Consider the following 107423-nt stretch of genomic DNA (forward strand, 5'->3'; position numbering starts at 1 on the left):
GGCGAGCACCGCCATCGCAAAGGCCCGGGCGGCGAGTTCGCGACCGTCGGCCGTGCCGGCAGCCGTGCCCGGGCCTGCCGCGCCGGTGCCGCCTCGCGCGCCGACGAAGCGCGTGACCAGGGCCACCTGGGCCATGAACCGGGACAGTGCGGATGCCTCCAGCTCGCCGGTCGTGCCCATCAGTTCGTCCTGGGTGAGCGCCCAGGGCACCTGGCCCGGCCCGAAGCGCGCAGAGACCTGCAGCAGCGCCCGCTCCACGGCGTCGACGGCCTCCACCGGCCCGGATGCGGCGGCGCACTCCTCGAGGGCGGCCGGGAACCCGGCCAGGCCGACGTCGACGTCGACCCAGAGCAGGTCGCTCTTGGCCGTGAAGTAGTTGAAGAACGTGGCCCGGCCGACGCCTGCACGCCGGGTGATCTGCAGGATGGTGGTGCCGGCATACGTCTGCTCGAGGAAGAGCTCGGCGGACGCCTCCTCGAGCATCGCCCGCGAGGAGCCGCGGGGCCGGCCGGCCCGCTTCGGTTCGTGATCGGTCATCCCGCTCCCGTGTTCTACGATGGGTGAGGTCCATTTGATTTGTGGACTGAGTCCAACAATTGCACACTCGGCCCATCGGGCGCCGCGGAAAGAGACCTACCATGCACACTTCGGGGCAGACCCACCGCGCATCACGCACCCTGACCGGGCTGGTCGGCCTCGTCGCCACCGGCATCCTGCTCACCGGCTGCGCCACCGCCGAGTCCCCCGAAGCCACCGAGCCCGTCACCGGCGGGACCCTGACGTACGCCTCCGGCGACGCCGAGCCCACCTGTCTGGACCCGCATGTGGGCGGCAATTACCCGCAGGCTCTGGTCAGCACGCAGTACCTCGAGTCGCTCGTGTCCCGTGACGCCGAGGGCACCATCATCCCCTGGCTGGCGGAGTCCTGGACCGAGAGCGCCGACGGGCTGGCCTGGGACTTCACGCTCGCCGCCGACGTGAGCTTCACCGACGGGACGCCGCTCGATGCGGCCGCCGTGCAGGCGAACGTGGCGCACCTCCAGGACCCGGAAACGGGCTCGTCGACCGGCTACCTGGCCCTGGGGAAGGTCACCGGAACCGAGGCTGTCTCCGCCAGTGTCGTGCGCCTGGTGCTCAGCGAACCCGACAGCGCCCTGCTCGAATCTCTCTCGCAGCCGTGGCTGGCCATCCAATCGCCCACAGCCCTGGCCCGCAGCCAGGACGAGAACTGCGCCGCCCCGGTCGGCACGGGGCCGTTCCAGGTCGAGAAATGGGTGCAGCAGGACTCGATCACCCTGGTGCGGAACGACGACTACAACTCGCCGCCCGCGGATGCCGAGCACACCGGGCCGGCCTACCTCGACTCCATCGTCTGGCGCTTCATCCCCGACTCCGCGTCCCGCTATGCGGCCCTGCAGTCCGGCGACGTCGACGTGATCGACAACGCGCAGCCCGACACCATCGCGGCGGCGGAGAAGAGCGACACCATCGTGCACCTCGACGCCCCCCGCCCGGGAGCGTCGAACCGGATCGAGCTGAACTCCGGCCGTGCTCCGTTCAACGACCCGCTCGTGCGGGAGGCGTTCATCCGCTCGGCCAACGTCGACGACGCCGTGACCAGCCTGTTCCAGGGCACCGCCGACCGGTCCTACTCCGCCCTCTCCAGCGCCGAAACACTCGCCGTGTCCCGCCCGGACCTGTTCGAGTACGACCCCGAGGCTGCCGCGGACCTGCTGGACTCGGCCGGCTGGAGCGAGCGGGATGACGCCGGCTACCGGGTGAAGGACGGCGAGCGCCTCACGGTCGACTTCCCGGTGAGCACGAACCAGTCGATCCCGGCCGAGCAGTCCCTGTTCGAGCAGATCCAGGCCACCGCCAAGGAGACCGGCTTCGAGGTCGCGCTCAGCCCGATGGACCTCTCCAGCTGGTACACCGCGCTGGGTGAGAACGACTACGACGCCGTCAGCGCTCCGTACACGAAGGTCGGACCCGACGTTCTGCGCATCCTCTTCCACTCCGACGGCATCGTGCCCGCGCCCAGCGGCTACTTCGCGAACCACGCCCAGGTGAACGACCCGGCCCTCGACAGCCTGCTCACCCAGGCCGGCCAGGTGACGGATGCCGCTGAGCGCGGCGACCTCTACACGGCAGCACAGAACCAGGTGCTCGAAGGCTTCCACATCCTGCCGCTCTTCGACCAGCAGAACCACTACCTGCTCGGCACCGACGTGGTGGGCGCGCGGGCACTGCCAACCGTCTCGACGCCGACGTTCTACGATGCGTGGCTGAAGTAGGCCGGGGCTCGCGGGTCGCGCGGGTCGTTCTGTCCCGCCTCGGCGGGGCGGCGTTCGTCCTCTGGATGGTGGCCACCCTCACCTTCTTCGCCGTGCGCCTGATCCCGGGCGACCCGGCCGAGGCGATCCTGGGCGGCCCGGGATCGCAGACCTCACCGGAGGCGCTGGCCGCGGTGCGCGCGGAGTACGGCCTCGACCAGCCGGTGTTCGTGCAGTACCTGGCGCAACTGGGGCGCCTGGTCACCGGGGACCTCGGCCGCTCCTACGCGCTGAACCAGGACGTCGCCCCGCTCCTGGCCGGCCAGCTCGGCGGCACCCTGCTCCTCGCGGTGCTCGCCCTCAGCCTGGCCTGGCTGCTCGCCCTCGGTCTGGCCACCTGGTCCACCCGTGGCGGGCGCGTCGCCTGGTACGTGGGGTCGGGCCTGGAGATCGTGGCGGCCGCGCTGCCGCACTTCTGGCTGGCGACGGCACTGATCGTGCTCTTCAGCGTCTGGCTGGGCTGGCTGCCGCCGATCAGCAGCGCCGGAGCCGCCGGGCTGGTGCTGCCGGTGCTCACCCTCGCCGTTCCCCTGGCCGGGTTCCTCGGCCAGATCATGCGGGAGTCCCTGCTCACCGCACTGGAATCCCCGTTCGTGCTCTCCGCCCGCGCCCGGGGCGAGAGCGAGCGCGGCGTGCGCTGGGTGCATGTGATCCGCCACGCGTCGCTGCCGGCGATCAGTCTCTCCGGCTGGGCGTTCGGGTCCCTGCTCAGCGGGGCCGTGGTGGTGGAGACCATCTTCGCCCGTCCGGGCCTCGGGCGCACGCTGCTGAACGCGGTGACCGTGCGCGACGTGCCGGTCGTGGTCGGCGCGGTGCTGATCGTGGCGGTCGGGTACATCCTGATGACCCTGCTCACCGACCTGGCCCAGCGCATCGTTGATCCCCGGTTGCGGGCGCGATGAGCGACCTCGAGATCCAGGCCGGGCTGGGCCGGTCGCCGCACGCCGGCACCGGCGGCTCGACCCGACCGGCGCGCCCGGCCCGCCGATTCGGCCTGGCTGAGGTGCTGGCCGGCCTGTTCGCCCTGTTCCTGGTCACGGCGGCGCTGTTCCCCGCACTCGTGGCCCCCGGCGACCCGCTCGGGATCGACCCGCTGTCGGCGTTCCAGACCCCCTCGCCCGCGCACTGGTTCGGCACCGACGAATCCGGCCGGGACATCTACACCCGGGTCAGCCACGGCACCGGCAGCTCTCTGCTGATCGGCACCCTCGCCACCCTGATCGGCCTCGGGCTGGGACTCGTTCTCGGCACCCTGGCCGGTATGCTCGGCCCGGTCGTCGACTTCACGGTGAACCGGTTCCTCGAGGTGCTGTTCGCGTTCCCCGGCCTGTTGCTGGCGCTGCTCTTCATCCTTATCTTCGGGCCGGGCGTTGCCACGGCGACCGTCGCCGTGGGCCTGGCGACCGCGCCCGGCTACGCCCGGATCATCCGTGGGCAGCTCCTGTCGGTGCGGTCCTCCGCCTTCGTCGAGGCGGCGACCGTGCTCGGGCGCAGCCCCGGACAGATCCTGGTGCGGCACATCCTGCCCAACACCCTCGCGCCTCTGTTCGTGCTGGGCACGCTCGGCATCGGCCAGGCCATCGTCTGGGCGTCGGCGCTGAGCTACCTGGGCCTCGGGGCCGCGCCGCCCGCCGCGGAGTGGGGCGCGATGCTCTCCGCCGGGCGCACCTACATCGGCTCGGCCTGGTGGATGAGCTTCTTCCCCGGGCTGTTCATCGTGCTCACGGCCGTGGCGGCGACGGCGCTCGGCCGCGGCATCGAGCGACGGATGCGGCACTCATGAGCGGGGCCGCGTCCCGGACCGCCGCCGTGCGGGTGCGGAACCTCGTCGTGGGTTTCGGTGCGCCGGGAACCGACCCGGTGCTGAACGGAGTCTCCTTCGAGGTGGCCCCCGGCGAATGCCTGGCCCTCGTGGGTGAGTCCGGCTCGGGCAAGAGTGTCACCGCGCGGAGCCTGCTCGGTCTGGCGGGCGAGAACTCCTGGGTGCGCACCGACGAGCTGAGCCTCGCGGGCACCGACGTGCGGAACCTCACCGCGGCGCAGTGGCGGCACCGGCGCGGGAGCGACGTGGGCCTGGTTCTGCAGGACGCCCTCGTGTCCCTGGACCCGCTGCGCCCGGTGGGCCGGGAAATCGGCGACTCGCTGCGGCTGCACACCCGCCTGGGGGCCGCCGCGCGGCACGCCCGCGTCCTCGAGGTGTTGGACCGGGTCGGACTGCCGGACTCCGACAACGCGGTGCGGAAACGGTCGGGCGAGCTCTCGGGCGGTCAGCGCCAGCGCGCCCTGATCGCGGCGGCGATCGCCCTGGACCCGCCGCTCCTGATCGCCGACGAACCCACGACGGCACTCGACGTGACCGTGCAGGCGCAGATCCTGGACCTGCTGGCAAGCCTGAAACGTGCCGGCACCGGCATCCTCCTGATCAGCCACGACCTGGCCGTGGTCGGGCGCATCGCCGACCGGATCGCCGTGCTCCACGACGGACGCATCGTGGAACAGGGACCGGCGAACGAGGTGCTGACCCGGCCGGGGCATCCGGTCACCCGGCAGATGCTCGCCGCGATCCCGGTGGACAAGCCGCGGGGGCTGCGCCTGAGCCCGCGCACCGCCGCCCCGGTCTCCCTCGCCCCGCCTGCGTCGGACCGTGCTGCTGCGCCTGGCCCCGTGCTCGAGACCACTGTGCTCGAGGCCACCGGGCTGGTCAAACGGTTCACCCGGCCGGACGGCACCCCGCACCTGGCCGTCGACGGCGTCTCGTTCCGGCTGAAGCGCGGCACGACCCTCGGCATCGTCGGTGAGTCCGGGTCCGGCAAGACCACCACGGCCCGCCTCGCGCTCGCGCTGACCCGGCCCGACGCCGGTGAGGTGCGGGTTCTCGGGCAGGCGTTCAGCGCCGCCACGGAGAAGGAACGCCGGCGGTTGCGGCCACATCTCGGGGCGGTGTACCAGGATGCGCTCAGCTCGTTCGACCCGCGGCTGAGCGTCGAGCAGGTACTCCGGGACGCGGTCGCCGGCGGAGCCCGCCGCACCGGGCGCGGCGGGGCATCCGTCGCCGACCGGGCTCGCGTGCTGAGTCTGCTCGATGCGGTGGGGCTCGCGCAGGGGCTGCTCGGCCGTCGTCCGCTGTCGCTGTCCGGCGGGCAGCGGCAGCGGGTGAGCATCGCCCGGGCGCTGGCCTCCGACCCGCAGATCCTGATCTGCGACGAGCCCGTGTCCTCGCTCGACGTGACCGTGCAGGCCCAGGTGCTCGACCTGCTCGACGAGCTGCAGCGCGACCGCGGCCTCAGCCTGCTCTTCATCTCCCACGACCTCGGGGTCATCCAGCACGTCAGCGACCAGGTCGCCGTGATGCTGGAGGGCCGCATCGTCGAGACCGGGGCCGCAGCCCAGGTCTTCGCCGCACCGCAGCATCCGTACACGCAGGCCCTGCTCGGCGCGGTCCCCCGGATCGGGTACTGACCGGGCCGGTCTACGCGACGTCCAGCGTCACCGGCGGCTCAGCCTCGCCGCTCCACGCCTCGATACCCTCCTTGATCGCGAACCCGGCGATCACGAGCGCGGCGATCGAGTCGGCCCACGCCCAGCCGAGAAGGGCATTGGCCGCGAGTCCGAGCAACATCGACCCGGACAGCCACGCACAGAGCAGCAGCTGCCGGGCGTCGGCGATCACGCTGGCGCTACCGAGCTCCGTGCCGGCGCGGCGCTCCACGCCGGCCACCCCAGGCATGATCACCAGGCTCAGGCAGGCGATGACGATTCCCAGCGGACTCGGCTCGGCCTCCACCAACCCGGCGAAGCTGAAGCCCGCACTCAGGATCACGTACGCGGCGAGGGCGAAGAAGGCGATCGCGATGGCGCGGAGGGCGGGCTTCTGCCACCGGTCCGGATCCCGGCGGGAGAACTGCCAGGCGATGACCGCGGCGGAGAGCACCTCGATCACGGAGTCCAGGCCGAAGGCGATCAGGGCGGTCGAGGATGCCGCCGCACCCGCCGCGATCGACACCGCGGCCTCGATCACGTTGTAGCCGATCGTGAACCCGACGATCCAGCGCACCTTCCGGCGCAGCACCGTACGGCGCGCCTCGGTCACCGTTCTCGGTTCATCCATGGTGCCCCTTCCCGCTCCAATCCTGCCACCCGGTGCGGCACCGGGCGGCGCTCTCCGGCCTGGCGACGGGCGCAGTCGGGGGGAGACGAGGCATCCGGTAAGTTGGGTAAGGCCCAATACTCAGGCACTTCACCAACGACACGGTGCCGCACAGATCGAATCGGAGAAACATGACCGCCGCCAGCGTTCCGGAAAAACCGGCCCTCGAAGGCCTCGAAACCAAATGGGGCGGCTCCTGGGAAGAGGCCGGCACCTACCGCTTCGACCGTGACTCGGCGACGCGGGAGAGCATCTTCTCCATCGACACCCCGCCGCCGACCGCCTCGGGTTCGCTGCACATCGGCCACGTCTTCTCCTACACGCACACGGATGTCATCGCACGCTTCCAGCGGATGCGCGGCAAGAGCGTCTTCTACCCGATGGGTTGGGACGACAACGGCCTGCCCACGGAACGCCGCGTGCAGAACTACTACGGCGTGCGCTGCGACCCGTCGCTGCCCTACACCGAGGACTTCACCGCACCGTTCGAGGGCGGCGACGGCAAGAGCACCAAAGCTGCCGACCAGCTGCCGATCAGCCGTCGCAACTTCATCGAGTTGTGCGAACGCCTCACCATCGAAGACGAGAAGCAGTTCGAGGCCGTCTGGCGCATGCTGGGCCTGAGCGTCGACTGGACCCAGACCTACCGCACGATCGGCCACGACTCCCTGGTCTCCTCGCAGGCGGCATTCATCGGCAACATCGAGCGCGGCGAGGCCTACCAGGCCATGGCCCCCACCCTCTGGGACGTGACCTTCCGCACCGCGGTCGCGCAGGCCGAACTCGAGGACAAGGAAATGCCGGCGTCCTACCACCGGGTCGCCTTCACAAAGCCCGACGGCGGTTCGATCGAGATCGAAACCACCCGCCCGGAACTGTTGCCGGCCTGTGTGGCCCTCGTGGCGCATCCGGATGATGAGCGCTACAAGGCGCTGTTCGGCACGACCGTGCGCACCCCGCTGTTCGACGTGGAGGTGCCGGTCCTGGCCCACCACCTCGCGCAGAAGGACAAGGGCAGCGGAATCGCCATGATCTGCACGTTCGGCGATGTGACCGACGTGATCTGGTGGCGTGAACTCGACCTGCCGAACCGCGCCATCATGGGCTTCGACGGCCGCATCATCGCCGACATGCCCGACGCCATCGAAAGCGAGGCCGGAACGGCCGCCTACGCCCAGCTGGCCGGCAAGACCGTCTTCTCCGCCAAGGCGACCGTGGTCGACCTGCTCCGCACCAGTGGCGACCTGATCGGCGAGCCCCGCTCGATCGTGCACCCGGTCAAGTTCTTCGAGAAGGGCGACAAGCCCCTCGAGATCGTGTCGACCCGCCAGTGGTACATCCGCAACGGCGCACGCGACGAGAAGTTGCGCGCCCGCCTGATCACGCACGGCACCGACCTGCAGTGGCACCCGGAGTTCATGCGGGTGCGCTACGAGAACTGGGTCAACGGGCTCACCGGCGACTGGCTCGTCTCCCGCCAGCGTTTCTTCGGCGTCCCACTGCCGATCTGGTACCCGCTGGACGCCGACGCGAACCCGCTCTTCGACCAGCCCATCGTCGCCACCCGCGACCTGCTCCCGGCCGACCCGTCCTCCGACACCGCCCCGGGTTACGCGCCCGAGCAGCGCGGCCAGGCGAACGGCTTCGTCGGCGAGGTGGATGTGATGGACACCTGGGCCACGTCGTCGCTCACCCCGCAGCTGGCCGGCGGCTGGGAGCGCGACCCCGAGCTCTTCGACCTCGTCTACCCCTACTCGCTGCGCCCGCAGGGGCAGGACATCATCCGCACCTGGCTGTTCTCCACCCTGCTGCGCGCCGAGCTGGAACACGGCGTCTCGCCGTGGCAGCATGCGGCCCTATCCGGATTCATCGTGGACCCCGACCGCAAGAAGATGTCCAAGTCCAAGGGCAATGTGGTCACCCCGGCGGACATGCTCGAGCAGCACGGTTCGGATGCCGTGCGCTACTGGGCCGCGTCGTCGCGCCTCGGCACCGACGCCGCCTTCGACCCCAAGAACCCGACCCAGATCAAGATCGGCCGTCGCCTGGCGATCAAGATCCTGAACGCGTCGAAGTTCATCCTCGCGTTCGACGGCGCCGCCGACGCCCCCGTGACCGAGCCGCTCGACCAGAGCATGCTGGCTCGGCTGACCGTCGTCGTCGGCCAGGCCACAGCTGCGTTCGAGGGCTACGACCACGCGCGTGCGCTGGAACTCACCGAGAGCTTCTTCTGGACGTTCTGCGACGACTACCTCGAACTGGTCAAGGAACGTGCCTACGGCGAGGCCGGCTCCGGCCAGGCGTCGGCAGTGGCCGCCCTGCGCACCGCGCTGGCCTCCCTGCTGCGCCTGTTCGCCCCGTTCGTCCCGTTCGCGACCGAGGAAGCCTGGTCGTGGTCCAACGACACGTCGATCCACACGGCCCCGTGGCCCGTGCAGGCCGACCTCGGTGGCGGGCAGGGTGGCAACGTGGCACTGCTGGACCTGTCCAGCCGGGCGCTCACCGGCATCCGCCGCGCGAAAACGGATGCGAAGGCATCCCAGAAATCCGCCGTTGTTTCTGCTGTAATTAGCGGTACGGCTGCAGAGATTGCCCTGCTCAGGCAGGCTGCCGCCGATCTGAGGGCCGTTGGCCGCATCTCGGAGTTGGTTTTTATTGAAGGCAGCGAATTGGCTGTCACTGACATCGTGCTCGCCACGGTGCCAGAGAACTAGGAGAACCGAATGTCAATCACAGTACGCGCGCTCGGCGACAAGGACTTTTTCTCGTGGCTGGGACTGTTCGAGGGCTACAGCGAGTTCTACAAGAGCGAACTGACCGATCAGAAGGCGCTCCAGGTCTGGAGCTGGATCATCGACAAGAACGAGTCCCTCACCGGCGCGGTCGCAGTCAACGATGACGGCGACTTCATCGGCTTCGCGCACTACCGCGAGGTGCCGAACACCCTCACCGCCACCCGCGGCCTGTTCCTCGACGACCTGTTCGTGTCGCCGGACTCGCGCAGCACGGGTGTCGGCCGGGCTCTGATCGAGTTCGCCAAGGACTACGCCGCCACGCGCCACCTCACCACCGTGCAGTGGCTGACCGCGGCCGACAACGAGACCGCTCAGCGCCTGTACGACGATGTGGCCAGCCGCACGGACTGGGTCACCTACGAGATCGAGCTCTAAATGAAGATGGGAAGCCGCTGGCCACTGGGCGGCCCGCCGCCGGCCGGACTACCGCACGTTGTGGAGATCGCCATCCACGCGGTCGAAGAAGAACTCACCGCGCTGGCGGAAGACTCCAGCGCCTGGCGCTGGACGCTGACCTGGCTCGAGGGCAACCCTGTGCTCGAGCTCGACGACGGCACGGTCATCCGCTACGACCCGTCCGAGGACAGCGCCACGATCACGCAGCCGTCGATCGTTCTCGACGACGAAGACGACTGGATCTAGTCGCTATCTGGTGCCGGGTCCCGTGCCGGGTCCGGCACCGACGGCATTTCCGTGACCACGATAAGTGGGCCGGTGGCATTGGCAACCAGGGCGCGGCTGACTGAACCGAGCAGAAACCCGGCCACGGCTCCTCGCCCGCGCGATCCGATGACCAGCAGGGCCTTGTCCTGTGCCAGCCGCAGCAGAACCGGCGCGGCGGGGCCGGGAACGAAGCGCCGCCGGACGGTCAGCGCCGGGTGTGCGAACAGTGCCTCCTGCGCACAGTCGTTCACTATCGCGCGAGGCAGCGCCGCGTCATCCGTCCCCACCGGATCCGCAACGGGCCCGGCATACACGATATCGAGTGTCTCCTGCCGGCGGTGGGCCTCGGCCGCCGCCGTCAGGCAGGCCTGCCGGGACGCGGGAGATCCGTCGACTCCGACGATCACCCCGGAACGTTGCAGAACCTCCCCCGGAATGTCCCCCGGCGTGGAGGCTTCGGCAGTCGGCACGACGGACACCGGGACCGGAGCCCGAGACGCCAACCGTGCCGCCCGGGACCACCGTTGCAGGGGCGAGCGACCTTCCCGACGTCCGAGCACCAGCATCGACCCGGGAACGCAGTGCGCCAGAATCATGTCGTCGGGGTTCCCCTCGAGCAGTAGTGAGGTGACCGGGAGGCTCGGCTCGGTCGCCCGGATCCAGTCGATTTCCGCTTGGAGCGCCTGCCTGGCCGCCACGGCCAACTCGTTCAGCGCCGCCGCGCCGAAACCGCGATAGGCCTCGTCGAGCACGGTGAGCAGCAGCAGCAGGCCGGGTGCCGACCGCTCACGTTCGATCGCCCACAGCAGCGCCGCCCGGGACGAGGCAGACCCGTTCCAGGCCACCGTCGTCGTCGTGCCCGCCGGCGCTGCCGTGCCGGTTGTCAGGTTCAGTGTCGGCTCCTGCTCGGTCACTTGGTCACTCTCCCCACGGTGCGTTCTCGGTTCGGTTCCGGGCATCGACGACTATGGTCGGGCAGCTCGGTTTACTGACCAGGGTCCGGCTGACCGACCCCAGCAATAGCCGCCGGGCGACACCGGGCCGGCGCGAACCGACCACGACCAGGGCCGCGTCGCGCGAATGCCCGATCAGGGCCGTCGCCGGGGACGCTGTCAGGTCGACATGGCCGTGCACCCGAAGATCGGGGTAGGCCGCTTGGACTTGCCTCCGCACCCGGTCGAGCACGGCGTCCGGCGCCACACCGAGGCCGGACATCGCGATCGCGGGGTGTTCGGTGCTGGCGTGCACCAGATACAGTTCGTCCCGACGCCCCAGAGCCAGCTCCGCGGCGACGAGACCGAGGGCCACCGACTCGTCCGATCCGTCGACCCCGGCCACCACGCCCGAGCGGGTGCGGATGTCCCCGTCGGGTATCACGGCGACGGCGCCCCGAGTGAGTGCGGCCAGTTTCTCCACCAGCGTCGACCCGGGTCCGCTGTCGTCTCCATGGCCGTTCCTGCTGCCCACGACGAGCAGGGTGTCCCGGTCGGCGTAGTGGTCGAGCACCCGGGCCGGATCACCGCGCATGACCGAGGTCTGCACGATCAGGTCCGGATTCGTCGACCTCAGACGCGCAGCCCGTTCGGCCAGCGCGAAATTCGCCAGCGCAACCGCCCAGCGCGCCTCGGCCTCATCGAAGTATCGGGAGGAATCATCTACGGCCCGCACAATCCGCACGGTGTGCGTCTGCCCCGGCCCAGCTGCCCGAACATGCTCGCTTGCCCACTCAACGGCCCGGTCGGAGGCGGCACTGCCGTCCCAGCCGACCACGACTCTCTGCCAGGTTCTCATTCGCCCCCCTTCGCACGTTCCAGGGTGCGCTTTCACGATCCCCGATATCGACAGGTTACTCCCCCGCGTCCGGCCCGGCCCGGCGACCTCTGGGAGCTTTCGGCATCCTCTGCGTCATCCCGACGGTCCAGGTGTGCGGCACGGGCTACTTCCGGGCGACGATCTCACCGTGCGGCACACCGAACCAGCCATCGGGGTCGCCGGCCCACTGCAGCCAGGCGGCCTGCATCATCCGCAAGTCGGCGAGGTCGGCCGCGCCGACCTCGATGGCATGCGCCGCGAAGTCGGACTCGATCACCCGCACTGCCCAGGACTGCCCCCACCACTCGCGTTCGACGTCCGAGGCGAAGCACCAGATCGACGCCGAGCATTCCACCTGGCCGAACCCGGCCTGGCGCGCCCACGCTTTCAGGGACCGCCCGGCGTCGGGGTCGCCTCCGTTCCAGTTCTGCACGTCCCGGAAGGCGTTCTCCCACAGCTGCAGGCCCGGCAGCTTCGGGTGGTACATCACTCCCCCGGAGTCCACGTCGCGGGCGGCGAGGATTCCGCCGGGCTTCAGCACCCGCCGGAATTCCCGCAGCGCGGCCACCGGGTTGGCGAGGTGCTGCAGCGTCTGGTGCGCATGCACGACGTCGAAACTCCCGTCGGCGAAGTCGAGGGCGTAGGCGTCCCCCACCCGGAATGAGACGTTGCGCACCCCCTCATCGAAGGCGAGGCCGGCCGCGCGCCGCACGATCGGCTCCGAGGCGTCGATGCCCGTGACCTGCCCGGGGTTGAGCCGGCGGGCCAGGTCGACCGTGATCGTTCCCGGCCCGCATCCCACGTCGAGCAGGGTCTGCCCGGAATCCAGGTGCGGCACCAGGTAGGCCGCGGAATTCGCCACCGTGCGCCAGGTGTGCGAACGCAGCACGCTCTCGTGATGCCCGTGCGTGTACTGCTCCCGGGGAGCGGTCTCGGGGCGTGCCGGCTCGTCGATCATGACCCGATCCTAGGCGTGTGCAGGGATTCTTCCATGGCTGAAATGTGAATGGGACGGGGATGTGACAGGGTGAGGAAATGAACCCCTTCGCCAGCACCAGCACGCTTCCCTTCGAGCTGCCCCCGTTTGCGCTGATTGCTGAGGAGCACTATCGGCCGGCGTTCCTGGCCGGGATGACGGATCAGCTCGCCGAGATCGCGGCGATCTGCGCGGGCACGGATGCCCCCACCTTCGAGAACACGATGGTGCCCCTCGAGCGCAGCGGGCAGGTGCTCACCCGGGTGGCCGAGGTGTTCTTCAACCGGAGCTCGTCCGACTCCAGCGACTTCACCAACGCCCTCGAGGAGGAGCTCGCCCCGCTCCTGTCGGCGCACGCGGACGCCATCCGTCTGGACCCGGAACTGTTCGGCCGGGTCGCGACCCTGCACGAACAGCTTGACGGTCTGGCGCTGGAACCGGAGGCGCGCTATCTGGTGGAACGGTATTTCACCGAGTTCACCCTGGCCGGTGCACGCCTCAGCAACGACGACAAGGCCCGGTTGCGCGACTACAACAAGCGGCTCTCCACGGCGACCACCAGGTTCGAGAAGAACCTGCTCGCCGACACCAACGACCTTGCGCTCGTGCTCGACGACGTGAGCGAGCTGGACGGCCTCACCCCCGGCCAGATCTCCGCCGCGGCCGAGGCGGCGACGGAACGCGGCCTGACCGGCCGGTACGTGATCACCCTGGTGCTGCCCACCTCGCACCCGTATCTGGCGCAGCTGACGAACCGGGGTGTGCGGGAGCGGCTGCTGGCCGCCTCGCGGTCCCGCGGCATCCGGGGCGGAGCATTCGACAACCGCTCCCTGGTGCTGGAGATCTCCGGGCTGCGGGCCGAACGCGCCCGGCTGCTCGGATTCGACAACCATGCCGCCGGCGTGACGGCCGACCAAACGGCCAGGACGCCGCAGGCGGTGGCCGACATGCTCGGACGCCTCGCGCCCGCCGCCGCCCGGAACGCGCGCGTCGAGCAGACCGACCTGCAGGCGCAGATCGACGCGGACGGCGGGGACTTCGAGCTCGCCGCCTGGGACTGGGCCTTCTACACCGAGAGAGTGCGCCGGGCCCGCTACGACGTGGACACCGCGGCGATGCGCCCCTACTTCGAGTTCGAACGGGTGCTGCAGGACGGCGTGTTCTACGCGGCCAACCGGCTCTACGGCGTGACCTTCACCGAGCGCACCGACCTCGTCGCCTGGCACCCGGGAGCGCGCGTGTTCGAGGTCGCCGAGGACGACGGCTCCCCCGTGGGCCTCTACATCATCGACGTCTACACCCGCGATTCCAAGCGCGGCGGCGCCTGGATGAACGCTCTCCGCTCCCAGTCCACACTGCTCGGCACCCCCACGATCGTCTGCAACAACCTGAACGTGCCCAAGCCGGCGGCGGGCGAGCCCACGCTGCTCAGCTTCGACGAGGTCGTCACGCTCTTCCACGAGTTCGGACACGCCCTGCACGGCCTGTTCGCCCGGGTGACCTACCCGAAGTTCTCCGGCACCAATGTGTACCGTGACTTCGTCGAATTCCCCAGCCAGGTCAATGAGATGTGGATGTTGTGGCCCGAGGTGCTTGCGAATTACGCCCGCCACCATGAGACCGGGGAGCCCATGCCCCAGGACCTCGTGGACCGCATCCAGGCCTCGTCCACCTTCAACGAGGGCTTCTCCACCAGCGAGTACCTCGCCGCGGCCCTGCTCGACCAGGCCTGGCACCGGATCGGCGCCGAGGACACGGTGACGGATGTCGCAGCGTTTGAGGCATCCGCCCTCGCCGCCGCCGGTCTCGACAACCCGGCCGTGCCCACGCGGTACGCCAGCACGTACTTCGCGCATACCTTCGCGGGAGGCTACGACGCCGGCTACTACTCGTACATCTGGAGCGAGGTGCTCGACGCCGACACCGGCGAATGGTTCGAGGAGAACGGCGGGCTCACCCGGGCCAACGGCGACCGGTTCCGGTCCCGGCTGCTCGGTGTGGGCGGCAGCACCGACCCGCTCGCCGCCTATCGCGACTTCCGCGGCCGCGACGCCGACATCCGCCCGCTCCTCGACCGCCGCGGCCTGAACTAGGACTCCGAGCCCTCGAACCGACAGGTTTCGGGGGTGTGAGCGAGGCTGGACCCCCCGAATGTGTCGTGTCGCGGGGGTTCAGCGGCGACGGGCAGGCACCCAGCCGAGCCAGAGCATGACGGCGCCGCCGACGAGCAACCCCCAGAAGGCAGAGCCGATGCCGAGCACCGACACGCCCGATGCCGTGACCAGGAACGTCGTAATCGCGACGAGGCGGCGCCGCTCGTCCTCGAGTGCGCCGGTGATGCTCGTGACGAGCGCCCCGAGGAGCGCCAGACCGGCCACGGCGGTGATCAGGATCGGCGGTGACGCCGCCACCAGCGCGGCCGCATAGCCGGCACCGAGGCCGAGCACCAGATAGGCCGCCCCCGATGACGCCGTGGCGATCCACCGTTTCGAGCGGTCGGGGTGCGCATCGGGACTGGCCATCAGGGCGGCCGTGATCGCCGCCAGATTGATGCCGTGCGCGCCGAACACCGATCCCGCCGCGGTCGCCAGGCCGGAACCGACCAGGATCGCACGGGGCGGCGGCTGGTAGCCGAAGGTGGACAGCACCACGAAACCCGGCACGTTCTGCCCGGCCATCGTCACGATGAACAGCGGCAGCCCCAGGCTCACGATCACGATCGGGTCGAACACCGGGGCCACGAAAACGAGAGCCGGGGCCGATGAAGGCGCGGTCAGCCAGCCGGTTCCCTCGGTGAGGGCGATGCCGATCGCCGCCACGACCATGGCGGCCGGCACGGCCCAGGGACGCGCCAGCTTGAATACCACCAGCCAGACCACGACGACCGGTACCGCGAGCAGGGGCTGCTGGACGGATGCCGTCACCGGGGCCAGACAGATCGGGAACAGGATGCCCGCCAGCATCGCACTCGCGATCGGTTTGGGGATGCTCGTGATGGCACGGCCCAGCACCGGCCACAGCCCGGAGAGCACGATCAGGGCCCCGCAGACCAGGAACGCACCGACGGCGGCGTCGAAGTCGTTCGGCGTCTGCCCGGCGGCCACCAGCAGCGCCGCCCCGGGCGTCGACCAGGCGAACGAGATGGGCATCCTGAAGTACCACGGCAGGAGGATGCAGGTGACGCCGACCAGCAGGCAGAGGGCGAGCAGGCCGGATGCCGCCTGGGCGCCACTCGCTCCGACAGCCTGCAGCCCCGCGATAACCAGCACGAACGAGCTGGCGAAACCGGTGATAGCCGCCACAACGCCGGCGAAGACGGGTTGATACACGGCGGCCTCGGCTCAGGCCGACAGACCTAGGCGGACTTCTCCACCCGGCGGGCCTTGTGCAGCACGATGGTGGGCTCGGCGTTGTCGAGCACGGCCGCCCGGGTGACCACGACGCGCGCCACCTCGGCGCTGGACGGCACCTCGAACATGATCGGCCCGAGCACCTCCTCCATGATCGCGCGCAGACCGCGCGCACCCGTCTTGCGCAGCACCGCGAGGTCGGCGATGGCTTCCAGTGCCGGCTGCTCGAATTCGAGCTCGACGCCGTCGATCTCGAACATGCGCTGGTACTGCCGCACGAGGGCATTCTTGGGCACGGTCAGGATCTGCATCAGAGCAGACTGGTCGAGCTGGGTGACGGTGGTGACCACCGGGAGGCGACCGATGAACTCGGGGATCAGCCCGAACTTGTGCAGGTCTTCGGGCAGAACCTCGCTGAACAGGTTGACGTCGTCGCCCTTGCTGTGCAGCGGAGCGCCGAAGCCGATGCCCTTCTTGCCGGCCCGGGTGGAGATGATGTCGTCGAGGCCCGCGAACGCACCGGCCACGATGAACAGCACATTGGTGGTGTCGATCTGGATGAATTCCTGGTGCGGATGTTTACGCCCACCCTGCGGCGGGACCGAGGCCACGGTGCCCTCGAGGATTTTCAGCAGCGCCTGCTGCACACCCTCGCCGGACACGTCACGGGTGATCGAAGGGTTCTCGGCCTTGCGCGCGATCTTGTCGATCTCGTCGATGTAGATGATGCCGGTCTCAGCGCGTTTGACGTCGTAGTCCGCGGCCTGGATGAGCTTGAGGAGGATGTTCTCCACGTCTTCACCGACGTAGCCGGCCTCGGTGAGGGCCGTTGCATCTGCCACGGCGAACGGAACGTTGAGGCGCTTCGCGAGCGTCTGGGCCAGGTAGGTCTTGCCGCAGCCGGTGGGGCCGATCAACAGGATGTTGGACTTGGCGATCTCCACGTCGTCGCGGATGGCGTCGGCGGCCGTGAGGGTGGCCCGGGAGCGCACACGCTTGTAATGGTTGTAGACGGCAACGGCGAGGGCACGCTTGGCGGCTTCCTGACCGATGACGTATTCCTCGAGGAAGCCGAAGATCTCTTTCGGCTTGGGCAGTTCGAACTCGCCGGGCCCGTCTTCAGCGGTGGCCTCGGCCAGGCGCTCTTCGATGATCTCGTTGCACAACTCGACGCACTCGTCGCAGATGTACACGCCGGGGCCCGCAATGAGCTGCTGCACCTGCTTCTGGCTCTTTCCACAGAACGAGCACTTCAACAGGTCGGCGCTTTCGCCTATTCGGGCCATCCGTCAGCCTCCTCCATCGATCAGCTGCATTGAGCCTAGCTTGTGCCCGTGTACCCCGGGTGCAGGCTGACCGCTTGCGTCGAATAACGTTCCGGCACCGTTCTACCCGATGCCGCCGACATGCAGAACGCGACGGATGCCCGGCTCAACCGAGCCTGGACATCCGTCGCGTTCATGGTGCGCTCGCTTATTTGACGAGCGTGGGCACGTTTTTGCGGCTGGTCAGGATCTGGTCGATCAGGCCGTACTCGAGGGCCTCGGCCGAGCCGAGGATCTTGTCACGGTCGATGTCCTTGTGAACCTGCTCCGCGGTGCGGTTGGAGTGGTGGGCGATGGTGAATTCGAGCCATTCACGCATCCGCTGAATCTCGGCGGCCTGGATCTCGATGTCGGACGCCTGACCGCCACCCTGTCCACCGGCCGACGGCTGGTGGATGAGGATTCGCGCGTTCGGCAGGGCGAGGCGCTTTCCCGGCGTTCCGCCGGCCAGCAGCACGGCGGCAGCGGACGCCGCCTGGCCGAGGCAGACCGTCTGAATGTGGGGACGGATGTACTGCATGGTGTCGTAGATCGCCGTCATCGCGGTGAAGGAACCACCGGGTGAGTTGATGTACATCACGATGTCACGGTCTGGGTCCTGGCTCTCGAGCACCAGGAGCTGGGCCATGACGTCATCGGCGGACGCGTCGTCGACCTGCACGCCGAGGAAGATGATGCGGTCCTCGAAAAGCTTCGCGTAGGGGTCCTGGCGCTTGTAGCCGTAGGCCGTGCGCTCTTCGAACGTGGGGAGGATGTACCGGGCTTCGGGTGACTGCGGAGCGCGGCCCCCGGCCTGGTGACCAAAGTTGGTGAATTCCATGTCTCTCGCCCGTCCTAGTTCTTGTTCACTGAGTCGTCGGTGCCGCCGCCGCCGACCACTTCCGACGCGGAGCCGCGCAGGTGGTCGACGAAACCGTAGGCCACGGCCTCGTCAGCAGTGAACCAGTTGTCACGGTCGTTGTCGATGAGGACCTGCTCGACCGACTTGCCGGTCTGCTCGGCAGTCAGTTCGGCCATCCGCTTTTTCATGTCCAGGATGACCTTGGCCTGGGTCTGGATGTCGGCGGCCGTGCCACCGAATCCGCCGGACGGCTGGTGCAACAGCACGCGCGCGTTGGGCGTGATGTACCGCTTGCCCTTGGTGCCGGAGGACAACAGGAACTGTCCCATCGACGCCGCGAGACCGATGCCGACGGTGACGATGTCGTTCGGAACGAACCTCATCGTGTCGTAAATGGCCATGCCTGCCGTGATGGAGCCGCCGGGCGAGTTGATGTACAGGAAGATGTCGCGCTCCGAGTCCTCTGCGGCCAGCAGCAGGATCTTGGCACAGATCTCGTTGGCGTTCTCATCCCGGACCTCTGAACCCAGCCAGATGATGCGGTCTTTCAGCAGTCGGTCAAAAACGCCGGGTGTGGGTGTCATATCGGCCATGTCGCGCTCCGTTTCACTTGTCGCTTCAGGAATGAATCTATAGGAGCCAACGCTCCGGAACGGCTCTGTTCGCCCTCGGCAGATAACCCGCGGCCCCGCGCCGCGCTGGCGCGCCACGTTCGAGGGGCGAAAACACGAAACGGGCCGGATGTCTGTGACATCCGGCCCGTCGTCCCGCGTGAGCGGTGCGGAGCTACTCCTTGGCGGCGGCAGCCTTCTTCTTCGCCGCGGCGGCCTTGGCCTTGGCGGCCTTCGCTGCCTTGGCCTTGGCGGCCTTGGCCTCAGCCTCAGCGGCTTCAGCGTCGGCGTCTTCAGCGGTCTCGTCGCCGTCGGCGTCCTCGTCGGACTCCTCGTCGGCAACCGCGACGAACTCGGACAGGTCAACGGCGTTGCCGTTGGAGTCAACGACCTCCGCCTTGCCCAGGGCGATGGCGAGGGCCTTGTTGCGGGCGACCTCGGCCACCATCGACGGGATCTGACCGTTGCCGCTGAGGGCCTGAACGAACTCGCTCGGGTCCATACCGTACTGAGCAGCGCCCTGGATCAGGTACTGGGTGAGCTCGTCCTGGCTGACCTGGACCTTCTCGGCCTCGGCGATGGTGTCGAGCAGGATCTGCTGACGGAACGTCTTCTCGCTGGCCTCGGTGACCTCGGCACGGTGCTCGGCGTCTTCGAGGCGGTTCTCACCCTCGAGGTGACGGCGAACCTCATCCTCGATGATCGCAGCCGGGATCGGGACCTCGACCGAGGTCAGGAGCTGCTCGACGAGCAGCTCCCGAGCCTGCGTGCCCTGGCCGAAGACCTTGGAGCGCTCGACCTGGCCCTTGAGGCTCTCGGTCAGCTCGGCGATGGTGTCGAACTCGCTGGCGATCTGCGCGAAGTCGTCGTCGGCGGTGGGAAGCTCGCGCTCCTTGACGGCGCCGACGGTGACGGTGATCTCGGCCGTCTCACCCTCGTGGTCCCCACCCATGAGGTTGGAGTTGAAGGTGGTGGTCTCGCCGGCGCTGAGGGCGTCGAGCGCCTCGTCGATTCCGTCGATGAGGTCTCCGGAGCCGACCTCGTAGGAGATGCCGGTGGCGTTGTCGACCTCGACACCGCTGATGGCGGCGATCAGGTCGATCTGCACGAAGTCACCCGTGGTGGCCGGGCGGTCGACGGTGACGAGCGTGCCGAAGCGGCTGCGCAGGTTGTCGAGCTCCTCGGCGACCTCGGCGTCGGACACCTCGACGGCGTCGACGGTGAGCTTCAGGCCGGAGTAGGCCGGCAGGTCGATCTCGGGGCGCACGTCGACCTCGATGGCCAACTCAAGGTCTCCGGAGAAGTCCTTGTCGCTGGGCCAGGCGACGATGTCGGCCTCGGGGCGGCCCAGCGGGCGCAGCTTGTGCTCGGTCACGGCCGCGCGGTAGAAACCGTCGAGGCTCTCGTTGACCGCGTGCTCCAGCACGGCGGACTTGCCCACGCGCTGGTCGATGATGGCCGGCGGGACCTTGCCCTTGCGGAAGCCGGGAATGTTGATGTCCTCGGCGATGTGGCCGTAGGCGTGGGTGATGCTGGGCTTCAACTCCTCGGGGGCCACCGAGATGGTGACCTTCGCGCGAGTGGGGCTCAGCTTTTCTACCGTGGACTTCACGTGGCAATCTCCTGTGTTCGACCGATGTATGTGGGGGTGATGGTCGGGGCGACAGGATTCGAACCTGCGACCTCTCGGCCCCAAACCGAGCGCTCTACCAAGCTGAGCTACGCCCCGGACAAAATCTCGACCCGGTGGTGGGCATCCGCTTGGCGCGCGAAGTTCACGCTTTCGACGGAATGACCTCGTTAAGCCTACTGCACAGGCTGGATGCCGCGGGCCGGGTGGTGCAGCGCGCGCCGCCCAACGTGTACTACGCTGAGTGAGTGCGCAGGAGACTGCGTTCGGGGGATGTAGCTCAATGGTAGAGCCTCAGTTTTCCAAACTGATGGCGCGGGTTCGATTCCCGTCATCCCCTCCACACCACCGCCTTTCACGCTCAGTCGAGGCCGAGTCCGTCCAGGGTCGCCCGCAGCGTGGCCGCCGAGTGCTCGAACAGTTCCTGCTCCTTGTCGTTGAAGGGCACCTCGATCACGCGCGAGACGCCCTCGGCGTTGATCACGCTCGGCACGGAGAGTGCCACGTTGCTGATGCCGCGGTAGTCGGTGAGAACCGAGCTGACCGGCAGAACCGCGCCCTCGTCGCGCAGCACGGCCTCGACGATGCGGGCGCCGGAGAGCCCGATCGCGTAGTTCGTGGCGCCCTTACCGGCGATGACCTTGTAGGCCGCGGACTTCACGCTTTCGGTGATGGCCTCGAACTCCGCCTCGGAGAACGGCACCAGACCCTTGGGCGAGATGTCGTCCTGCACCCACTGGGCCAGGGAGATCGGGCCGATCCGGGCCTGCGACCAGAGCGGGAACTCCGAGTCGCCGTGTTCGCCGACGATCACAGCGTGCACGTTGGCGATCGCGACCCCCACCCGGTGCGCGAGCATCCAGCGCAGCCGGGACGAGTCGAGCACCGTGCCGGATCCGAAGACCCGTGCGGCCGGCAGCCCGCTGAACTGGCGGGCCGCGTAGGCCAGCACGTCGCAGGGGTTGGTGACGAGCATGTAGACGGCGTCGGGGGCCCGCTCAACCAGCTTGGGCATCAGCTCCCGCAGGATCCCGACGTTGACGCCCGCCATCTCGAGGCGGGACTGACCGGGGTGCTGCCGGGCGCCGGCCGTGATCACAACCATGTTCGCGCCGGCGATGGCGTCGAGGTCGCTGCCGCCGGCCACGCAGGAGGCGCCGGTGAACTGGGTGCCGTGGGCCAGGTCGAGAACCTCCGCCTCCACCTTGGGCCCGTTGATGTCGTACAGCACCACTTCGCGTGCGGACTGCCGGATCAGCGCAGCGTAGGCCAGGGACGACCCGACAGCCCCGGCTCCGATGATGGCCAGCTTGGAATTCTCGATCTCACTCATGAGTCGATTCTGCTCCTCACTGAGCCGGGTCCGGACATCCGGATGCTCAGCAAACGTTCAGTGTCGCAGGTAGGTGAGCACGGCCAGCACCCGGCGGTGGTCCGAACCCGAGTCGTCGAGCCCCAGCTTCAGGAAGATCGACGTGACGTTCTTCTCGACCGCGCCGACCCCGATCACGAGCAGGGCGGAGATGGCCGCGTTGGTGCGCCCCTCCGCCATCAGCCCGAGCACGTCACGCTCCCGCGGCGTGAGGGCCGCGAGCGGGTCGGTGCGCCGGGCCAACAGCTCACGCACGACCTGCGGGTCGAGCACGGTTCCACCGGCGCTGATCCGGTTGACGGCGTCGCGCAGTTCCTCGAGCGAAGCCACCCGGTCCTTGAGCAGGTAGCCCAGTCCCCCGTTGCCGGCGGCGAGCAGCTCGTGCGCATAGGTGCCCTCCACGTACTGGCTGAGCAGCAGGATGCCCACCGAGGGCAGTCTGCGGCGCAGTTCCAGCGCGGCCCGCACGCCCTCGTCCCGGAAGGTCGGCGGCATCCGCACGTCGAGCACGGCAATGTCGGGCCGCACGGCGTCGACCTCGGCGAGCAGGGCATCCGCATCGCCGTAGGAGGCGACGGTCTCGAACCCTGCCTCGTCGAACAGTCGGATCAGGCCCTCGCGGAGCAGCACCGAGTCTTCGGCCAGCACGATCCGCAGCGGCGGCGTGGTGGCCGGGGGCAGGGCTGGGGCGAGGGCGGTCATCCGTTCAGGATACGGTGACGACGCGCGCCGGCCCGGCCGCGGGCAGCGGGATATGGGCCCCGATCGCGGTCGGTCCGCCATCGGGGCTCCGCACCGAGAGCACGCCGCGGAGGCCGCGGAGGCGCTCGTCGAGCCCCTGCAGGCCGTGGGCGTCGATCAGCCGCGCCCCGCCGATGCCGTCGTCGATCACCCAGAGGTCGAGCCAAGTGGCGCCGGCGGCGCCGGTGCTCTCGTCCCCCGGCACGCCGCGCAGCGCCAGATGCAGACGGATGCTCGTGGCCCGGGAGTGCTTGGCGGCGTTCGTGAGCAGCTCCGCGGCCACGAAATATGCGCTGCGCTCGATCTCGCTGGGCAGCCGCAGCGCGGGATCGACCTGCAGTTCGAGCCGCACCGGGATGGTGCTGCGCGCCGCGAGGGACTCGAGACCGGCGAGGAGGCCGCGGTCCTGCAGGATGGGCGGCACCAGCCCGCGGGACAGCGCCCGCAACTCCTCCAGGGTGTCGTGCGCCTGTTCCCGGGCCTCGGCGATCAGCGTGCGGGCGGCCTCCGGGTCGGTGCCGAGCTTGCGTTCGGCGCTGGCGAGGTCCATCTGCAGCCTCACCAGGCGCTGCTGCGGGCCGTCATGGATGTCCCGTTCCAGGCGCCGCAGGGACTGGTCCTCCGCCGAGACGGCCGCCCCGCGCGACGCGCTGAGGTCGGCGACCTCGCGCTGCAACGCCTCGGACCGCCAGGCACCCAGGATTCCGCGGGCCGTGAACTGGTGCAGCAGGGTGAAAGCGTGCGTGATGAACGGCAGGGTGAGCACGAAGATCAGGCCGAGTGCGAGCTGGAAGATGCTCTCGCCCAGCAGCGGGTCGATCTGCACCGTGTTGCCCGGCAGCATCCAGTCGAGGATCACGTCGTGCAGCCAGACGCCGTCGGTGCCGGTCAGGAAGCGCCCCCAGAACCAGTAGCTGATACCGCCGAGCCCCACCGACAACCAGATCACCGTGAGAGTCCAGCTGACCAGGCCGAGCACGACGTTCACGACCATGCCGTGCAGCAGGTAGAGCCAGTAGTGCCCGTTGACGAGCGGGCCGAGCAGGGCGCGGAGGGTGGAGGCAGGCTCCCCCGGGGCGTCCCACCGCGGCGGGGTGATGGCAGGCTGGCCGGCCCAGCGCAGACGCGCGAGTTCGACCAGGCCGAAGCCGCGGGCGAGGTACAGGGCCGCCACGACCACGACGATCCCGACGATGACGGCGAGCAGCCCCACGCCCGTGAAGAAGACGGTGCTCAGCACGGCGAGCGCGATCACGGCCACCGGGAGGGTCAGCAGCAGGAAGAGCGCTTCCCGGGGGGCTCGGCGCCAGAGCGCGCCGTAGCCGGTGCTGCGTCGGGGGGTTTCGGTCGGCTGGGTCATGGTGTCCTCCGGTAAGTCTGTCGGATTCAGCCTGATCGCTGGTCGAATCCGGCGACATCCCGCTGGCAACCGGATGACGGCGGGGGGTAACCCCCGGCTCTTGGGTGGAGGGGGGGTCTCGACAAGCTCGACCACCGGGGCTCGACTGCCGGGGCTCGACTGCCGGGTCTCGACAAGCTCGACCACCGGGTCTCGACTGCCGGGGCTCGACTGCCGGGTCTCGACAAGCTCGACCTCCGGAGCTCGACCAACGGGGCTCGACTGCCGGGCGGCGGTCAGAGGGCGGTGTGGGTGAAGCGGCCGGCGAGCAGGGTGGCGGCCACGGGCATCCGTCGCAGATCGGGCACGGAGGCGACGAACGGGTCGATCTCACAGACCGCGAGGTCGGCGACGTCACCCACCAGGACGCGGTGCCTGCCGCGGGCGGATGCGGCCAGCGCGGCCTGCCGCGAAACGGACTGTTCGGCGTGCCAGGGTTCGCGGCCGTCGCGGGTGCGTCCCACAGCGGCGGCGATGCCCACCCACGGGTCCAGCGGGGCGACCGGGGCGTCGGACCCGAGGGCGAGTGTGACCCCGGCGTCCAGCAGGCTCTTCAGCACGAAGGCCCGGTCGGTGCGTCCCGCCCAGTAGCGGTCGGCGACGTCCCGGTCGTCGAGGGCGTGCTCGGGCTGAACGCTCGCCACCACGCCCAGCCGGGCGAAGCGGGCGACGTCCCCCGGTGCGAGAAGCTGGGCGTGCTCGATGCTTCCGGGGCAGCCGAGCTGCTCGAACGCGTCGAGCGCGAGCGCGTTGGCGCGGTCGCCGATGGCGTGCACGGCGGGGCGGAGGCCCGCGGCGACGGCCCGGGCGAGGTGCGTGAGCAGTTCCTCCGGCGGCACGTTCAGCTGCCCGTGCGACCCGGGCTGCCCCTCCAGGCCGGGGTACTCGTCGACGCAGTACGCGGTGCGGGTGTTCAGCGACCCGTCGGTGATTACCTTGTAGGGTCCCACCGTGAGCAGCCCGCCGGTTTCGGCGATGCCGGCCCCACTCCGCAACCCGAGGGCGATGGCACGCTCCAGATGCTGCGTGTAGACGCCGAACTCGACCCGCAACGCGTCGGTGCCGCCCTGGATGCGCCGCTGCCAGGTGGCGAGGTTCCAGTTCATCTCCAGGTCGACGATTCCCACCACCCCGCGGGATGCCGCGACTCGGGCGGCGCTGTCGGCCCAGGCGTCCATCACAGTGTCGGGCACCTCGGCGAGCGCCCGCACCACGGCGAAGCAGTCCTCTTCCCGGAGCAGTCCGGTGGGGTGCTCCGGGTGACCGTGCCGGGCGAGCGCGGCCGAATTCAGCCAGCAGGCGTGCAGGTCGCCGCTGATCAGCACGACCGGAACGGTGCCCGCGGCGGCGTCCAGCAGGGCCCGGCTCGGGGCATCCGGCCAGAGACCGTCGCGGAACCCGAACCCGACCAGGGTCTCCCCCGAGCCCACACCGGGCGCCCACCCGGCGACGAGGGCCGCCACGGCCGCGGCGCTGCTCGCGCCGGTCAGATCCAGCCGCTGATTCGTCTGCGCCCACTGGCTGAAATGCACGTGGTTGTCCCAGAGGCCCGGGATCAGCCAGCGCTCCTCCAGGTCGACCGAACGGATGCCCGCCGCCGCCTGACCGAGGTACCCCAGCCGGCGCACCCGGCCGTCGACGATGAGCGTGTCGACGATCTCGTCGCTGCCCGGCAGCCGGCCGTTCCGCAACACCAGCGGCGGTGCCGCCGCGGGCGTCGGGATGGGTGGCGCTGCGGGCCTGTCCTCGCTCACCGGTCCACCGCGTTCGCCCGGCGCATTGCGGCGGCGAGAGCCGGGCTCGCGTAGGGCCCGTCGCCGTCGAGTTCGCCCAGGATGCGCGCCACGGTCTCGGCCGGTTTGTTCTGGCTGAGCTTGCTCTTGGCGGTCAGGCGGCTCACCCTGAGGCGGAAGCCGACCGTGCCGGCCACGATGCGCGCGGCATAGGCGGCGTTGGCCGGGGTGCCGAACAGGCGGCGCGGCTCAGGCATCCGCTCTTCGAAATGGTCGACCAGTCGGTCCAGCACCCGCAGGTTCTCCTCGTCACTGAGCACCTCGGGCGTGCCGTACAGGTGCGCCGTGACGAAATTCCAGGTGGGCACGGCGGGCTTCTCGTCGTACCAGCCCGGCGAGATGTAGCCGTGGGGACCCTGGATGATCACCAGCACCTCATGTCGGCCGAGCTCGTGCAGCGCCTCGTCGGGACGCCCCACGTGACTGACCAGCACCACCTCGTCGGCCTCCTCGGACTGCTCGTCGAGCAGCACGGGATAGTGCGAGGCCACCAGGCCCGCATCCGTGTGACTGATCAGGGTGGCCCACGGGTTCTCCCGGATGAGACGGCGGATCTCGGCCGGGTCATCGAGCGCGAAACTGGGGTTGTGTCTCATCGGTTTCCCGTTCTGGTCGTGGGGCAGATCAGGTGGAGCAGGTCAGGCCTGGCACGTGGGGCACCAGTACAGCTTGCGGGCGGCCATCTCCTCGAGGGCGATGTGGGTGCCGCAGACCCGGCAGGGCAGTCCCTCGCGCTTGTAGACCCAGTGCCGGTCGGCCCGTCTGCGCAGGGCGCGCCCATAGGCGGCGTCGCCGAGGCCGTCCATGGTCAGCATCTGCCCGGTCGTCACGCCGATCTTCAGCAGGTGCGCCCAGTCACGCCAGAGGGCCCGGGCCTGCTCGTCGCTGAGCGACTTGCCCGGCGCGTGAGGATTCAGCCCCGCCCGGAACAAAAGCTCCGCCCGGTAGACGTTGCCGATGCCGCTGACCACCAACTGGTCCATCAGCAGGCGACCGATCGGGGTGGGCTTCTTCCGCACCACCGTGACGAAGCGGTCCTCGGCGGCGGGGCCGTCATCGAGCAGGGGGTCAGGGCCGAGGCGGTCCATCGCCACCTGCACCTCCTGAGGGTCGAGCACCACGCAGGCCGTGGGCCCGCGCAGGTCCGCCACGACGTCATCCGCCAGCAGGCGCACCCGTACCTGGCCGATGGGTTCGGGCGGGAAGCCGTCGGGTTCGATGCTGACCTTCTCGCCCTCCGCCATCCGAAGCCGGGTCAGGCGGGGGGCGCCGATGCTGTGCAGGGAGTCCTCGCCGGCCGAGTCGAGCATCTGATCATCCGCCACGCGCGCGATCGGACGCCGCCTGCGATTCCTGAGGGCGGCGTCCGTGCCGTTCGCGTGGATGTCCCCGGCGAAGTCCCAGGCCCCGTAGAGCCCCAGGTGCACGCGCAACCAGAGCCCGTGGTCGAACTCCAGGAACATCTGCTTTCCGACGGCACGGGCATCCGTCATGATGTGGCCGTCGAGCATCGCCGCACCGTCGACGAACCGGCCCTGCGGTGACGACAACCGAATTCGTTTGCCCACGAAGTTACGGGCGAACTGGCGAGCGATGCGATGGACGGAATGACCCTCGGGCACGGTTAGTCGGCGAGACGCGTGCCGTTGATGGTGCAGTGGGTTTCGTACTCCGCCAGCTGCAGGATGCGGCGGCAGTGTCGTTCGTCGCCGGGGAACGGTTCGGCGATGAAGGCGTCGATGAAGTCGATGGCGTCCTCGATGGGGTGCTGCCGGGCGCCGATCGAGATGACGTTCGCGTCGTTGTGCTCGCGGGCGAGCTTGGCGGTGCTGAGGCTCCAGACCAGCGCGGCGCGCACGCCCTTCACCTTGTTCGCCGCCATCTGCTCGCCATTGCCCGAGCCGCCGAACACGACGCCGAGCGCGTCGACTCCCCGGGACAGATCGGCGACGACGGCCTCGGCCGCCCGGATGCAGAAAGCGGGGTAGTCGTCGAGGGCGTCGTAGACCTCCGGTCCGTGGTCCACAACATCGTGGCCGGCCAGGGTGAGGTGCGTGACCAGCTGGTGACTGAAATCGAGTCCGGCGTGGTCAGTGGCGATGTGGATGCGCATGCATCCGATTCTATTTACTCGGCCGACGCGGCCGGTACCGTGGTCACCGGGGCGAAGATGGGTCCGACGGTGCGCGAGCGCTTCATCTCGAAGAAGCCGTCGTAGCCGGCGACGGCCACCACGCCGTCCCAGAGCTTGAGAGCCGCGTCGCCGCTCGGTGCGGGCGAGATGACCGGACCGAAGAACGCCACGTCGTTGACGGCGATGACGGGGGTTCCGACATCCTGGCCGACCCGTTCCATACCGTCGAAGTGGCTGGCCCGCATCTGCACGTCGTAGTGGTCGCTGTCGGCCCAGTCGGCGAAGGATGCCGGCAGGCCCACCTCGGCGAGCGCGGCCGGGATGACCTCGTCAGGGTTGATGCTGCCACCGGGGTGGATGCGGACGCCGAGGGCGTCGTAGAGCGCCTTGACCGTGTTCTGGCCGTGCAGTTCCTGCGCGGCCGTCACCAGTCGGGTGTATTTCAGTGCCCGCGGGAAGAACGCCCGGTGCTCCTCGGACACGTCCTGGTCCTCGTTCAGAACGGCGAGACTCATCACTTTCCACTCGACGTCGAATCCGCGCAGGGCGGAGACCTCATCCACCCACCGAGAGGTCATCCAGGCCCAGGGGCAGGAGGGGTCGAACCAGAACTTCACAGAGTCAGCCATGAGGCAAGCCTAGGTCTCCGCTCGCTGAGAAAGTGCCGGTGGGAGCCTCAGGTAAACCCCTGTCCAGAGGGGGTATCCCCAGCAAAATGTCTGGTTATTGCCTATTTTCGGCTAAAATTATTCGTTATGCCCGAAAGCGGGCCCTCAATTTTCGTAACACCGTGATCTACCCGAGAGAAGCTCCAATGCCCAGAACTACCTCATATTCCGGCGCCGACGGCACCGCGATGAAGACCAAGAAACCGCTTCTGCAGCGCCGATTAAAGGTGTCCCACGTGAACGTGGTCGATCAGTCGAGACTCAAGAAAGCGCTCGGCGGAACCATCGTCGGAAACACGATGGAATGGTACGACGTCGGCGTGTTCGGCTACCTGATCACGACCATGGGCCCGGTCTTCCTGCCCGAATCCGACCCGACGGTGCAGACCCTGTTCCTGCTCGGCACCTTCGCCGCGACCTTCATCGCCCGCCCGCTGGGTGGTGTGTTCTTCGGCTGGCTCGGGGACAAGATCGGCCGGCAGAAGGTGCTGTCGATGACCCTGATGCTGATGGCCGCATCCACTTTTGCCGTGGGCCTTCTGCCCGGCTACGCCCAGGTGGGCATGCTCGCCGCCGCCCTGTTGGTCTTCACCAAGCTCGTGCAGGGCTTCTCGACCGGTGGCGAGTACGCCGGTGCGACCACCTTCGTCAGCGAGCACTCGCCTGACAAGCACCGTGGCTTCTTCGCCAGCCTGCTCGACATGGGCAGCTACCTCGGTTTCGCCATCGGCGCCGCGCTCGTCTCCATCCTGCAGGTCACCCTCGGGCAGCCCGTGATGGAGGACTGGGGCTGGCGCATCCCGTTCCTGATCGCCGGACCGCTCGGCCTGATCGCCATCTGGTTCCGTCTGAAGATCGAGGAATCCCCCACCTTCCAGGCCACCCTGGACGCCAAGGAACTGGCCGCCACCGACCCGTCGTTCACCGACGAGTCCGCCGCGTCCAACGGCCCGCTCAGCATCTTCAAGAACCACTGGCGGGGCATCATCGTCGCGATGCTCCTCGTTGCAGCGGCCAACACGCTCGGCTACGCACTCACCTCGTACATGCCCACCTACCTCACGGCCACCAAGGGCTACGACGAGTTGCACGGCACGCTGCTGACCATCCCGATCCTCGTCGTCATGGCGCTCTGCATCCCCCTGGCCGGCCGTCTGTCGGACAAGATCGGCCGCCGCCCCGTGCTCTGGATGGGTGCGTCCAGTGCCATCGTGCTGTCCATCCCCGCCTTCCTGCTGATCGACATCGGAGAAATCTGGACGACACTGCTCGGCCTGGCCCTGATCGCCCTGCCCGTCACGTTCTACGTCGCCAACCTCGCTTCGGCCCTGCCGGCGCTGTTCCCGACCGAAAGCCGTTACGGCGCAATGGGCATCGCCTACAACTTCTCGGTGGCCATCTTCGGTGGCACCACGCCGTTCATCATCGCGGCGCTGATCGCCACGACCGAGAACGACATGATGCCGGCGTACTACCTGATGGGGACATCCGTCATCGGTGCCGTCGCGATCTTCTTCCTGCGCGAGTCGGCCGGGCGCCCGCTGCTCGGGTCCATGCCCAGCGTGGATACGGTCTTCGAGGCCCGGGAGCTCGTCGCCACCCAGGACGACAACCCCACCCTGGACACCGACGAGATGCCGTTCGATGAGACGTACGAGCCGCCGACCTCGTCGATGGACCTGTCATCTCTGATGACGGAGACAGAGGCCGAGCCCGAGCCCGAGCCGCTGAAGGTCTAGCCACCCGCTCCGCTCCACGACTGTTGCCCGATCGGACGACTGTTGCCGCTACACCGGCAACAGTCGTCCGGCCGGGCAACAGTTGGTTGGGGAGAGGATCGTAGACTTGTCCGATGACCACGACGCCTCCGACCGAGCCCGCTCCCGTGGCCGAGTCCTCCCCGGGCATCGACCCTGCCGAGATGGCGATCGCGCTGCGCGTGCTTGCCTCCCTCAGCGAGATCGACCCCGAAGACCCCGACTTCGTCACCGTGCGGCAGGCCACCGCCAAGATGTTCAAGTCCGTGAAGATGGTGCGCCGCGGTGAGAAGCGGCAGGCGATAGCGGATGCCGACCGTCAGGTGATCGCCGCGACCGCGACCGGCGCCCCCACCCGCATCGACGACGAGACCGTCGGCGCCCAGCTGCGCCTCGGCACGGAGCAGGCGTCGGCCGGCGAGTTGCTCGTGCCGCGCGCCTGCTACATCTGCAAGCAGAAGTACACCCTCGTCGACGCCTTCTACCACCAGCTCTGCCCCACCTGCGCGGCCATGAGCCACGAGAAGCGGGACGCCCGCACCGACCTCACCGGCAAGCGCGCCCTGCTCACCGGCGGCCGCGCGAAGATCGGCATGTACATCGCCCTGCGCCTGCTGCGCGACGGCGCCCACACCACCATCACCACCCGGTTCCCCCGCGACGCGGTGCGCCGCTTCAGCGCCATGCCCGACTCGGGCGACTGGCTGCACCGCCTGCGCATCGTCGGGATCGACCTGCGCGACCCGGCCCAGGTGATCGGCCTGGCCGACTCCGTCGCCGCGGCCGGACCGCTGGACATCCTGATCAACAACGCCGCCCAGACCGTGCGCCGCTCCCCCGGCTCCTACTCGATGCTGGTCGAGGCGGAGCAGTCGCCGCTGCCGGAGGGCATCATCCCCGAGATCGTCACGTTCGGGCATACCAGCGACGCGCACCCCACCGCGCTGGCGGCATCCGTCACCAGCCACCCGATCCTGGCCGCGGCGGCCGGCGCCACCGGCGCGCTCACCGCCGACGATCTGACCGCTTTGGCCCTCGCGCCGGGCTCCTCATCGCTCGAGCGACTCGCCGCCGGCACCGCGATCGACGCCGGCGGGCTCGTGCCCGACCTGCACGACGAGAACAGCTGGACCGCGAATGTGCAAGACGTCGACCCGTTGGAGATGCTGGAGGTGCAGCTCTGCAACACCACGGCCCCGTTCCTGCTGGTGAGCCGTCTGCGGTCCTCGCTCGCGGCATCCGACGCCCGCCGCACCTACATCGTGAACGTGTCGGCGATGGAGGGCGTGTTCGGCCGCGGGTACAAGGGTCCAGGCCACCCGCACACGAACATGGCCAAGGCCGCGCTGAACATGCTCACCCGCACCAGCGCGAAGGAGATGCTGTCCGACGGCATCCTGATGACCAGCGTCGACACCGGCTGGATCACGGATGAGCGGCCGCACCCCACCAAGATCCGCCTCGCCGAGGAGGGCTTCCACGCGCCCCTCGACCTGGTCGACGGCGCGGCCCGGGTCTACGACCCGATCGTGCGCGGCGAGGCCGGCGAAGACCTCTGCGGCGTCTTTCTGAAGGACTACAAGCCCGGCACCTGGTGACGCTCCGCGGGTGATGCAGCGGTCGGCGACGGTTCACGGCGGTTGGCGGCGGTTGACAGCCCGCGAGCACCGGTCGACGCTGGGCCCGAAGGCAGCCAGCCGTGCTGCCTCAGTGCACGGAGAGGGCGGCAATGAAGCTCACGGTCAACATCTTCCTCACCCTGGATGGCGTCATGCAGGGCCCGGGAGGCCTGGACGAGGACACCTCCGGCGGCTTCGAGCGCGGGGGCTGGCTCGTCCCCCCGCCGACGAGGGGTTCGGTCGGATCGTCGACGGCTGGTTCGCCGCGGCCGACGCAACCCTGCTCGGACGCACGACGTACCTGAGCATGCAGCCGTACTGGGAGCAGGTCACCGACCCGGACAACCCGGTGGCGACAGCCCTCAACGGGCTGCCGAAGTACGTGGTCTCGACCACACTCACGGACCCGACCTGGAACAACTCCACCGTGGTCGCCACGGACATCCTCGAGTCGGTGGCACAGCTCAAGGCCCGGCCGGGGCGCGAGTTGCAGGTGCACGGCAGTTGCCTCCTGGCCCGCTCCCTGCACGACGCGGGCCTGGTGGACGAATACCGGCTGATTTACTTCCCCGTCGTCGTCGGCCAGGGCAAGCGGCTCTTCGACTCGGGCTCCGTGCCGTCGACGTTCACACTGGAGCAGTGCGTGACGACCAATGCCGGAGCGGTCGGTCTGACTTTCCGCCCGACGACCTTCGTGACCGCCGACCTCGAGATGCCGGAGGGCGGCGCGGAGGCGGTTCGGGAGCAGCACTGATCTCTCGCGGTCGCCGCGAGACGGAGCTACACTCCCCGCATGGAAAAACTCCACTACACCGTTCGAATCGAAGCCCCCGCGCACACCGTCTGGACCACGATGCTCGACGACGACACGTACCAGGAGTGGGCGAGCGCGTTCAACGAGGGTTCCCACTACGAAGGCAGTTGGGATCTCGGCAGCGAGATCCGTTTCCTGGGGCCCGACGAAGACGGTGCGATCGGCGGCATGATCGGCACCGTCATCGAAAACCGGCCGGACGAGCTCGTCACCGTCGAATATTTCGGAGACATCATGAAGGGCGTCGAACGCACCGGTGACGAGGCGCTGTTCTCCGGCGCCCTCGAGAGCTACTCCTTCAGCGAGTCCGACGGCGTCACCACTGTCGAGGTGGCGGTCGACACCGAGGAGGAGTACGTGTCGATGTTCGACGAGCTCTGGCCGGTCGCTCTCGCCACGCTCAAGGACCTCGCCGAGGCACGCTGAGCCGCGCCGCCAAAGCAGGCCCTGCCGGGGCGTCAGCCGAGACCGTCTTCGTCGGCAAGCCAGTGCAGGGCCCGACCGTGCGGCTGCGTGTAGGCGATGGGCTCGGCGTCGAGGGCCAGCACGAAGTCGGTGGATGCGGCGGGGACCGATCGCATCCGTTCACTGACCGCGGGCACGACGTTCCGTCCCTCGTTCGACAGCCAGCGCACGGGCAGCCGCGCGAGCGTCGCCGTGAACCGGCGCGTGGCCGCCTCGTCGAGGTAGGCGAGCACCGCAGTATGGAACACGACCACGGTGGCCCCGGCGGGCGCCTGGGCGAGGAGCGTCACGATCTGCTCATTGAGGTCCCCGCGCACGATGCGGGCCGGTTCCGCCCGGGCGACGGTCACCGCTGCACGCAGCCTCGCGCGGCGATCATCGTGCTCCGGCCAGATCAGCGCGTCCAGCCAGGCCACGTCGGTCTCGTCGTGCACGGAGAGCGGGTTGAGGTCGATGCCGGCCCGCCAGACCACGGTGGGCAGGCCGGGCGGCACGGGCACCGGTCCCGTGGTGGTGCAGTCGAGGACGACCGCACTCGGCCCTGAGACGGGATGCAGCATCCGTTCGGCTCCGTCGCCGTCCGCATACCGGTAGCTGTACCGGTCGGGGTACAGGCACAACCCCGCGGATGCCCCTACCTCGATCAGCGCGAGCGGTCCGGGAATCGCGGCGAGCGCCGGGAGCAGAACAGCACAGCGGGCAGGTTCATTCGTCTGGGTGGAGTGGCTGAGACAGGTTTCCTCGACGGCGGCCCAGTGCGCGGCCAGCCAGGCCGCGAAGGCGGCATACCCCGAGACCGGAGCGCCGGTGAACCGCGCCGCGCTGAAGACCAGGTTCGGCTGCCGTTTCGGGGCCGGGAGGCGGTCGATCCGGGCAATGGTGACCGGGTCCTCCGCGACCCCGCGCGCCCACGCCTCGTAGCAGGCGCTCAGGCCGTGCGCCTCCACCTCGGCGAACTGGCGGTAGCGGTCGGACGTCGCCGCCAGCGGGTCGGTGCTCGCTCTCATGCCGACACCCTATTCCGTGAGCGATTCCATGGGCGGGCGGGGAGGTGATTCCTGTCCACCGGCAGCGGGTGGGGTCCAGATGTACGGGGTCGTCATGGTCAAGGCCTGGAAGCCCAACCGGAACAGGATCGGTGCGCTGTCTGCGGAGGCGTCCACCTGCAGGTAGCGCACCCCGCGCTCCTGCGCGAGCCGAGCACGGTGGGCCACCAGCGCCCGGTAGAGACCGCGGCCCCGCCACGCGGCCAGAGTCGAGCCGCCCCAGAGCCCCGCGAAGTCCGTTCCCGAAGTGAATTCGAGACGGCACGAGGAGACTACCTCGCCGCCGGCCTCCGCGACGAAGACGAGCACGTCGTGCGGTGCCGCGCGCACACTTGTCTCCAGCTGGTCGGCCAGCCAGGAATGGTCCGAATCCCAAACCTGGGTCTGCAGCGCGGCGATGCGCTCGAAATCGGATCGGCTGTGGGCCTGCCGCATCGTCACGCCGGCCGGCAGCACGGGCTCCGCGCCGAGGCGTGCGGTCTCGGCCACCACGACCGTCTCCGGTTCGTCGGGCAGGAAACCGGCCGCGAACAGGCGGTCCGGAAGGTCGACCGGCAGATCGTGACTGCGGGTCTTCCACTCCACGGCTTCGCCACGGGCCGCGAAGACGTCGCGCTGTTCCCTGATCAGCGCGTCAAGCTCGGCGCCGGTCACCCCGACGTCGCGGGCCGTCTCCACGAACCCCTGGTGCCGCCCCGAGACACGCAGCACCGGCCCCTGCAGGTCGTAGTGGATGCCCGGCGGCAGGTCGGTCGGAACCCGCATCCGCAGCTGGGTGTCGTAGGCGGAAAGCAGTTCGTCGAGGTTCATCATCGTGCCTCACCCTATTCCGAGCCCATATCCGGACGCTTACCCCCATGCAGGCACCATATTCCTTGGCTAGGCTTGGTATCCGTGCGCCACGTCACAAGCGTCAGCATGCGCGCACACCGCTGAACCGAGATGGAGAAACCGTTGCCCGGAGAGAACCTCACCAGGATCGAAGCCCAGGAGCGCGCCGCGCTCGTCACCGTTGCGAGCTATGAGGTCACGCTCGACCTCACGACCGGACCTGAGACGTTCGGCAGCGAGACCACGGTGCACTTCACCGCGACGCCTGGGGGGTCCACCTTCATCGACGCGATCACCCGCACGGTGCACTCGGTGACGCTCAACGGAGCCGCGCTCGACCCGTCGGTCGTCAGTGACGGCATCCGGATTCAGCTCGACGGCCTGGCCGCCGAGAACACGCTCACCGTCGTCGCCGACGCCGAGTACACCAACACCGGCGAGGGCCTGCACCGCTTCGTCGACCCGGTCGACAACGAGGTCTACCTCTACAGCCAGTTCGAGGTGCCCGACTCCCGCCGCGTCTTCGCCGTGTTCGAGCAGCCCGACCTCAAGGCCACGTTCGCCTTCACCGTCACCGCCCCCGCCGCCTGGGAAGTCATCTCCAACTCCGTCACGCCCGAACCGACGGATGCCGGCAACGAGAGCAAGACCTGGGCGTTCGCCCCCACCCACACCATCTCCAGCTACATCACGGCCCTCGTCGCCGGCCCCTACGCCGTCGTGCGCAGCGAGTTGACCTCCAGCGACGGCCGCGTCATCCCGCTCGGCCTCTTCTGCCGCAAGAGCCTGTTCGAGTACCTCGACGCCGACTACCTGTTCGAGAAGACCCGCCAGGGCTTCGAATACTTCGAGGGCAAGTTCAACTACCCGTACCCGTTCGACAAGTACGACCAGATGTTCGTGCCGGAGTTCAACGCGGGCGCCATGGAGAACGCCGGCGCGGTCACTTTCACGGAAACCTACGTGTTCCGTTCCAAGGTCACCGACGCCATCAAGGAACGCCGCGTCGTCACGGTGCTGCACGAACTGGCGCACATGTGGTTCGGCGACCTGGTCACCATGAAGTGGTGGAACGACCTGTGGCTGAACGAGTCGTTCGCCGAGTGGGCGTCGACCATGGCCACCGCCGAGGCCACCGAGTGGACCGAAGCGTGGACCACCTTCGCCGTGATGGAGAAGAGCTGGGCCTACAAGCAGGACCAGCTGCCCTCCACCCACCCGATTACCGCCACGATCACCGATCTCGAAGACGTGCAGGTCAACTTCGACGGCATCACGTATGCCAAGGGCGGCTCCGTTCTCAAGCAGCTGGTGGCCTGGGTCGGCCGCGACGAATTCTTCACCGGCGTCGCCGCGTACTTCCAGAAGCACCAGTGGGGCAACACCGAGCTGAACGACCTGATGGTCGAACTCGAGGCCTCCAGTGGCCGCGACCTCACCCAGTGGACCAAGCTGTGGCTCGAGACCGCGGGCGTCAACACCCTGCGCCCGGAGATCGCCGTCGACGATACCGGCATCATCACCGGTTTCACGGTGCTGCAGACGGCCGCCGCCGACTACCCCACCATCCGCCCGCACCGCCTCGCCATCGGCTTCTACGACCTGGCTGACGGCACCCTGGTGCGCACGCACCGGGTCGAGATCGACGTCGACGGCGAGCAGACGGATGTCCCGTCGCTGCTCGGTATGAAGCGTCCCGACCTCGTTCTGCTCAACGACGACGACCTGGCCTACGCCAAGATCCGTCTCGACCCGGCGTCGCAGGAGGTGGCCCTCGAAAACCTGTCCGCGATCGAGAGCCCCCTGGCCCGCGCCATCATCTGGGGTGCCGTCTGGGACGCGACCCGCGACGCCGAGACCTCGGCGCGCGACTTCATCACGCTCGTGCTCGGCAATGTCGCGACGGAGTCCGAGTCCACCACGCTGCGCACCGTGCTCGGCCAGGTCGTGCTCGCCGCCACGTACTACGTCGCGGAGGAATTCCGCACGGCGACAATCAAGGAGGTCGGGGACGCGCTCTGGTCCCTCGCCCGCCACGCCGAGGCCGGCACCGACGAGCAGTTCCAGTTCGTGAAGTTCTTCGCCGCCATTGCGTCCACCGAGAGCCAGCTGGCATCCGTCGCCGCGCTCCTGGACGGCTCGGTGCCGCTCGACGGCCTCGAGATCGACACGGACCTGGCCTGGGAGCTGCTCATCGCCCTGGTCGCCGGCGGCAAGGCCGGAGCGGCCGAGATCGACGCCGCCCTGGCCGCGGACAACACCGCGACCGGCGCCCAGTCGGCCGCCCAGGCGCGCGCCGCCATCCCCACCCGGGAGGGCAAGCAGGCCGCCTGGTCGTCACTGATCGACGCGGACACCGCACCGAACACCATCGTGCGCGTCACGGCCGCCGGCATCCTGCGCGCCAACGACACGACGCTGCTGGAACCGTTCGTCGACCAGTACTTCGCCATGCTGCAGCCGATCTGGGAGGCGCGCAGCTTCTCGATCGCGGAGAAGCTGGTGCTCGGCCTGTACCCGGCGCCGCTCGCCAACCAGGCGCTCGTCGCCGCGACGCGCACCTGGCTCGACGCCAACCCGGAGCCGCTCGCGCTGCGCCGCCTGGTGATCGAGAACCTCGCCGGGGTCGAGCGCGCCCTCGCCGCACAGGCGCGCGACGCGGAGTAGCCACCCGCAGCATCCGTCCCACCCGCACCGTTCGAGGGCCCTGTCGCACCAGCGCGACAGGGCCCTCAGGTTTTGGACAGGGCGCGGCTCTGTAGACTCGTCTCGTTATGGACTTTGACGCAATCTGGCTTGAACTGACCGACTTCTTCTCCATCATCCTGTGGCTCAAGATCATCAACATCGTGGCCATCATCGTGGGCGCACTGGTGATCCGCTGGGTGTTGCGCTTCGTGATCGACCGCGTGGTGCAACAGATCGTCACGGGCGTGAAGAAGACCCAGAACGTCGAGGACACGCAGGCGCTGAGCGTCTCGCCACTGGCCGCCGTGCGCGTGGTGCAACGTACCCGCACGCTGGGTTCGGTGCTGTCGAACATCATCAACGTGACGCTCTTGATCGTCACGATCCTGCTGATCGTGAACACCGCCAACAGCGACATCCTCGGCTCCTTCGCCCTGCTCACTGCCGCGCTCGGCGCCGGCCTCGGTTTCGGCGCCCAGAACATCGTCAAGGACATCCTGAACGGGCTGTTCATGGTCGTGGAGGACCAGATCGGCGTGGGCGACGTCGTTGACGTCGGCTTCGCGTCCGGAGTCGTCGAGACCGTCGGCATCCGGGTCACCCAGGTTCGTGACGTCGACGGCACCCTGTGGTTCGTGCGCAACGGCGAGATCCTGCGCGTCGGCAACATGTCCCAGGGCTGGGCCCGCGTGATCATCGACCTTGCGATCCCCTACTCGTCTGATGTCGAGGCCGTGCAGAATGAGCTGTTGCGCGTCGCAAAGGCGCTGGCCTCCAGCCGCAAGTGGCGGTCGGTCATCCTCGAAAAGCCGGAGATCTGGGGTCTCGAGTCGATCTCGGCGGAGGCCCTCGTCGTGCGCCTCGTCGTGAAGACCCGGGTGGCCGCCAAGTGGGACTTCGCCCGCGACCTGCGCCTGCACCTCAAGAAGGCCCTCGACGGGCTCGGCATCGGGCTCACCCCCCTGAACAGCGTGGTCATGGCCGGCACGGATGGCGCAGTCACCGCTTCCTCCGCCCCGACCTCCGGGCACACCCCCGATGCCGCCGAGGAAGCCGCCGCTGCCATGCCGGATCCTGCAACGGGTCCCTTCCTCGCGCCCATCCCGGTGCGCAAGAACAAGGCACCGCGCGCCCCCCGCCGGCCCAAGACCGCGGGCACCGCCCAGACTCCCCCGGAGCCGGTGCCGGAGCCGGAGGCCGCCAAACCCCTCCCGCCGAAGGCAACCACGCCCAGGACCGTCCCTGTCAGGACGCAGCCGGCCAAGGCTCCGACGCCCAAGACCGAGGCCCCGACGCACACGGCACCCGATCCGGAGGTCCACGATGACTGATGACGCCAGCACTCCTCTGCCCGGCGGCCCCGCACCGGCCACCCCCGGCGCGGTCCACCTGCGCGACGGGGAGAACGGGGCCGCGCTCGGCGCCACGTTCTACGCGCAGGTCGGCGGTCGGCCGTTCTTCGAGGGACTCGTGAACGAGTTCTACCGCGGGGTCGCCACCGACCCTGTGCTGAAACCGATGTACCCGGAGGCGGACCTGGGCCCGGCAGCCGAACGTCTGACCATGTTCCTCGAGCAGTACTGGGGCGGTCCGGGTACCTACAGCGAGCAGCGCGGTCACCCGCGCCTGCGCCAGCGGCACCAACCGTTCAAGGTGAACCCGGATGCCCGCGATCGCTGGCTCCTCCACATGCGCGCCGCCGTCGATCAGGCCGGCCTGCCGCCGTTGCAGCGCGACCAGCTCTGGGACTACCTCGAGCGCGCGGCGTTCGCGATGCTCAACACCTTCGACGACTAGCGCCGGCGCTCGCGGATGCGCCAGCGCCGCGGCCAGCCGCTCACCCGCGGCGCACCCTATGGAAGCGGGCGCACGTTCTACCGTGCGCCCGCTTCCACAACCTGCGCCGCGACGCAGAGGTGACGGATTCCGCCGAGCTACTCCGGCTGGTCGAGCCCGGCCACGATCTCCGCTGCCGTCTCGCGTCCCATCCGGATGGCGCCGTCGACGTGCTGGTAGCCCTTACCGGCGAGGTCGCTGCAGGAGAAGAAGATCGGGCCCACCGGGGTGCGCAGGTCTGCTCCGAAGCGGGCGAGCCCGCCGAGGTCGAAGCTGGCGGCGTAGGCGCCACGCGTCCATTCCTCGGTACCCCAGTCGCTCTCGTAGTAGACGACGGGCGTCAGGGCCTTCTCGCCGAAGTAGTGCGAGAGCGAGGTGAGGATGCGCTGCTTCCTCTCCTCGGCCGACATGGTGAACACACCGTCGGCGGCCTCGTCGGAGACGAAGCCGACCAGGGTGCCGCGCGCATCGCCGAAGTTCGTGTTGTCGTACGCCTCGTGGGAGAGCTCGTAGGGGCTGAAGGCCGTGCCGGAGAGGCCGTCTTCCCGCCAGAACGGGGTCTCGTAGACGGCGTGCACCTTGATCACGAAGCCCATCGAGAGGTGCTGGTGCATCATCTGCTGGCGGCGCGGCAACGGCGGGTCGAAGGAGATCCGGGTGTACAGCACGGGCGGCACGGCCACGATCACGCGGCGCGCTCGCACCTCGAGGTCGTCGGTGAGCACACTGACGCCGGCCTCGCTCCAGCGCACGGTACGCACGGCCTGGCTGAGGAAGACGTCATCGCCGAGCTTCTCGGCGAGCAGGATCGGCACCCGCTGCAGCCCGCCGACGACCCGCTCGTCCAGGATGAAGTCGGCGTCGACGAGGTTGCTGAAGCTGCCGGCGCTGGCCGCCATCAGCAGGGCCTGGAGAGTGGAGAAAGCGTGGGCCGGTTTGGTCAGCATGGCCCCCGCGATGAACAAGCTGATGTTGTCGCGGGCTTCCTCGTCATCGGTCGCCTCCTCGAGCCAGCGGCGGAAGGAGATTTGGTCCAGCTCCACGGCGCGCGGGTGCGCCCAGGGACGGTCGGGGTCCATCTGGGCCACGAGCTCGTCGAGGGTGGATATCAGGGCCACCATCTCGCGCTCGGTGTCGGCCGATACCGGGAAGATCTCTCCCTCGAACCGGGTGCGCTCCCCTTCCGCGTTGATGTAGACGCTCTCGCCCTCGCGGTACCGGGCGAAGGTTTCCAGGCCCAGCTCGGCGATGGTCTCCTTGAGCGCATCCTGGTCGGGCGAGACCCACTGGCCGCCGATCTCGAGCATTGCGCCGTCGATCTCGTCGGTGTGCAGCCGGCCGCCGACACGGTCGCGCGCTTCGAGCACGGCCACCGTCAGGCCTGCCTTCCGCAGCTCGGTCGCGGCGGTGAGGCCGGCTGCGCCGGCGCCGATGATGACGATGTCACGTTCGATGATGCTCACGGAGTGCTCCATTGCGTTGTGCTGGTGGGGTGGGGGACGAAACTGCGGTGACGCAGGTGATGCGGGTGGTGGTGCGGCCGGCCACGAGTGTGCGGCCGGCCGCGGGTATTACCGGTGATGCGGTTCTCAGGAAGCCGGGATCAGGGTGTACTTGGTGGACAGGTACTCCTGGATGCCCTCAAGTCCGCCCTCGCGGCCCAGACCGGACTGCTTGACACCGCCGAACGGTGCGGCCGCGTTGGAGACCAGGCCCGTGTTCAGGCCCATCATTCCGGTTTCGAGCTTGTCGATCATCCGCTGGCCGCGGGCCAGGTCCTGGGTGAAGACGTAGCTGATCAGCCCGTATTCGGTCGAGTTGGCCAGGCGCACGGCCTCGGCCTCGTCAGCGAACGTGACGATGCCGACGACCGGGCCGAAGATCTCCTCGGTCAGGATGGCGCTGGCCGGCGCCACCCCCGTCAGCACGGTGGGCTCGTAGAAGGACCCGGCACCCTCGGGGCGCTTGCCGCCGGCGAGCAGGGTGGCACCGTGGGCCAGTGCGTCCTGCACGAGGGCGTCGGTGCCGGCGACGGCAGCCTCGCTGACGAGCGGGCCGATGGTGACGCCGGTTTCGGTGCCGCGGCCGATCTTCAGCGCGCCGACTCGCTCGGTGATGCGGCGGGCGAATTCGGCGGCGACGGACTCGTGCACGATGAAGCGGTTCGCCGCGGTGCAGGCCTGGCCGATGTTGCGGAACTTGGCGAGCATCGCGCCCTCGACGGCCTTGTCCAGGTCGGCGTCTTCGAAGACGACGAACGGGGCGTTGCCGCCGAGCTCCATCGAGGTGCGCAGCACGCCCTGGGCGGCCTGCTGGATGAGCTTGCGGCCCACCTGGGTCGACCCGGTGAAGCTGAGCTTGCGCAGACGGGGGTCGGCGATGATCGGCCCGGCCACGGCGGCGGAGGTCGACGTGGTGATCACGTTGACGACGCCGGCCGGCACCCCGGCGTCCTCGAGCAGCTGCACGAAGAAGAGCGTGGTCAGCGGGGTGAGCTCGGCGGGCTTGACGACGACCGTGCAGCCGGCGGCGAGCGCGGGGGCGATCTTGCGCGTGGCCATCGCGAGTGGGAAGTTCCACGGCGTGATCAGCAGGCAGGGCCCGACCGGCCGCTGTGAGACCACCATGGTGCCGGTGCCCTCGGGGTTCTGCCCGTAGCGGCCGCTGACGCGCACGGCCTCCTCGCTGAACCAGCGCAGGAACTCGCCGCCGTAGGTGACCTCACCGTTGGCCTCGGCGAGGGGCTTGCCCATCTCCATCGTCATCAGCAGCGCGAAGTCGTCGCGTCGCTCCTGGAGCAGGTCGAAGGCCCGGCGCAGGATCTCAGCGCGTGCCCGCGGCGCGGTGGCCGCCCACGACTCGGCAGCCTCGACGGCCGCATCCAGCGCACGGATGCCGTCGGCGGCATCCGCGTTCGCGATGCGCTTGAGCACGGCACCGGTCGCCGGGTCGGTGACCTCGATGGCCGCGCCGCCGCCCTGCTGCCAGGTGCCGTTGATGTAGAGGCCGTCCGGGACGCGGGCGAGGAGTTCGGTTTCACGAGTGGTCACGATGAGTCTCTTTCCGTTGCGATGCGGGAGATGAGTGCGGATCTTCCAGTTGGTCCTGCGGGTGGTGCGGTGGTGCGGTGGGGGTGACGTTCAGGGGTACAGGCCGCGCAGCAGGTGCGCTTCCGCCACCCGTTCGACGGCGAGCACCGTGGCCGCGGCACGCAAAGACAGGTCCCTGGCGGCCGCGTAGTCGACGACCTGGTGCCAGGCGGCCAGCATCCGCTCGGCGAGCTTCTGCTCGACCTCCGCGGCGTTCCACCAGTATGCCTGATTGCCCTGAACCCACTCAAAGTAGGACACGATGACGCCGCCGGCATTGGCGAGGATATCGGGTACGACGAGCTGTCCGTTCGCGGCGAAGACGGCGTCGGCAGCGGGAGAGGTGGGTCCGTTGGCTCCCTCGACGATGACGCGGGCCGTGACCCGGTCGGCATTGCCGGCGTGCAGCACACCCTCGACGGCGGCCGGCACGAGCAGGTCCACGTCGAGTTCGAGCAGCAGATCGCCGTCGAGCGGTTCGGCCCCGTCGAATCCGACGACGCGACCGGTGGACGCCACGTGCGCGCCCAGCCGCTCGAAGTCGAGTCCCTGGGCGTTGTAGACGGCGCCGTACTGGTCGCTGACGGCCACCACGCGCACGCCGGCGTCGGTGAGGAACACAGCGGCGTCGTGACCGACCTTGCCGAATCCCTGCACGGCGGCGGTGGCCCCGTGCACCCGGATGCCGCGGTGCGTCAGCGCCGCGAGGGCGATGTGGGTCACGCCGCGCGAGGTGGCGCTGGCCCGGCCGTGCGAGCCGCCGAGGCTGATCGGTTTGCCGGTCACGATTCCGGGCACGGTGTACCCCACATTGACCGAGTAGGTGTCCATGATCCAGGCCATGGTGCGCTCATCGGTACCCATATCGGGAGCCGGGATGTCCTTCTCCGGGCCGATGATGGGCAGGATCTCGCTCGTGTAGCGGCGTGTGACGCGTTCCAGCTCGGCCTGCGAGAAGAGCCGCGGGTCGATCGTGACACCGCCCTTGGCGCCGCCGTAGGGCACGTCGAGCAGGGCGCACTTCCAGGTCATCCACATGGCCAGGGCCCGCACCTCGTCCAGCGTGACGTGGGGGCTGTAGCGCAGCCCGCCCTTCGCCGGGCCCCGGGACAGGTTGTGCTGCACCCGGTAGCCGGTGAACAGGCAGGTGCTGCCGTCGTCGCGCCGGAGCGGCACAGCCACCGTGAGTTCACGGCGCGGGGTCGCGAGCAGAGAGTGCAGACCCGAGCTGTAGCCGAGCACGCCGATGGCGGCGTCCAGCTGTGACCGGGCGTCCTCCAGCGGCGTTGCCAGCGGGGTCGCCGTCGCGCGGCTCAGTGTGGTGGCGAGGGGGCGGGTGAGCAGGGCGGGCGCGGCCGGGACCGTGTCGAGGAGGCTCATGCGGCGGCGAGAACGGCGCCCAGAACCTGCAGGCCCTCGACCAGGAGGTCGTCGGGGATGCTCAGCGGCGGCAGGAAGCGGATCACGTTGCCGTAGGTCCCGCACGTCAGCAGCACGACGCCCTGGGCATGGGCGGCGGCCACGACACGGCCGGTGAGGGCGGCATCCGGGTCTCCGGTGACGGGGTCGACCAGTTCGACGGCGATCATGGCTCCGCGCCCCCGCACATCGCCCACGCGCTTGTCGACGGCACGGATGGCGTTCAGCCGGCCGGTCAGGATGGCGCCGATTTCACGGGCGCGCAACGCCAGGTCCTCGGTCTCATAGCTGTGCATGGTGGCCAGGGCCGCGGCGCAGGCGAGCGGGTTGCCGCCGTAGGTGCCGCCGATGCCGCCGACCTGGGGAGCGTCCATGATCTCCGCACGCCCTGTGACGGCGGAGAGCGGAAGGCCGCCGGCGATGCCCTTGGCCATGACCATCAGGTCGGGCACGATGCCCTCGTGATCGCTGGCGAACATGTCGCCGGTGCGGGCGAAGCCGGTCTGCACCTCGTCGGCGATGAAGACGACCTCGTTGGCGCGGCACCAGTCCACCAGGGTGGGGAGGAAGCCGGGCGCGGGCACGATGAAGCCGCCCTCACCCTGGATCGGCTCGATGATCAGGGCAGCCAGGTTGTCGGCGCCGATCTGCTTCTCGATCTGGGAGATGGCCCGCCGGGCGGCGCCGGGTCCGTCGAGTCCGGCGTCGCGGTAGGGGTAGGACATCGGGGCGCGGTAGATCTCCGCGGCGAACGGCCCGAAGCCGTTCTTGTAGGGCTGGTTCTTCGCGGTCAGGCCCATCGTCAACGTGGTGCGGCCGTGATAGGCGTGGTCGAACGCGACGACGGCCTGCTTGCCGGTGTAGTGGCGAGCGATCTTGACGGCGTTCTCCACGGCCTCGGCGCCGGAGTTGAACAGGGCGCTGCGCTTGGCGTGGTCGCCCGGGGTGAGCCGGTTGAGCATCTCGGCCACCTCGATGTAGGAGTCGTAGGGCGTCACGGTGAAGCAGGTGTGCGTGAACTGGGCGAGCTGGGCGGCCACGGCGGCGACGACCTCGGGGGCGCTGTTGCCGATGCCGGTCACGGCGATGCCGCTGCCCAGGTCGATCAGGGAGTTGCCGTCGACGTCGACGAGCACGCCGCCGCCCGCAGCGACGATGTAGGCGGGGAGCGTGACGCCCACACCGGCGGAGACGGCCTCGTTCTTGCGACGGCTGAGCTCCTGGGACTTCGGGCCGGGGATGGCGGTGACGAGGCGGCGTTCCTGGGGAAGGGACGGTCCGCCGACCGGGGTGAGGGGAAGGGCGTCTACGAGGGTCATGGCTGCTCCAGTTCTGCCGGTGCATCGGCGCGGGGGCCGGCGTCGATGCCAATTCCTGAAGGCTACGCACGGCCGGCACCCGCGGCATCCGACACGGTGTACAACACGGCAGGCATCTTTCGCCATCTTGTACACTCGGGCCATGGCTTCGACCCTGGCTCCGCCGCTTCTGCCCACCCTGCGCCGTCTGCTGGCCCAGCCCGGCCTCCAGTTGCGGCTGCTCACGGCTGAGCCCGCGCTGCCCACGCATGCGCTGGACCAGTCCGTGGAATGGGTGCACAGCTCCGACCTGGCCGACCCCACGCCGTTCCTCTCCGCCGGCCAGGTGCTCCTCACCACGGGCACGCAGTTCGCCGAGACGACGACGGATGACTACTACCGGGACTACGTGCACCGGCTCACGGCCCGGGGCATAACCTGCCTCGGCTTCGGCACCGAGGTGGTGCGCGCCGGAACACCCGACGCCCTCGTGGAGGCCTGCCTCGCCGCAGGGCTGCCGCTGGTGGAGGTGCCCTACGACACGCCGTTCATCGCGGTCGCCCGCTCGGCCGGCGACCTCGTCGCGGAACTGCGCTACGCCCGCAACACATGGGCGCTCGAAGCCCAGCGCGCCATCTCGCACGCCGCGTTGCGACCGGACGGCCTCAGCAACATCCTGAGCGAGCTGTCCCGGCAGCTGGGGCGCTGGGTCGGCCTCTTCGATGCCGGCGGCGCGCTCGACCGAGTCTTCCCCCGCGACGTGTTCTCCGGCGCCGACGCCTCCCCCGCCCTGCCGCGGGTGCAGGCGGAGGCCGGACGGTTGCTTCGCCGCGGCCACCGGGCCGGCACCACGTTGGAACAGGACGGGGAAACCCTCACCCTGCAGACGCTGGGGCGACGGGACCAATTGCGCGGCGTGCTGGCCCTCGGCGACGGCGCGGAGCTCGACCAGGCCAGCCAGCAGGTGGTGACCAGCGTCATCGCGCTCGCCGGACTCGCCCTCGAGCAGAACAGCACATTGGACCGCGCCCGCGGGCACCTGCGGTCCGGGCTCTTGCAGGCGCTGATCGGCGGCGACCGACCGCTCGTGCAGAGCGTGTCCGGGGAGCTCTGGGGAGCCCTGCCGGCCGAGCCGGTTCGGGTCGCCGTGGTTGCCCCGCCGCCCGAACGACTCGACGCCCTCGCCGAGTTGCTCGAACTGCGGGTCGAGGAAAGCCCGGGCCACCTGTTCTTCGCCCGTGAAGGCCGCCAGATCCTGCTCGTCGTCGACCTGGCCGCCGGGCCGCTGCTCGACGATCTGGTGGGGTTCGGCCTGCATGTGGGTGTCTCGGACCGGAGCGACTATCGCACGCTGCCGCACGCGGTGGCACAGGCCCGCCAGGCGCTCGAACGCGCCCGTGAGGGGGCAGCCGGCCTGGTCGAGTTCGAGGTCATCTCCCGCCAGGGGGTGCTCGCATTCCTGGCCCGAACGGATGCCTCGGAGGTCGGCCGAGCCACCCTCCGCCCGCTCTCCGACCACGACGCCGCGCACGGTACGGCGCTGCTCACGACCCTGCGGGTATGGCTGGAACACAATGGGCAATTCGGCCCTGCCGCGGCGGAACTCGCCGTGCACCGGCACACGGTGCGCGCCCGGATCGGTCACGCGGAGCAGTTGCTCGGCCGCGACCTCGGCACGTTCCACGCCCGAGCGGACCTGTGGGCGGCGCTGCTGGCGGCCGACTAGGTTGCCCTTGATCGCTGATTACCGCAGCGAGCGTGAACGTCGCTACGCTCCACCGTCTTCAGAACCATCAGCACCCACACCACCTCATCGGCTGCTGCGTATCCGCGGGCGGAGAATGTACCCGAGCGCGAATCTCTTCTGGACGGGGTAGTCGGGACGGTTACGAAGACAGGGCGCACCGGAGCCCTGCCGTTGTGCGGGTGCGCGCGCTCAGGGTCCGGCTTGCGGGCGGCAGGCCAAGAGTTGGATCCGTTTCGATCCCTAGGATTACCCTCATGCTCCCCAACGCTGAACTCGAAGTGCCGACGGCCGAAGACCTTGAGCTCGTTGAGCTCGCAAGAGAGGTCATCGACGCGAGCACGGATGCCGGGCCCGATGAAGATGGTGCACACACGATGGGCGCGGCAGTTCGAGACGCCGACGGCCGCATGTTCGCCGGGGTGAATCTGTTCCACTTCACCGGCGGTCCGTGCGCCGAGCTGGTTGCACTCGGCGCGGCGCGTGCACAGGGCGGCCGAGAAATCACGACAATCGTCGCTGTTGGCAATCACGGGCGCGGTGTTGTCGGCCCGTGCGGGCGTGACAGGCAGGTCCTCTTTGATTACTACCCAGGCATCAGAGTGCTGCTTCCGACCGCCGAGGGCGTTCGCGTCGCCACCATTGAGACGCTGATGCCGTTTGCCGCTGCATGGACCATGGAGGGCGGCACTCAGCAGTTCGACGAGGAGCGTTTTCGCTGACATCGAGCGGAAGGATGCGACCGTTGTGCACCGCTGCGAACGACGCCTCCGCGATGGAACGGATTATCGAGGTGACATCCCCGGACCGGTACGCGCTCAGGGCATCGAAATATCGACCGGTATCGTGCACCACTCGTGAGGTTCTCGATTTCGGAGCTGGAGGCACTCTCGGTGCGAAGCAGAATGGATGCGAATGGTGCGGCGATTTGCGCCACTTCTGCATCGAAGCGGGCAGGTTCACTGGCGGCCTCCTCCGTCAGCGCCTGCAGCTCACTGTCGAGCGGTGTGTCGAGATCGGAGATGAACGCAGGCACCGACGCCACGTAGGGGCCTGATGCCAGACGCTCCTGGGTGCGTGATCCATACTCGTCTTGGATGCCGTGCGGGCTCTCCGGCGTGGTCACCGAAACCAAGCACCGGGATGGTCTTGATCTCCGGTAGCGGGAGTGCGCTGCTATACGTTGGAAGTCACGCTCGCGAGCAGTTCCTGGCACTTGCGTTCACGCCCAAGGCCACCATCGACGCGGCAGCGGATTCAGATCCATCTACTCCGTGAAATCCAAACCTGAAGGCATGTGCCTTCGATAGACGCACCAATCCGCGTCGACCAATCTGCCGTGCCGCACTTGTGAATTGAGGAACAACGCGATGACATTGCGTATCCGCGACGCTGCCACTGAGGACATCGACTTTCTCGCGGCCATGCTGCTCGAAGCGTTCAACTGGCGCGAAGACCGGCAACCTGCGACTCTGCAAGCCATCATGAATATCCCCGACATCTGGCACTACGTCTCCGATTGGAAACGAAGCTCAGATTTCGGTTTCGTTGCCTACGAGGCAGAGGACAAGCCGGTCGGTGCGGCTTGGGCGAGGTTCATGACCGCCGAGGATCCCGGATATGGCTTCGTTGATGAGGGCATCCCCGAACTAGGCATGGGCGTCGTGAGCACTCATCGAGGCCAGGGCATAGGCCGCGTCCTACTGGAGCGGACGATACGGGCCTCAGTCGAGCGTGGCCTCCAGGGGCTGAGCTTGAGCGTTGAAGACGACAACGAGCGAGCCCGTGCACTTTACGTGAGTAACGGCTTCGTCGTCGCGGGACGGGTCGGCGATTCGGACACGATGCTTCTCAGGTTATGACCCGCTGAAGGTTCCACCTGGCATCCGGGTGAAAGCGCCGCGCCCATACGATCACGGTCACAGGAGCCCTCCTCAGGGGTGGGAACGTCAAAGACATCGAATCAAGCGGCCGGGTGTATCTTTCTCGCTGACTGAAGCCCTCCAGATTCAGCCCGAACGAACCGACTCGCGACCAGAGCATCCGGCCATGAACCCGACGAGTGCCATATCGGGGAAGCACACGAGGCATGAGAGAGGGATAGAAATGAGAGTCCTGTCACACACCTGGCGACTCGCCGCCACTGTTCTCGCAGCGGGGCTTCTGATTCTGCCCGCAGGGACAGCCGCAGTCGCCGCGTCATCGACGCCCAAATTGCTTGCCAACGACGGTGAGGGCCCACAGTTCTACAGTGGTCTTGCCGTCGACGTCTCGGGTGAGGTCGATGGCGACGTGTACGCGTCGGGCCAGAGCGTCACCATCAGCGGCGACGTCACGGGAGACGTGATCGCCGCAGCCCAGACCATCACCATCACCGGGACCATTGACGGCAATGTGCGTCTTGCCGGGGGCAGCATCGTGATCAGCGGTGACGTCTCGCGCAGTGGAACCGTCTTCGCGGGAACCGTGGACGTCACCGACGCCGGATCGATCGGTAACGATCTGCTGAGTGCCGGCGGAGACGTCGCGATCGCCGGGGAAATAGGCCGTGACCTGATCGTCAGCACCGGACAGCTCACCATTGACGGAACGATCGGGGGCAACGTCACCTATGAAAGCGACTCCGCCGCGCGCATCGCGGAGGGCACTGTGAGCGGCACCGTGGAGCGCATCGAACGGGCGCAACCCCCCGAGGTCGAGGTCTCACCCTGGGCCGTGTTCGTCGGCTGGCTTCTCGGGTTGCTCTACGCGCTGGTCGCTTTGAGCCTCATCACCATCGCCGCAGCCCTGCTTGTGCCGCGCTTGTTGCAGCGGGTGACAGACCACCTCATCCCGTCACCCTGGAAGGCGTTGCTCGTGGGCTTCGTGGCATCCGTTGCCGTACCCATTGCAGTGCTGGCCCTCCTGGTCTCCGTGATCGGCGCACCCCTCGCGCTGGCGGGCCTGTTGGTGTGGCTCGTGCTCACGCTGGCGACGTTCGTGTACGGCGCCTATTACATCGGTCGGCTCATCTTCCGCGGAAACCAACACCCCGTCGTGAAGGCGCTCGTCGGCGGCGTGATCCTCATCGTCGCTCTGCAGATTCCGTGGCTGAACATCGTTGTTTGGGTCGCCGTGGTGTTCTTCGGTCTCGGCGCACAGCTCCTGGCAATCCACAGTAAGCGGCCGTGGCACACCCGGACCGAAACGGTTGCGATCCCGCCCGCAGCAACGTCCCCGACGGTCGGGGCGTCTCCGCAGACATACGCCTGACATCCCCAGGACGGAGCCCAACGAGCATTCGTTGGGCTCCGTCCTCGTGCAATGCCGGGGCGCATCCATCCGGTGGATTTCCGCGGTCCTCACCGCCGAGATGATGACGAGGCCTCGCGGTGACCCGGTTACTCCAGCCTGGAACCGAAGATCTGCGCTTCGACGAGCGGTCGCACGGCCACCTCGAAGGCGTCGTCGACGAAGTAGTCCTTGAGCCGGTCGTCGAGCAGTTCGTTGGCGATCGCGGCCATGGTTATCGACTGGTCGAGGGAGAGATACCGGTCGGCGATGGTGCCGCTCTGCGTCGCGACGGCGTCGTAGAAGCCGCCGGGGCCATAGGCGGCCAGGTCGTTCTTGATACCCGCGAGGTTGCTCAGCACGGCCGGCTTGTCATACGGCAGGGCGAGGAAGGATGCGTGCGGCGTCACAACGCCATCGCCGAAGTCGGGGTTCGGGTTGCTGGCCTCGCGGCATCCCTCGTAGCCGGCATCGACGTTGGTTCGCTCCCGGTCGGAGGCGTAGCCGTCGGTGCTCATGCCCACTCCCTCGACTCCGTACTCCGCGTACTCACCGAATGGATCGCTCGCCGGGGAGAAGCCCCAGTAGCCGTAGCCGGCCTCGTCGAGACCGTGCTCGATCTGGGCGCGCACGCTCGCCGGGTGGTTCACGGCCCAGGATTGCGGCCCCCAATCGGCTTCGGGCACGAGCAGGTCGGGCATCAGCGCCTCGAACATGCTGCCGCCCCAGGCCGGTACGAGTTTCATTCCACGGTATTCGTAGACGCCCTCATAGACGGGCACACCGAGGTACTCCCTCGTTTCGCCGGTGGGCTTCTGTTCCTGCCAGTCGAAGTCGCAGCCCTGATCGGGCATGGTGCGCAGCGTTCCGTAATAGGCCTCAGCGGGAATTTGTCCGTTGGCGATTCCGAGGTAGGTCGCGATTCGCGCTTCGCTCACACTCGTGTCGTAGTGGTGGCAGGTGTAGTAGACCTCAGAGCCGTCGTCGCCGTAATTGCCGGGAACGCTGCAGCCGGGAGGGGGCGTCACCCAGAAACCGCCGCGATTGAGACCGGCGCCGTTGACGGCGTTCGCTCCGCCCTCGAGATTGTGGAAGTAGCCGAAGTCCATACTGGCGTAGAGAGCATCGGCCGATCGGGCGAGGCGGGGTTCGGCCTCGGCGACGATGCGGAAGGACGCAGCGAGCCAGCCGTTGTCGACCGAGCTCAGGAACGGATCGACGGGGTCGCCGCTGCCCGGCCAGGTGGTGAGCTTGTGACCGTCGCGCGGCGAGTACCAGTTGTAGAACATGCCGCTGGGCTCGTGCCGCTCGATCTTCTCGAGGGTCTTGAGGGTGGACTTCATGCGCTTGAAAGCATCCTGCTTGCTGATGATGCCGAGGTCCCTCGCCGAGATGACCGACCACAGGTAGCCGCCAATGTTGGTCGGGCTGGTGTTGTCGCTCGGCTCGGACAGGTCACCCTGAATCTTGTCCGCGGGGAGCCCGGTCTTCTTGTCGGTCATGGCGTCGAGGGAGGCCCAGGTGTCGACGGCGTAGCCCGTGAGGACCGTGCTGTCTCCGGGGGGATCGTCCTTCGTGGACCCCGTCGATGTGCCGGGGTCGGCGGCGGCGCTCGGCGCAATGATGAGCGTTCCCGCAACCAGCGCGGCGCACATCACGGCAAACTTAGGTGTTCGTTTCACAGACTGTTCCTTCGTGTCGTCGTTGACCGCGTCGGCGCCGGGTGACCGATCACCGGATGACCGGGCCGATCTGAGGTGCGCCAGGCGCGTTCTGATGAGTGTAAGCGCATACATCACCGGACGCAAGGAACCATCGTTGACCGTGGGGACAGGCAGAAGTCGTGCCGGACTCATCGGATGGGCCGGTCGAGCGACACGGAACCGGGTCCGAGAACACGGCCGTTGGGTTACTGCCGGTGCTCAGACTCGACGTGCTCTCCTGCTCGGAGGCCGGGAGCCAGGATCAGGCCCGCAACGACCAGGGCTTGCGGCGCACGAGGATGTGGCCGCGGCTGGTGCTCAGCCGAGTCCACAGGCCGGTTTCGAACAGGCGCACGGGCTCGTCTTTCGGCAGAAAGCCCAGGCTGACGGCCGCGAAGGCCGCGCCGGCCGGAACGATCTCCAGGCCGGGAATGGGTCGACTCCAGACCTCGGACCGCACCCGCTGCACGATCTGCGCGCCGGTACCAGCCGGGATCACACCGGCGACCTCCTCGATGCCGGCCTGTGCAGCCCCGTCGAGGAGCGCGGCATCCGTTTCGCCGAGCAGGGCCCAGCCGCCCTGCGGCGGCGAGATGCCGGCCCAGGTCACTGTCGTCACCTCGAGCGGCACGGTCACGCTCACGGGAGCCTCCGGCACCTCCACGGCCGCAGTGAGGCGGGCGAGACGGTCGAGCAGGGAACGCACCGGAACGACCGCGTCGAGCTCCACCGGAGCGGTGAGCGCGAAGGTGCGCAGTCCCAGAACGGTGGGGCTGGAGTCGAGCAATCCACGCGGATACAGGATCGCGGTGTAGACGGCGAGCACCCCGGCGGCCTGAACCAGGCGCACGGAACCGTCTTCGACGCGGCTGGCGCGGGACAGGTAGACCTGGAGGTCACGAAGGGACAGGGAATCTGGGAGAGAAAATGACTTACTCATCTGCTCCTAAACTACCAAGGTACGGCGCAGGTCACACCGACCCGCCGTCTCGCGCCTGAGGAGGCCACATGGACTTGCCGATGGAGGGCCTCCTGGCCGCCCTTGACCTCACCGATACGGGTGCCCGCACCAGCGAGGACATCTTCACCGGACCCTCGCAATGGATGCCGCTCGGCCGCGTTTTCGGCGGCCAGGTGCTCGCCCAGTCTCTGGTCGCCGCCATGCGCACGGTGCCCGACGACCGTCACGTGCACTCCATGCACGGCTACTTCCTGCGCCCCGGCGATGTCGGCCAGCCGATCACCTTCTCCGTGGACCGCATCCACGACGGCCGTTCCTTCTCCACCCGGCGCACGCAGGCCTACCAGGACGGGCACCCGATCCTGTCGATGATCGCGTCGTTCCAGGATGAGGATGAGGGGCTCGAGCACCAGATCGAGATGCCGGCCGACATGCCCGACCCCGAGTCCCTGCCGACGGCCGCGGACGCCCTGGCCCAGGTCGATCATTCCATCGCCCGCTACTGGGCGAACGAGCGCCCCTTCGACATGCGTCACCTGCCCTCGCCGATCTACCTGCGGGTGAAGGGCGAGCACACCGCCCGCCAGGCCGTGTGGATGAAGACCATGGGCCCGCTCCCCGACGACCCTGACCTGCACCGTGCCGCCCTGGCCTACGCGAGCGACTACTCGATCATGGAACCCGTCATGCGCCGCCATGGTGTGGCGTGGGCCACGCCGGGGCTCAAAGTCGCCAGCCTCGACCACGCGATGTGGTTCCACCGCTTCGGCCGCGCCGACGAGTGGATGCTCTATGTTCAGGACTCCCCCACCGCCCAGGGGGGACGCGGGCTGTCCACCGGCAGCATCTACAGCCGGGGCGGCCTTCTCCTGGCCACCGTGGCCCAGGAGGGCATGCTGCGCGTGCCCACCAACGCGGAGTAGATTCTCAGAGCGCTTCTCGTACGCACATCCCCGACCGCCACGCACACCCCCGACCGAGGAGAACCATGACGAACCCCACCGACATCTCCCGCCGCACCGCGCTTCTGCTCGGCACGGCAGGCACCGCCGTCGCCCTGGTCGGGTGCACCACGGGCGGGACAGACGGCACCGGCGACTCCGGCACCAGCGACAACGGGCCCGTCGAGGTGGCCAAGCTCGCGGACATTCCTGTCGGCGGCTCGATCGAGGCCTCCCTCGACGGCAAGCCCATCCTGATCAGTCAGCCCACAGCCGGCACCGTGGTGGCGTTCAGCGCCATCTGCACCCATCAGGGCTGCGTGGTCAAGCCGGTGAAAGACGAGTTCGACTGCCCGTGCCACGGTTCGAAGTTCGACCCCACCACGGGCGCGGCCCTGGCCGGCCCGGCAACCACGCCGCTGGCCTCTGTGACGGTCACGATCACCGGCGACACGGTCACCGCGGGCTGAGCCGGTCGCCCAAGGCAACCTCGGGCTACCGGAACCGGTTCGGCCCTAGTCGACCGGCAGCGCCGCGCGCCGGCTGAACCGGATGGGTTCCTCCAGGTACGGCGTCCAGGCGGCACGCTCCAGGTCGTTGATCTTGCGGGGACGCTCGGTCTCCGCGTCGACGAGCACGATCGTGGTGCTCGCCTGTGCGTACAGTTGCACGGGCTCGAGGCCGATCGGGGTCCACACCTCGTAGCAGACCTCGAGGCTCGCGCCCCCGAGCTTGCCAATCCACAAACGGATGTCCACGGGCTGCCTCAGGTACGGGATCGGCGCCAGGTATTCGGCTTCCAGTCGCGCGATGAGCGTCAGCGTCGCCGCACCCGGGCGCCCGTCGAGCACCGCGGTACTCGCGAACGCACCGGGCCCATCGCCGTCCTCGTCCGGCCAGAACGCCTGGATGCGCGCATCCTCGAGCAGACGCAGCAGCTCGGCGTTGTTGACGTGACCGTAGGCGTCAAGGTCAGACCAGCGCAGGCGGACCGGAACGTGCAGCTTCATGCCGGACGCCCTAGTCGCGGGTCAGCTTGCGGTACGCGGAGCGGTGCGGCTTGGCCGCATCCGGGCCGAGACGCTCGATCTTGTTCTGCTCGTAGGACTCGAAGTTGCCCTCGAACCAGTACCAGTTCGCCGGATCTTCATCGGTGCCCTCGTAGGAGAGGATGTGGGTCGCGATGCGGTCGAGGAACCACCGGTCGTGAGTGATGACCACGGCGCAGCCGGGGAATTCGAGCAGGGCGTTCTCGAGCGAGCCGAGGGTCTCGACGTCCAGGTCGTTGGTGGGCTCGTCGAGCAGAAGCAGGTTGCCACCCTGCTTGAGGGTGAGGGCCAGGTTGAGGCGGTTGCGCTCTCCACCGGAGAGAACCCCGGCCTTCTTCTGCTGGTCGGGACCCTTGAAGCCGAACGTGGACACGTAGGCCCGCGAGGGGATCTCGGTCTTGCCGACCTGGATGTAGTCCTGGCCGTCGGAGACGACCTCCCAGAGCGACTTGTTCGGGTCGATGCCGCTGCGGCTCTGGTCGACGTAGGAGATGTCGACGGTCTCACCGATCTTCAACTCACCCTGGTCGAGCGGTTCCAGACCGACGATCGTCTTGAACAGCGTGGTCTTACCGACACCGTTGGGGCCGATGATGCCGACGATGCCGTTGCGCGGGAGGGTGAAGGAGAGGTCCTCGATCAGCACCCGGTCTCCGAAGCCCTTCTTGAGCTTCTTGGCGTCGATGACCTGGGCGCCGAGGCGCGGGCCGATGGGGATCTGGATCTCTTCGAAGTCGAGCTTGCGGGTGCTCTCGGCGGCCGCGGCCATCTCTTCGTAGCGGGCGAGGCGGGCCTTGGACTTGGCCTGGCGGCCCTTCGCGTTCGAGCGCACCCATTCGAGCTCGTCGGCGAGGCGCTTGGCCATCTTCGCGTCTTTCTTGCCCGCGATCAGCAGACGTTCCTGCTTCTTCTCGAGGTAGGTCGAGTAGTTGCCCTCGTAGGGGTACAGGTGGCCGCGGTCGACTTCGGCGATCCATTCGGCCACGTGGTCGAGGAAGTACCGGTCGTGGGTGACGGCGAGAACGGCGCCGGGGTACTGGGCGAGGTGCTGCTCGAGCCACAGCACACTCTCGGCGTCCAGGTGGTTGGTGGGCTCGTCGAGGAGCAGCAGGTCGGGCTTCTGCAGCAGCAGCTTGGTCAGCGCCACCCGGCGCTTCTCACCACCGGAGAGGTCCGCCACCGAGTAGTCCCCCGGCGGGGTGCGCAGGGCGTCCATGGCCTGTTCGAGCTGGGAGTCGAGGTCCCACGCGTCGGCAGCGTCGATGGCCTCCTGCAGGGTGCCCATTTCGGCCAGCAGTGCGTCGAAGTCCGCATCGGGCTCGCCCAGGGCCAGGCTGATCTCGTTGAAACGGTCGACCTTGGCCTTGATCGGGCCCACGCCTTCCTGCACGTTCTCGAGCACCGTCTTGGTCTCGTCGAGCTCGGGCTCCTGCATCAGGATGCCGACCGTGTAGCCGGGAGACAGCTTGGCCTCACCGTTGCTGGGCGTGTCCAGCCCGGCCATGATCTTCAGGATCGTGGACTTTCCCGCGCCGTTCGGCCCCACGATGCCGATTTTGGCGCCGGGGAAGAATGACATGGTGACGTCGTCGAGGATGAGCTTGTCGCCCACCGCCTTGCGAGCGCGGACCATCGTGTAGATAAATTCAGCCATAGTGCTTACCAGTCTATTTGCCGCGTGGCCCCGGCCAGACACGTTCCCGATGCGAGCAGTGACGTCGCCGTGCTCTGGTAGCCGCCGGTGGCCGGTCCGTGCTGCCCGATCAGGCACTCCCCGTTGAACCGAACGGCGAATTGGATCGAGTCCGCGGCCAGATCCACGTTGGTCTTGTCAAAGGTGACTTCCATCTGGGCTTTATCGAAGCCCCCCGCAACCAGCGCGTCCACGAACGCCCGCCCACCGGCGGCGTCGTCGGCCGCAACGACCGCGGTCGCCAGGCTGTCGAAATAGGGCAGGTTGGCCCTGGCATCCTGATCGGGCAGCAGAACCGGGGCGGGCTCCGGTGTCGCAGTCGGAGCCGCTGCCGATGGTGTCGGGTCGGGAGCCGGGACAGGCGCGGCGGTGCAGGCCACGAGGCTGACGCTCAGCGCCAGACCGAGCAGCAGCGCCGCTCCGGTACGACCGAAACGGTGGCCGCCTCGGTCTCGCTGGACTACCCGTTCTGATGCTGCCGGCACGTTATCCTCCTGCGACCGCGGTTTGGTCAGACCACCGAGTCTGCCAGATCTACGGCGGCCCGGAGACGGCGCCGCTAGGAATCGACCCCGACCAGCATGCCGGCTCCAGCCTCGGCGGGCGCCTGCGGTGATTCCTCGGCGTCGGCGACGGCATCGGCGGGAAGGAAACCGTCCGTGGGCTGCTCGGCCGGCTGGGGTGCCGACGCGTTCGTGGGCGGCGAGCGCGTGTACACCGTGCTGCACCAGGCCAGGTCGTGACCGACGGTGTCGGCCTCGACCTCCACGGAGGTGCCGTTGCGGTCGGCGTTCTCCCACGGCCGGATGCGCAGCCGCCCCGCCACGACCACATGCTCGCCCTTCTGCACGGAGTGCACCACGTTGTGGGCGAGCTGCCGAAAGGACGACACCGTGTACCAGTTGGTCTCGGCGTCGACCCAGGTCTGTTTGACGCGGTCGAAGCGACGCTGGCTGGACGCCAGCCGAAACGAGGTGATGGCCAGTCCGGAACTGGTCACGAGGTGACGGGGCGTGGTGGCCACGATTCCGGTCACGGTGATGCTGTCGCTCATTAGGTCTCCCTTTTCCAGCGGGCCCCGGACGGATGCCCGGAGCAGGCGACCTGGGAGCGACGGCTCGTGCCTGTCTCCGCCGCCCCAGATCGCGTTCTCCGAGTGTGCGGGGGCAGACAAACGCGCGGGCGCGGCATCCGGATATTGTGCCGAATGACCGCCCCGCGCATCTGGGGAGGGCTGGACGAACCGTTACACGAGGTACTGGGAGTAGGACTTGCGGATCTTGTTCACCTTGGGTACCGCGACAGCCATGCAGTAGCCCTGGCCGGGATTCTTAGCGAAGAAGTCCTGGTGGTAGTCCTCGGCCACGAAGTACTCGCCGAGCGGCTCGATCGTGGTGACGATGCCGTCGCCCCACCACTCGGCGGCGCGGGTGCGAGCCGTTTCGAAGAGCTGCTTCTGCTCCTCGTCGATGTAGAACATCGCCGAGCGGTACTGGGTGCCCACGTCGGCGCCCTGCCGGTTGAGCTGGGTCGGGTCGTGCAGGGTGAAGAAGACGTCGAGGATGACGCTGGCCGGGATGATCTCCGGGTCGAACGTCACGGCGATGGCCTCGGCATGGCCGGTGCGGCCGGTGCAGACGGACTCGTAGGTGGGCTTCGGAGCATCACCGCCGGTGTACCCGGACACCACCGCGCTCACGCCACGCAACACCCGATACACGGCATCGAGACACCAGAAACATCCACCTGCGATCACAAAAGTTTGCACGCCCCTAGAGTAACGGCATGACCTTCGTGCCAGCTCCGAACCGCTATGCCGACATGACCTACCGCCGCACCGGCCGCAGCGGTCTGAAACTGCCGGCGCTGTCGCTCGGACTCTGGCACAACTTCGGCCATGAGCGCCCGATCGAACGACAGCGCGCCATCCTGCGCCGCGCTTTCGACCTGGGGGTCACCCACTTCGATCTGGCCAACAATTACGGTCCTCCTCCCGGGGCCGCCGAGACCAACTTCGGCCGCATCTTCGCCGAGGATTTCCGCGCCTACCGCGATGAGATGGTCATCTCCAGCAAGGCCGGGTATGACATGTGGCCGGGCCCGTACGGCGATTTCGGCTCCCGCAAATACCTGCTTTCCTCCCTTGACGCGAGCCTGGGCCGCCTCGGGGTCGACTACGTCGACATCTTCTACTCCCACCGCCCCGACCCGGAGACCCCCATCGAGGAAACCATGGGTGCGCTGGCCTCTGCCGTGCAGCAGGGCAAGGCCCTGTATGTCGGCATCTCCAGCTACACGCCCGAGCAGACGCGGGTTGCGGCGGCGGCCCTGGCCGAGCACAAGGTCCCGTTGCTGATCCACCAGCCGCGGTACTCGATGTTCGACCGGCACGTCGAGGAGGGGCTTCTCCCCGTGCTCGACGAGCTCGGCGTGGGCAGCATCGTCTTCTCTCCTCTCGCGCAGGGGCTGCTCACCGACCGCTATCTGACCGGGTCCGTTCCGGCGGACTCGCGGGCCGCGACGAGCGGTTTCCTGTCACACGAGGTGCTGACCGACACCTACCTCGGTCGTGCCCGCGCCCTCAACGCCATCGCGGCCGAGCGCGGGCAGACGCTCGCCCAACTCGCCGTCACCTGGATCCTGCGACAGCCATCCGTGACCAGCGTGCTGGTCGGCGCGAGCAGCGTCGGCCAGCTCGAGCAGACCGTCGCCGCCCTCGACGCTCCCGCGCTGACACCGAGCGAGATCGACGCGATCGAACCGTACGCCGTGCACGGCACCGGCCTGGGCTGAGCCGGTGGGCTACCTGTACGCTCTCCTCGCGTCGCTGCTCTTCGGCCTCAACGGCAGCACCACCAAGGTGATCGTGGAGGCCGGCCTGTCGCCGGCCCAGCTGACCTTCGTGCGGGTCACGGTCGTCGCCCTTCTGGCCGGCGGATTGCTGCTCGCCACGAACCGGCGGGCTTTCCGCATCAGCCGGCGCCAGTTGGCGGTGATGGCCGTCCTCGGCGTGGCCGGGGTTGCCCTGATCCAGTGGTTCTACGCGGTGGCGATCAGCCTGCTGCCGGTGGGTATCGCGCTCATGCTCGAGTACACCGGCGTGCTGATCGTGGCGCTGGTCGCCCGGTTCGTGTTCCAGGAGCGGGTCAAGCCCCGCATCTGGCTGGCCATCGGATGCGTTCTGATCGGCATGGCCGTCGTCGCCCAGATCTGGGCGAGCACCCTGTCCGGCCTGGGCGTGCTCGCCGGGATCCTCGCCGCGGTCTGCCTGGCCGTGTACTTCCTGGTCGGGGAACGGCAGGTTGCCGCAACCTCTCCGCTGGCCGTCTCCTTCTGGTCCATGCTCTTCGCCAGCGCCTTCTGGCTCATGTTCAGCGCGTGGTGGCAGATTGAACCGCAGACTCTGGTTCAGGATGTCGCGTTGAACGGCAACCTCGAAGCGGTGTCCCTCCCGCTATGGCTGCTGATGCTGTGGAACGGCGTGTTCGGTTCGTTCGCCCCGTACCTGCTCTCCTACATGGCGCTCGGCCGGCTGAACGCGACGGCGGCCGGCATCGTGAGCGCCTCCGAGGTGCTCTTCGCTTTCGCGTTCGCATTCCTCTGGCTCGGTGAATCACTGGACGGGCTGCAGATGCTGGGCGTGGTCCTCGTGCTCGCCGGCATCGTGGTCGCGCAGACCGCCCGGCCGAACCGGGTCGTCGACCTCGACCTGGCCAGCCAGGACCAGGCCCTCCTGAACGGCCCTCTCCGGTAGACACATACGCCATGTCGGCGGCTCGCCCTAGCGTGATGAACGCAGCAACCATCACCCACGGCCGGCCGATCTCGGAGGATTCCATGTCCACACCAGCGTCCACGACAGCCCGCTTCACAGCCCCCGGCACCCCACGACTGCCGGTCATTCGCGGACTTCAGTTCGTGCCCGTGAAAGACGGTCTCTGGCGGGTCTCGAACCGGTCCGGCATGGTGCTCGGGCACATTGAGCAATCCAGCGAGGCCGACGGCATCAGCTTCGCCGCACGGCGCATGGTTGCCGCCACCCGCACGATGAACCTCGGCACATTCTGGCGGATCGACGACGCAGCCGACTGCTTCCGCTGACCCGTGCGCAAATCCGCCCGGAGGGCACGCCGAGTCCTTCCCCGAGATCGGGCCCCGGGGCCGGTAAAGTGCGCTCATGCAGTGGTGGAATAGTTTCGTATCCTGGCTCACGGCAGCCAGCAATCAGTCCATGGTTTTCAGCGCCGTGGTGCTCATCGTCTCGATCGTCGTCGCCAGCCTTCTGGCGGCGTTGGTCTCTCGTGGGGCGATCAAACGCCTCCTCGCGCAGAACGATCGGGCTCTCAAAGCCGCGGTGATCGGCACCCTCGTCGATGCCGCGACCGAGGCATCCGTCTGGAACTCCCTGACTCCGCAGGAGCAGGTTCTGGCGGACCGCGCGGTGGGACAGGCGGACGTGCAACTGCGGTTGCTGCCGATCAGGGGGTCGAGCGTGGCCGCGAACTGGGCAGCCCACCAGCTGGCCGAGCTCAAGCGCACCTCGGCCACCTTCGGCTACCAGCTCGAGCCGGCACTGGTCGAATTCCGTGACCGTCTGGTGGAGTGGCAGGAGAAGCCGGGCCGCACGCGCAAGGTGTTCCAGAGCGACCTCGACCGGTGGAAGGTCACGAAGTCCAGCTCCGAGAAGAACCTGATCGCCGAACAGGACGCCTGGGCAGCCCAGCAGCACCACGACCAGTACACCGCCCAGCCCGCCGCTCCCGTGCCTGCCCCACTGAACTACGCAGCCGGGCCGACCTCACCGTCGACCGAGACCCAGCGCCTTCTCGACGACGTGCAGGCACTCGAAGTGCGTCCCACCCCGCTCCAGAGCTAAACGCCCGCCCCCGCCCGAACCCCTGGTGGCCGCCGAGCCGTGAGTTTCACCCCCATTCCACGAAGGAGAGGAGCGAAGCTCACGGCTCGACGCGTGTGTGCGGGCGTGTGGCTAGCGCCACCACTGGTCGAACATCGATGCCGGCACCTGGCGCTTGTGCTCGGTGCTCAGGAAGCGCTTCTCGATGGTGTCGGCGACCGCATCGTCGACGGGCAGTCCCTCCAGGAAGTCGTCGATCTGCTCGTACCGCAAGCCCAGGTTGGCTTCGTCGGTCTGGCCGGGATCGTCGTCGAGCAGGTCGGCGGTCGGAGCCTTGAGGTAGAGCCGTTCCGGCGCCCCCAGCTCCACCAGGAGCGCGCGCCCCTGGCGTTTGGTCAGCCCGGCCAACGGCAGCAGATCCGTCCCTCCGTCGCCGTACTTGGTGAAGAAGCCCGTGACCGCCTCGGCGGCGTGATCGGTGCCCACGACCAGGAGCCCGGCCGAGCCGGCCAGGGCGTACTGCGCGACCATGCGCATCCGGGCTTTCACGTTGCCCTTGTCGAAGTCGGGCAGCGGACGGCCCGTGGCATCGGCGAATTCGGCTTCGAGAGCGTCGACGGCCCGCATGATGTCGAAGGTGACGGTGGTCGCGGGCCGGATGAATTCGAGGGCCAATTGGGCATCCTCCTCGTCATGCTGCACCCGGTACGGCAGCCGGACGGCCTGGAAGACGGCCGGATGTCCCGCCGCGGCCAACTGCTCAACGGCCAGCTGGCACAGGCGGCCGGCGAGGCTGGAATCCTGGCCTCCGCTGATGCCCAGCACGAGGCCCTTCGCGCCGGTGCGCAGCAGGTAGTCGGCGAGGAACTGCACTCGGCGGCTCACCTCGGCGGCCGGATCGATCCGGGGGGACACGTTCAGCTCCGCGATGATTCGCGCCTGTAGTTCTCGCATCCAGCAAATCTACCAAGCCGGCGAACGGGCAGCGGGATTCACGGCTGTTTCGCCGGCGCCCGCTCAGTCTGTGAGTCGGCGCAGCGTCTCCAGCACGACTGCGGCCGAGCGGTCGGCCGCGTCATCCACGTGGGTGAGGTGATCGTCGACCGGTCCGCACAGGTCGGAGATGCCGCGGATGGCCACGAACGGCACGTTGTGCGCGAAACAGGTCTGGGCGGCGCCCACGGATTCCATGTCGGTCGCGAGAACACCGGGAAACAGCTCACGAAGGAGTTCGGCGCGCTCCACGCTCACGAAGGCGTCGTTGGAGACCAGCAGACCGCGGTGAACGACCAGGGCGGATCCGTCGGGCATCCGCGTCGGGGACTCAGCCCCGACCAGCGCTGCGGGGGCGCCGGTGTAACGGGCCGGCATGCCCGGAACCTGCCCGAGTACGTACCCGAAGGCGCGTGCGTCGGCGTCACTGTTCAGGTACTCGCTGCCGACAACGACCTCGCCCACCTGCACCTGCACGCCGACCCCGCCGGCCGAACCGGCACTGATCAGCAGAGGGGTCGCTTCGGCATCGTCGGTCCGGGCAGCCAGGATGGCGGATGTCGCCGCCCCGGCCGCGTTGACCAGCCCGATGCCGCCCTGCACGAGCAGCACCTCGCGGCCGGCCAGAGTCAGGCGGTACTGCCGGGCCTTCCCGACCGTGACCGGCGAGGCGGATGCGGTGGCCGCAGCCAGGAACGGAGCGGCCTCCTCGTCCATCGCGACCAGGATGATCGCATCGATGACGCTCACGCGGTGACGGTGGCCCAGTCGGAACGGGCTGCGAGGAAGGTCTTCACCGCGTCCTGCGCCGCGGTCAGTGAGTGGTTCGCTCCCCAGCCGCACTGCACCTCGTTGGCGGCTGGAACCTCGGTGGCGCCGAGGATGTCGGTCAGGGTGGCCTCGATCAGCCCGAGAACCTCGGCGTATTCGGGCTGGCCCTCCAGTATGAGGTAGAACCCGGTCTGGCAGCCCATCGGCGAGAAGTCGATGACCCGGTCGGAATGGTTGCGGGAATGCTCGGCGAAGAGGTGCTCGATCGAGTGCACCGCGGGCATCTCCAGGTGCGCCACGTTCGGCTGGGTGAAGCGCACGTCGTATTTGACGAGCGTGTCGCCGTGCGGCAGCGCCTTGGTGTCGGCCAGGCGCACGTAGGGAGCGGCGACCGTGCGGTGGTCGAGGTTGAACGATTCGACGTTCATGCGTGGCTGGTTCACGTGATCTCCCTGAGAAAATTGAAGCGGTGGTGAGACTGTGGTGAGACGGTGCCCCCGGTAGGAATCGAACCTACGACAAGCGGATTAGAAGGCCGCTGCTCTATCCACTGAGCTACGGGGGCGAAGAACGTTCAACGATACCGCAGACGCGGCCGGGAGGCGCTCAGATCGCTTTGGCGGCCGCGACGAGCACCTGGGCGAGGGTCGGCACGCCCGTGGCCCGGAAGACCTCGACCCCGTTCGCGTCCCGCACGATCACGGTGGGGGTGGTGCGGATGCCGTCGGCCTCGGCTTCGCCGGCATCCCGGGCCACGTCCAGTTCACGCACGGATGCCTGCGGCACCAGCCGCTCCACCTCGGCCAGCACCGCACGGGTCTGCATGCACGGCTCGCAGAACGCGGAGGAGTAGTACGTCAATTCCATGATCGGTAGTCTACGGACCGTCCGCTGCCTCGCTGCGGGACCGGTCGGTGGCCGCCGATAGACTCGCCCTATGACAAAAAGTAGTGACCGGTTGGTATGGATTGACTGCGAAATGACCGGTTTGGACATTGACTCCGATGAACTGGTGGAGATCGCGGTGGTGATCACCGATTACGACCTCAACATCATCGACCCGGGCCTCGACCTCATCATCAAGCCGAACCCCGCCGCACTCGAGAACATGAACGACTTCGTGCGCAACATGCACGTGACCAGCGGGCTGATCACCGAGATCCCGAACGGCATCAGCGCTGCCGAGGCCGAGACCCTCGTTCTCGACTACGTGCTCAAGTTCATCCCGGCCGATCAGAAGGCGCCGCTGGCCGGCAACTCCATCGGCACCGACCGGGCATTCCTGACGAAGTACATGCCCCGCCTGGACAACCAGTTGCATTACCGCAACGTCGACGTGTCCTCGATCAAGGAACTCGCCCGGCGCTGGTACCCCCGGGTCTACTTCAACGCCCCCGCGAAGGACGGCGGACACCGCGCCCTGGCCGACATCCTCGAGTCGATTCGCGAGCTCGCGTATTACCGTCAGACCGTGTTCGTGGCCGACCCGGGCCCGTCCAGCGAGCAGGCGAAGAACAGCGCGGCCGAAGCCGTGAACATTTTCGCTCCGAACATGTAATACACTTGCTGAGTTGCCGGCCTTCGGGACAGCAACGAATGGTGGGTATAGCTCAGCTGGTAGAGCATCCGGTTGTGGTCCGGAAGGCCGCGGGTTCAAGCCCCGTTACTCACCCCATATAAACACTGGCCTGTAGGGCTGTAGGACGAAAGATACCTACATTTATACCTACAGGCCAGAGTGAATGACGCCTGAGCGGCCCCTCTTGGAGGCTCCCCATGGCAACTGTTCCTCTAAAGCGTCCACTGTCGGCACAGGGCGATAATCTGCAATTGGTGAACACGACACCAGCAGGACCCACACCCGCCTCACTCGCCGCCCGACACCATGCCGACAGGCTCGCCGTCGACATCGACCGCGCACGCGGGGCCCTCGACCTGGCCGCAAGCTGCCTCGCCTATGACGTCACCGTCCGTGCGGCCGACCCGACCGGCCCCGGCCACGACGCCGCGTCGCCCGAGCTGACCGCCAAGCTCAAGGCCAGCTACTTGGCCGCGCTCGACCACGAGCGCGCCATCGGCATCGTCTACCGCGCCGCGGTCGCCCAGGCAGAAGCCGCCGAAGCCGAAGCCGGCTGCGCGGTCACCCGATGAGCGCCATCGAAATCCAGACCGCTATCACCACGCTCACCGAGCTCCGCGACGCCGGCACCCCCGGCCCGTTCTTCCTCGACGACTGCGAGGGCGAGATCCGCGTCTACCCCGAACGCCTCCTCCCGAGCATGAGCCGCGACGAGTCCGGCGAGATCACGAGCTGGACCTCACCCGGAAGCTGGCAGACCGACGAGATGGTCATCTCCTACGACGTCGAATCCTGGGACCCCGGGGAGAACACCCAGGACGACCGCATGCGCGCCAACGCGGAGACGTTCGTCATCCTGCAGCGCACCATCAACCCGATGCTCGCAGTCCTCCAGGTCGCCCTCACCTTCGCCGCCCTCACGCACAACAAGTTCACCGACACCGGCCTCGAACTCGCCCGCGCCATCAACGGAACGGCCCCGCTCCCCCAGGAGACCGACCCGGAACATGCAGAGGCCTGCTCGTGACCGCCGCCGCCGACCTCCAGGCCGCCCTAACGCGGGATCCCCTGGCCGACGCCGAGCGTGCCACCGGCCAGTCGTACAAGGACTCCGATTCCACGATGGCCCTGGGCATGCTGATGTTCCTCGAGCATGGCGCTCGCAAGGACGCGCTGCTCGCCGCAGCGAACGACACTCGCATGGGCTCCTCGTTCATCGAGACCCGATCCATCTATGCCGACCTCGGGTTCGAAGAGGTCCTCCACGATGAGTTCGCCGGCCACGACGATTACACCGAGACCGCCATCATCCTCTGGCGGGGCGATGGCGTGCTGGCGTGGATCGAGTCCTACGGCGCAGGGACCAACACCAACAGGATCTACTACAACTGGTTGCCCGAAGCCGACGACTGGCACTCACGAACCTCGAGCGGCGGCCTGAACGGCGACGTGTGGGTGGGCGACCATGACGGGCGAGAGGGCATGCGGCATAACCTCAGCCGCCTCGCAGAGGGCGGAGCGTTCCAGCCCGTATGGGTCGAGCGGCCCTTCCTCTGGTTCCTGACCTACGCGGACAAAGCCCACGACGGCTACAAGACGATCACCGAAGCTGTGATTGCCCGCCTCCCTGAGAATGTTCAATCTGCTATCCGAGGAGGCACCTCATGATCCCGGATCCCATGCTCGCCGCGGTGGCGAGGTCCCGCGCTGAAACTCAGGCCCGCGCCGAGCAGCAGGCACGCAGCCGCGCCGCCCAGCCCCGCCGCAGGGACAACAAGCGTGCCCGGCCGAACGGTGCACGCTGATGGCCAGGATTACTGCCCATGGTGGCGACTGCGACGGCACCTGGTGCGAGTACTGCGGATGCTGCGAACACGGCGAGGCCACGGACGCGATCGGATGCCGAACCTTGGACGCACCGGCCGGCATGAGCTGCCCAGAAACGGCCTGCGCGTGCGAAGGGGGAGCTGACTACGACAAGCCGGTCCAGCCACCGAAGGCGACTGATGAGCCCGAGGACGACACCCCTCGCCAGCTGCACCAGGAGACGTCACTCTTCGACCTCGCCGCGGCGGTGACCTCGTGAGGGTCCTGACCGTGCGGCAGCCGTGGGCCTGGGCCATAGTGCACGGCGGCAAGGATGTGGAGAACCGTGTCCGCAACCTGGCCGGCGGCTACCGTGGCCCAGTCGCCATCCACGCTGGCCTGGCATTCGACCGCTACGCCGACGACAGCGACGCCGCCTGGGAGATCCGCCGCGCCATCACGAGCGCCGAGCAGGGATACCCGGCCGACGACGGGCAGGTGTGGGCGGCCGACTGTATCGAGGAGGACGACGCTCGCTACGCCACCCGCGGCTCGATCATCGGAGTCGTCGACCTAACCGGGGCCCACCGAACCACGGGGACGCCGAAACCCTTCTGCTACGAGATCGGCGTGCCGAACGGAATCCGTGACTCGATCAACGCGAACCGCGGACTCTGCTCACCATGGGCCGAATCGCGACCCTCCGGCTGGCACCTCGAACTGGCCAACCCACGCGCGCTCACCGAGCCGATCCCGTTCCGCGGTGCGCTCGGCATGCGCACCCTCCCCGCCGACGTCGCCGCCGAGATCCACCGTGTCGGTTTCCGCGACCTACCCGCACCCATATTCGACAACACCCCCAAGAGAGTGACCCATGCCTGAGCAAACTGCACCGGTGCCGGCCAGCAAGATGGCCCGCATCCGGAACCTCTACACGATCGCCTACGCCTGGCGGACCCGCGACTACCTCGAAGACGGCCACACCGACCTCTCCGGACTCCGCGCAAAACAGCAAGCCGAATTCGATCTTGCGCTCGCCGAGCACGACCAAGAAATGGCGGAGGCGGCGTCGCGCCAGGCTGTGGCCTTGGATAGGCCCCGCACCATCCTGACCCCCAAGGAGGCCGACGCGCTGCCGCTCCGGTCACTCATCCGCGAGCACGATGGGTTCCACCGGCTCAAAGAGATCAGCGGGTCCTGGTTGCTGTGTATCCAGTCGGGCGGGGTGAGCGCTTCCGACGAGCTCGAATACCCGGCCGAGGTCCTCTACACCCCCGAGGTCCGCTGATGGGCGCGACGGTCAAGTGCAACCACTGCCCGAGCGTGATCTACAACGATGACGTCATGCAAGCAATTGCCGAGAGCGATTTTCACCTGGCGAGCGCGCATCCCAAGCCGACACACGCCCCCGCTGAGGGCGCAGAGAGCGAGCAGGACTGATGCCGAAGCGCATTCAGATGACTCGCAACCGTCCGTGGCGGGTGGAGAACCCGGACGCGGTGGTCGTTGACCGTCGCACGCGGTGGGGTAACCCGTTCGCGGTCGGCAAAGAGTCGCGGATCCAGCGTCACCCGGCGCTGGTGTCGATGCCGTCACTGGCAGGAACTGTGGTCCCCCGCGACCGCGCTGAGGCCGTTCGCCTGTTCGGTTACCTGTTCCGGATGCCGAGGGTGATCGACTCCCCGGGGTACTACTCGGAGAGCGTGGTGCTCGAGCAGCTGCGCGGTAAGGACCTCGCCTGCTGGTGCCCACTCGACCAGCCATGCCATGCCGACGTACTGCTGAAAATTGCGAATGAGGGGAACTGAGATGGGTGTGAATGACGCTGCCGAGATGTTGGAAGTAGCGAAGGAGGAGGTGTGCCGGCTTGAGCGCGACCTCGCTGCCGCTCTGGCGTACACTCCCGCTGCGGGCGACGAGCACCACTCGATCGACGAGCTGTACGAATATCGGATGCTCTACAACGCTCACGCTGCACACGGCTGGGACGCGGCAGGCATCCCGGTTGTGAAGTCTTGGCACCACAGCGACGGCGAGAAGTGTTTCGGTGGTGGCTGGTTCATCGTGACCGCGACGTTGCCGACCGGGCAGGTGTCGAACCACTACGCGGCCGATCACTGGGATCTGTTCAACGTTCACGCCGTCGACCTGCCGCCCGAGTACGACGGGCATACTCCGGAGGTAGCTGCTGAGCGGTTGCGATCCGCGATCAGCGTGCCGTCTGTAGCGGGAACGCCGGCCGCCGACGAGCCCTGCCCCGGATGCACGGGTGCTGGCAGCTGCCAGGCCCCGGCGCACCAGCACGGATGCTTTGCGGATCTCGTGGGCCACTGTAACGAGCCGGAAGCTCATGCCGAGGTGGCAGGAGAGCCGGAACGGGAAGCGCAGGTCACGATCGCGAACGCATTGGCGATCATCACGGATTGGAGTCGCACCCCAATCGAGAGCCCGCGAGGTGACCGGAGTCGCATGGCCGCAGCGCTGGAGGACGTGGCGCGCATCCTCGCTGCTGGCCGCCGGCGAGAGTCGCAGCCGCAAGATGAGCGGATCGAAGCGTGGGATGCAATCGCCAAGCACCCGTTCTTCCGCGATTGCTACGCGACGGACGGCACACTTCTGGCCGCAATGCTGGCGAAGCTGAGCGCTGAGCCGCGCACGGTCACGACGGTAGAGGAACTGGACGCCCTGAACCTTGATGCGGTCGTGGTGGATGTCGGCGGTTGCCCGCGCACGAAGCGATTCGGGAACTCGCACATGCCCGGAGGCTGGACGCACGCGGGCAACTCGCCGCTGAGGTCCTCCGAATTGGCGGATGGTCGCCCGATGACCGTGGTGTACGAGGGCCGAGACTTTCGACGGCACGTTACCCCCAGCACCGAAGGGGGCGAGTCGTGAGGGCGACGACACCCATCCTGATGTGCGACCACGAGGACGGATGCGACGAGACCACCCCCGACTTCTACGAGATGCTCGCGCAGAACTGGCGCGAACTCATGGACAAGGGCTGGACCTACGACCCGTACCGCGACCCAGACGCCGCCCTGTGCCCCAAGCACGCCCCAGAGCCACAAGGAGAGAACGCATGACCGAATACATCTACCAGCCCGGGACCGCGCTCGGCGAGGCTGAGCGCAAGGCAGAGCACGAGCAGCGGATGATCGAGCTGCAGACCTCTGCTGACGAGCGCCAGATAGAGCGCGAGCAGGCGGCCCGATTCCACAGCGTGACCGTGACCACCCAGCTCGATGATGAGGGCACCCTGGACGAGTGCCGGCGCGTTGACCAGGTCAAGTTCACCTGCACCGCACCCGCCGAGGCCGAGTGCCGGACCTACCCGGATAGCTGCGGTTGCGAGTCGTTCGCGTGGAACGAGGCGCGCACGCATGACATCGAGGGTCACCCGCGCACAATCGGGAACGAGTGCTGGATGCAGGGCTGGTTCGACAACGAGGGAGCCGTGTACGTGGGTGACGGCGTGGACGACATGCGCGACGACTACGTGCCCGCAGTCAACCGCACTGGCCTCGTCGTCATCTCGCCCATTGAAGAGTGGATCGAGTGGGACTGGTTCACCCCGAGCGTGGCTGGGAGCAAGTCATGAGCACCGAACAGGAAGCGCTGCGCGGCGTCATCGGCGGGGTGCTGCGCAACGCGAGCAACTATCCCCCAAAGGTATCCGCGCGCATCCTCGGGCAGGACATGGGGCCACTGATCGACCGGACCGTGGATGCCCTGATCTCTGCTGGGTGCCGGCGACAGCCTGCGCCGCCCGTGCTTGACACCGTGGAAGCCATGGATGCCCTCCCCGCCGGGTCGATCGTCCGATACTGCACCACCACGCTGGCCACGGTCTCCTCTTCGAAAACGTCAGAGGGCTGGATTGTTTTCGGAGCTCAGCGCCCGCTTTCGTCCGGGCAACTGCTCGACGAAGCAGCCGAGCTCGAGGTCATCGTCGTGTTCGTCCCCGAGGTGAGCTGATGGACGAGCGCCTACGCCTCGTGCCGAAGGTCGGCGGCGGGAGCGAGTTCCGCATCAAGGAGACCGACCTGGCAGACATGGGGCCGGAGAAGCTGGCGGCCGAGCTCGCGGCCCGCGGCTTCTCCCCTGAGGACCTCGGGCCGGCCAAGCCGCAGCCGCACAAGAAGCAGTGGATCATCCCGGTCAGGAAAGGCGGCGACGAATGAACGTCCAGAAGGAGCACAGCATGCACAACTCGGAGGTGTCCCATGGCTAGTGTCCTGCCGAAGCGCAACCCGTCCGGCGTGCTCGTCTGGCGTGTGCAGTTCCGCATCGACGGCAAGATGTCGCAGGAGTCCTTCCAGGATGAGCGCGGTGCACGGCAGTTTGGCGGCCTCGTCGACCGGGTCGGCGGGAAGGCGGCGCGCGCGGTACTCGCTGCCCGCGCATCGAAGGCAGCGGACACCCCGACGCTGAGCGAGTTCACCGCCCGGTACCTCGATGAAGGGTCGGGCATGCTCACCGGCATCGAGGCCGGAACCCGGAAGGGCTACCTCGGGATCGCCGGGCGGTCGTTCCTGAAGATCCTCGGCGACTACCCGATCGACGCGATCGAGAAGGATGATGTTGGCCAGTGGATCGCTTGGCAGGAGAAGCAGCCGTCGGTCCGTTCGAAGGGCCAGCTGATCGCGGCAAAGACGGTGCGGAACTACCACGCACTGCTGTCGTCGATATTCGCGGCCGCCATCCAGGACAAGCAGCGCCCGGACAACCCGGCGTACAAGACCCGCCTGACCGCAGGGCTGAAGCGTGAGGGCGTGTTCCTGTCCCGGGCTGAGTTCGCCCAGGTCCTGCACTTCGTCCCCGATCGGTACAAGCGGTTCGTGATCTTCCTCGCTGGCACCGGCTGCCGGTGGGGTGAAGCAACCGCAGTGACGTGGGGCAGCCTGAACCTCGACTCCAACCCGCCGACGGTGCGGATTGTCAAGGCATGGAAGAAGTCCGCCGGCGGCGGCCCGATCCTCAAGCAGGTGAAGACGGGCCGCTCGAGGCGGACCATCTCCCTGTGGCCGGAGATCGTGGCCGCGCTGGGCCCGCGCGGCGGCGCGTCGGAGTTGATGTTCCCCGGGCCGCTGTCGGGCGGGCACCTCTGGTACGGCCGGTTCCGCACCACGGTGTGGGTGCCAGCGGTTGAAGCCGCGCAGGATCCCGTGCGGTGCGCAGCCGCCGGCCTGCCGGTGCTGGAGAAGCGGCCGAACATCCACGACCTCCGGCACACGCATGCGTCCTGGCTTATCGCCGCCGGCGCACCGCTGCCGTATATCCAGGCGCGGCTCGGCCACGAGAAGATCACGACCACGATTGACCTCTACGGCCATCTCTTGCCCGACGCGCACATCCAGCTCGCGAACATCATGGCCGACGTGATGAGCGGGGTCCTACCGTCCCTAACCCCGCCACCGCTGCAGTTGACAGCCTGACCCAGAGAAGCCCGCGCACTCTCTTCGAGTGCGGGGGCTTCTGTGCGTTCAGAAGCCAGAGACCTCGGCGGCGGTGATGACCTCGCCCGGGCTAAGGCCGAGCATGAAACAGACGGCCTCTAACTGGTCCAGGTTCAGGGTGCGGTCGCCACGGAGGAGCTTGGACATCTGTGATTGTGATACCCCGGCCGCATCGCCGAGGGCAGTCTGGGTGACGCTGTTCGCGCGGTACTCCTCGTAGAGGATGCGGGCGACGCCGCGGGTAAGGCGGCCGGGCCGCGGCTGAGAGGGCACGGCTCCGAACCTATCCGAATCCAATTCGACACTCCGAGCACTGCCGCAACTAGTCCCTGAGAACTAGACTCGTTTGGGTGACGTGGCTGAATGACCTCGTGGTGCGTCGCATCCTGGCGGAGCTTGATCGGCAGGGTGTGACCATTGGTCAGCTTGCGCGAAGCACCGGGATCAGAGTGTCGGTGCTCAACCGTAAGCTGACGGGCATCGACCGCCTCAATGTCGATGACATTGATTCGATCGCCGGTGTTTTGGGGGTGCCGACGGCCGCGTTCGTGCCCAACGAAGAGCGTCATCAATAGCAAGGCCATGGGGGTCCTGTCCATATGCTTTCGAAGAACCGCACGACTGACAGCCTGGCAACTGCCGGCACCTGCACTACTGCGCAGGCAGCCGCCTATGCTGCGGCCGTCACCGCAAACGCGAGGGCCGCGGCCGCGCTGCAAGGTGTGGTCCCCCAGCAGTCTGGGATGTATCTCACAATCAGTGAGCTAGGCACGCTCTCGGCGAGGCTGAACGTGCCGGCCCTGTCATGGTTCCCAGCCTGGGCGGATCTGGCTTAGTCAGCCATGCGCGCCTGCGCGCGGGATATCAGGGTGACCGGGTCAAGGCCGAGTGCCTGGGTCAGTGAGGCGATGTCGCGCATGTCGATGTCGCGCTTCCCGTGGACGAGGCGAAGCACTTGGCTCTTGCTGATGCCCGAGACCGCGACGAGCTGATCGATCGTCATGCCCTTGGCTGCGCGTTCGGCTCGGAGCTGAGCTGCGACCGCTTCGTTGAAGCGCTGTCCGTAATCGTCCATGCGCAGATTATGACACCGCTAGTGTCCAAAGTGTCAACTGCACCCCCGTTTTGGGGTGTGATCACTCCGTAAACCCTTTTCCCTGCCGCGCGTGTCGGATTTGTCGAGAGCCCAAATGGGCACCTAGAGTGTCCGTATGGCAACCAACACCGACTTCCCACAACGAGTCGCCCAGTATGTCGACTCGGCAATCCGGGACGCGGGCGAGAACACCAAGAGCGTCGCCGAAGGAACCGGAATCGCCCGGATGACCCTGGCCCGGCGTCTTACCGGCTCTACCCCGTTCACGGTCGCCGAGGTCGCTCGCATCGCGACGCACCTTGGCACCACCCCCGAGCAACTCATGGCTGGGCAGGCAGCAGCGTGAGCACCGTCAACGAGAAGGCAGTGGATGGCTCCGGCATGGCCGAGATCCTCGACTGCTCCTACGACAAGGTGCGCCGCATGGCGGTTGCCGGTGAGATCCCGGGCTTCCGCGTCGGCCGGCTCTGGCGGTTCTTCCCCCAGGCGGTGATCGCGAAGCTGTCGCAGCCTCGCGACCCATGGGCGCAGTCAGCCCAATCGCGCTCTCGCCGCCGCGCGTCCTAAGACTCCGGCCCGGTACACGCCCGAAGCGTCCCAGTCCGGCTTGCACGACCAGATGACAGAGAAGAACCCCCGGGGCCTAAGCCGGGGGTTCGCGATCAAAAGGAACACGACTATGCAACTGATGACAACCCCCATCCTCGCACGGCCTACTGACCCTGGGACGAGTGACGCGGCTGCGGAGAAGCAGGCGTGGAAGCTGACCGCTTCGCACCACGCGATCCTCGCCATCTTCCAGGAGAAGAAGGCGGGCCTCACCGACACCGAGCTGAACAAGTTCTACAAGCGCATCTGGGTGAAGCGTGAGTTTCCCCAGCTCGCGTTCGACACGCCCCGCCGCCGGCGTTCTGACCTGGCTGGCCGGAAGTTCCTCGCCGACTGCGGTAAGAAGCGTCGCAACGACAATGGTGAGCCCGAGGTGGTGTGGATCCTCGCGACTCCCTCCGACGACGCGCAGCTGGCCTTCGACTTCGATTCGGCTGCAGCATGATCGGCGAGCAGCTCGACACGACAGTCCTCGCCACCCTCGACTTCGAGGTTGCTTGCGACTCCGCACACCACGACAAGGTCGCCGAGTTCCACGAGGGCCCGGCCGCATACCTGATGTTCCTCCCCTGCGGGCTGAGCGGGTTCCGGTGCGCAAAGATCATCGACCAGATGCGTGCCGATGGTGTTGCCTCATGCCTGTGCACCCAGAGCATGCATTCCTTCGATGAGTTCACCTTGTTCCAGCTCAACACCCCGGTGGTGTCCGCATGATCCGCAAGAACACTTGGATCACGGGGCAGCGCTACTCCCGGCACCCGCACCTCGACGTGATGGACACGTCGCCCAGCGCCTCGCCGGTCTCAGTTCCGCCGTACGAAGCTGCCATCCGCATCACGGGTGAGGCCCCGACCGTACAGCCCGCGCGGTCCACGGACTCGTGGACACCCATCACTATCAGCGTCGTCATATCGGGCGTTCTCGTGATCGCCCTGCTGGTTGCCGTCCTGATTCAGGGGCCCGCAGCGTGAGCCGCCGTCGCCGCACCACCTACGTCCACCTCCCCGCCACAGCACTGACTTCCCTGGCCGCAATGCTGACCCGCCTCGCACTGAAATTGAACGGAGCCCGCTCATGATGATCGTCAACGAATTCGACTCGACGAAGAACCGCCTCGCCCGATACATCGTGTGCGCCCGCTGCGCTGCCCGCCGGCAGTACAACTTCCGGACGTACAACACGACGCTCTGCATCGACTGCCGTCAGTGCCTGACACCGGAGCAGCAGCTCCCGTGGAAGATCACCGCGGCTGAGCTTGCGACTGCGGTCGCTGCTGTCGACCCGGGTCCGCTGCGCTATGGCCGGATCAACCCTGACTTCCGGCGGTTGGCCGCATGATCCGGGTGCTGCTCGTGAAGCTGGTCCTCCTCGCCGCCCTGGTCGTCCTCCTGATCATGGCCGTGTGCTGCGTTCTGTTCGGGTTCGACTACAACGGTGCGACGGTCCTCGCGGTCACTGTTGCCGCTCTCGCAGGCGCACGCCTTGCCTGGTACCACGCGCAGGGTGTCGAGCTGTGACCGCGCAGCGTGCGCGCAGGGAGCCGGCACCGGGGTTCTTCGACCTGGTCACCCTCCTGGACTTCGAGGAGAAGGCCCGCAGCTTTCGTGGCAACAAGGAGGCCCGCATCGTCCGGACGTTCAAGACGTCCGCGGCCCGCTACTACCAGCGTCTCGGGAACGTCATCGACTCCCCCGAAGCGCTCATCCATAACCCTCAGCTCGTCCATCACCTGCTCGACCAGCGCGCAGCGCGCGCGGCGGACAGGGCAGCCCGGACGACCGCAACCGATAGGACCCGTTCATGAGCACCCTTGATCTGTACAGCGATGATTTCCCGCACGGGACGCCGGATGGGTTCGAGCAGGGCTGCCGCGGTTCGGCGTGCCCGAATCAGACAACTGATGCGATGACGTGTCGGAAGGCGCACATGCGGTATCAGGGTGACTACCAGTACCGGAAGGCGATCGATGCCGGGCAGGTGTGGGTGGAGCCGGCCCCGGAGAAGAAGGTGAAGGACCGCCGCACTGACGCGGACGCCGCACACACTGCGCTGCGGGCTGCACGCGAGGTCGCCCAGGTCGACGTAGTTCCCGTGGCTCCGAAGCCGGCCCCGCCCGCCGGACCGGCGACTGACTGGGCCACGTTGCCGAAGAAGCGGAAGAATGCGGCCCTGACCGTGAACGACCCGATGTTCCCGCATGGCACTTCCGCCGGTGCGAAGGCGTGCACTGATGAGGCCAAGTGCCCGGGCACCCCGACGTGCCAGGAGGCGCGCCGCCAGTACCAGCGCGATTACCGTGCTGCGGCGAAGGCCGACGCAACAGCAGCCACTGCTTCGGCTGCCGTCGCGTTCATCAAGGATGAGCCCGTGCTGACAGTGCCGGAACCGATGCCTGTCGCCTTGTCGGCGGCTATCCCGGTCTCCCCTGCTGCCCCGGCCGAGGATTGGGAGGCTCTCGCGGGCAAGCTGCTGCGCCTGGTCGATGAGCTGACGGATTCGTCGACCGGGTCGGCGGAGTCGCTGCGTGTGGCTGAGGCGGCGAAGTCGTCGCTGATCGCCGAGAACCAGCGTTTGCAGGACGAGTTGGCGCAGGCGTTCATGACTCGGGATGTGCTCGAGGCGCGGCAGCCGCTGCGCACAGTCTTGGCCAACCAGAACGTGACGGTCAATCCTTCCGGTGCTGGCGGGGTGGCGATCAGCGTTGCGGAGGGTTCCCCGCCCATGTTCATCGACGTGCAGGTCGACTCGAGCGGCCTCACCGATGTACGTGTGACGACAGGCATCATGCCTGGCCTGGGCGTGGCAGCATGACCGCCGTCACGGTGTTCACGTGCCCGCCGGACCACAAGCACGACCAGAAAACAACCTGTTACATCGTGCATAAGTGCCGGTGTACCCCCTGCCGCGCGTTGAACGTGGGTCGGGAGAACGCTCGCCGCCGGCTGAAGGCGTACGGGCGTTACGACAACGGTCTAGTCGCTGCTGGTCCGGCTCGCGCTCACCTGACGATGCTCCGCGATTACGGCATGGGGTACAAGACCATCGCTGCTGCGGCTGGTGTCGGGATCACCGCGACTCGCACGCTGCTGTACGGCCGTGAGGACTACAAGGACGGGGTGCAGGGCCCGCGCCATGGCGAGGTGAAGAAGCAGATCCTGCGGGAGACGGCGGCCCGGATTCTGGCTGTGAAGCCGGAGCTGAAGTGGTTGGGTGACCGGATCCCGGTCGATGGTCTCGGGACGACGCGGCGGTTGCAGGCGCTGGTTGCTATCGGGTGGTCGCAAAGCAAGCTCGAGGTGCTCCTTGGCACGGGGACGACGAGCATGGGCCGCACGATCACGAGTGACCGGGTGTGGGCGTCGACTGCTCGCGCTGTCGTTGACCTGTATGACGAGCTGTGGAACACGCCGCCGGCGCACACTGCGCCGCGGGACCGGGTGTCGTTTCAGCGTGCTCTGCGGTATGCGCGGGAGCGCCGGTGGTTGCCGCCGATGGGGTGGGACGACATTGACCTGGATGTGGCCCCGCCGGTGCCTGAGCCGGTGGAGGGCATCGATGTGAACGCGGTGGCCTTGGCGGTGCATGGCGATCATGTGCGGCTGTCTGCGTTGGAGCGGCGGGCTGCGGTGTCGGAGCTGTGGGACCGGAACTGGTCTGACAGCAAGGTCGCTGAGCAGCTGCGCATTACCCCGAGGTCGGTGCTGCGGATCCGGCAGGAGCTGGGGCTGCCCGCGCACGACCAGGACGCCCTGATCAAACGGTGCGCCGCATGACCGCGCACACCGAAACCACAAAGACCCTGAAGAGAGACAAGGCCATGACCAGAACTATCGAAGACGTCAACCCGGGCGAACTCATCATTGCGGCGAACGTGCGCACGGAGACGAAGGTTGGCGCGGATTTCGTGGCGAACATACGCCTGAACGGGGTGATCCTCCCGATCCTTGCGGAGCGGACGGCCGAGGGTCTGCTCGAGGTGATTGACGGGCAGCGCCGCACGATCGCAGCAGTGGAGGCCGGCCTGACGAGCGTGCCCGTGTTCGTCGTCGGGGACAGTGGCGACAACGCCGCACGGCTGCTCACCCAGGTCACCGTCAACGATCAGCGTGAGGGCCTCGACGAGGCCGAGCATGTTGCGGCGTTCCAGCAACTGTCCCTGTTCGGTGTCAGCGCGGCCGACATCGCCCGGAAGACGGGCACGAAGACAACGAGGGTGCAGAAGGCCCTGGACGTGGCCGCGAACCCGGCGGCGGCCGCAGTGTTCGCGGACCACGTGCTCACTCTTGACCAGGTCGCCGCCCTCGTCGACTTCAGCGACGACCCCGACGCGGTGAAGACCCTCACGAAAGCCGCTGCGAAGGAACCCGCCCGCTTCGACCACCTCGTCGCTGACCTCCACCTGAAACGCGAACTCGCCGCACACATCGAGCAGCTGCGCACCGAACTCGTGGCCGAGGGCGTCACCATCCTCACCGAATCCCTCAACCACTACTCCGGCACCGCCGAAGGCGACCCCGCCGTCACCCGCCTCGACCGCCTCGCCCTCCCCGAAACCCCCACCATCCCCCTCACCCACGACAACATCCCCACCGCACACCTCGCCGGACGCATCACCGGCAACTACAGCCACCCCACCAGCGGCTACGGCAAATGGGCAGAAATCTACTACTTCATCCTCACCGAACACGCCCACCACTACACCCCCCTCGAATACGCACGACCCACCACCGAACGCACCCCCGAACAGCAAACCGACCACGACAACCGCATCGCAGCACAGCTCGCCGAACAGACACACCGCGCCGCGCTCGCCGCAGCTGAGACGGTCCGGGTCGACTGGCTGAACACGTTCTTCCAGCGGGCGAAGCGCCCGGCCCCGTGGGAGTTCATCGCCCGGAGCCTGACCTACAGCGGCGAGCTGAGCAACGGTGAAGAGTTCCCGCCCACCCTGCTCCCCTGGATCGGTGTTCACGTGGTCGTTGAGCCCGCGTCGAACGAGCACTTCGAGGCCGCGCAGCTCGCCCGTGGGCACCTGTCGGAGAACCCGAAGACCTCGGAGCGGCTGATCCTCGCCCTGGTGATCTACAACAACGAGACGAACGTCGCGAGTTCCTGGCACCAGAACATCCGGCAGGCGGCGGCGTACCTCACCCAGCTGGTGACGTGGGGCTACGGTCTCTCCGAGGTTGAGCAGGGCATCGTCGACGCAGCCAAGGCTGAGCAGGTGTCCGCGTGAGCCCCGAGAAGGTCGCTGCGATCGCCTCGTCCCTGCGATCGGTCGGCGGCGTCTACGAGTACGTGGCCTCGGGATTCGCGCACCAGAACACGGCCACCCGATGAGCGCCGCAGCGATGGCCGCGGCGATCACCGCCCTCGGCTTCAAGGTGCAGGACGCCCCCTGGGACATGCACCGGTCCGTCACCGCGAAGCGCGGCCAGGTCGGCATTTACCGTCTCGCCGTCGATGGCACCCTCAAGTGGGGCTGGGTCGAGACTCCTGAGGGCCGCGTCGACGTGCACTGCTGGATGGATTACCGCACGGCGCTGGAAACGGTCCGGCGATGACACCGCCGCACCCGAAGCCCACCCGCAAGCGGAAGACCATCGGGCAGCAGTCGAAGAAGCAGGTCGCGGACAACCGCGCCGGCGTCTACGAGCGCGACGGGGAGCAGTGCGTCGTCGCCGGGTCTCTGTGGGCACGGCTGTTCCCCTGCGAGGGCCCCCTGACCATCCAGCACGGCGTGGGCAAGGGCATGGGCGGCTCAGCAGAGTTCGACGGCCCCGAGTGCCTGCGCACGATGTGTCTGGGCCACAACGACCAGCAGCCGAAGAGCAGCGCCTTCGCGAAGGAGTGCATCTGGTTCGGCTGGGCCATCGAGCGAGGCCGTCGCGGTCTGGACTACACGAAGGTCCCTGTTCGCTACCCGAACGGCCGCGACTACCTCCTCACCACCGATTTCAAGAGAGAGCTCCTGCCCCTGACAGAGGCCGCAAATTTGCGCGCTTCGATCCATGGAACCAGGCAGATCGGGCAGAGCGACCCGACCGGGCAGAGCGCCCATTACGCAGAAGGAGAGAACCGAGTCTCATGGCCCGCATCCGAACGATAAAGCCTGATTTCTGGACGGACGGCAACATGATCGGCCTCACGCCGTTCGCGCGCCTGCTGTACATCGGATCGTGGAACTTCACGCTCTGCGACCGTGGGCACCTGTCCGACGACGCTCAGGGCCTGCGCTTGAAGGTGCTCCCCGGCGACATGGTCGACGGTGAGGCCCTGCTGCAGGAGTTGATGGATAAGGGCCGCATTGTGCGAGTGGTGCTCCCTGACGATCGAACGTTCCTGCACATCCCTCGCTTCGAGGATCACCAGAAGCTCGACACTCGCTGGAACTCGCGGTGCCCTGCATGCGTTCACGGTGACTCGCTGAAACTCTCCGAGACTCAGGCGAGTTTGGGTGAGACTCCCGGTAACTCTCCGAGGCCGGACGGAACACGCCTAGGAGGGGAGGGGAAAGGAAAGGAAAGGAAAGGAGGGGAGGGGACTGTGCTGATCGCAGCCCCCACCCCCTTCTGCAAAAACCATCCTGACGGTACCGACTCCCCGTGCCGGGCTTGCGGTAATGCACGCCACAGCTTCGAGGCGCACTTGACTGCGGTCAAGAACAAGCCGACCGTCCCCGGGATGGTCACCGAGCCTGACTGCGCTGTCCACCCGGGCCGGCCGAAGCGTGGCTGCGACCGCTGCGCAGAGACCGCGGCCGCCTGATGGATGTCTCTTTCACGTACGGCAACCCGACGGGTGCCCACGCGACGCTGTACGTCGCCCAGCAGTTCGAGGGCCCCGACTCGATCACACTGACCCTGGACGGCAAGGAGCTGGAGTTCCTGCGCCTGTCGGACCGATCACTGACGTGCGACGCGACTCACGGGGTCCCGGGCAAGTGCGAGTCCATCGACTGCCATCGCCGGGTGCTGGGTGAATGCCAGTGCGGCCGCCACGCAGCGCCCGTGCGTTTCGCCAGGGCAACGTCATGACCGCCTCGACGGTCGTCGTGTCGATGCCGGCCGCTGACGTGTGGCGGCTGGAATCTCTCGCTGGGAGCCGCGGGATGACCCTCCCCGAGTTCCTGTACCGCTCCGCCCTCGCTGTGGCGGGTGCGGGGGCACCGCGGCGCGGGGAGTCCATCAGCGTGCTGCATGCGGCGGGCATGACGGTCAAGCAGATCGCGCACCGCCTGGAGATGACGAACGCGGCGGTCAGCGACCAGCACTACCGCCTGGGGTTGAAGCCGAATCCGGTGACGAAGTTGGCGAAAACCCCCGGCATGGTCGGCACGAAGGTACAGGCTGCAACGCGCAGCATTCACGGAGCCACCGCAGCACCTCGCAGCGCCGGCCCCCTCAACGAGAACGGATCACTCTGATGCCCACGTACGAACGCCGCCGACACTTAGAAACGCACACGGTCAAGGACCTCGACATGGGTCAGGGCGAGGGTGCGTGGGCGTCGATCCACACCACGGGCAGCACCGGGTTCATGACGCCGGCCGAGCACGGCAAGCACCTCACGCCTGGGACGGTGTTCGAGCTGGAGCTCACGAACGGAAGCACGATCACCGGCATCCGGGTCGCCGGGGCGTGGCTGTACCGGAAGTCCGATGAGGACCTGGACGAGGAGCACCGCGTGATGGTGGAGGGCTTCGACCGGGACCGGCGTGAGCAGCTGGCGAAGCACCGCGATGCCTGGCAGGCCCGGCAGGATGCCTTGCCCGAGTGGATCCGCGCACGCATCGAGGGCTTCCACGTGACGGGCGGCGAGAACTTCGCCCTCGAGGGGTGGGGCTATGAGCTCGTCGTCGCGGAGCTGGCTGTCGCGTACCTCGCTTCAGGTGGTGCCGACGACGACGCTGTGAACACGATCGCGCGGGAGCAGGGCACGAGCGGCAACCAGCACGAGTGCGCGAAGCACCTCGCCTGGGTCGTCGTCCAGCAGCCCGGCATCTTCAAGGATTTCCCCTCCGCGCTCACCCCGCTCACCGGCGATTACGACTACTCGAAAGGCACCAAATGACCGACATGACCGACACCCTGACCCCCACGGTCACGGTGTACTCGAAAGACGACTGCCGGCAGTGTGATGCCACGAAGCGCTGGCTGGCTGCCCGCGACGTGCCGTTCACCGTGGTGGACTTCCTCGCGGACGAGAAGAACATCGAGGCTGCGAAGGCCCTCGGCTACCAGGAGGCCCCAGTCGTCGTCGTCAGCTTCGGCGTCATCGGTGACGAGGTTCACTGGTCGGGGTTCAACCCGATCGAGCTGGGCAAGTACCTCAGCGTGACGGTGGCCGCCTGATGGCTGGAGAGATGAAGAGCTACGCCGAGACGGTCGCGCCCTGCCCTCACTGGGGGGACGAGAACATCACGGCCGATCAGGTCATCCGAGCAGCGCTTGTCAACGCGCAAGAGCAGTTCGAACGGATGCACGCCTCGATGCGGGCCGACATGACGATGGAGCGCGGCACTGCGGCGTATGAGTCGGCCCTGCGGCAGACGCTGGTGTACACGACGAACTTCATCACCCATTCGATCGTCGCCGACCTGTTCAACACGATCCAGCGCCTCGCGTTGGATGAGGCCGACGCCATCGCGTCCACCTTCGTCGCCCGGTCCGAGTCGGGCGACTACTACCCCGAAGCGATCTGGGACTGGATGACAGCCAGCGGCATCGACCCCGAGCGAATCCGAACTGAAACCATCGCGGCCATCGCCGCAGAGAAGAGCAAGTAACCATGTCCACGAAATACCGCAAGAAGGCCATCGCGCTCGCCGCATTGGCTGTGCTGGCCGCCACGACGCTGGCCGGCTGCGTCTCCGATGCTGACCGCGCATCTCAGAACCTGTCCACTGCGGCTGACCAGTTCGAGGTCGAGCGCCGCATCGTCTTCTACAACGGCATCACCGACACGTACCTCCTGACGATCGAGGGCCGCTGCGCCATCACCGATCAGGCCATCCAGCTCGAAGTGACGTGCAAGGTCGCCCCGGACGAGTACAAGAAGCACTTCCTGGGCCTGAGCGACAACGTGACCTACAAGGCCGAGCAGCTCGAATCGGTCGACGTGAGCGTCTACCACCACCGGGTGATCTTCAAGCCGGAGAGCATCCTGCCGGAGATCGATGTCGAGACGGGCAAGCAGTAATGGCCCGCCGTACCGCTGAGCAGGAGCTCGCGCACCAGATGCAGAAGATGAAGGACATGGGCGTGACCATCAGCGTGAGCGAGGCTCCCGGCCCGTGGGCGAAGGCAATCGCCGACGCCGCAAAAGAGGCAGACATCTACGAAGAGAAGAGCAACTGACTATGGATCACGAAGAACCCCAGAACGAGCCTGTCGTCGAGTACGGCGCTCAGTACCAGGACGGGATGGTCATCTGGGACTTGAGCCCGCTTGGCGGTGTCGTGTCTCCGTTGGCGAATGAAACCGGCAGGGCCAAGGCGCAGGACGATTACAAGTTCGTGCTGAAGCGTGCTGGCATCAAGCCTGATGCGTCGAACCGTCTGAAGTTCGTGAAGCGGACTCGCACGGTCGTGTTCAGCGCGGCGACGGAGGTCGTCTGATGGCGGGCGAGACCGTAATCACTGTCGTCGGGAACCTGACGAGCGATCCTGAATTGCGATACACGGCCAATGGGCTGGCGGTGGCGAACTTCACGATCGCGTCGACGCCGCGGAACTTCGACCGGCAGTCGTCGGAGTGGAAGGACGGCGAGTCGCTGTTCCTCCGGGCGTCCGTGTGGCGTGAGTTCGCGGAGCACGTGGCTGGGTCGTTAACGAAGGGCACCCGGGTGATCGCGACGGGCCGTCTGAAGCAGCGCAGCTACGAGACGAAGGAAGGCGAGAAGCGCACCAGCATGGAGCTGGAGATCGATGAGATCGGCCCGAGCCTCAAATACGCGACGGCGCAGTTGACGCGGACGCAGTCGAGCAACGGTCCTCGTGGTGGCGGTGCGCCGGTGGTGGCTGGGAATGATGAGCCGTGGGCGGCGACTGCGCCTGGTCAGGGTGCGCCGGCTTCTGGTTCGGCGTGGAATGACGCGTCGCAGTTCCAGGACGAGACACCTTTCTGAGCCATGAGCGCCGAGACGGACAAGATAGCTGCTGAGCAAACTGCGGTCATCACCCACCACTTGCCGGACTTGCTTGATGGGACCGAGGAGCAAGCGATGGCCGCGGCAGACGCGATGATGCGAACGGTGACGAGCCCCGGCCATTTCTCAGGACTCGCGATAGGTATCGCCGGCATCGGGGCGATCTTCATGAAGCGGGCCATGCCCACGGACGGGGACGGCATGTATGCGATCGAGCAGGTGACCCCGATGAATGACCGTGATCCGAAGTTGAACGCAATGCGCGTCGTGACGATGCTCGCGAACGACGACAGGGAAACGGCGTTCGCAGTCGCGTTGCAGATGGATCAGGGCGATGTGGACCAGTCAGCGAAGTTCCTGGCCGGGCTCCTCGCCGCTGCACGCGGAATATTTCAGGTGGCAAAGGCAGAGGGAAAGCACCTCGCGCCCAAGCCGTAGCACCACCAGCGGGGGCGGCGTCCGTCGCCCCCGCCATCAACCGCAAGAGAGAGAAGCGCATGACTACGTCACGATCTGCCCGGTATTCGCAGTCCCGCATTGGTGGGGCTGCGATCGAGGCTGAGATTCAGAAGGGTTTGGCGGCGCAGCAGGCCGCCATTGATGAGCGGGCGGCTGCGGCCCGGGTTGCACGGCGGGTGGAGCGGGATCGGGTGAAGCTGACCCGTGATGATGTGGTGGGTGCGGCGTTCGTGCGCACGGCCACGGGGTGGCACAAGGTGGCTACGGTGAACCGGGCGACGGTGTCGGTGGAGACGGGGTTTTCGTGGCGGGATCTGATCCGTTTCGCGAAGGTCCTTGAGGTGCGCGGGCCTTCCCGGTCGGCGGTGACCCGGTGACCACGCGGCTCCCCGCCGAGGTTGTGCCTGGCGCTCGACTCCAGACGGCCATCGCCACCGCCGAGGGCAAAGCGCAAGCCGCCGCCCACCGCCAGGCCAGCGCTGAACACCGACTCCGGAACGTCCTCGCCGACCTGGACCTAATTCAAGCCGCAGCGAACCGCACCCTCCGCAGCCTCGCCGCCGTCCGCACCAACCTCCAAGAGCCCTACCCCACCCAACCCGGAATGACCCCCTGGCTCCACTACATCGCCGACGCCCGCACCGAACTCCGCGAAGCCACCCTCACCGCCGAACGCCGCCTCCGCCGCTACAACCACACCCCCACCGAACCGAGCACCCCCACACCCGAGATACCCGACACCACCCCGGCGCTCGCCGAGGCCACTACCGCGTAATTCCCTGTCTACAGCCGCATCGACACGCCGTCCTGGTGTCGCTGCGGCTGTTGCCGTCTGAGGGTCGGCACGGGCTGCCACTCTGGATTGAGAGAGGGGAACCCGATGCCTGCTTTCTGTTTCACCGGCCCGAGCCGGACATGTCCTGAGGTGCTTTCGTGACTGCCGGTCGCCCTGAGTGGGCGACTGTTGCTGAGTCAGCGACGCTGACCGCTGCTGCGGAGCGTATCCGGCTGATCACGTCGAAGTTTGACCAGGACGTTGAGTTCCCCGAGTACCTGCAGGCGGCGCTGATCGACCTGCCGCGTGCTGGGTTCCGGAGCCGGAAGGTTGCGGAGGCCACGGCTGATCTGCTCGAGGCGGTCGCTGCGTCGCTGCCGGCCCCCGCGGTCGTGACGCAGGCCGTGCAGCTGGCCACCCACATTCTGATGCCGTTCGCCGATGAAGGAACCACCCGATGAGTGCAATGAATCCCACCGCCCACACGGAGTGGCTGCCGAACGGATGGAACGGCACCGTGCAGGAGCCGCGGCCGAAGCGCTGCTGCGCGAAGTGCAAGACGCCGTACGGTCACGCCGCTGAGGCCGGCATCTGCTGCCACGCCGAGGAAAAGGCCACCCGATGACCGCCGAAGACGACGCCGCGTGGGCTCACCGCGAGACTCAGCGTGGCGCGTCGCGGAGCTGCAACCCACGCACGGAGTTTCTCTCAGGTCGGGCGTCGCGCGACGCTGAGGTCGCCGAGCTGCGGGATGACCTCGAGGTAGCGGAAGGCATCCTGGGCGCTCACGCTCACGCAGTGCCGCAGATCATCGCCGAGCGGGATTCGCTGCAGACCGAACTCAATAAGGCGCTCGGGCTCATGGTCAAGGCGTACAGGAATGTCGACAACGATGAGGATCCCGCCGCGATACTGGTCGCGCATGACGCCGCGATAGCTCGCCGCACGCTGCACGCCTTCGCGGATCGTTTGCGCAACGACTACGCCCTCGACCACTCCAGCGCGGGCGCGCTCCTCAAGCATGTCGAGTCGCTGGCCCGCCGCGACGGTGACCTGAACGCGGGTGCCTGATGCGCCGGTGGTGGGCTGCGGCGAAGGCCTGGGTGTGTTCGTGGAACCGGGCACTGCTCGCGGTGGTGGAGAGCGCTGTGGCCCGGTCGTCCTTCGACCAGAAGCTCGACATGCTGCTGCCGTTGCTGGCAGACCGTGAGGAGTTCAAGGACGCGGTGCTGCTGTTCGCCCAGGCAGGGTTGACGATCGAAGAGATCGAGCAGTTGGCGATTGACACGGTGCGGGAGCGTTGCGGGCTGCCGCCGCTCCGCAGCGACGATCCTGAACAGCATCGGTTCGGTCGCGCATGAGCGCGGAGAGGTTCACGATTTCATCACGGGCCACTGGGATCCGGCGCACCGTCGTGGTGTTCATCTACGACACGGTGGAGGAGCTGAAGGCGGCAGCGTTCACGTTCAACGGCTTCGTATGTGACGACAACGCCGCCGCAGTGACTCAGGGCTGGGGCTACCACCATGGCCGGCCGGAGCTTCTGCCCGTGTCGGCTGTCGTCCGCATGCACCACGGGATGATCGACGCCGAGGTGGTCGCCCACGAGCTGGCACACGCGGCGATGGGTATCTACATGGCCGACCGGGTGTGCTGGCACTCGCGGGCACGGGCGCACTTCTCCCTGGCGAACGAGCCGTTTGCCTATCTGCTCGGCCAGCTTGTCTCCATGGCCACCTACCACCTTCACCGCCTCGGCGCATGGACGCCGGCAACTATCCGAGAGGGAGCACCTGCATGACGATCACCGAGAGCACACAGCCCGCGCCGAGTATTGGCCGCAACGTCCACTACCAGAGCCATGGGACCCCGGGCGGGGAGTATTTGCCGGCCCCGCGCGCCGCGATCATCACCGAGGTCACGACCCCGCTCGACAACGAGTTCCCTGCCGTCTCGCTGTGCGTTCTCAACCCCACCGGCATGTTCTTCAACCAGGACGTGCCGTACAGCGAAGAGCCCGCTCCGGGCTGCTGGAACTGGCCGCCGCGTCTGGCGGCACCGCCTCATGTGGTGACGGTTCAGCTTCGGGCGTCCACGGAGGCGCTCGTTGAGGGCATGAGGCGTGCCCGTGATGCGACGGCGGGGGTGTCGGAGTGAGCCGGGATGCCGATCAGCCGTCCGCCAAGGTCTTGGACGGGATCAACGGGCTCATCTACGAGATGGATGTGGCCCGCAGCAACGGGACCGTCTTCACGTACGGGGAGGTGCAGCACCGGTTGAGGATCATCGGTGGGTTGAGCCTCGATGGTGAGGCGTCTGCTCCTGCGGCGAGCGCGGTGGTGGCTGAGGTCGGGCCGGCGAGTAGCGAGGCTTTGCGCCGCCTGACCGCGTACATCTCACTCCTGTGCGGCATGTACATGGTGATCAGCATGTCGGCGATCGGTATTGTCGCTGGCTGGCTGACCCCGTTGGCCTGTCTGCCTGGCTTCCTGACGTATGAGGGGCTGGGTCTCATCGAACGCCGTGTGGGCCGTCGTCGTCGGGCTGCACGCGCTGCTGCACGTGCTGCTGCTCGTGGCGGCCAGTCATGACGCCGTGGGAGCTGGACGCGCTGAGGGGCGCGCTCGTCGCCCTGATCGCGATCGTCCTGGCCATGTTCCTGTACTCGGTGGCCCCGCACGTCAGCGCCCAGGTCGACGCACGCCGCGACACGAACGGTGAGGACTGCCTCTTCGACTCCTACCGGGGATACCGCGAGTGGGTGTACGCCAGGTCGTTCCACAGGGAGAAGCGTCGCCTGGTCGTTCTGAGGAAGCGGAACCAGTTGAGGAAGAGGATGCAGGCATGAGGGGCATGGAGGTCTACTGGCGGGGTGGATACACGATCGAGGGTGCCGCACCGGCCGAGGTGATCGAGCACGGGAGGAGTGAGAACGAAGCGCAGACGCAGGTGCAGGTGGAGGCGGCGGCCGTCCGTGCGCAGCTCACCTCTCTCGGCCTGTCGAACACGGTGGAGATGTGGGTGGAGCGGTGGACGATCACGAACACGGTGAAGACGCATCCACGGATGGTGTTCGGGAAGGTCGGAGTCGGGCATGAGTAGCTCACGGTCGCGTCGGCAGGTGCGTCGCCTGCACCTGGTTACCCCGTATGTCCGGCAGCCGTCGGTGCACAACGCGCTGCGGGCGGATCGGAAGCTGATCCGTGCGGCGTGGAAGCGTCGGCCGGCCCCGTGGATCACCGTTGACGTGCGCCCGCACCTCGAGGCATTCGCCCAGATGATGCTTGCCTTCTCCAGCGTCACCGATACCTTCGCGCAGTCGGCGGCAGTGTTCGCCGACATGGGTGAGCAGCTGGCGCGGGAGAGGGATGAGAGGGCCGCAGCTGCCCGCACCGCTGTGGCCACTGCGTTCCCGCAGATCCGTGGCCAGCAGTGCACCCTGTCCATCATCGATGAGACGCACGTGCTCATGCAGTCTGCTGTCGCGCCTGAACGTCTGGCCCCGGCCGAGGAGCTGATCGCCCGAATCAACGAGTCGTCCCAGCTTCGCGCACGGTTCCCACTGGGTCAGTACGCACCGCAAACCATCACGCTCGGCCCGGCCACCAGTAAGCCCCGCACCCACGAGGAGATGGCGGAGCTGCGCCGCCAGTACTTCGAGGGTGGGCAGCCCTTGGAGGAGAGCCAGTTCGGTGCCGAGTACATCGCACACGTGCGTGCGGCACGTGACCGGGTCCAGGCGGCGCAGCGCACTCACCTGCAGAAGATGCTGCTGGGTTGGGACGGCGGCAACGACCTGGTCACCGTGCACCCTGTTGAGGAGGACCTGTGAGCGCCCGCGCCCGCCGGCAGACGCGCCGCCTGCGCATGGCCGGCCTGTCCCCGGCCGTGCACAACGAGTTCGTGGCGCTGCGCACCGACCGCCGGCAGGGCGGCCTGGCCCGGCTGGCCGTCCGCGCACTCGGCCGACCCACCTCCACCCGTGCAGCCGCCACCCTGTACACCATCTTCAACACCGGCCCCGCAGCAGCAGAAGCCCGCATCCCCCACGAGACACCCCGTGTAGCCCAGGCGATCACCACCATCCTCCAGGTCAACGCAGTCGTCACCGCACGCCTCCAAGCCCAGAAGACAGCCCTCGACACCGCAATCGCCCGACAAACCATCTACGCCCCCAACACCCACGTCCACCACTACACCACCCCCAACCCCCACGAACTCATGCCACCCCACACCCCCACCCGACGCACCACCGCGCTCGCCGCAGACAAGGCCCGACGATGACCAAAGCACTCAACTACCTGCTCGACGCCGTCGACAAGCTCTCCCAGCCCCGCACGACCGCCGCCATCCAAGCCAACGACGCCGGGATCACCTGCACCTCCAGCGTCGAGCACGAGCCCCTCCTCGCCCAGCTGCGAGCCGCCATCGTCGGCGGCATCGGATCACACGCCGGCTCCTCCCCCGGCAACGAACGCATCCCCTTCGACGCTGGAGCCCTCGAACTCTACGACCGCATCGAGGCCGAGATCTCCGAGTGGTTCACCATCCGCCTCGAGCAGCCCGTGTACCTCACCCCCGAGCAGACCCTGCGCCAGTGGTACATCGCCTACCACTCCGACCGCACCGCCGGGAACGTCACCGACGAGGCATACCAGGAGAAGGTGCGCACGCTCGAGGGCTGGGCACGATCCATCGTCGCCAAGTTCGACCCGCCCCGCACACTCGAACTGACCATCGCCCTGCGTGAGCCCGACACCACCGTCGTCCGCAAGTACGGCGAGGTCGTCAAGGACGATGCCGGCAACCCTGTGCGCAAGGTCAAGCTCGACCCCATCACGAAGAAGCCACTCACCCGCATCGCCCGCCACCTCCCCGCCGCGTGCCCCGAGTGCGAGGCCACCATCGCCCACAACCCAAAGACCGGCGACCAGACGTTCGCCTTGATCCTCGAGTACCACGACGACGCCCTCGACACCGTGGCCGACGCCGCCGCCATCTGCCGGTCGTGCGAAGCAACATGGGTCGGCGGCGTCCGCGTGCGCGCGCTGGCCCTACACATCGAGGGACAAGAAACTTTACTCAACACGCCGAAAGAAGCGCTTGACATGGCCCTCATCTGATAGCGTTCCTAGTGCATGCCCACCGTTCTGCCAAGAACCGGTGGGCATTCGCTGTTTAACGACAGTGGCGGGCAGCTCAGTGGTAGAGCAATACCCACGCGCAGGTTCGAAACCTGCCCCGCCATCACAGGTCACGACCCCCTCACTTCCGGTCTCTCTCCCGGAATACCGACGGCAGCCACTCGGGTTGCTACCGTCTCCTGCCGAGCAGCGGGGTGCAGCCACTGGCCGCCCCGCTGCTCGCCCTCGACCGCCACTCGCCAGCCCTCAGCACACTAGGTCGACACGGCCGCCGTCATCGTGCGTATCAACCACGGTGGCGGCCGGAGTGCCGCATACGTTGCACCCTGGGCGAGTGGCACCTCGTGCACCACCAGACAGGAGCCCAGCATGTCGACGTTCATCTGGTTCCTGCTCATCAGCTCCGCCGTCCTCATCATCAGCTCAGCGCCCAGCGTCGACCGGGTGACCAAGCCGAGCTGGTTCGACATCATGCCGCACCTCACCCAGTCACAGAAGCAGCGCACCCGGCTTCAGCAGACCGAGCGCCACCGTGCACGCGCACGGCGCAGGCGCTGAGCCGGCCACTCATGCCGAGGGCACCGAAGAAGTGCGGTCAACGCACCTGTGAGACCCGCGTCGTAGCCCGCCCCTACTGCCCCGAGCACACGGTGGCATGGGCTGGCTCGACCGCATCAAGCCGAGCACCACGCTCGAAGACACAACGCGACCGCATCCTGGCGCGTGACCCCATCTGTCGTTGCCCCGGATGCGCACGCTGCACCCAGCACGGCTGCACCCAACCATCCACCGACGACGACCACGTGCTGAACGTAGGCCGAGGCGGCACCGAGGATGACAGCAACCACCAAGGGCTGTGCAGCCCATGTCACAAGCGCAAGACACAGCTTGAAGCGCAACTCGGAAAAGACGAAAAAGCGCCTTTCTGATCGTTTTTCGCCCCTTTTCGTCCCCCAAAGGGGGGCCGGGGACCCCTCCCCCCTGCCCCGGCAGCGGTACCGGAGGGGGCTGCAAAATCCCAGACGTACGGTTCCCCGGCATTTTAGCCCCGGCGGCCACCAGATCGATCCTGAAGCCCGAAAACGGGCGTCAGGGCCATCTTGGAACCCCTCCTCGCCAGGTGGGCACCTGGCCCTGCTCGCAAGCAGGCAGCGGGAGACTTCCGCGTAATTACGCACACTAGCCGTAACAAATGGCGTAGACTTAGACCATGAGAACATGCGACCACTGCGGCAGCCCGCTCGAGCTATCGCGCACGGATGCTCGATTCTGCTCAACCAAGTGCCGGGTCTACTGGCACCGATTAGCCGGCAAGCTGCCGGCCGAGCTCGTTTCCCTCCCGCGGTGGGTCCGGTGGGACCGGATACTCCGAAAGGGAAAGATCGCGAAGGTGCCGCTCACGGTCTCAGCTACCTTCGCGAGCTCAACGGACTCGTCGACCTGGACGGACTACCCAGCCGCCAAAGCGTCAAGAGTCGGAGCCGGCCTCGGATTCGTTCTCAACGGCGATGGCATCGGCTGCTTCGACCTTGACCACTGCATTGTCGGTGGCAAACTCACCGAAGCTGCAGAGCGATTCGTCGGCGCAAACCCGGGCTTCTACTCTGAGATCTCGCCCTCAGGCGAAGGATTGCACATCTGGGTTCACGCTGATTCGCAACCTGGTTGGAAGCGCACCCTGGAGGGGCTATCCGTGGAGTTCTACACACGCGGCAGGTACATGACCATCACCGGCACGCCGTTCCGCCGATGAGGACCTGCAAACACTGCGGTGAGCGCAACATGCCCGACTCCATGAACGCTCACGCCAAGTTCTGCTCCGTCCGTTGCCGTGTCGCATCCCACCGTTCCGCACGAAACCCGATCCGAAGCGGCACGCCGTGGACGATCGTGAGCATACCCAGCAAGCAGCCGCCGCCAACCTTCCCCGATGGCTACTGCTCCCAGTGCGGCAAAGAGCTGCTGGGGCGCAAGCGCAAATACTGCGATCGATCCTGCGCCAACCGCGCGTACAACGCTCAACGACGATTCGACGGCCGCGCGCGTGACCTGAAGTACCGCCGCAGAGCGCTTCTGAGAGATGCCCGAGTCGAGGCATTCGAAGCGATTGAGATATTCGAGCGTGACGGGTACCTGTGCAGGATCTGTGATGAGCCACTCAACATGCTGGTCGATTTTCCTCACCCGCTCTACCCGACCATCGACCACATCTTTCCTCTCGCCCTCGGTGGAGAGCACTCACGGGCGAACGCACAATCAGCCCACCTCACCTGCAACGTCCGCAAAGGCACCCGGCTGATCTACTAGCCGCGCCTCCTCCCCTCCCGCTCCCCAATGGGAGAGGCGAATCCTGAGAGGAGGCGCGACGATGGCAGCACCGAAGAAGGACGCGACCACCCGCGCACGCCGGAACACGGCCTCCACCGCCTCCAAGCTCGCCGACGGTCCCGCCGTCATCGTGCCCATGCTCCCGACCCGGCCCGACGAGTACAGCGAGCAGCTCGAAACGTACATCTCCGTCCCGTGGAACGCCGAGACCCTCTCCTGGTGGGCAGACCTCTGGGCCTCGCCCATGGCCGCCGAGTACCACTCCGCCGACCGCCACCAGCTGTTCCTCCTCGCCGTGCTCATGGACGACTTCTGGCGTGCACCCTCCACAAAGCTCGCTGCGGAGATCCGCCTGCAGCGTGTCGCCTTCGGCCTCACCCCCTACGACCGTCGTCGTCTGGAATGGACCATCGAAACCGCGGAAGAGTCCAAGGACCGCGGCCAGGTGCGCAAGGACCGCCAGCAGCGCCCCGCATCCAAGGGACCTGACCCGAGAGCTGTTCTCACAGCCGTGAATTAGAGGCCCACATGGGTGTTCTGATCGTCCCAGCCCTCGACGCAGAGCCCTGGCCGACACTCGGCCCGCAGGTCTGCGACTTCATCGAAGAGCGCGCCATCTTCGGCCCCGGCTCCCTCAAAGGCCAGGCTGCTCGTCTCGACGACGAGAAGCGCGCCGCCATCTACCGCCTGTACGAGCTCTACCCGCAAGGCCACGACCTTGCCGGCCGCCGCCGGTTCAAGCGTGGCGGCCTCTCCTGGCGGAAGGGCCTCGCCAAGACCGAGTTCGGCGCGTGGATCACCCTCGCTGAGCTCCACCCCGAAGCGGAAGTACGCTTCGACGGCTGGGACGCCAACGGCAACCCCGTCGGCCGTCCCGTCGTCTTCCCGTACATCCCCATGATGGCTGTCACCGAAGGTCAGGTCGCCGAGCTCGCCTACGGTGTCCTGCTCTACATCGTGCAGGAAGGCCCCGACGCCGACCTCTTCGACGCCGGCCTCGACCGCATCATCCGCCTCGACCACCGCGGTAAAGCCGACGGCCGCGCCGTGCCGGTATCCAACTCCCCCGGATCCCGTGACGGTGCGCTCACCACCTTCCAGTACTTCGACGAGCCCCACCGCCTCTACCTGCCGAACCACCACAAGGCCTACGAGACGATGATGGCCAACATGGAGAAGCGGGTCCTCGAGGACCCGTGGGCGCTGTCCACCTCGACGGCCGGCCAGCCCGGCCAAGGCTCGATCGAAGAGAACACCTTCCACAACGCGGAAGCCATCGCCGCCGGCAAGGTCGACGAACCGGACCTCTTCTACTTCCACCGCGACTCCTCCGGGAACCACGACCTCGACACCATGGAAGGTCGAATCGCTGCCATCAAGGAAGCGACCGGCCCCGTCGGCGAGTACGGTCCCGGCCAGTTCTACGGCATCGCGAAGCAGTGGGACCGGTCCGGTGTGGACAAGTCCTACCTCGAGCGGGTGTGGCTGAACCGGTGGACGAAATCCGCAGCGCAGGCCTTCGACCCGGCACGGTGGACGTTCCTCACCGCCACGAAAGCCAGCATCCCGGAAGGGGCCCTCGTCACGGTCGGCTTCGACGGTGCCCGGTTCCGCGACGCAACCGCGTTCGTCGTCACCGACGTCACCACCGGGGTGCAGATCCTCGGCCCCGACAGCAACCCGGACCACGACTGGCTCTGGGAACGCCCGGAAGACGACGACACGTGGGAAGTGCCCGAGGAGGAAGTCACCGAGGCTCTCGCCTGGATCATGAAGCACTTCGACGTGTGGAAACTCTACGGCGACCCGCCCCACTGGACGGAAACGCTCGGGTCGTGGTCAGCACGCTGGCCCGACCAGGTCGAGGAGTGGTTCACCGCCCGCCGTGTCCCCATGGCGTACGCGCTGCGCCAGTACGTCGAAGCGCTCGACTCCGGTCTGACCACCCACCCGCCGGACGTCAACTTCGCCCGCCACATCGGCAACGCCGGCCGCAAGGACCTCAAGATCCTCGACGACTTCGGCGAACCGCTCTGGATCCTGCAGAAGCAGGAGCTGGAGAAGAAGTTCGACGCGGCCATGGCCGCCGTCCTGTCGTGGAAAGCCTGCCTCGACGCACGCAAGGCCGGCGCGAAACCCCGCCGGAAACCGAAAGTACGAGTTCGCCGAGTCCGATAGGAGGCCGCTGTGCCAATCGATACGAAGACGCCCATGTCGCCCGGCTGGTGGATGCGCAAAGCAGTCCGGAAGCTCGAGCTGCGCCAACCCCGGCTGGCCAAGCTCGCCGCCTACCACGACGGCAACCCGCCGCTGCCGGTCGGTGCCGAGCAGGCCCGCGAGGCATACCAGGCGTTCCAGAAGAAAGCCCGGACGAACTTCGCCGAGCTGATCGTCGGAGCGGTACGCGAACGCTGCTCCGTCCGGTCCATCCGCACAGCGGTCGACAAGGACGGCAACGGCGACGACCTCGCCTGGTCGATCTGGCGCGACAACGACCTCGACATCGAGTTCTCCGACGTGCTCGAGAACATGCTGGCGCTCGGCGACGCGTACATGATGATCGGCGAGGACGAGGACGACCCCACGAAGGTCGTCATCACCGGCGAGGATCCCCGGCAGGTCGTCACCATCCACGACCCGGTGCGGCAGTCCATCGTCCGCTGCGCGATCAAGATGTTCCACGACCCCGACGAAGAGAAGGACTTCATCTACCTGTTCATCTACGGACAGGACGGTGATAACGCCCGCCGCTACGTCGCCTCCCGGCCCCGGAAGCGCGCCTTCTCCAAGCAGTCGTTCTCCGCGGCCGCCTACGAGTGGGAAGACGCCGACGGTGGCGCTGACGGCGAGGAACTCAAGCACGAGCTCGTCCCCGTCGTCCGGTTCCGCAACCGCCGCGGGATCGGCGAGTTCGAACCGCACATCGACATCCTCGACCGCATCAACCACACCCTCCTGCAGCGGATGGTCATCGCCACCTACCAGGCGTTCAAGCAGCGGGCGCTGCTCGTCGACCCGGAGGACATGCCGGACGAGGACGAAGACGGCCAGCCGATCGACTACGCGGACATCCTGACTGCGGACCCGGGTGCCTGGCTCAAGATTCCCGCGACCGCGAAGATCTGGGAGTCCACCCAGGCAGACCTGCAGGGCATCCTTTCCTCCGTGAAAGACGACGTGCAGCACCTGGCCGCGGTCACCCGCACGCCGCTGTCCGTGATCTCCCCCGATGCCGTGAACCAGTCGGCCGAGGGTGCCGCCCTGATCAAGGAAGGGCAGATCTTCAAGACCGAGGACAAGCAGAAGCGCGCCGCGAGCTCGCTCGTGCTCGTCTACGTCATCGCGTTCCTCACCCTGGGCGAGACCGCCCGGGCGGTGAAGAAGGACATCGTCATCGACTGGGCCCCCGCCGAGCGGTACTCGCTGCAGCAGAAGTACGACGCAGCATCGAAGGCCCCCAGCGGTGGCGTCCCGAAGGAAACGATCTGGTCGCACATCCTCCAGTTCAGCCCGGAGCAAATCGGCCTGATGAAGAACCAGGTGACCGACGACGCGATAGCGGGGGTGCTCAGTGGATCAACGCCAAGCGCTGCTGCTCAGCCGAACGCAGGCTAGCTACGTCAACCTGGTCGCGGCCACCCGCGACCAGGTCGGCCTGTTCATCGCCAACCGGTGGGAAGGCCTCGGCAACTACCGGGACGCCGATTTCATCGCCTACGAGAACGCCGTCATCCCGGTGGTGCTCTCCGGTGAACGCCGCGTCGCGCAGCTGACGAACTCCTACCTGGCCGGCATGCAGAACATCGCCACCGGCAAGAACGCGGCCGCTCCGCCGCTCGACATCGAGGCAGTCACCGGTGCGCCGCTGCGGCAAGGCGTGGAACCCTCCACCGTCTACCACCGACCAGCAGTCACCATGTACTCGGCGCTGTCGAAGGGCACCCCGTTCGTCACGGCCGCCAAACAGGGCCTGGCCCGGGCGAGGAACCTCGCGAGCACCGACCTGCAGCTGGCCAAGACCCACACGGTTGCCCGGCAGGGACGGTACGCCTGGTACCGCCGCCGACTCACCGGGGCCGAGAACTGTGCGCTCTGCGTCATCGCGTCCACCCAGCGATACCACCAGGGCGACCTGCAGCCCATCCACCCGGCATGCGACTGCTACTGCCAGGAGGAGAACACGCAGGACCCGGGCCAGATCATCGAGCCCGACCTGCTCGACGCCACCCACGGCGCGATCGCCAGCTTCACCGGCACCGGATCCGACCGCAGCGCCCGGATCATCGACGGCCACGGCAAGTCGATCACCCTCCGCGACGGATCCAGCAAAGCCGCGGACTACACCGACCTGGTCGTTACCCGCCAGCACGGCGAGTACGGCCCGGTAATCGGCTGGCGTGACGACGCTTTCACCTCTGCCGCCGACCTCGGCCTCTAAATCTTCTGCCGCACCAGCGGCAGACCACCCCGCCATGGGGCCTATCCAACACCCGACATGGGAGACAAAACAATGCGCGTCCGATTCCGCAATCCCCGCCTCCGCTTCATCACCGATGCTGAGGCTCTGGAAGCCAGCACCGCCGCAGCCGCTGCGGCTGCCGGCGACCCCGATCCGAAGTTCCCGGCGAACACACCTGTCAAGGACATGACGCCGGATCAGCAGATCGCGTTCCACGAGAGCAAAGGTCGCAAGCTCGAAGACAAGCTCAAGCTGTTCGGCGGGCTCACGCCCGAGCAGGTCACCGCCCTCGTCAAAGAGCGCGACGACCTCAAGACCGCGAACCAGACGGACTCCGAGAAAGCGATTGAGGAAGCCAGAGAATCAGGCCGCGCCGAGGTGCGCACGGTTCTCGGTGCCGAACGATTCCGCACCGCCTTCACCGCAGCACTCGCCGGCCGCACCGCGGACCCGGCCGCGCTGCTCGACCTCGACCGCTCGCAGTTCATCAAGGGCGACAAGCCCGACGCTGACGCGATCAAGGTCTGGGTCGAGAAGAACTCCACCGCCGTCACGGCAGAGGAGAAGCGCAAGCCGGTCCGAATCGGCCAGGGCAACCGCGACACCATCCACGCGGCCGCTGGCGAAAAAGGCAAAGCGGAAGCCGAACGACGCTTCGGCAGCAAGTAACACCCCACCCTTCCACCCCCCATCTGTAGGAGAAGCACATGACCGACATTTCAGTCGTCACGACTACCAGCCAGGTCGAGAACCGTTCCTGGTTGCTCAGCCCCCACGGCACCGAGCCCGGAACCACCCCGTCGATCACCGTCGACGTGTCCACGTTCACCGCCGGCACCCACTACCCGAACGGCTACATCCCCTCGGGCATCGTCCTCGCGAAGATCACCGCGTCCGGCCTGTACGGCCCGTACGACAGCACAGCGCTGGACGGCCGCCAGATCACCACGGACGGCCGCATCGGTCTGCTCTACGGATCGCTCAGCGTCAAGACCGGCTCGACCAAGGTCGGCGGCGCGCTCGTCGTCCACGGCTTCGTCAACGCCGTGCGCCTGCCCTTCCAGGCCGGAAGCGGCGGCATCACCGCCGCAGCCAAGACCGCCCTCTCCCTCATCCACTTCTCGGCCTAAGGACCCTCACCATGGCAATTTTCTACGACGGCCCCGTCACCCCGGCCGACCTCACCACCTTCGTGCGCGAAGTGCCCGCTGCCGGCGACCTCACGTTCCTCAACGCGTTCCCGCCGCGGTACCTCACCACGAACACGATCGACTTCGCGGAGATCGTCAAGACGAACCGCACCGCGCGCTTCCGCAGCTTCGACGGCCGCATCCACGTGTCCGCACGTGACGCCGGCAGCGAGAAGCGTGTGTCGCTGCTGCCCCTCGGATCCTCGAAGGGTGTCGGCGAGTACGAGCGTCTGCAGCTCGAGTTCGCCCGCACCGGCGGCACGAACTCAGAAGCCCTCGCCCAGGCCGTCTACAACGACAGCCAGTCCCTGACCGAAGAGGTGCAGAACCGCCTCGAGCAGGCATGGGGTGACGTCCTCTCCGACGGCAAGCTCACCATCAACGAGAACGGGTTCCAGGGCGAAGCCGACTTCGGTGTGCCGGCCAACCAGAAGGTCACCGCCGCGACCCTCTGGACGAACACCGCCTCGGCGACCGTCCTCTCGGACTACCTCGCCTGGTGCGACACCTACGCGGCCACCAACGGCTTCGTCCCCGCGGCCGCGCGCGTCTCCCAGCGCATCGCCCGCCTCATGCAGGCGAACGCGCAGATCGTTGGTGCCGTCCACGGCTCCACGTCGGGCAAGACCCGCGTGAACCTGAACGAGCTCAACGACCTGCTCGCCTCCGAAGGCCTCCCGGTCATCACGGTGATGCGGATCAAGCAGCTCGACGTCGACGGTGTCACCACGCCGTCGATCGGCGACGACCGGATCCTCTTCACCCCGGAGAACCTGGGCGACCTCGGCTACACCGCGTGGGGCATCTCAGCCACCGCGCTCGAGCTGATCGACTCCAACAAGGCCGACATGGCCTTCGAGGACGCGCCCGGCATCGTCGGCGTCATCGAGAAGGACGGCCCCCCGTACCGCCAGTTCACCTACGTGGACGCCGTCGCCATGCCGGTCCTCGCCGAGGCGAAGCTGCTCATGATCGCGGACGTGGCCTAATGGCCCGCCTGAGCACGTTCGTGCACGTGCACGTCGGGGGTGAGTCGAAGGTCTACGGGCCGGACGACGTCATCCCCGACGGGATCGCGGCGCTCATCACGAACCCGAAGGTCTGGGCGGAAGCGCCGACCGAGGGCGCGCCGGCCACATCGGTGCCCGCGACCGGCGTCGCGGGGGCCCCCCCGCGCGCTGGCGCGGGGTCCGGCGCGGCTGTCTGGCTGGCCTACGCGGTCAGCCTCGGCATCGAGGTGCCTGAGAAGGCATCGAAGAAGGACATCCTCGACCTCGTGGACGCCTTCGTCGCCCCCGCGGCCGCGCCGGCCGAAACGCCGGCCGCTGAAAACAGCATCCCCGCCAAGGATGCTGACGTCGCCACCTGGCGTGCCTACGCCGACGCCCAGGGCTTCGAGACCGACGACGACGTGAGCGTCGCGGAGATCATCGCGACCCTGGACGCCAACAGCACCGCAACCGAGTAGAAAAAGGGGTACACCATGCAGGCTTTCGCCAGCGCCGAAGATCTCAAAAATGCATGGCGTACCCTCACCGTGGACGAAGCTGCGTCCGCCGACGCACTGCTCGAGGAGGCCTCCAACAAATTGAGGGGGGTCTCCCCGGGCATCGACGCCCGCGTCCTGACGAACGAACTGGCGAAAGCCAACGCGAAGGCCGCAGTCGTGAACGCCGTGAAGCGCGTGTTCATGAACCCTGAGGGCTACCTCACCGAGACCATCGACGGCTACGTCTACCGGTTCGACTCCGCGATCTCCCGCGGCGAGGTCTACATCAGCGAGGCCGACCTCGCCACCCTCCGCCGGCGGCGCGCCAGCTGGGGCACTGTGAACCTCCGGGCCGGGATATGAGCGCGACCAGCGCGCTCCGCCGCGGCCGCGCCGCCCACGAGAAACTCATGATCGACCGCTGCGTCATCGAGAGCGTGACGACAAGCGCCACGCTCAACGAAGCCACCGGCAACTACGACACCATCCGCACCCGCGTGTACCCGCCGCTCAGTTCGCTCGACGCTGACGGGCCCTGCCTCCTCGCCTTCAATGACACCGTCGTCCAGCAGGTCGACGCGGCCGGCCAGATCCTCACCCAGAACACGGCGATCCTCTCACTTCCCGTCGCCACCTCCACCGAGGTCGCCAAAGACCACATCGTCACCTATACCGCCAGCGTGAACGACGCCGACCTGGTCGGCGTGCAGCTGCGCGTCGAGGGCCCCCAGCACGAGACATTCGGGACCGCCCGCAAACTCCGCGTCGAGGAGACCTGATGGCTGACTTCGACTTCAGCGAATTCGACCGCCTCGCCGCTGACCTCGCCGAGGTACCCAAGAACACCGGCCCGTGGATCAACTCAGCAATCCACGTCACCTCGCAGAAAGTCCGGAAGTCCTGGCAGGACAAGCTCCGAGGCTCCCGCAGCCTCCCCGGCCTACCTTCTGCGGTCACCTACGACATCACCACCTTCCAGGGGTTCGGTGCCTCGGTCATCCAGTCAGAGATCGGCTTTGACAAGGCCCGCCGGCAGGGTCCGCTCGGAGTCTTCTCCGAGTACGGGTCGATCAACAACCCGCCACGGGGGTTCGGCCTTGCCGCTCTCCAGGAGAACCAGGACGACTTCCAAGAGGGACTAGCGCGAGCCGTCGACGACGCGCTGAAGGAGTCGGGACTGTGAGACAACACACCGCCTGGCTTGTTGCCACGATCCAGGAGATCCCCGCCCTCGCTACGAAGACGTTCGTGACGGTCGCCAAGTACCCGGCACCCAGCGCAGACGTGAAGGTCCTTCCCCCCTACGTCGTCATCCACCCGACCGCCGGGGCCGACAAATCAGACCGGCTGGACGGGCCGGCCGTGACCCAGTCCCCCCGCTTTGTCGTCCATGCGGTCGGGCTGAATGCCGACCAGGCCGCCTGGGCTGCCGAAGCGATCAAGGACCAGCTGCTCATCAACGGCCGCGGCGTCATCCCAGAAATTCCCGGAGAACGCCCCGGGCAGGTCTGGTACACGTCCCCACTGCCAATCCAACTCGACACAGACGTCTCCCCGGCTCTCTGCTACCACGTCGCCGAGTGCGGTTTCAGCAGCGACCCCGCGTAGTCCCCATCACTTCACCGGCTACCTGCCGGTGATTCCGGAATGCCCGGAAACAAAAAACCCCCGCTTGAGGGGAGAACCGAAAGGACAACCCCATGGCAGATTCCGCCGACACTGTTCCCCCGGCCATCGACCAGAAGGGCAACACGGTTATCTGGTGGGTTCCCACCATCGCCGACCTCGCCGCCCCCAAAGCGTCCACCGAGATCGGCGCGGCAACCGCGTTCCGCATCACGCACAGCTTCACTCCCGCGGGCTGGCCGCTCGCTGGCTCACAGGCCACGATGCTCGACGAGCGTCTCGGCCTGATGACCCCGCTGGAGTCGCTCGACCAGCTCGTGCAGACGTTCGGGTCCGGCGTTGTCTACGTCGACTCCTCGGCAATCGGCTCGGCGGCTGTGGTCCTGAAGCCGATTTCCCCGCTCACGACCAAGGCCGGCAACTTCGTCGAGCGCCGCAACATCGCCAACACCGTCCTGGCGGCGGCCGCCCAGCCGGTGCGCACCATCCCGGTTCTGCTCGGCGGTCAGATCCGTGGCGCGGTCGACGGCACCGGCAAGTTCACCTACACGCAGCAGGCCGCCATCACCGGGCCGATCGTCGAAGGCGTTCTCGCCGTCTAACCAAAACCCCCTGCAGGGGCGTGCCCACAGTCGCGCCCCTGCAGGTCCCCCTCACCAACTGTGGATTTAACTGTGGAGGCAAGCATGTCCAGCATCACCGAGAAGATCGCAGCCGCGAAGGCTGCCCCAAAAACCACTCTCGACGTCACCGTTTCGCTGCTGCGGGACCTGGCCGAGAAGCGCGCCGAGCTCACCGCCGAGCTTGCGACCGCGAAGGAAGCGAACGACGACCGCCTGAGCGCGCCGACTGCGGCGAGTGTGGTGCAGGAGAAGCTTGACGAGATCCTGGCCGAAGAGGCCGACTCGCTGGTCACTCTCCGATTCACCCGCCTGCCCGGTGACGAGTGGACGAAGCTGACCCGTCTCTGCCCGCCCGACCCGAACAGCCTTCTGGATCAGTTCTACAAGTACAGCCTCGACGAGGTGTGCAAGCTCGCGGCCAAGTTCGTTCACGCTGACGGCACGGTGTACGGCCACGTGGTCAACGGTGACGACCTCGAGGTGCCGGTCGTGCATCGCAAGACGAAGAGCAACCCGAACCCGACCGACGAGTGGCAGGACATCTTCACCGCCACGTCCGGCCCCGAGTTCAGCTCCATCGTCGACGCCCTGTACGCGCTGAACGTGTACGGCCCGAGCGAACGGCTGCTCGAGCTGAAAAAAGTATCGGCGAGTCTGACCGCCTAAGGCAGACACTCAAGCTCGCCACTCGCATGGGCGTGGCTCCCCGCCGCCTGAATGGCTGGGAGCCGGCCGAGGTCACCGAGTATGAGCACGTCGACGGCGTGCTGGTGCGGTCGATCACGCGGTGCGAGGCCGAGTTCGACGATGAGCAGCGCGAATTGCTGCTGGCGTCGGCAGAGTTCGAGGCTTCTATCGACTCGAACGGGCATTTTCTCGCGGAAACGATGAGCCCCGAGGCTGACCCGATGAACTACAAAAGTACGCTGCGGTTCACTGCAGCGGGCCCGTTCTTCAACTATGCGGAGAAGGCTCGCCTAGACGACGTGGATCGTTACCGTGCCGAGTTCCCGAAGGACTCCCCGCCGAACCTCAACGGGGCGTACTGGGTCGTGGAGAAGCACGGTGAGCTAGCGGGCGACCCGAACGATTAGGGCGGCCACGGCGGTCCCTGCGGCTGCTGCGAGTACCCAGCCGGCGAGTGTGACGAAGCCGAGGCTCTGGCCGAGCATGCCGCCTAGCCCGATGAGGCACCCGAGCACAGCCAGCATGCCGGCGACCCGCAGCATCACGACGGGCGCAGTTCGTTTGGCGACATTCCCCTGATTAGTCATGCGCTGATCCTACAACTCAACATCCGGAGGACCGCAAAATGACCGATCGTACCGTCAAGGTTTCACTCACCGCACAGGTGACCGGGTACCTGCAGGGCATGGAGAAGGCTCGGAAGGCCACCGCTGACGCGGGAACTGCGGCTGAGCAGGCGGCGCGTCAGGTGGAGCAGCAGAAGCAGGCTATGGAGTCGGCAGGCCGCGGGCTTATGGTCGTTGGCGCGGTCGCCGTGGCCGCCACGGCTCTCTCGGTGAAGGCTGCAATCGGCTGGCAGTCGGCCTGGGCTGGCGTAACCAAGACGGTGGATGGCACCCCAGCTGAACTCGCAAAGGTGGAAGAGGGGCTGCGGTCCCTCGCCAAGGTCCTCCCCGCTACGCATGAAGAAATCGCTGGTGTGGCTGAGGCTGCGGGGCAGCTTGGCGTGGCACGTGAAGATGTCGTCGGCTTCACAAAGACGATGGTGGACCTCAGCGAGACAACGAACCTAAGTGCTGACGAGGCCGCCACCTCCATCGCTCAGATTTCCAACGTGATGGGCACGATGCGGCGCGAAGGGGCGGAGGGCGTGGAGCGTTTCGGTTCCGCGCTGGTTGCGCTCGGCAATGCGGGTGCCTCCACTGAGGCTGAGATCCTTGAGATGGCGAAGCGCATCGCAGGCGCGGCGAAGCTCGTGGGCGCGTCGGAGTCTGACGTGCTGGCCCTGGCGAACGCTATGGCCTCAGTTGGCATCGAAGCGCAGCTCGGTGGCGGCGTGATGTCCCGTGTGATGCAGCGCATGTACGCCGATGTGATGGAGGGCGGCGAGGGACTGGACAACCTGGCGAAGGTCGCCGGCGTCTCGTCCAAGGAGTTCGCTACCGCATTTGAGACTGACCCTGTTCGTGCGGTCGACATGATGGTGAAGGGCCTTGGCCGGGTAAAGGACGAGGGCGGAAACGTCATCGACACCATGGATGACCTCGGCGTCAAGGGCACCGAAGAGACGGGCGTGATCCTACGCTTGGCTGGTGCCGGCGACCTGCTGACCGACTCTCTGAAGCTGGGCGATTCCGCGTGGGAGTCAAACTCCGCCCTCGCCGAGGAGGCCGCGAAGCGGTACGCCACGGTTGAGTCGCAGTTGCAGGTCGCGAGCAACCGGGTCACGGATGCCGCCATCTCGTTCGGTCAGGTGTTCTTGCCTGCCGTGTCGGCGGCAGCTGAGGCTGTCGGTGGGTTCGCCAACCTGCTAGGCGGCATGGACCCTGTTCTGCAGGGCACGGTTGCGACCGTGGCCCTGATGGGCGGTGCTGTCGCCCTCGCGGGTGGCGGCTTCCTGCTCGCGGTCCCGAAGATCGCGGCGTACCAGTCGGCGCTTGTGGTGCTGTCCACGTCTTCGATGCCCGGTGTTGCTGCTGCAGCTGCTGGCCTGACCAGCGCTTCGGCGAAGTCTGGCGCGGCTCTTGCTGCCACCGCCAAATTCATGACCGGACCGTGGGGGCTTGCGCTCGCGGCTGCTGCTGTGGGCGTGAAGCTCATGGTCGACTACTTCGACTCGCTCAAGGCGACCTCGGCTGAGGTGACTAACAGCCTGACGACAGCTTCGGACGCTGCGCAAATCTTCGCAACCATCGGCGAGGGGCGCGAGTGGACGGCATGGCAGGACGTGACCGCGCAGCTCGAGGACCTGCCCGCCGTGTTGCAGGCTTCCGCCGAGCAGTCGGGCAACCTGTGGGCGCGCTTCGATCAGACCCACTTCGGGGCATTCGGGGCGCTCAAGGATCTCGGCACAGAGCTTGGGTCCCTGGCTTCCGAGGACCTGCCGAGCGCTCAGGCGGCGTTCCGGTTGCTCTCGGCGGAAACCGACGAATCCGAGCAGTCACAATGGCGGCTGCTCAATTCGATGCCCGGCTACAAGCAGGCACTCGTTGACCAGGCCAAAGAGCTTGGCATCAACGTCACATCGACTGACGAGGCCGCGAACAAGACGGCTCTACTTGAGCTGGCATTCGGCAGCGCAGCCCCGGTCGCCATCACGGCATCCGAGGCGTACCTCGCTGCGGCTGACGAGGCTTCGGCGCTGGCTGGCGAGGTTCTAACGCTAATGGAGGCCATCAACGAGGCCAACGGCATCGGTCAGGACGCGGTCTCTTCCAACGCGGCCTTCCAAGCTTCGATGGCTGGAATTTCCGACGAGGTGGAACGCCAAAAGGACGAGTTCATCAAGCTGCAAGAAGAGGGCTATGAAGAGGCAAATGGCACCCTTGAGGGTTTCGTCGGCACACTGGATGGGTTCACTCTCAGCCTGGACGAGTCCACGGCTTCGGGTTCGGCGAACGCCGCCATGCTTTCGGGTGTTGCGGCTGACGCCCAGGCGGCTGCGCTCGCACAGTTCGAGGTCGACAAGACCACGATGAGCGCGAAGGATGCGACTGACAAGTACATCACCACGCTCGGCCTCAGCCGTGAAGAGCTACAGAAGCAGGCCGAGGCGAATGGGTACAGCGCCGAAGAGGTGCAGAAGCTCCTCGACAAGGTGTTCGCCATGCCAACTGAACGAGAAACGAAGCTGCTTGTTAACACGGCACTTGCCACGGAGCAGTTGTCCCTATTCAAGGCGAAGTGGGATGGCGTCAAGATCACCGGCTCCCTGTTCATGGAGGCATCGAACGGTGACCGCAGCATGGCGGCGGCGGCGGCCCGGTACACGGGGCAGGCGCAAGCATATTTCGCCAACCCGCTAAATAAGGCGACTGGTGGCACCATTCACGGACCAGGAACCGCAACGTCGGACTCCATCCCCGTGATGCTGTCGAACGGCGAAGAGGTCACCCGTACGGCGATGGCTGACAAGTACCGGCCACTGCTGAAGGCGATCAATGCCGACAAGGTCGATCAGTACCGGGGCATTCCAGGTCTCGCAACTGGCGGCACTGCGGGCTACGCAGCCCCAGTGCAGTACGTCCCGTCCTACGGCGGCGGCGGCGGCGGCGGCGGCGGCCAATCCTCGGTGACCATATCCCCGACCGTTTCCCTAGCCGGCGCGACCCTCGTCATGAGTGTCGACGGCCGGCAGATGACCGCGGTCATCCAGGAGCAGATCGTGTCCGCATCGAACGCCAGTGCAAGTCAGATCCGTAGGGGGAAGCAGTGAGCCACGCACCAACAATTACACCGTTCTACAGCTGGAAGCCGTGCCCCCGCGCCGAGGTCCTGTTTACCTCGTTCGTGGCGGGCACGGCCACGGTCACCGTCCACCGCAAGGCGGGCGGTCAGGAGAAGGAAGTGCGCGGGGCGATCCGTGCTGCAGTCGCTGGCGCGCTCACCCGCATTGACATGGAAATCCCCGGCAATGGGACACCAGTGACGTACCGGGCGGAGATGTTCAACGCCGCCGGGGTACCGCTCGGGTTCACAGACTCGACGACGATCACAATGCACGTCCGGGAATCGTGGGTGCACAACCCGCTGGACCCACAGGGAGCCATCCCGATCGAGTTCCGCCCGTCTGCGGCGCGGTCCATCGTTCGCCCAACTGAGGGCAGCGTGGTCTATCCGACCGGGCGGCGCGTAGGTGTACTCGTGTCGGGACAGCGGCGCGGGGTGCAAGGCGTCGACCTCACCGTGGTGACGGACACCCTCGAGCATGCCGACAAACTGCAGGCCATGTTCGGCACCTATGACACGGACCTGCCGCCGATCCTGTGTTTCCGTTTGGGGACACGCGACCGGGTGCGACTTCCGTCCCCGTTCTTCGCCGCGGTTCTGGCAGCAGACGAGCAGGACGTGAACCTGGCTATGGGTCTGGGCGAGCAGATCACGACGGTGATGCAGGGCGACGAGGTTGCCCCTCCTGCCCCCGGTCTGTTCATCCCGCTCCTAACCCGCGCGGACCTCAACGCCTACTACTCGACACGCGCGGCGCTGAACGCCGATAACGCTTCCCGGCTCG

136 protein-coding genes and 5 tRNA genes (1 of these 141 running past the window's edge) are annotated in these 107423 nt (G+C 67.4%); 101 read left to right on the forward strand and 40 right to left on the reverse strand.

Annotated features, from left to right (window positions below):
* Positions 1 to 537 (reverse strand): TetR/AcrR family transcriptional regulator (locus E3T49_RS12710; protein ID WP_134425277.1); only part of this gene is annotated, 537 nt, incomplete at its 3' end.
* Positions 538 to 638: 101 nt separating this feature from the next.
* Here E3T49_RS12710 and E3T49_RS12715 point away from each other — a divergent pair.
* Genes E3T49_RS12715 through E3T49_RS12730 form a run of 4 tightly spaced genes read left to right on the forward strand, consistent with a single transcriptional unit; the run spans position 639 to position 5792 of the window.
* Positions 639 to 2294, forward strand: a complete 1656-nt coding sequence (locus E3T49_RS12715; RefSeq protein ID WP_134425278.1) for an ABC transporter substrate-binding protein — start codon at positions 639 to 641, stop codon at positions 2292 to 2294.
* Positions 2282 to 3235, forward strand: coding sequence for an ABC transporter permease (locus E3T49_RS12720; protein WP_277613099.1), 954 nt, complete (start codon positions 2282 to 2284; stop codon positions 3233 to 3235). Before E3T49_RS12715 ends, E3T49_RS12720 begins: the two co-directional genes overlap by 13 nt.
* Positions 3232 to 4116, forward strand: a complete 885-nt coding sequence (locus E3T49_RS12725) for an ABC transporter permease (RefSeq protein WP_134425279.1) — start codon at positions 3232 to 3234, stop codon at positions 4114 to 4116. Before E3T49_RS12720 ends, E3T49_RS12725 begins: the two co-directional genes overlap by 4 nt.
* Complete coding sequence (locus tag E3T49_RS12730; RefSeq protein ID WP_134425280.1) at positions 4113 to 5792, forward strand: dipeptide ABC transporter ATP-binding protein; 1680 nt, start codon at positions 4113 to 4115, stop codon at positions 5790 to 5792. Before E3T49_RS12725 ends, E3T49_RS12730 begins: the two co-directional genes overlap by 4 nt.
* Positions 5793 to 5802: 10 nt before the next feature.
* Here E3T49_RS12730 and E3T49_RS12735 read toward each other — a convergent pair whose 3' ends face one another.
* Positions 5803 to 6441: a cation efflux transmembrane domain-containing protein gene (locus E3T49_RS12735; RefSeq protein WP_134425281.1), complete on the reverse strand. Its 639-nt coding sequence runs from the start codon at positions 6439 to 6441 to the stop codon at positions 5803 to 5805.
* Positions 6442 to 6611: 170 nt separating this feature from the next.
* Between E3T49_RS12735 and valS the strand changes: the two genes are divergently transcribed.
* Genes valS through E3T49_RS12750 form a run of 3 tightly spaced genes read left to right on the forward strand, consistent with a single transcriptional unit; the run spans position 6612 to position 9917 of the window.
* The gene (valS, locus tag E3T49_RS12740; protein WP_134425282.1) at positions 6612 to 9194 is read left to right on the forward strand and encodes a valine--tRNA ligase; all 2583 of its coding nucleotides are present in this window, start codon (positions 6612 to 6614) and stop codon (positions 9192 to 9194) included.
* 9 nt (positions 9195 to 9203) lie between these two features.
* Positions 9204 to 9650 (forward strand): GNAT family N-acetyltransferase, encoded by a 447-nt coding sequence (locus tag E3T49_RS12745; RefSeq protein ID WP_134425283.1) that lies wholly within the window; start codon positions 9204 to 9206, stop codon positions 9648 to 9650.
* A complete protein-coding gene (locus E3T49_RS12750; protein ID WP_134425284.1) occupies positions 9651 to 9917 on the forward strand; it encodes a hypothetical protein in 267 nt (88 codons plus the stop codon).
* Here E3T49_RS12750 and E3T49_RS12755 read toward each other — a convergent pair.
* The 3 genes from E3T49_RS12755 to E3T49_RS12765 form a co-directional block, all read right to left on the reverse strand.
* Positions 9914 to 10852, reverse strand: coding sequence for a universal stress protein (locus E3T49_RS12755; protein WP_166785545.1), 939 nt, complete (start codon positions 10850 to 10852; stop codon positions 9914 to 9916). The two genes, E3T49_RS12750 and E3T49_RS12755, sit on opposite strands and share 4 nt — an antisense overlap.
* A gap of 4 nt (positions 10853 to 10856) precedes the next feature.
* Complete coding sequence (locus E3T49_RS12760; RefSeq protein WP_134425286.1) at positions 10857 to 11729, reverse strand: universal stress protein; 873 nt, start codon at positions 11727 to 11729, stop codon at positions 10857 to 10859.
* Between the two features lie 145 nt (positions 11730 to 11874).
* On the reverse strand, positions 11875 to 12708 hold the full coding sequence (locus tag E3T49_RS12765) for a class I SAM-dependent methyltransferase (protein ID WP_134425287.1): 834 nt from the start codon (positions 12706 to 12708) through the stop codon (positions 11875 to 11877).
* Between the two features lie 77 nt (positions 12709 to 12785).
* Between E3T49_RS12765 and E3T49_RS12770 the strand changes: the two genes are divergently transcribed.
* Positions 12786 to 14819, forward strand: a complete 2034-nt coding sequence (locus E3T49_RS12770; RefSeq protein WP_134425288.1) for a M3 family metallopeptidase — start codon at positions 12786 to 12788, stop codon at positions 14817 to 14819.
* Between the two features lie 78 nt (positions 14820 to 14897).
* Here E3T49_RS12770 and E3T49_RS12775 read toward each other — a convergent pair whose 3' ends face one another.
* From E3T49_RS12775 to E3T49_RS12800, 6 genes are all read right to left on the reverse strand, one after another.
* Complete coding sequence (locus tag E3T49_RS12775) at positions 14898 to 16055, reverse strand: benzoate/H(+) symporter BenE family transporter (RefSeq protein ID WP_134425289.1); 1158 nt, start codon at positions 16053 to 16055, stop codon at positions 14898 to 14900.
* Positions 16056 to 16081: 26 nt separating this feature from the next.
* Positions 16082 to 17362: an ATP-dependent Clp protease ATP-binding subunit ClpX gene (clpX, locus tag E3T49_RS12780; RefSeq protein WP_134425290.1), complete on the reverse strand. Its 1281-nt coding sequence runs from the start codon at positions 17360 to 17362 to the stop codon at positions 16082 to 16084.
* A 187-nt stretch (positions 17363 to 17549) separates the two neighbouring features.
* Positions 17550 to 18221 (reverse strand): ATP-dependent Clp protease proteolytic subunit, encoded by a 672-nt coding sequence (locus E3T49_RS12785; RefSeq protein ID WP_134425291.1) that lies wholly within the window; start codon positions 18219 to 18221, stop codon positions 17550 to 17552.
* 14 nt (positions 18222 to 18235) lie between these two features.
* The gene (locus E3T49_RS12790) at positions 18236 to 18868 is read right to left on the reverse strand and encodes an ATP-dependent Clp protease proteolytic subunit (protein WP_277613102.1); all 633 of its coding nucleotides are present in this window, start codon (positions 18866 to 18868) and stop codon (positions 18236 to 18238) included.
* Between the two features lie 160 nt (positions 18869 to 19028).
* Entirely contained in the window at positions 19029 to 20465 is a 1437-nt protein-coding gene (tig, locus tag E3T49_RS12795) for a trigger factor (protein WP_166785546.1), read from the reverse strand.
* A gap of 40 nt (positions 20466 to 20505) precedes the next feature.
* Positions 20506 to 20582: transfer RNA gene (locus tag E3T49_RS12800), tRNA-Pro, on the reverse strand.
* Between the two features lie 170 nt (positions 20583 to 20752).
* Between E3T49_RS12800 and E3T49_RS12805 the strand changes: the two genes are divergently transcribed.
* Positions 20753 to 20826: transfer RNA gene (locus E3T49_RS12805), tRNA-Gly, on the forward strand.
* Between the two features lie 18 nt (positions 20827 to 20844).
* On the opposite strand, the gene E3T49_RS12810 is transcribed toward E3T49_RS12805, so the two are convergent.
* From E3T49_RS12810 to E3T49_RS12845, 8 genes are all read right to left on the reverse strand, one after another.
* On the reverse strand, positions 20845 to 21816 hold the full coding sequence (locus E3T49_RS12810; protein WP_134425293.1) for an L-lactate dehydrogenase: 972 nt from the start codon (positions 21814 to 21816) through the stop codon (positions 20845 to 20847).
* A 57-nt stretch (positions 21817 to 21873) separates the two neighbouring features.
* The gene (locus E3T49_RS12815) at positions 21874 to 22557 is read right to left on the reverse strand and encodes a response regulator transcription factor (RefSeq protein WP_134425294.1); all 684 of its coding nucleotides are present in this window, start codon (positions 22555 to 22557) and stop codon (positions 21874 to 21876) included.
* Between the two features lie 4 nt (positions 22558 to 22561).
* Positions 22562 to 23956 (reverse strand): sensor histidine kinase, encoded by a 1395-nt coding sequence (locus E3T49_RS12820; RefSeq protein WP_134425295.1) that lies wholly within the window; start codon positions 23954 to 23956, stop codon positions 22562 to 22564.
* Positions 23957 to 24231: 275 nt separating this feature from the next.
* Positions 24232 to 25749 carry an amidohydrolase gene (locus E3T49_RS12825; protein ID WP_241972816.1) on the reverse strand — a complete coding sequence of 506 codons (1518 nt, stop codon included), beginning with the start codon at positions 25747 to 25749 and terminating at the stop codon, positions 24232 to 24234.
* The gene (locus tag E3T49_RS12830; protein ID WP_134425296.1) at positions 25746 to 26384 is read right to left on the reverse strand and encodes an FMN-binding negative transcriptional regulator; all 639 of its coding nucleotides are present in this window, start codon (positions 26382 to 26384) and stop codon (positions 25746 to 25748) included. The genes E3T49_RS12825 and E3T49_RS12830 overlap by 4 nt, the downstream gene beginning before the upstream one ends.
* A 42-nt stretch (positions 26385 to 26426) precedes the next feature.
* Entirely contained in the window at positions 26427 to 27410 is a 984-nt protein-coding gene (locus E3T49_RS12835) for an Fpg/Nei family DNA glycosylase (protein ID WP_134425297.1), read from the reverse strand.
* Positions 27411 to 27412: 2 nt separating this feature from the next.
* Positions 27413 to 27901: a ribose-5-phosphate isomerase gene (locus tag E3T49_RS12840; protein ID WP_134425298.1), complete on the reverse strand. Its 489-nt coding sequence runs from the start codon at positions 27899 to 27901 to the stop codon at positions 27413 to 27415.
* 14 nt (positions 27902 to 27915) lie between these two features.
* Complete coding sequence (locus E3T49_RS12845) at positions 27916 to 28551, reverse strand: mycothiol-dependent nitroreductase Rv2466c family protein (protein ID WP_134425299.1); 636 nt, start codon at positions 28549 to 28551, stop codon at positions 27916 to 27918.
* Between the two features lie 185 nt (positions 28552 to 28736).
* On the opposite strand from E3T49_RS12845, the gene E3T49_RS12850 reads away from it, so the two are divergent.
* From E3T49_RS12850 to E3T49_RS12865, 4 genes are all read left to right on the forward strand, one after another.
* Positions 28737 to 30329 (forward strand): MFS transporter, encoded by a 1593-nt coding sequence (locus E3T49_RS12850; RefSeq protein WP_134425300.1) that lies wholly within the window; start codon positions 28737 to 28739, stop codon positions 30327 to 30329.
* Between the two features lie 113 nt (positions 30330 to 30442).
* A complete protein-coding gene (locus tag E3T49_RS12855) occupies positions 30443 to 31945 on the forward strand; it encodes an SDR family NAD(P)-dependent oxidoreductase (protein ID WP_134425301.1) in 1503 nt (500 codons plus the stop codon).
* A 13-nt stretch (positions 31946 to 31958) separates the two neighbouring features.
* Positions 31959 to 32720: a dihydrofolate reductase family protein gene (locus E3T49_RS12860; protein WP_241972827.1), complete on the forward strand. Its 762-nt coding sequence runs from the start codon at positions 31959 to 31961 to the stop codon at positions 32718 to 32720.
* 39 nt (positions 32721 to 32759) lie between these two features.
* Positions 32760 to 33206, forward strand: a complete 447-nt coding sequence (locus E3T49_RS12865; RefSeq protein ID WP_134425302.1) for an SRPBCC family protein — start codon at positions 32760 to 32762, stop codon at positions 33204 to 33206.
* A gap of 32 nt (positions 33207 to 33238) precedes the next feature.
* Here E3T49_RS12865 and E3T49_RS12870 read toward each other — a convergent pair whose 3' ends face one another.
* Positions 33239 to 34252, reverse strand: a complete 1014-nt coding sequence (locus E3T49_RS12870; protein ID WP_134425303.1) for a DUF2332 domain-containing protein — start codon at positions 34250 to 34252, stop codon at positions 33239 to 33241.
* Between the two features lie 9 nt (positions 34253 to 34261).
* Positions 34262 to 35104, reverse strand: coding sequence for a GNAT family N-acetyltransferase (locus E3T49_RS12875; protein WP_134425304.1), 843 nt, complete (start codon positions 35102 to 35104; stop codon positions 34262 to 34264).
* 141 nt (positions 35105 to 35245) lie between these two features.
* On the opposite strand from E3T49_RS12875, the gene pepN reads away from it, so the two are divergent.
* The 3 genes from pepN to E3T49_RS12890 all read left to right on the forward strand — a co-directional run bounded on the left by pepN (position 35246) and on the right by E3T49_RS12890 (position 39607).
* Positions 35246 to 37789: an aminopeptidase N gene (gene pepN, locus E3T49_RS12880; protein WP_134425305.1), complete on the forward strand. Its 2544-nt coding sequence runs from the start codon at positions 35246 to 35248 to the stop codon at positions 37787 to 37789.
* 107 nt (positions 37790 to 37896) lie between these two features.
* Positions 37897 to 39141 (forward strand): mechanosensitive ion channel family protein, encoded by a 1245-nt coding sequence (locus E3T49_RS12885; protein ID WP_134425306.1) that lies wholly within the window; start codon positions 37897 to 37899, stop codon positions 39139 to 39141.
* Positions 39134 to 39607, forward strand: coding sequence for a globin (locus E3T49_RS12890; RefSeq protein ID WP_134425307.1), 474 nt, complete (start codon positions 39134 to 39136; stop codon positions 39605 to 39607). The genes E3T49_RS12885 and E3T49_RS12890 overlap by 8 nt, the downstream gene beginning before the upstream one ends.
* A gap of 137 nt (positions 39608 to 39744) precedes the next feature.
* Here E3T49_RS12890 and E3T49_RS12895 read toward each other — a convergent pair whose 3' ends face one another.
* The 4 genes from E3T49_RS12895 to gabT form a co-directional block, all read right to left on the reverse strand.
* Complete coding sequence (locus tag E3T49_RS12895; RefSeq protein ID WP_134425308.1) at positions 39745 to 41121, reverse strand: flavin monoamine oxidase family protein; 1377 nt, start codon at positions 41119 to 41121, stop codon at positions 39745 to 39747.
* Between the two features lie 114 nt (positions 41122 to 41235).
* On the reverse strand, positions 41236 to 42696 hold the full coding sequence (locus tag E3T49_RS12900) for an NAD-dependent succinate-semialdehyde dehydrogenase (RefSeq protein WP_420898558.1): 1461 nt from the start codon (positions 42694 to 42696) through the stop codon (positions 41236 to 41238).
* A 90-nt stretch (positions 42697 to 42786) separates the two neighbouring features.
* Positions 42787 to 44115 (reverse strand): Glu/Leu/Phe/Val family dehydrogenase, encoded by a 1329-nt coding sequence (locus E3T49_RS12905; RefSeq protein WP_134425310.1) that lies wholly within the window; start codon positions 44113 to 44115, stop codon positions 42787 to 42789.
* Positions 44112 to 45473, reverse strand: a complete 1362-nt coding sequence (gabT, locus tag E3T49_RS12910; RefSeq protein WP_134425311.1) for a 4-aminobutyrate--2-oxoglutarate transaminase — start codon at positions 45471 to 45473, stop codon at positions 44112 to 44114. The genes E3T49_RS12905 and gabT overlap by 4 nt, the downstream gene beginning before the upstream one ends.
* A gap of 142 nt (positions 45474 to 45615) precedes the next feature.
* Here gabT and E3T49_RS12915 point away from each other — a divergent pair, with 142 nt between their 5' ends.
* From E3T49_RS12915 to E3T49_RS12935, 4 genes are all read left to right on the forward strand, one after another.
* Positions 45616 to 47178: a PucR family transcriptional regulator gene (locus E3T49_RS12915; RefSeq protein ID WP_134425312.1), complete on the forward strand. Its 1563-nt coding sequence runs from the start codon at positions 45616 to 45618 to the stop codon at positions 47176 to 47178.
* A gap of 275 nt (positions 47179 to 47453) precedes the next feature.
* On the forward strand, positions 47454 to 47918 hold the full coding sequence (locus E3T49_RS12920) for a cytidine deaminase family protein (RefSeq protein ID WP_134425313.1): 465 nt from the start codon (positions 47454 to 47456) through the stop codon (positions 47916 to 47918).
* A 648-nt stretch (positions 47919 to 48566) separates the two neighbouring features.
* Entirely contained in the window at positions 48567 to 49058 is a 492-nt protein-coding gene (locus tag E3T49_RS12930; protein WP_134425314.1) for a GNAT family N-acetyltransferase, read from the forward strand.
* Positions 49059 to 49302: 244 nt separating this feature from the next.
* Positions 49303 to 50448 carry a DUF8173 domain-containing protein gene (locus E3T49_RS12935; protein WP_134425315.1) on the forward strand — a complete coding sequence of 382 codons (1146 nt, stop codon included), beginning with the start codon at positions 49303 to 49305 and terminating at the stop codon, positions 50446 to 50448.
* A gap of 128 nt (positions 50449 to 50576) precedes the next feature.
* On the opposite strand, the gene E3T49_RS12940 is transcribed toward E3T49_RS12935, so the two are convergent.
* The gene (locus E3T49_RS12940; RefSeq protein ID WP_134425479.1) at positions 50577 to 52121 is read right to left on the reverse strand and encodes a glucoamylase family protein; all 1545 of its coding nucleotides are present in this window, start codon (positions 52119 to 52121) and stop codon (positions 50577 to 50579) included.
* Between the two features lie 310 nt (positions 52122 to 52431).
* Positions 52432 to 53109, reverse strand: coding sequence for a DUF8185 domain-containing protein (locus E3T49_RS12945; RefSeq protein ID WP_134425316.1), 678 nt, complete (start codon positions 53107 to 53109; stop codon positions 52432 to 52434).
* A 68-nt stretch (positions 53110 to 53177) separates the two neighbouring features.
* Between E3T49_RS12945 and E3T49_RS12950 the strand changes: the two genes are divergently transcribed.
* Both E3T49_RS12950 and E3T49_RS12955 read left to right on the forward strand, forming a co-directional pair.
* Positions 53178 to 54053 (forward strand): acyl-CoA thioesterase, encoded by an 876-nt coding sequence (locus E3T49_RS12950; RefSeq protein WP_241972818.1) that lies wholly within the window; start codon positions 53178 to 53180, stop codon positions 54051 to 54053.
* 65 nt (positions 54054 to 54118) lie between these two features.
* Positions 54119 to 54541, forward strand: coding sequence for a QcrA and Rieske domain-containing protein (locus E3T49_RS12955; RefSeq protein ID WP_134425317.1), 423 nt, complete (start codon positions 54119 to 54121; stop codon positions 54539 to 54541).
* A gap of 45 nt (positions 54542 to 54586) precedes the next feature.
* Here the strand turns inward: E3T49_RS12955 and E3T49_RS12960 are convergent, their stop codons facing one another.
* The 5 genes from E3T49_RS12960 to msrA all read right to left on the reverse strand — a co-directional run bounded on the left by E3T49_RS12960 (position 54587) and on the right by msrA (position 58581).
* Positions 54587 to 55081 (reverse strand): acyl-CoA thioesterase, encoded by a 495-nt coding sequence (locus tag E3T49_RS12960; RefSeq protein ID WP_134425318.1) that lies wholly within the window; start codon positions 55079 to 55081, stop codon positions 54587 to 54589.
* A 10-nt stretch (positions 55082 to 55091) separates the two neighbouring features.
* Positions 55092 to 56774: an energy-dependent translational throttle protein EttA gene (ettA, locus tag E3T49_RS12965; RefSeq protein ID WP_134425319.1), complete on the reverse strand. Its 1683-nt coding sequence runs from the start codon at positions 56772 to 56774 to the stop codon at positions 55092 to 55094.
* A 5-nt stretch (positions 56775 to 56779) separates the two neighbouring features.
* Positions 56780 to 57298, reverse strand: a complete 519-nt coding sequence (locus tag E3T49_RS12970; protein WP_241972819.1) for a DUF6993 domain-containing protein — start codon at positions 57296 to 57298, stop codon at positions 56780 to 56782.
* Positions 57299 to 57372: 74 nt separating this feature from the next.
* Complete coding sequence (locus E3T49_RS12975) at positions 57373 to 57867, reverse strand: single-stranded DNA-binding protein (protein WP_134425320.1); 495 nt, start codon at positions 57865 to 57867, stop codon at positions 57373 to 57375.
* Between the two features lie 192 nt (positions 57868 to 58059).
* A complete protein-coding gene (gene msrA / locus E3T49_RS12980) occupies positions 58060 to 58581 on the reverse strand; it encodes a peptide-methionine (S)-S-oxide reductase MsrA (protein ID WP_134425321.1) in 522 nt (173 codons plus the stop codon).
* Between the two features lie 17 nt (positions 58582 to 58598).
* Here msrA and mgrA point away from each other — a divergent pair, with 17 nt between their 5' ends.
* The 4 genes from mgrA to E3T49_RS13000 all read left to right on the forward strand — a co-directional run bounded on the left by mgrA (position 58599) and on the right by E3T49_RS13000 (position 61689).
* Positions 58599 to 59606 carry an L-glyceraldehyde 3-phosphate reductase gene (mgrA, locus tag E3T49_RS12985; RefSeq protein ID WP_134425322.1) on the forward strand — a complete coding sequence of 336 codons (1008 nt, stop codon included), beginning with the start codon at positions 58599 to 58601 and terminating at the stop codon, positions 59604 to 59606.
* A 4-nt stretch (positions 59607 to 59610) separates the two neighbouring features.
* Entirely contained in the window at positions 59611 to 60567 is a 957-nt protein-coding gene (locus E3T49_RS12990; protein ID WP_134425323.1) for a DMT family transporter, read from the forward strand.
* A gap of 83 nt (positions 60568 to 60650) precedes the next feature.
* Positions 60651 to 60914: a hypothetical protein gene (locus E3T49_RS12995; RefSeq protein WP_134425324.1), complete on the forward strand. Its 264-nt coding sequence runs from the start codon at positions 60651 to 60653 to the stop codon at positions 60912 to 60914.
* 76 nt (positions 60915 to 60990) lie between these two features.
* Positions 60991 to 61689, forward strand: coding sequence for a hypothetical protein (locus tag E3T49_RS13000; protein ID WP_134425325.1), 699 nt, complete (start codon positions 60991 to 60993; stop codon positions 61687 to 61689).
* A 111-nt stretch (positions 61690 to 61800) separates the two neighbouring features.
* On the opposite strand, the gene nadE is transcribed toward E3T49_RS13000, so the two are convergent.
* The 5 genes from nadE to E3T49_RS13025 form a co-directional block, all read right to left on the reverse strand.
* Positions 61801 to 62622 (reverse strand): ammonia-dependent NAD(+) synthetase, encoded by an 822-nt coding sequence (nadE, locus tag E3T49_RS13005; protein ID WP_134425326.1) that lies wholly within the window; start codon positions 62620 to 62622, stop codon positions 61801 to 61803.
* A gap of 63 nt (positions 62623 to 62685) precedes the next feature.
* A complete protein-coding gene (mtnN, locus tag E3T49_RS13010; protein WP_134425327.1) occupies positions 62686 to 63411 on the reverse strand; it encodes a 5'-methylthioadenosine/S-adenosylhomocysteine nucleosidase in 726 nt (241 codons plus the stop codon).
* A complete protein-coding gene (locus E3T49_RS13015) occupies positions 63408 to 63860 on the reverse strand; it encodes an S-ribosylhomocysteine lyase (RefSeq protein WP_134425482.1) in 453 nt (150 codons plus the stop codon). The genes mtnN and E3T49_RS13015 overlap by 4 nt, the downstream gene beginning before the upstream one ends.
* Before the next feature lie 64 nt (positions 63861 to 63924).
* Positions 63925 to 63997 (reverse strand) — tRNA-Arg (locus tag E3T49_RS13020).
* Positions 63998 to 64038: 41 nt separating this feature from the next.
* Positions 64039 to 64299: a YbbN family protein gene (locus E3T49_RS13025; RefSeq protein WP_134425328.1), complete on the reverse strand. Its 261-nt coding sequence runs from the start codon at positions 64297 to 64299 to the stop codon at positions 64039 to 64041.
* Positions 64300 to 64369: 70 nt separating this feature from the next.
* Here E3T49_RS13025 and orn point away from each other — a divergent pair, with 70 nt between their 5' ends.
* The 15 genes from orn (at position 64370) to E3T49_RS13095 (ending at position 72255) form a co-directional block, all read left to right on the forward strand.
* Positions 64370 to 64990: an oligoribonuclease gene (orn, locus tag E3T49_RS13030; RefSeq protein WP_134425329.1), complete on the forward strand. Its 621-nt coding sequence runs from the start codon at positions 64370 to 64372 to the stop codon at positions 64988 to 64990.
* Between the two features lie 41 nt (positions 64991 to 65031).
* A tRNA-His gene (locus tag E3T49_RS13035) sits at positions 65032 to 65107 on the forward strand.
* 158 nt (positions 65108 to 65265) lie between these two features.
* On the forward strand, positions 65266 to 65583 hold the full coding sequence (locus tag E3T49_RS13040; protein ID WP_134425330.1) for a hypothetical protein: 318 nt from the start codon (positions 65266 to 65268) through the stop codon (positions 65581 to 65583).
* Positions 65580 to 66038, forward strand: a complete 459-nt coding sequence (locus E3T49_RS13045) for a hypothetical protein (protein ID WP_134425331.1) — start codon at positions 65580 to 65582, stop codon at positions 66036 to 66038. The genes E3T49_RS13040 and E3T49_RS13045 overlap by 4 nt, the downstream gene beginning before the upstream one ends.
* Complete coding sequence (locus tag E3T49_RS13050; protein WP_134425332.1) at positions 66035 to 66679, forward strand: hypothetical protein; 645 nt, start codon at positions 66035 to 66037, stop codon at positions 66677 to 66679. Before E3T49_RS13045 ends, E3T49_RS13050 begins: the two co-directional genes overlap by 4 nt.
* On the forward strand, positions 66676 to 66816 hold the full coding sequence (locus tag E3T49_RS16220) for a hypothetical protein (protein ID WP_166785547.1): 141 nt from the start codon (positions 66676 to 66678) through the stop codon (positions 66814 to 66816). Before E3T49_RS13050 ends, E3T49_RS16220 begins: the two co-directional genes overlap by 4 nt.
* A gap of 277 nt (positions 66817 to 67093) precedes the next feature.
* Positions 67094 to 67699, forward strand: a complete 606-nt coding sequence (locus E3T49_RS13055) for an ASCH domain-containing protein (protein ID WP_134425333.1) — start codon at positions 67094 to 67096, stop codon at positions 67697 to 67699.
* Positions 67692 to 68105: a hypothetical protein gene (locus E3T49_RS13060; protein WP_134425334.1), complete on the forward strand. Its 414-nt coding sequence runs from the start codon at positions 67692 to 67694 to the stop codon at positions 68103 to 68105. Before E3T49_RS13055 ends, E3T49_RS13060 begins: the two co-directional genes overlap by 8 nt.
* 151 nt (positions 68106 to 68256) lie before the next feature.
* Positions 68257 to 68625 (forward strand): DUF4326 domain-containing protein, encoded by a 369-nt coding sequence (locus tag E3T49_RS13065; RefSeq protein WP_134425335.1) that lies wholly within the window; start codon positions 68257 to 68259, stop codon positions 68623 to 68625.
* A gap of 1 nt (position 68626) precedes the next feature.
* Entirely contained in the window at positions 68627 to 69712 is a 1086-nt protein-coding gene (locus E3T49_RS13070) for a WDGH domain-containing protein (protein ID WP_134425336.1), read from the forward strand.
* On the forward strand, positions 69709 to 69903 hold the full coding sequence (locus tag E3T49_RS13075; RefSeq protein WP_134425337.1) for a hypothetical protein: 195 nt from the start codon (positions 69709 to 69711) through the stop codon (positions 69901 to 69903). Before E3T49_RS13070 ends, E3T49_RS13075 begins: the two co-directional genes overlap by 4 nt.
* Positions 69900 to 70418, forward strand: coding sequence for a hypothetical protein (locus E3T49_RS13080; RefSeq protein WP_134425338.1), 519 nt, complete (start codon positions 69900 to 69902; stop codon positions 70416 to 70418). Before E3T49_RS13075 ends, E3T49_RS13080 begins: the two co-directional genes overlap by 4 nt.
* Positions 70415 to 70795, forward strand: a complete 381-nt coding sequence (locus E3T49_RS13085) for a hypothetical protein (protein ID WP_134425339.1) — start codon at positions 70415 to 70417, stop codon at positions 70793 to 70795. The genes E3T49_RS13080 and E3T49_RS13085 overlap by 4 nt, the downstream gene beginning before the upstream one ends.
* Positions 70795 to 71001: a hypothetical protein gene (locus E3T49_RS13090; RefSeq protein ID WP_134425340.1), complete on the forward strand. Its 207-nt coding sequence runs from the start codon at positions 70795 to 70797 to the stop codon at positions 70999 to 71001. The genes E3T49_RS13085 and E3T49_RS13090 overlap by 1 nt, the downstream gene beginning before the upstream one ends.
* A gap of 42 nt (positions 71002 to 71043) precedes the next feature.
* Positions 71044 to 72255 (forward strand): tyrosine-type recombinase/integrase, encoded by a 1212-nt coding sequence (locus tag E3T49_RS13095; RefSeq protein WP_134425341.1) that lies wholly within the window; start codon positions 71044 to 71046, stop codon positions 72253 to 72255.
* Between the two features lie 48 nt (positions 72256 to 72303).
* On the opposite strand, the gene E3T49_RS13100 is transcribed toward E3T49_RS13095, so the two are convergent.
* Positions 72304 to 72549: a helix-turn-helix domain-containing protein gene (locus E3T49_RS13100; protein WP_166785548.1), complete on the reverse strand. Its 246-nt coding sequence runs from the start codon at positions 72547 to 72549 to the stop codon at positions 72304 to 72306.
* 77 nt (positions 72550 to 72626) lie between these two features.
* Between E3T49_RS13100 and E3T49_RS13105 the strand changes: the two genes are divergently transcribed.
* The gene (locus E3T49_RS13105; protein WP_166785549.1) at positions 72627 to 72851 is read left to right on the forward strand and encodes a helix-turn-helix domain-containing protein; all 225 of its coding nucleotides are present in this window, start codon (positions 72627 to 72629) and stop codon (positions 72849 to 72851) included.
* 257 nt (positions 72852 to 73108) lie between these two features.
* Here the strand turns inward: E3T49_RS13105 and E3T49_RS13110 are convergent, their stop codons facing one another.
* Positions 73109 to 73351: a helix-turn-helix domain-containing protein gene (locus tag E3T49_RS13110; protein ID WP_134425344.1), complete on the reverse strand. Its 243-nt coding sequence runs from the start codon at positions 73349 to 73351 to the stop codon at positions 73109 to 73111.
* 136 nt (positions 73352 to 73487) lie between these two features.
* On the opposite strand from E3T49_RS13110, the gene E3T49_RS13115 reads away from it, so the two are divergent.
* From E3T49_RS13115 to E3T49_RS13375, 57 genes are all read left to right on the forward strand, one after another.
* A complete protein-coding gene (locus E3T49_RS13115) occupies positions 73488 to 73718 on the forward strand; it encodes a helix-turn-helix domain-containing protein (protein ID WP_134425345.1) in 231 nt (76 codons plus the stop codon).
* Positions 73715 to 73939: a helix-turn-helix domain-containing protein gene (locus E3T49_RS13120; protein ID WP_134425346.1), complete on the forward strand. Its 225-nt coding sequence runs from the start codon at positions 73715 to 73717 to the stop codon at positions 73937 to 73939. The genes E3T49_RS13115 and E3T49_RS13120 overlap by 4 nt, the downstream gene beginning before the upstream one ends.
* Before the next feature lie 112 nt (positions 73940 to 74051).
* Positions 74052 to 74426: a hypothetical protein gene (locus tag E3T49_RS13125; RefSeq protein WP_134425347.1), complete on the forward strand. Its 375-nt coding sequence runs from the start codon at positions 74052 to 74054 to the stop codon at positions 74424 to 74426.
* Positions 74423 to 74695, forward strand: coding sequence for a hypothetical protein (locus tag E3T49_RS13130; protein ID WP_134425348.1), 273 nt, complete (start codon positions 74423 to 74425; stop codon positions 74693 to 74695). Before E3T49_RS13125 ends, E3T49_RS13130 begins: the two co-directional genes overlap by 4 nt.
* Entirely contained in the window at positions 74692 to 74952 is a 261-nt protein-coding gene (locus tag E3T49_RS13135) for a hypothetical protein (RefSeq protein ID WP_134425349.1), read from the forward strand. The genes E3T49_RS13130 and E3T49_RS13135 overlap by 4 nt, the downstream gene beginning before the upstream one ends.
* Before the next feature lie 103 nt (positions 74953 to 75055).
* Entirely contained in the window at positions 75056 to 75319 is a 264-nt protein-coding gene (locus E3T49_RS13140; RefSeq protein WP_134425350.1) for a hypothetical protein, read from the forward strand.
* Entirely contained in the window at positions 75316 to 75498 is a 183-nt protein-coding gene (locus tag E3T49_RS16635; protein ID WP_241972820.1) for a hypothetical protein, read from the forward strand. The genes E3T49_RS13140 and E3T49_RS16635 overlap by 4 nt, the downstream gene beginning before the upstream one ends.
* Entirely contained in the window at positions 75495 to 75785 is a 291-nt protein-coding gene (locus E3T49_RS16640) for a DUF3263 domain-containing protein (protein ID WP_241972821.1), read from the forward strand. The genes E3T49_RS16635 and E3T49_RS16640 overlap by 4 nt, the downstream gene beginning before the upstream one ends.
* Positions 75782 to 76792, forward strand: a complete 1011-nt coding sequence (locus E3T49_RS13150) for a hypothetical protein (RefSeq protein ID WP_134425352.1) — start codon at positions 75782 to 75784, stop codon at positions 76790 to 76792. Before E3T49_RS16640 ends, E3T49_RS13150 begins: the two co-directional genes overlap by 4 nt.
* A complete protein-coding gene (locus E3T49_RS13155; RefSeq protein WP_134425353.1) occupies positions 76789 to 77754 on the forward strand; it encodes a hypothetical protein in 966 nt (321 codons plus the stop codon). Before E3T49_RS13150 ends, E3T49_RS13155 begins: the two co-directional genes overlap by 4 nt.
* Entirely contained in the window at positions 77751 to 79217 is a 1467-nt protein-coding gene (locus E3T49_RS13160; RefSeq protein WP_134425354.1) for a ParB/RepB/Spo0J family partition protein, read from the forward strand. Before E3T49_RS13155 ends, E3T49_RS13160 begins: the two co-directional genes overlap by 4 nt.
* 100 nt (positions 79218 to 79317) lie before the next feature.
* Positions 79318 to 79545, forward strand: a complete 228-nt coding sequence (locus E3T49_RS13165; RefSeq protein ID WP_134425355.1) for a hypothetical protein — start codon at positions 79318 to 79320, stop codon at positions 79543 to 79545.
* A complete protein-coding gene (locus E3T49_RS13170; protein ID WP_134425356.1) occupies positions 79542 to 80090 on the forward strand; it encodes a hypothetical protein in 549 nt (182 codons plus the stop codon). Before E3T49_RS13165 ends, E3T49_RS13170 begins: the two co-directional genes overlap by 4 nt.
* Positions 80069 to 80749: a hypothetical protein gene (locus tag E3T49_RS13175; RefSeq protein ID WP_134425357.1), complete on the forward strand. Its 681-nt coding sequence runs from the start codon at positions 80069 to 80071 to the stop codon at positions 80747 to 80749. Before E3T49_RS13170 ends, E3T49_RS13175 begins: the two co-directional genes overlap by 22 nt.
* The gene (locus E3T49_RS13180) at positions 80749 to 81018 is read left to right on the forward strand and encodes a hypothetical protein (RefSeq protein WP_134425358.1); all 270 of its coding nucleotides are present in this window, start codon (positions 80749 to 80751) and stop codon (positions 81016 to 81018) included. Before E3T49_RS13175 ends, E3T49_RS13180 begins: the two co-directional genes overlap by 1 nt.
* Complete coding sequence (locus E3T49_RS13185; RefSeq protein ID WP_134425359.1) at positions 81015 to 81407, forward strand: hypothetical protein; 393 nt, start codon at positions 81015 to 81017, stop codon at positions 81405 to 81407. The genes E3T49_RS13180 and E3T49_RS13185 overlap by 4 nt, the downstream gene beginning before the upstream one ends.
* Positions 81407 to 82054 (forward strand): hypothetical protein, encoded by a 648-nt coding sequence (locus E3T49_RS13190; RefSeq protein WP_134425360.1) that lies wholly within the window; start codon positions 81407 to 81409, stop codon positions 82052 to 82054. Before E3T49_RS13185 ends, E3T49_RS13190 begins: the two co-directional genes overlap by 1 nt.
* Positions 82051 to 82335 (forward strand): glutaredoxin family protein, encoded by a 285-nt coding sequence (locus E3T49_RS13195; protein ID WP_241972822.1) that lies wholly within the window; start codon positions 82051 to 82053, stop codon positions 82333 to 82335. Before E3T49_RS13190 ends, E3T49_RS13195 begins: the two co-directional genes overlap by 4 nt.
* Positions 82335 to 82769, forward strand: coding sequence for a hypothetical protein (locus E3T49_RS13200; RefSeq protein WP_206750824.1), 435 nt, complete (start codon positions 82335 to 82337; stop codon positions 82767 to 82769). Before E3T49_RS13195 ends, E3T49_RS13200 begins: the two co-directional genes overlap by 1 nt.
* A gap of 2 nt (positions 82770 to 82771) precedes the next feature.
* A complete protein-coding gene (locus E3T49_RS13205) occupies positions 82772 to 83182 on the forward strand; it encodes a beta-sandwich lipoprotein (protein ID WP_166785551.1) in 411 nt (136 codons plus the stop codon).
* Positions 83182 to 83340, forward strand: a complete 159-nt coding sequence (locus E3T49_RS16225) for a hypothetical protein (RefSeq protein WP_166785552.1) — start codon at positions 83182 to 83184, stop codon at positions 83338 to 83340. The genes E3T49_RS13205 and E3T49_RS16225 overlap by 1 nt, the downstream gene beginning before the upstream one ends.
* A gap of 2 nt (positions 83341 to 83342) precedes the next feature.
* Positions 83343 to 83600 (forward strand): hypothetical protein, encoded by a 258-nt coding sequence (locus E3T49_RS13210; RefSeq protein ID WP_134425362.1) that lies wholly within the window; start codon positions 83343 to 83345, stop codon positions 83598 to 83600.
* Positions 83600 to 84109, forward strand: coding sequence for a single-stranded DNA-binding protein (locus E3T49_RS13215; RefSeq protein WP_134425363.1), 510 nt, complete (start codon positions 83600 to 83602; stop codon positions 84107 to 84109). The genes E3T49_RS13210 and E3T49_RS13215 overlap by 1 nt, the downstream gene beginning before the upstream one ends.
* 3 nt (positions 84110 to 84112) lie before the next feature.
* Positions 84113 to 84568, forward strand: coding sequence for a hypothetical protein (locus E3T49_RS13220; RefSeq protein WP_134425364.1), 456 nt, complete (start codon positions 84113 to 84115; stop codon positions 84566 to 84568).
* A 59-nt stretch (positions 84569 to 84627) separates the two neighbouring features.
* Complete coding sequence (locus E3T49_RS13225; RefSeq protein WP_134425365.1) at positions 84628 to 84966, forward strand: hypothetical protein; 339 nt, start codon at positions 84628 to 84630, stop codon at positions 84964 to 84966.
* Positions 84963 to 85364 (forward strand): hypothetical protein, encoded by a 402-nt coding sequence (locus tag E3T49_RS13230; RefSeq protein WP_134425366.1) that lies wholly within the window; start codon positions 84963 to 84965, stop codon positions 85362 to 85364. Before E3T49_RS13225 ends, E3T49_RS13230 begins: the two co-directional genes overlap by 4 nt.
* Before the next feature lie 158 nt (positions 85365 to 85522).
* Positions 85523 to 85825 (forward strand): hypothetical protein, encoded by a 303-nt coding sequence (locus E3T49_RS13235; protein WP_134425367.1) that lies wholly within the window; start codon positions 85523 to 85525, stop codon positions 85823 to 85825.
* Entirely contained in the window at positions 85822 to 85989 is a 168-nt protein-coding gene (locus tag E3T49_RS16230; protein ID WP_166785553.1) for a hypothetical protein, read from the forward strand. The genes E3T49_RS13235 and E3T49_RS16230 overlap by 4 nt, the downstream gene beginning before the upstream one ends.
* Entirely contained in the window at positions 85986 to 86435 is a 450-nt protein-coding gene (locus E3T49_RS13240) for a hypothetical protein (RefSeq protein ID WP_134425368.1), read from the forward strand. The genes E3T49_RS16230 and E3T49_RS13240 overlap by 4 nt, the downstream gene beginning before the upstream one ends.
* Before the next feature lie 77 nt (positions 86436 to 86512).
* Positions 86513 to 86725 carry a hypothetical protein gene (locus tag E3T49_RS13245; protein ID WP_134425369.1) on the forward strand — a complete coding sequence of 71 codons (213 nt, stop codon included), beginning with the start codon at positions 86513 to 86515 and terminating at the stop codon, positions 86723 to 86725.
* A complete protein-coding gene (locus E3T49_RS13250; protein WP_134425370.1) occupies positions 86722 to 87165 on the forward strand; it encodes a hypothetical protein in 444 nt (147 codons plus the stop codon). The genes E3T49_RS13245 and E3T49_RS13250 overlap by 4 nt, the downstream gene beginning before the upstream one ends.
* A complete protein-coding gene (locus E3T49_RS13255; RefSeq protein ID WP_198414256.1) occupies positions 87162 to 87521 on the forward strand; it encodes a hypothetical protein in 360 nt (119 codons plus the stop codon). Before E3T49_RS13250 ends, E3T49_RS13255 begins: the two co-directional genes overlap by 4 nt.
* Entirely contained in the window at positions 87518 to 87955 is a 438-nt protein-coding gene (locus E3T49_RS13260; RefSeq protein WP_134425371.1) for a hypothetical protein, read from the forward strand. Before E3T49_RS13255 ends, E3T49_RS13260 begins: the two co-directional genes overlap by 4 nt.
* The gene (locus tag E3T49_RS13265; protein ID WP_134425372.1) at positions 87952 to 88212 is read left to right on the forward strand and encodes a hypothetical protein; all 261 of its coding nucleotides are present in this window, start codon (positions 87952 to 87954) and stop codon (positions 88210 to 88212) included. The genes E3T49_RS13260 and E3T49_RS13265 overlap by 4 nt, the downstream gene beginning before the upstream one ends.
* Entirely contained in the window at positions 88209 to 88466 is a 258-nt protein-coding gene (locus E3T49_RS13270; protein WP_134425373.1) for a hypothetical protein, read from the forward strand. The genes E3T49_RS13265 and E3T49_RS13270 overlap by 4 nt, the downstream gene beginning before the upstream one ends.
* Complete coding sequence (locus tag E3T49_RS13275; RefSeq protein ID WP_134425374.1) at positions 88459 to 89196, forward strand: hypothetical protein; 738 nt, start codon at positions 88459 to 88461, stop codon at positions 89194 to 89196. Before E3T49_RS13270 ends, E3T49_RS13275 begins: the two co-directional genes overlap by 8 nt.
* Positions 89193 to 89648, forward strand: coding sequence for a hypothetical protein (locus E3T49_RS13280; RefSeq protein ID WP_134425375.1), 456 nt, complete (start codon positions 89193 to 89195; stop codon positions 89646 to 89648). Before E3T49_RS13275 ends, E3T49_RS13280 begins: the two co-directional genes overlap by 4 nt.
* The gene (locus E3T49_RS13285; protein WP_134425376.1) at positions 89645 to 90487 is read left to right on the forward strand and encodes a DUF7341 domain-containing protein; all 843 of its coding nucleotides are present in this window, start codon (positions 89645 to 89647) and stop codon (positions 90485 to 90487) included. The genes E3T49_RS13280 and E3T49_RS13285 overlap by 4 nt, the downstream gene beginning before the upstream one ends.
* Before the next feature lie 65 nt (positions 90488 to 90552).
* Positions 90553 to 90612: transfer RNA gene (locus E3T49_RS16235), tRNA-OTHER, on the forward strand.
* Between the two features lie 265 nt (positions 90613 to 90877).
* Entirely contained in the window at positions 90878 to 91066 is a 189-nt protein-coding gene (locus E3T49_RS13290; RefSeq protein ID WP_134425377.1) for a hypothetical protein, read from the forward strand.
* Positions 91067 to 91077: 11 nt separating this feature from the next.
* Positions 91078 to 91437: an HNH endonuclease signature motif containing protein gene (locus E3T49_RS16860; protein ID WP_134425378.1), complete on the forward strand. Its 360-nt coding sequence runs from the start codon at positions 91078 to 91080 to the stop codon at positions 91435 to 91437.
* A gap of 853 nt (positions 91438 to 92290) precedes the next feature.
* Positions 92291 to 92815 carry an HNH endonuclease gene (locus E3T49_RS13300; protein ID WP_166785555.1) on the forward strand — a complete coding sequence of 175 codons (525 nt, stop codon included), beginning with the start codon at positions 92291 to 92293 and terminating at the stop codon, positions 92813 to 92815.
* Positions 92816 to 92876: 61 nt separating this feature from the next.
* Positions 92877 to 93356 carry a phage terminase small subunit gene (locus E3T49_RS13305; RefSeq protein ID WP_134425380.1) on the forward strand — a complete coding sequence of 160 codons (480 nt, stop codon included), beginning with the start codon at positions 92877 to 92879 and terminating at the stop codon, positions 93354 to 93356.
* 8 nt (positions 93357 to 93364) lie between these two features.
* Positions 93365 to 95014 carry a large terminase gene (locus tag E3T49_RS13310; protein WP_134425381.1) on the forward strand — a complete coding sequence of 550 codons (1650 nt, stop codon included), beginning with the start codon at positions 93365 to 93367 and terminating at the stop codon, positions 95012 to 95014.
* Between the two features lie 9 nt (positions 95015 to 95023).
* Entirely contained in the window at positions 95024 to 96451 is a 1428-nt protein-coding gene (locus E3T49_RS13315; protein ID WP_134425382.1) for a phage portal protein, read from the forward strand.
* Positions 96408 to 97274: a hypothetical protein gene (locus E3T49_RS13320; RefSeq protein WP_134425383.1), complete on the forward strand. Its 867-nt coding sequence runs from the start codon at positions 96408 to 96410 to the stop codon at positions 97272 to 97274. Before E3T49_RS13315 ends, E3T49_RS13320 begins: the two co-directional genes overlap by 44 nt.
* Before the next feature lie 72 nt (positions 97275 to 97346).
* Positions 97347 to 97964 carry a hypothetical protein gene (locus E3T49_RS13325; protein ID WP_134425384.1) on the forward strand — a complete coding sequence of 206 codons (618 nt, stop codon included), beginning with the start codon at positions 97347 to 97349 and terminating at the stop codon, positions 97962 to 97964.
* 38 nt (positions 97965 to 98002) lie between these two features.
* Positions 98003 to 98425 (forward strand): head decoration protein, encoded by a 423-nt coding sequence (locus tag E3T49_RS13330; RefSeq protein WP_134425385.1) that lies wholly within the window; start codon positions 98003 to 98005, stop codon positions 98423 to 98425.
* A gap of 11 nt (positions 98426 to 98436) precedes the next feature.
* Positions 98437 to 99474 carry a major capsid protein gene (locus E3T49_RS13335; protein ID WP_134425386.1) on the forward strand — a complete coding sequence of 346 codons (1038 nt, stop codon included), beginning with the start codon at positions 98437 to 98439 and terminating at the stop codon, positions 99472 to 99474.
* Complete coding sequence (locus tag E3T49_RS13340; RefSeq protein ID WP_134425387.1) at positions 99474 to 99953, forward strand: hypothetical protein; 480 nt, start codon at positions 99474 to 99476, stop codon at positions 99951 to 99953. Before E3T49_RS13335 ends, E3T49_RS13340 begins: the two co-directional genes overlap by 1 nt.
* 15 nt (positions 99954 to 99968) lie before the next feature.
* Entirely contained in the window at positions 99969 to 100337 is a 369-nt protein-coding gene (locus tag E3T49_RS13345; protein ID WP_134425388.1) for a Gp19/Gp15/Gp42 family protein, read from the forward strand.
* Positions 100334 to 100753 (forward strand): DUF6093 family protein, encoded by a 420-nt coding sequence (locus E3T49_RS13350; protein ID WP_134425389.1) that lies wholly within the window; start codon positions 100334 to 100336, stop codon positions 100751 to 100753. Before E3T49_RS13345 ends, E3T49_RS13350 begins: the two co-directional genes overlap by 4 nt.
* On the forward strand, positions 100753 to 101157 hold the full coding sequence (locus E3T49_RS13355; RefSeq protein ID WP_134425390.1) for a hypothetical protein: 405 nt from the start codon (positions 100753 to 100755) through the stop codon (positions 101155 to 101157). The genes E3T49_RS13350 and E3T49_RS13355 overlap by 1 nt, the downstream gene beginning before the upstream one ends.
* Positions 101154 to 101582, forward strand: coding sequence for a hypothetical protein (locus tag E3T49_RS13360; protein WP_134425391.1), 429 nt, complete (start codon positions 101154 to 101156; stop codon positions 101580 to 101582). Before E3T49_RS13355 ends, E3T49_RS13360 begins: the two co-directional genes overlap by 4 nt.
* A 92-nt stretch (positions 101583 to 101674) precedes the next feature.
* Entirely contained in the window at positions 101675 to 102202 is a 528-nt protein-coding gene (locus tag E3T49_RS13365; protein ID WP_134425392.1) for a phage tail tube protein, read from the forward strand.
* An 84-nt stretch (positions 102203 to 102286) separates the two neighbouring features.
* Entirely contained in the window at positions 102287 to 102889 is a 603-nt protein-coding gene (locus tag E3T49_RS13370; RefSeq protein ID WP_134425393.1) for a hypothetical protein, read from the forward strand.
* Between the two features lie 26 nt (positions 102890 to 102915).
* Entirely contained in the window at positions 102916 to 103317 is a 402-nt protein-coding gene (locus tag E3T49_RS13375) for a hypothetical protein (RefSeq protein ID WP_134425394.1), read from the forward strand.
* Here E3T49_RS13375 and E3T49_RS13380 read toward each other — a convergent pair.
* On the reverse strand, positions 103294 to 103497 hold the full coding sequence (locus E3T49_RS13380; RefSeq protein WP_134425395.1) for a hypothetical protein: 204 nt from the start codon (positions 103495 to 103497) through the stop codon (positions 103294 to 103296). The genes E3T49_RS13375 and E3T49_RS13380 overlap by 24 nt on opposite strands.
* Positions 103498 to 103535: 38 nt before the next feature.
* On the opposite strand from E3T49_RS13380, the gene E3T49_RS13385 reads away from it, so the two are divergent.
* A complete protein-coding gene (locus tag E3T49_RS13385) occupies positions 103536 to 106625 on the forward strand; it encodes a phage tail tape measure protein (RefSeq protein WP_134425396.1) in 3090 nt (1029 codons plus the stop codon).
* A protein-coding gene (locus E3T49_RS13390) for a hypothetical protein (RefSeq protein ID WP_134425397.1) crosses the window boundary here: on the forward strand, positions 106622 to 107423 show its 5' portion. The gene runs 53 nt beyond the window's last position; only the first 802 of its 855 coding nucleotides appear in the window; the start codon lies at positions 106622 to 106624; its stop codon lies off the right edge, out of view. The genes E3T49_RS13385 and E3T49_RS13390 overlap by 4 nt, the downstream gene beginning before the upstream one ends.

Source organism: Cryobacterium cryoconiti (assembly GCF_004403065.1).
Taxonomy (GTDB): domain Bacteria; phylum Actinomycetota; class Actinomycetes; order Actinomycetales; family Microbacteriaceae; genus Cryobacterium; species Cryobacterium cryoconiti.

Bases quoted from the DNA above. Each gene is read 5' to 3' on its own strand.
- E3T49_RS12715 (WP_134425278.1), top strand. From the start codon at position 639: ATGCACACTTCGGGGCAGACCCACCGCGCATCACGCACCCTGACCGGG.
- E3T49_RS12725 (WP_134425279.1), top strand. From the start codon at position 3,232: ATGAGCGACCTCGAGATCCAGGCCGGGCTGGGCCGGTCGCCGCACGCC.
- E3T49_RS12730 (WP_134425280.1), top strand. From the start codon at position 4,113: ATGAGCGGGGCCGCGTCCCGGACCGCCGCCGTGCGGGTGCGGAACCTC.
- E3T49_RS12735 (WP_134425281.1), bottom strand. From the start codon at position 6,441: ATGGATGAACCGAGAACGGTGACCGAGGCGCGCCGTACGGTGCTGCGC.
- valS (WP_134425282.1), top strand. From the start codon at position 6,612: ATGACCGCCGCCAGCGTTCCGGAAAAACCGGCCCTCGAAGGCCTCGAA.
- E3T49_RS12745 (WP_134425283.1), top strand. From the start codon at position 9,204: ATGTCAATCACAGTACGCGCGCTCGGCGACAAGGACTTTTTCTCGTGG.
- E3T49_RS12750 (WP_134425284.1), top strand. From the start codon at position 9,651: ATGAAGATGGGAAGCCGCTGGCCACTGGGCGGCCCGCCGCCGGCCGGA.
- E3T49_RS12760 (WP_134425286.1), bottom strand. From the start codon at position 11,729: ATGAGAACCTGGCAGAGAGTCGTGGTCGGCTGGGACGGCAGTGCCGCC.
- E3T49_RS12765 (WP_134425287.1), bottom strand. From the start codon at position 12,708: ATGATCGACGAGCCGGCACGCCCCGAGACCGCTCCCCGGGAGCAGTAC.
- E3T49_RS12770 (WP_134425288.1), top strand. From the start codon at position 12,786: ATGAACCCCTTCGCCAGCACCAGCACGCTTCCCTTCGAGCTGCCCCCG.
- clpX (WP_134425290.1), bottom strand. From the start codon at position 17,362: ATGGCCCGAATAGGCGAAAGCGCCGACCTGTTGAAGTGCTCGTTCTGT.
- E3T49_RS12785 (WP_134425291.1), bottom strand. From the start codon at position 18,221: ATGGAATTCACCAACTTTGGTCACCAGGCCGGGGGCCGCGCTCCGCAG.
- E3T49_RS12810 (WP_134425293.1), bottom strand. From the start codon at position 21,816: ATGAGTGAGATCGAGAATTCCAAGCTGGCCATCATCGGAGCCGGGGCT.
- E3T49_RS12815 (WP_134425294.1), bottom strand. From the start codon at position 22,557: ATGACCGCCCTCGCCCCAGCCCTGCCCCCGGCCACCACGCCGCCGCTG.
- E3T49_RS12820 (WP_134425295.1), bottom strand. From the start codon at position 23,956: ATGACCCAGCCGACCGAAACCCCCCGACGCAGCACCGGCTACGGCGCG.
- E3T49_RS12830 (WP_134425296.1), bottom strand. From the start codon at position 26,384: ATGAGACACAACCCCAGTTTCGCGCTCGATGACCCGGCCGAGATCCGC.
- E3T49_RS12840 (WP_134425298.1), bottom strand. From the start codon at position 27,901: ATGCGCATCCACATCGCCACTGACCACGCCGGACTCGATTTCAGTCAC.
- E3T49_RS12845 (WP_134425299.1), bottom strand. From the start codon at position 28,551: ATGGCTGACTCTGTGAAGTTCTGGTTCGACCCCTCCTGCCCCTGGGCC.
- E3T49_RS12850 (WP_134425300.1), top strand. From the start codon at position 28,737: ATGCCCAGAACTACCTCATATTCCGGCGCCGACGGCACCGCGATGAAG.
- E3T49_RS12855 (WP_134425301.1), top strand. From the start codon at position 30,443: ATGACCACGACGCCTCCGACCGAGCCCGCTCCCGTGGCCGAGTCCTCC.
- E3T49_RS12860 (WP_241972827.1), top strand. From the start codon at position 31,959: ATGCAGCGGTCGGCGACGGTTCACGGCGGTTGGCGGCGGTTGACAGCC.
- E3T49_RS12865 (WP_134425302.1), top strand. From the start codon at position 32,760: ATGGAAAAACTCCACTACACCGTTCGAATCGAAGCCCCCGCGCACACC.
- E3T49_RS12870 (WP_134425303.1), bottom strand. From the start codon at position 34,252: ATGAGAGCGAGCACCGACCCGCTGGCGGCGACGTCCGACCGCTACCGC.
- E3T49_RS12875 (WP_134425304.1), bottom strand. From the start codon at position 35,104: ATGATGAACCTCGACGAACTGCTTTCCGCCTACGACACCCAGCTGCGG.
- E3T49_RS12885 (WP_134425306.1), top strand. From the start codon at position 37,897: ATGGACTTTGACGCAATCTGGCTTGAACTGACCGACTTCTTCTCCATC.
- E3T49_RS12890 (WP_134425307.1), top strand. From the start codon at position 39,134: ATGACTGATGACGCCAGCACTCCTCTGCCCGGCGGCCCCGCACCGGCC.
- E3T49_RS12895 (WP_134425308.1), bottom strand. From the start codon at position 41,121: ATGGAGCACTCCGTGAGCATCATCGAACGTGACATCGTCATCATCGGC.
- E3T49_RS12905 (WP_134425310.1), bottom strand. From the start codon at position 44,115: ATGAGCCTCCTCGACACGGTCCCGGCCGCGCCCGCCCTGCTCACCCGC.
- gabT (WP_134425311.1), bottom strand. From the start codon at position 45,473: ATGACCCTCGTAGACGCCCTTCCCCTCACCCCGGTCGGCGGACCGTCC.
- E3T49_RS12915 (WP_134425312.1), top strand. From the start codon at position 45,616: ATGGCTTCGACCCTGGCTCCGCCGCTTCTGCCCACCCTGCGCCGTCTG.
- E3T49_RS12920 (WP_134425313.1), top strand. From the start codon at position 47,454: ATGCTCCCCAACGCTGAACTCGAAGTGCCGACGGCCGAAGACCTTGAG.
- E3T49_RS12930 (WP_134425314.1), top strand. From the start codon at position 48,567: ATGACATTGCGTATCCGCGACGCTGCCACTGAGGACATCGACTTTCTC.
- E3T49_RS12935 (WP_134425315.1), top strand. From the start codon at position 49,303: ATGAGAGTCCTGTCACACACCTGGCGACTCGCCGCCACTGTTCTCGCA.
- E3T49_RS12940 (WP_134425479.1), bottom strand. From the start codon at position 52,121: ATGTGCGCCGCGCTGGTTGCGGGAACGCTCATCATTGCGCCGAGCGCC.
- E3T49_RS12945 (WP_134425316.1), bottom strand. From the start codon at position 53,109: ATGAGTAAGTCATTTTCTCTCCCAGATTCCCTGTCCCTTCGTGACCTC.
- E3T49_RS12950 (WP_241972818.1), top strand. From the start codon at position 53,178: ATGGACTTGCCGATGGAGGGCCTCCTGGCCGCCCTTGACCTCACCGAT.
- E3T49_RS12955 (WP_134425317.1), top strand. From the start codon at position 54,119: ATGACGAACCCCACCGACATCTCCCGCCGCACCGCGCTTCTGCTCGGC.
- E3T49_RS12960 (WP_134425318.1), bottom strand. From the start codon at position 55,081: ATGAAGCTGCACGTTCCGGTCCGCCTGCGCTGGTCTGACCTTGACGCC.
- ettA (WP_134425319.1), bottom strand. From the start codon at position 56,774: ATGGCTGAATTTATCTACACGATGGTCCGCGCTCGCAAGGCGGTGGGC.
- E3T49_RS12975 (WP_134425320.1), bottom strand. From the start codon at position 57,867: ATGAGCGACAGCATCACCGTGACCGGAATCGTGGCCACCACGCCCCGT.
- mgrA (WP_134425322.1), top strand. From the start codon at position 58,599: ATGACCTTCGTGCCAGCTCCGAACCGCTATGCCGACATGACCTACCGC.
- E3T49_RS12995 (WP_134425324.1), top strand. From the start codon at position 60,651: ATGTCCACACCAGCGTCCACGACAGCCCGCTTCACAGCCCCCGGCACC.
- E3T49_RS13000 (WP_134425325.1), top strand. From the start codon at position 60,991: ATGCAGTGGTGGAATAGTTTCGTATCCTGGCTCACGGCAGCCAGCAAT.
- nadE (WP_134425326.1), bottom strand. From the start codon at position 62,622: ATGCGAGAACTACAGGCGCGAATCATCGCGGAGCTGAACGTGTCCCCC.
- E3T49_RS13015 (WP_134425482.1), bottom strand. From the start codon at position 63,860: ATGAACGTCGAATCGTTCAACCTCGACCACCGCACGGTCGCCGCTCCC.
- E3T49_RS13025 (WP_134425328.1), bottom strand. From the start codon at position 64,299: ATGGAATTGACGTACTACTCCTCCGCGTTCTGCGAGCCGTGCATGCAG.
- orn (WP_134425329.1), top strand. From the start codon at position 64,370: ATGACAAAAAGTAGTGACCGGTTGGTATGGATTGACTGCGAAATGACC.
- E3T49_RS13045 (WP_134425331.1), top strand. From the start codon at position 65,580: ATGAGCGCCATCGAAATCCAGACCGCTATCACCACGCTCACCGAGCTC.
- E3T49_RS16220 (WP_166785547.1), top strand. From the start codon at position 66,676: ATGATCCCGGATCCCATGCTCGCCGCGGTGGCGAGGTCCCGCGCTGAA.
- E3T49_RS13060 (WP_134425334.1), top strand. From the start codon at position 67,692: ATGCCTGAGCAAACTGCACCGGTGCCGGCCAGCAAGATGGCCCGCATC.
- E3T49_RS13065 (WP_134425335.1), top strand. From the start codon at position 68,257: ATGCCGAAGCGCATTCAGATGACTCGCAACCGTCCGTGGCGGGTGGAG.
- E3T49_RS13070 (WP_134425336.1), top strand. From the start codon at position 68,627: ATGGGTGTGAATGACGCTGCCGAGATGTTGGAAGTAGCGAAGGAGGAG.
- E3T49_RS13080 (WP_134425338.1), top strand. From the start codon at position 69,900: ATGACCGAATACATCTACCAGCCCGGGACCGCGCTCGGCGAGGCTGAG.
- E3T49_RS13085 (WP_134425339.1), top strand. From the start codon at position 70,415: ATGAGCACCGAACAGGAAGCGCTGCGCGGCGTCATCGGCGGGGTGCTG.
- E3T49_RS13090 (WP_134425340.1), top strand. From the start codon at position 70,795: ATGGACGAGCGCCTACGCCTCGTGCCGAAGGTCGGCGGCGGGAGCGAG.
- E3T49_RS13095 (WP_134425341.1), top strand. From the start codon at position 71,044: ATGGCTAGTGTCCTGCCGAAGCGCAACCCGTCCGGCGTGCTCGTCTGG.
- E3T49_RS13110 (WP_134425344.1), bottom strand. From the start codon at position 73,351: ATGGACGATTACGGACAGCGCTTCAACGAAGCGGTCGCAGCTCAGCTC.
- E3T49_RS13115 (WP_134425345.1), top strand. From the start codon at position 73,488: ATGGCAACCAACACCGACTTCCCACAACGAGTCGCCCAGTATGTCGAC.
- E3T49_RS13125 (WP_134425347.1), top strand. From the start codon at position 74,052: ATGCAACTGATGACAACCCCCATCCTCGCACGGCCTACTGACCCTGGG.
- E3T49_RS13130 (WP_134425348.1), top strand. From the start codon at position 74,423: ATGATCGGCGAGCAGCTCGACACGACAGTCCTCGCCACCCTCGACTTC.
- E3T49_RS13135 (WP_134425349.1), top strand. From the start codon at position 74,692: ATGATCCGCAAGAACACTTGGATCACGGGGCAGCGCTACTCCCGGCAC.
- E3T49_RS13140 (WP_134425350.1), top strand. From the start codon at position 75,056: ATGATGATCGTCAACGAATTCGACTCGACGAAGAACCGCCTCGCCCGA.
- E3T49_RS16635 (WP_241972820.1), top strand. From the start codon at position 75,316: ATGATCCGGGTGCTGCTCGTGAAGCTGGTCCTCCTCGCCGCCCTGGTC.
- E3T49_RS13150 (WP_134425352.1), top strand. From the start codon at position 75,782: ATGAGCACCCTTGATCTGTACAGCGATGATTTCCCGCACGGGACGCCG.
- E3T49_RS13155 (WP_134425353.1), top strand. From the start codon at position 76,789: ATGACCGCCGTCACGGTGTTCACGTGCCCGCCGGACCACAAGCACGAC.
- E3T49_RS13160 (WP_134425354.1), top strand. From the start codon at position 77,751: ATGACCGCGCACACCGAAACCACAAAGACCCTGAAGAGAGACAAGGCC.
- E3T49_RS13165 (WP_134425355.1), top strand. From the start codon at position 79,318: ATGAGCGCCGCAGCGATGGCCGCGGCGATCACCGCCCTCGGCTTCAAG.
- E3T49_RS13170 (WP_134425356.1), top strand. From the start codon at position 79,542: ATGACACCGCCGCACCCGAAGCCCACCCGCAAGCGGAAGACCATCGGG.
- E3T49_RS13175 (WP_134425357.1), top strand. From the start codon at position 80,069: ATGGCCCGCATCCGAACGATAAAGCCTGATTTCTGGACGGACGGCAAC.
- E3T49_RS13180 (WP_134425358.1), top strand. From the start codon at position 80,749: ATGGATGTCTCTTTCACGTACGGCAACCCGACGGGTGCCCACGCGACG.
- E3T49_RS13185 (WP_134425359.1), top strand. From the start codon at position 81,015: ATGACCGCCTCGACGGTCGTCGTGTCGATGCCGGCCGCTGACGTGTGG.
- E3T49_RS13190 (WP_134425360.1), top strand. From the start codon at position 81,407: ATGCCCACGTACGAACGCCGCCGACACTTAGAAACGCACACGGTCAAG.
- E3T49_RS13195 (WP_241972822.1), top strand. From the start codon at position 82,051: ATGACCGACATGACCGACACCCTGACCCCCACGGTCACGGTGTACTCG.
- E3T49_RS13200 (WP_206750824.1), top strand. From the start codon at position 82,335: ATGGCTGGAGAGATGAAGAGCTACGCCGAGACGGTCGCGCCCTGCCCT.
- E3T49_RS13205 (WP_166785551.1), top strand. From the start codon at position 82,772: ATGTCCACGAAATACCGCAAGAAGGCCATCGCGCTCGCCGCATTGGCT.
- E3T49_RS16225 (WP_166785552.1), top strand. From the start codon at position 83,182: ATGGCCCGCCGTACCGCTGAGCAGGAGCTCGCGCACCAGATGCAGAAG.
- E3T49_RS13210 (WP_134425362.1), top strand. From the start codon at position 83,343: ATGGATCACGAAGAACCCCAGAACGAGCCTGTCGTCGAGTACGGCGCT.
- E3T49_RS13215 (WP_134425363.1), top strand. From the start codon at position 83,600: ATGGCGGGCGAGACCGTAATCACTGTCGTCGGGAACCTGACGAGCGAT.
- E3T49_RS13220 (WP_134425364.1), top strand. From the start codon at position 84,113: ATGAGCGCCGAGACGGACAAGATAGCTGCTGAGCAAACTGCGGTCATC.
- E3T49_RS13225 (WP_134425365.1), top strand. From the start codon at position 84,628: ATGACTACGTCACGATCTGCCCGGTATTCGCAGTCCCGCATTGGTGGG.
- E3T49_RS16230 (WP_166785553.1), top strand. From the start codon at position 85,822: ATGAGTGCAATGAATCCCACCGCCCACACGGAGTGGCTGCCGAACGGA.
- E3T49_RS13240 (WP_134425368.1), top strand. From the start codon at position 85,986: ATGACCGCCGAAGACGACGCCGCGTGGGCTCACCGCGAGACTCAGCGT.
- E3T49_RS13250 (WP_134425370.1), top strand. From the start codon at position 86,722: ATGAGCGCGGAGAGGTTCACGATTTCATCACGGGCCACTGGGATCCGG.
- E3T49_RS13255 (WP_198414256.1), top strand. From the start codon at position 87,162: ATGACGATCACCGAGAGCACACAGCCCGCGCCGAGTATTGGCCGCAAC.
- E3T49_RS13265 (WP_134425372.1), top strand. From the start codon at position 87,952: ATGACGCCGTGGGAGCTGGACGCGCTGAGGGGCGCGCTCGTCGCCCTG.
- E3T49_RS13270 (WP_134425373.1), top strand. From the start codon at position 88,209: ATGAGGGGCATGGAGGTCTACTGGCGGGGTGGATACACGATCGAGGGT.
- E3T49_RS13275 (WP_134425374.1), top strand. From the start codon at position 88,459: ATGAGTAGCTCACGGTCGCGTCGGCAGGTGCGTCGCCTGCACCTGGTT.
- E3T49_RS13285 (WP_134425376.1), top strand. From the start codon at position 89,645: ATGACCAAAGCACTCAACTACCTGCTCGACGCCGTCGACAAGCTCTCC.
- E3T49_RS13290 (WP_134425377.1), top strand. From the start codon at position 90,878: ATGTCGACGTTCATCTGGTTCCTGCTCATCAGCTCCGCCGTCCTCATC.
- E3T49_RS16860 (WP_134425378.1), top strand. From the start codon at position 91,078: ATGCCGAGGGCACCGAAGAAGTGCGGTCAACGCACCTGTGAGACCCGC.
- E3T49_RS13300 (WP_166785555.1), top strand. From the start codon at position 92,291: ATGCCCGACTCCATGAACGCTCACGCCAAGTTCTGCTCCGTCCGTTGC.
- E3T49_RS13305 (WP_134425380.1), top strand. From the start codon at position 92,877: ATGGCAGCACCGAAGAAGGACGCGACCACCCGCGCACGCCGGAACACG.
- E3T49_RS13310 (WP_134425381.1), top strand. From the start codon at position 93,365: ATGGGTGTTCTGATCGTCCCAGCCCTCGACGCAGAGCCCTGGCCGACA.
- E3T49_RS13325 (WP_134425384.1), top strand. From the start codon at position 97,347: ATGCGCGTCCGATTCCGCAATCCCCGCCTCCGCTTCATCACCGATGCT.
- E3T49_RS13330 (WP_134425385.1), top strand. From the start codon at position 98,003: ATGACCGACATTTCAGTCGTCACGACTACCAGCCAGGTCGAGAACCGT.
- E3T49_RS13335 (WP_134425386.1), top strand. From the start codon at position 98,437: ATGGCAATTTTCTACGACGGCCCCGTCACCCCGGCCGACCTCACCACC.
- E3T49_RS13340 (WP_134425387.1), top strand. From the start codon at position 99,474: ATGGCCCGCCTGAGCACGTTCGTGCACGTGCACGTCGGGGGTGAGTCG.
- E3T49_RS13345 (WP_134425388.1), top strand. From the start codon at position 99,969: ATGCAGGCTTTCGCCAGCGCCGAAGATCTCAAAAATGCATGGCGTACC.
- E3T49_RS13350 (WP_134425389.1), top strand. From the start codon at position 100,334: ATGAGCGCGACCAGCGCGCTCCGCCGCGGCCGCGCCGCCCACGAGAAA.
- E3T49_RS13355 (WP_134425390.1), top strand. From the start codon at position 100,753: ATGGCTGACTTCGACTTCAGCGAATTCGACCGCCTCGCCGCTGACCTC.
- E3T49_RS13365 (WP_134425392.1), top strand. From the start codon at position 101,675: ATGGCAGATTCCGCCGACACTGTTCCCCCGGCCATCGACCAGAAGGGC.
- E3T49_RS13370 (WP_134425393.1), top strand. From the start codon at position 102,287: ATGTCCAGCATCACCGAGAAGATCGCAGCCGCGAAGGCTGCCCCAAAA.
- E3T49_RS13375 (WP_134425394.1), top strand. From the start codon at position 102,916: ATGGGCGTGGCTCCCCGCCGCCTGAATGGCTGGGAGCCGGCCGAGGTC.
- E3T49_RS13380 (WP_134425395.1), bottom strand. From the start codon at position 103,497: ATGACTAATCAGGGGAATGTCGCCAAACGAACTGCGCCCGTCGTGATG.
- E3T49_RS13385 (WP_134425396.1), top strand. From the start codon at position 103,536: ATGACCGATCGTACCGTCAAGGTTTCACTCACCGCACAGGTGACCGGG.